Source organism: Streptomyces sp. W1SF4, assembly GCF_003950035.1.
Classification (GTDB): Bacteria; Actinomycetota; Actinomycetes; order Streptomycetales; family Streptomycetaceae; genus Streptomyces; species Streptomyces racemochromogenes.
In genome coordinates, this window is sequence record NZ_CP034350.1 from 4,996,251 (window position 1) to 5,108,933 (window position 112,683).

Genomic DNA, 112,683 nt, shown 5'->3' on the forward strand with positions numbered 1-112,683 from the left:
GGCGCGTCCGTCGCCAACCTCGACGACTTCCCCGAGCACTTCCCGCACGCCGACGGCCGCCCCGCGATCCGCCTCTCCCTCAGCGAGAACCGGCGCAGCGGGGGCCGCCTCCTCGACCTCGCCAACGGCCTCGCCGCCCCGCTGCGCGCCATGCACGAGGGCGTCGAGGCGCTGCGCCCCGCCCCGGGCGCCGAACGCGACGGCACGGTCCGCTGCGCCCTGCTGAACACCCACGCCGAGGAACTGGAGTGGCTCGGCGACTCCGTCGCCCACCTGGTGCGCACGGGCCGGGAGCCCGGCGAGATCGCGGTGCTGTGCCGCTCCGCCGCCGACTTCGCGCGGATCCAGGCGGTCCTGGTCGCCCGTGACGTCCCGGTCGAGGTCGTCGGCCTGTCCGGGCTGCTCCACCTCCCCGAGGTGGCCGACCTGGTCTCCGTCTGCGAGGTGCTCCAGGACCCCGGGGCCAACGCCGCCCTGGTACGCCTCCTCGTCGGCCCCCGCTGGCGGATCGGCGCCCGCGACCTGGCCCTCCTCGGGCGCCTCGCCCGGCAGCTCGTCACCCGCCCCGACGCCGCCGACGGCCCCGACGGCCGGCTCGCGGCGGCGGTCGAGGGCGTCGACCCCGCCGAGGTCGTCTCCCTGGCCGACGCGCTGGACACCTTCCTGGACGGCTCGGCCCCCGGGGACCTGCCCTTCTCGGCGGCAGCCCGGGTCCGCTTCGCGCACCTCGCCCAGGAGCTGCGCGACCTGCGCCGCTCGCTCTCCGACCCGCTGATGGACGTCCTGCACCGCGTCCTGGCCACGACGGGCCTGGACGTGGAGCTCTCCGCCTCCCCCCACGCCCTCGCGGCCCGCCGCCGCGAGACCCTCTCCAACTTCCTGGACGTCGCGGCCGGCTTCGCCGCCCTGGACGGCGAGGCCACCCTGCCGGCCTTCCTCGGCTTCCTGCGCACCGCCGCCCAGTACGAGAAGGGCCTCGACCACGCCCTGCCGGGCGGGGAGAACACGGTGAAGGTCCTCACGGCCCACAAGTCCAAGGGCCTGGAGTGGGACGTGGTGGTCGTCCCCGACCTGTGCGCGGGCTCCTTCCCGAAGGAGAAGGCCCCCGAGGCCTGGACCGCGCACCCGAAGGTCCTGCCGTACGCCCTGCGCGGCGACGCCGGCACCCTCCCGGCCGCCCCGGCGTGGACCTCGGCGGGCCTGAAGTCCTTCAAGGCCGCCCTCAAGTCCCACAAGGAGACGGAAGAGCTCCGCCTCGGCTACGTCACCTTCACCCGCCCCCGCTCCCTCCTCCTCGCCTCGGGCCACTGGTGGGGGCCGACCCAGAAGCGCCGCCGGGGCCCCTCGGCGTTCCTGCAGGCCCTGTACGCCCACTGCGAGGCCGGCTACGGCGAGATCGAGGCCTGGGCGGAGGAGCCTGCCCCGGACGCCGAGAACCCGGCCCTGGCCGGCGACGCCGCCCAGGACCACTCCTGGCCCCTGCCCCTGGACCCGGCCTCCCTGGCCCTCCGCCGCGAGGCGGCCGCCCTGGTCGAAGCCCACCTCACCCGGCCCCCGGCCGATGAGCCCCCCTACCTCTGGCCCCCCGACTGCGAGGACCCGTCGTACGAAGACGAACCGGTCCCCCCGGCGGACGACCTGTGGGCGGGGTCCACCGTGCCCGCGCTGTCCCCGGACGAGGACGACCTGTGGGCCGGCGAGGCCGTGGCCTCGGGACCCGGCCCGGCCCGCGGCGACGCCCCCGCCGACGACCCCTGGGCCGGCGAGGCCGCACCGCGGAGCGGCACCGGCGACCGGGACGAGGACCTCTGGGCCGGCGAGGCCGGGGGCCCGGCGCGGCCGTACCCGCACGCCACCGGGCCGCGACGCCCGCAGCGGCCCGGCGCCCCCCGCCCGCAGGGCCCGCCGCGGGGCGGTACGGGTGACCTCACCCCCGAGGAGGCCCGCGCGGTGGCCTCCTGGGACCGGGACCTCGACGCCCTCGAGGGCGAGCTCCGCCGTGCCCGCGCAGCCGTGCGGGACGTCGAGTTGCCCTCCGCCCTGTCCGCGAGCCAGCTCCTGCGACTGGCCGCCGACGAGCAGGCCTTCGTACGCGATCTCGCCCGCCCCATGCCCAAGCCCCCGCAGCCCGCGGCCCGCCAGGGCACCCGTTTCCACGCCTGGGTGGAGTCCCGCTTCGACGAGCTGCCCCTGCCGCTCCTGGACGACCTCCTCGATCCCGCCGCCGACCTCCCCGGCTCCGACCAGGAGGTCGCCGACGAGGCCGACCTCGCCGCCCTCAAGGCCGCCTTCGAGCGCAGCGAGTACGCCGAGCGCACCCCGTACCGGATGGAGGCCCCGGTCCAGCTGACCCTCGCCGGCCGGGTGATCCGCGGCCGGATCGACGCCGTGTACCGCGACGCGGACGGCTCGTACGAGGTGGTCGACTGGAAGACCGGCCGCACCACCCAGGCCGACCCCCTCCAGCTCGCCGTCTACCGCCTCGCCTGGGCGGAAGCCACCGGCACCCCCCTCGACCGGGTCTCGGCGGCCTTCCTGCACGTCCGCAGCGGCCGCGTGATCCGCCCCCGTGACCTGCCGGGACGCGAGCGTCTTGAGCGGATCCTCCAAGGCGAATCGGGCCCGGACGGCGCCCCCCGGGCGGACGGCTAGGCTCGTGGCCATGAGCGAAACCCCGGACAGCGTCGTCCGCACGTACATCGACACCCACCGCGCCGCCTTCCTCGACGACCTCGCCGAGTGGCTGCGCATCCCCTCCGTCTCGGCGCAGCCCGAGCACGCGGACGACGTACGCCGCAGCGCCGACTGGCTCGCCGCGAAGCTCAAGGAGACCGGCTTCCCGGTCACCGAGGTGTGGGACACCCCGGGCGCCCCCGCCGTGTTCGCGCACTGGCCGGCCGCCGACCCGGCCGCCCCCACCGTCCTCGTCTACGGGCACCACGACGTCCAGCCCGCCGCCCTCGCCGACGGCTGGCACACCGAGCCGTTCGAGCCGGTCGTCAAGGACGGCCGGATGTACGGGCGCGGCGCCGCCGACGACAAGGGCCAGGTCTTCTTCCACACCCTCGGCCTGCGCGCCCACCTCGCCGCGACCGGGGCCGAGGCCCCCGCCGTGCACCTCAAGCTCCTCATCGAGGGCGAGGAGGAGTCCGGCTCCCCGCACTTCCGCGACCTCGTCGAGGCCCGCGCCGCCGCACTCGCGGCCGACGTCGTGATCGTCTCCGACACCGGCATGTGGTCCGAGACCACCCCCACCGTCTGCACCGGCATGCGCGGCGTCGCCGACTGCGAGATCGACTTCCACGGCCCCGACCAGGACATCCACTCGGGCGCCTTCGGCGGTGCCGTGCCCAACCCGGCCACCGTCGCCGCCCGCGTCGTAGCGGCGCTGCACGACGAGGACGGCCGGGTCACGCTCCCCGGCTTCTACGACGGCATCGCCGAGCTCACCGACGCCGAGCGCCGGCTGATCTCCGAACTGCCCTTCGACGAGGCCGAGTGGCTGCGCACGGCCAAGTCGTACGCGGCCGCCGGCGAGGCCGGGTACTCCACCCTCGAGCGCGTCTGGGCCCGCCCGACCGCCGAGGTCAACGGCATCGGCGGCGGCTACCAGGGCCCCGGCGGCAAGACCATCGTGCCCGCCTCCGCCCACCTGAAGCTGTCGTTCCGCCTGGTCTCGGGGCAGGACCCGTACGAGGTCGAGGCGGCCTTCCGGGACTGGCTCGCGGCCCGCGTCCCCGCCGGGATCCGGTACTCCGTCACCTTCGGCGCGCCCACCCGCCCCTGCCTGACCCCGCTGGACCACCCGGCGCTGCGGTCCGTCGTCCGCGCCATGGGCCGCGCCTTCGGCCGGCAGGTCCGCTTCACCCGCGAGGGCGGCTCGGGCCCGGCGGCCGACCTCCAGGACGTGCTGGACGCGCCCGTCCTGTTCCTCGGGATCTCCGTCCCGTCCGACGGCTGGCACTCGCCGAACGAGAAGGTCGAGCTCGACCTGCTCCTCAAGGGCGTGGAGACCACCGCCTACCTGTGGGGCGACCTCGCCGCGAACTGGTCGCCGCCGCGGCCCGCGGCGGCCACCGCCGCCACGGCCTGAAGAGCCCGAAGCACGTCCCGTACGCCTGCCTTGTCCCACCACCGGGGGAGTTGGAAGTACCAGTGAGCACCCACACCGAGCGTCCTCTCTCGCTCACCGCGCCCAGCGGCATCGACCGCGCCGCGCACCACCGCCTCGACGAGGCGTGGCTCGCCGCCGCCTGGAGCCACCCGACGACCCGCGTCTTCGTCGTCTCCGGCGGCCAGGTGCTGATCGACGACACCCCCGACGGCGGCACGGGCATCGTGATGACCCCCGCCTTCGAGGCCCCGGTCACCGAGACGCACCGGTACTTCCTGGGCACGGACGAGGACGGCATACGGTACTTCGCGCTGCAGAAGGACTCCCTGCCGGGCCGCATGGACCAGTCGGCCCGCCCGGCCGGGCTCCGCGAGGCCGGGCTGCTGCTGAACCCGCGCGACGCGGGCCTGATGGTGCACGCGGTGGCGCTGGAGAACTGGCAGCGCATGCACCGCTTCTGCTCCCGCTGCGGCGAGCGCACCGTCGTGGCGGCGGCCGGCCACATCCGCCGCTGCCCGGGCTGCGGGGCCGAGCACTACCCGCGCACCGACCCGGCGGTGATCATGCTGGTCACCGACGAGCGGGACCGGGCGCTGCTGGGCCGCCAGGTGCACTGGCCGGAGGGCCGCTTCTCGACGCTGGCGGGCTTCGTGGAGCCGGGCGAGTCGATAGAGCAGTCCGTGGTCCGCGAGGTGTGGGAGGAGGCGGGGGTGCGCATCGGCGAGGTCGAGTACGTCGCCAGCCAGCCCTGGCCGTTCCCGTACAGCCTGATGCTGGGCTTCAACGCCCGCGCGGTCAGCTCGGAGATCACGGTCGACGGCGAGGAGATCCAGGAGGCCCGCTGGTTCTCCCGCGAGGACTACCGCGCGGCGATCGAGGCCGGCGAGGTGCTGCCCCCGTCGGGCATCTCCATCGCGGCCCGCCTGGTCGAGCTCTGGTACGGGCAGCCTCTGCCCAAGGGGCCCTCGGCGGTCTGAGCCGCCGGCGCCCGGCCGCGTCCACGGCGGGCACCGCCCCGGACGCGGAACGGCCCCCGCCGTGGCGGGGGCCGTTCCGGAAGCGCGCGTCGCGGACGGTCAGACGGCGAGGGCCTGCTTGACCTGGGCCAGGCTCGGGTTCGTCATCACGGACTCGCTGCCGGCGGCGGACTTCACGAGCACGGTGGGGACCGTCTGGTTGCCGTTGTTGGCCTTCTCCACGAACGCCGCGGACTCCGGGTCGAGCTCGATGTTGATCTCGTTGTACGCGATGCCTTCGCGGTCCAGCTGGGTCTTCAGCCGACGGCAGTAGCCGCACCAGGTGGTGCTGTACATCGTGACGGTGCCGGTGTCCTGCATGCTCGCTCCTCTGTGGGATGTCGGTGGATCGCGGGGCCGGTGGTGATCCGAGGAGTCGAACGTCCCGCCCCGCCGTGCCATTCCCGCCGCGCCGCCCGGTGTGACCGATCCGACTGCCGGCCGGCCCGTTCCCGGCCCGTTCCCGGCCCGGCCGCGGCCGGGCCTTGCGGCACCTGCTGATCCACCGGTCCGGCCGGTACGACGGATCCCGCGAGCCTGTGGACGGGTTTCCCGTCCGGCCCACCGGACCTGGCAGCATGGCGGGGTGACAGCAGCAACGCACTCCTCATCCGTACCGGCCGGCGGCGGCGCGCCCGACGTCGACGCCGACGCCGTGCTCCAGGGCCTGGACCCGGAGCAGCGCGAGGTCGCCACGACCCTGCGCGGCCCGGTGTGCGTGCTGGCGGGTGCCGGTACCGGCAAGACCCGCGCGATCACCCACCGCATCGCCTACGGCGTCCGCTCGGGCCAGCTGATGCCGGCCAGCGTGCTCGCCGTCACCTTCACCAACCGGGCCGCCGGTGAGATGCGCGGCCGGCTGCGCTCCCTCGGCGCGGGCGGTGTCCAGGCCCGCACCTTCCACTCCGCGGCCCTGCGCCAGCTCCAGTACTTCTGGCCCCGGGCGATCGGCGGGGAGGTGCCCCGGCTCCTGGAGCGCAAGATCCAGTTCGTGGCCGAGGCCGGCGCGCGCTGCCGCGTCCGCCTCGACCGCAACGAGCTGCGCGACGTCACCGGCGAGATCGAGTGGGCCAAGGTCACCCAGACCGTCCCCGCCGACTACCCGGCGGCCGCCCTCAAGGCCGGCCGCGAGGCCCCCCGCGACATGGCCGAGATCGCCCAGATCTACGGCACGTACGAGCAGCTCAAGCGCGACCGCGGCATGATCGACTTCGAGGACGTGCTGCTCCTGACCGTCGGCATCCTCCAGGACCGCCACGACATCGCCGAGCAGATCCGCACCCAGTACCAGCACTTCGTGGTGGACGAGTACCAGGACGTCAGCCCGCTCCAGCAGCGCCTGCTGGAGCTGTGGCTCGGCGACCGCGACAGCCTCTGCGTCGTCGGGGACGCCAGCCAGACGATCTACTCCTTCACCGGCGCCACCCCCGACCACCTGCTGAACTTCCGCACCCGCTACCCGCAGGCCACCGTGGTCAAGCTGGTCCGCGACTACCGCTCCACCCCCCAGGTGGTCCACCTCGCCAACGGCCTGCTGAACCAGGCCCGCGGCCGGGCCGCCGAACACCGGCTGGAGCTGGTCTCCCAGCGCGAGCCCGGCCCCGACCCGGTCTACGCCGAGTACCCCGACGAGCCCGCCGAGGCCGAGGGCGTGGCCCGCCGGGTCCGCGACCTGATCGCGGCCGGGGTCCCGGCCGGCGAGATCGCCGTGCTCTACCGCATCAACGCCCAGTCCGAGGTCTACGAGCAGGCCCTCGCCGACGCCGGCGTCCCGTACCAGCTGCGCGGCGCTGAGCGCTTCTTCGAGCGCGCCGAGGTGCAGAAGGCGGTCCTCGCGCTGCGCGGAGCCGCCCGCTCCGCCGGCAACGACCCGCTGCTCGACGACGTCGTCGAGCTCGGCGCCCAGGTCCGGGCCGTGCTCAGCTCCACCGGCTGGACCGCCGAGCCGCCGGCCGGCTCCGGCGCCGTGCGCGACCAGTGGGAATCGCTGGCCGCGCTGGTCCGCCTCGCCGAGGACTTCGCCCGCTCCCGCCCCGGCGCAGGGCTGGCCGAGCTCACCGTCGAACTGGACGAGCGCAGGGCCGCGCAGCACGCGCCGACCGTCCAGGGCGTCACCCTCGCCTCGCTGCACGCCGCGAAGGGCCTGGAGTGGGACGCCGTCTTCCTGGTCGGCCTCACCGACGGCATGGTGCCGATCACGTACGCCAAGACCGACGAGCAGGTCGAGGAGGAACGCCGGCTGCTCTACGTCGGCGTCACCCGGGCGCGGCTGCACCTGACCCTCTCCTGGGCGCTCTCCCGGGCCCCGGGCGGCCGGGCCTCCCGTCGCCCCAGCCGCTTCCTGAACGGGCTGCGGCCGGGCTCCGCGGCCCCCGCCGGCCGGGCGGGCGCCGCGGCCGAGGGCGCGCCGCGCAAGCGGGGCCGCCGCGGGCCGGTGCTGTGCCGGGTCTGCGGCCGGACCCTGACCGAGGCCGGGGACATCAAGCTGATGCGCTGCGGGGACTGCCCCTCGGACATGGACGAGGGGCTCTACGAGCGGCTGCGGGAGTGGCGGGCCACTCAGTCGAAGCTCCAGGGAATGCCCGCATATTGTGTGTTCACGGACAAAACCCTCATGGCCATCGCGGAGGCGGCGCCCTCCGAGCCTGGAGAGCTCGCGATGATCTCCGGCGTGGGGGGCCGCAAGCTCGACCGCTACGGGACCGACGTCCTGGCCATCTGTGCTGGTCAGGAGACTGACGGTGAGGATTCTGACGACGCGTAGAAACTCGTCGGAAAAATAGTTTGCACATGCCCGGCGAAGCCCCATAGGTTCTTAGCAACGGAAACGGTGGCTTCTCCGAAGCTCCGGATCCGTGCTGTACTTATCCGAATACATGGGACAGGCCCCCGGGCCGAGTCCCCGAGACGCCGAGAGGAGGCGAGACCAGTGACCAGCTTCATGACCTTCACCAAAATGACCGATCGCTCGGTCGCCGCTTCCTGCCTGCTCGGTTCCGTCTCCCTCCGGGGCACCGGTCTGTCCGCGATTGCCGCTGACGGCCCCGCCCTGCTGGCGACCCTTCCGGTCAGCGAGCGCAACGAGCGACCGACCCAGGCACTGGTGGCAGTAGCGGGAGCCCAGAAGGCGCATGGCGCCTATGGCTTCGCGGCCGCGGCCGGTGCCGGATCCAAGACGCAGCAGACGCAGAACAAGCAGCACCACCTGATGTGGGCCTTCCGCGGGCTCGAACCCTGGAGTGATCCAGCCTGATCGCATGATCAGGCCGGCGCCTTCAGGGCCGCGGAACCCCACCCGGGATCCGCGGCCCTTCTGTTTGTCCCCGAACGGGGACGACGGAGCGAAGGGGCCTCGGGACTGGCAAGGCCAGGTACCACAGCCGCCACCCGGCCGACCGGCCGGAACGACTAGCCGAACAAGACGAGGAAGAAAACACCGTGCAACTCGAAGCGCACGCCCCGTCCGTACCGCAGACCCAAACGATCTCCCCGCCCGCAGTCCCGGAGGACCACGCCTTGACCCCCCTCACCGCGCTCACCGCGCTCGACGACGCCATCGAGAACCTCGGCGTCCCCGTACCGTGCCGCACCTTCGACCCCGAGGTCTTCTTCGCCGAGTCCCCGGCGGACGTCGAGTACGCCAAGTCCCTCTGCGGCACCTGCCCGCTGGTCGAGGCCTGCCTCGCCGGCGCCAAGGAGCGCCGCGAGCCCTGGGGCGTCTGGGGCGGAGAGCTCTTCGTCCAGGGCGTGGTCGTGGCCCGCAAGCGGCCGCGTGGCCGCCCGCGCAAGAACCCGGTTGCAGCGGCATGACCGCCATCGGAACCATCGACCGCCCCCTCACGCACGACCCCTTGAAGCAGGCCCCCATGTCCCCCCACGCCACCACGAGCGAGCAGCCGCACGGCTCCGCCACCGCAGACTTCATCACCGCAGGCGCGACCACCTCGCGTCAGAACAGGACCCGCGAAATGCAACTCATCCCAGAAGCCCTGGCCCGTGCCCATATGGACGACCGCATGCGCGAGGCGGACGCCGAGCGTCACGCCCTGCGCCTGGTCGCCGCGCGGCGCATGCAGCGAAGGGCCGAGCGCGTCTCCATGCGCGCCCGGCGCGCGCTGGCCATGGCCGTCATGCACTGAGCGGCCGACCGGCCCGACCGGGCCGCAAGCCGCTCGAAAGCGACGTGAAAGCCACGTGAAAGGCGCCGGAGCCCGCTGAACACAGCGGGCGACGGCAGACCCCGGGGGGACCGGTCCGAACGGACCGGTCCCCCCGGTGCGTTGCGGGGCCCCGCGCGGGCCGACGGGGATATCGTCTGGTGGTGGACCAGCCGACCCCCCACCCCACCCCGCCGGGGCCCGAGGCCCCGACCGTCGTCTGCGCGCGCTGCGGAGCCCGTTCCCCGGAAGGCGGCCCGCCGCCCACCTGGACGTGCTCGGTGGAGAACGGGACCAGACAGTACTTCTGCGTCGACTGCGCGCGCGCCAACCTCCGGGCGATCGAGGGCAGGCTCGACTCCTCCTGGTGGTGACCCCCGCCCGGATCAGTCCTCGGGCAGGAACCCCGGCAGCCAGGACTCCAGTTCGTCCCGCAGCCGCACCGTCGCGCCCAGCTGGCACAGCACCCCGATGGTGCTCAGAGTCACCCGGTGGATCAGCAGGTAGGACGGCGGCAGGTTGATCTGCCGCCCCAACTGGTGGGCGGGCGAGCGGGGATCGGCGATCCGCGCCGCCTGCCCGCGCAGCCACGGCCGGGTGAAGGTGAACTCCTCGGCCTCGGCGGGCTCGATGATGGGCTTGAGGTAGTCCAGCACCGCGTCCGGGTCGAGCTCGATGCTCTTCCTGACGAACCCCTCGGCGCACAGGTGCCCGTAGACCCCCTCGGCGTCCCCCTCCAGGGTCATCCGCAGGGAGCGGCCGATGGGCTTGGGCCAGCCCCCCGGCAGCCGGTCCACCGTGCCGAAGTCCAGGACGCCCAGCCGCATCCGGCCGTCCGCCCCCGACACCAGCCGGAAGTTGCCCGGATGCGGATCGGCGTGCAGCAGCCCCGTGCGCGCGGGCCCCGAGAAGAGGAACCCGGCCAGCAGCTGCCCGGCACGGTCGCGCTCCTCCCGCGTCCCGTCGGCGATCACCTCGGAGAGCGGGGTGCCCTCCAGCCACTCCGTCACCAGCACCTGGTCACCCTGGTACACGACGTCCGGGACGACCACGTCCTCGTCGGCGGCGAATGCGTCGGCGTGGGTGCGCTGCGCCTCGGCCTCCAGCTCGTAGTCCAGCTCCTCCGCGACCCGGTCGCGCAGTTCGGTGATCAGCGGCTTGAGGTCCATGCCCGGGACCAGCGGCCCCAGCAGGCCCGCGAACCGGCCCAGCTGCTTGAGGTCGGACAGCAGCGCCTCCCCGGCCCCCGGGTACTGGACCTTGACCGCCACCTGCCGCCCGTCGTGCCACACCGCCCGGTGCACCTGCCCGATCGAGGCGGCCGCGGCCGGCTTGTCCTCGAACTCCTCGAACAGCTCCCGCCAGTCCTCGCCGAGCCGCTCCGCCAGCACCTCGTGCACCCGTGCCGCCGGCAGCGGCGGGGCCGCCTCCTGAAGCTTCGTCAGCGCCGCCCGGTAGGGCCCCGCGACCTCCTCGGGAAGCGCCGACTCGAACACCGAGAGGGCCTGCCCGAACTTCATCGCGCCGCCCTTCAGCTCCCCGAGCGTGCGGAACAGCTGCTCGGCGGTGCGCTGCTGGAGCTCGCGGGCCACGATCTCGGCCGACTTCCCGCCGATCCGCTTGCCCAGCCCCCAGGTGGCCCGGCCCGCGATGCCGAGCGGGAGCGCGGCCAGCTTGACGGTGCGCGTGACCGCCTTCCGGGGAAGATCGGACATGAGCCCCTCCAGTTTCCGGACTGCTGCGCCGCGAGCGGCGGTTCGGGGCGCGGCTCGGCCCCCGTCGCATCCTGCCATGGCCCCCCGGCCCCCCGGACCGGGGCACCCGCCCCGGCTCCGCCGGGAGTCCGGCGGCTCACGACCGCACCGCCGCGTCCGCCCCCGGTCCGGCCGCGGGTCCGGGCCCGGCCGCCGGTCCCGGGGCCGCGGCCGCGCAGGGGCAGTCCGGGTGCGGGCGCAGCGCGGTGCGCTGCCAGTGCAGCCCGGGCAGGGCGGCCTCCCACCGGGCGGCCGTCGAAGCGGGCAGCTGCCCGTCGAGGAAGGCCAGGGCGTGCGCCGCGGCCAGGCCGGCCACCGCCGTGGACAGCCCCAGGTCGCAGGCCCCCGCCCCGCGCCGGCGGTGCGCCGAGCGCCACTGGACCAGCATCCGGGGCCAGGCCGGGTCACCGTCGACGCGGTCGCGCTCCATGCACCCCGCGCAGGCCGTGGACCCGGGCAGCACCAGGGGCCCGACCAGCCCCGTCCCCTCCAGCACCCCCGCGTACAGGTGCGGGGTGCCCGTCGCCACCCAGTCCGCGGCCGTAGCCGGATCGGGTGCCCACGCCTGGAGGCCGTCCCTGGGCGCGAGGACCACCAGTGCCGGCTCCGGCCCCGGGCCCCCGGGATCGCCCGCACCCGGAGCCCGCCCCGGCGCCGCCGCCCGCACCAGTGTCGCCGCCGCCTCGGCCCGCGGCCGGCCCACGCTCCCCGGATCCAGCCCGCCCGGAGCCACGTCGGCGGCCTCCACCCGGCCCCCGTCGAGCACGTCGACCCGCCCCACCCCGGCCCCCGCCAGCACGGCGGCGATCACCGCCCCCACCCGGCCGCTCCCGCGCACCTGGACCCGTAACGCCCTGCGCGCCGCCACCCCCCGCAGGTCACCGCCCGGCTCCCGGTGCACCAGCGAGAGCGAGCCCAGATCGGGCCCCAGCCGCTCCAGCACCTCCGGCCTCCCGCGCACGGCCTGCGCCCGCGGCCCCCCTGCGGTGAGGTCGTCGAGCAGCCCGGCCCCTGCGAGGTGCCGGACCAGTCCGTCCACCTGCCCCTCGGGCAGCCCCATCCCGGCGCCCTCGGCCCGCAGCAGCTCCATGCCCCGCGTGCCGTCGATCCGGTCGATCAGCGACCCCGTCGCCGTGTCCAGCGGCCCGAGCACCACCGCGTGGGCGGGCGTCACCCCGAACTGGACCGTCTGCAGGTCCCGCCACGCCCGCGCCAGCGCGGGCTTCACCTTCGGATACATCACTGCCACCCCGTCCCGTTCCGTCCCGAGCCATCCCGACCCGTCCCGACGCATTCCCCGTCTCCGCCACCATGCCCGGCCGCCGGACCGGGCGCGGAGATTCGTCCACAGGCAAGGGGTATTGGTCATATCGGATGAGGAATGGCCGTGTTTGTGACCTTCCGGGGAACCGATCACGTTCCGAACCGCGGACGCGCGGGATTTCCCCCACGGCGACCGGGTACCGTCGAGGCGTGCCAGCCGCCGACCCGCCACAGCGCGCCGTCGAAGTACGCCGGAGCGCGCGCCGCCGCAGGACCGTGTCCGCCTACCGCGAGGGCGAGCGGACCGTCGTCCTGATCCCCGCCCGGATGTCCGAGGCCGAGGAGCGGCGCTGGGTGGGCGTCATGCTCGACAAGCTCGCCGCCCAGGAGGGCAAGCGCACCCTCGGCGACGCGGAACTGATCGCGCGCGCCGAGCGTCTGTCCGAGCAGTACTTCGGCGGCCGCGCGCGTCCGCTCTCGGTCCGCTGGGTCACCAACCAGAACACCCGGTGGGGCTCCTGCACCCCCGCGGAGGGCAGCATCCGGCTGTCCCACCGCATCCAGGGGATGCCGGAGTACGTCGTCGACTACGTGCTGCTCCACGAGCTGGCGCACCTCCTGGTGCCCGGCCACGGCCCCCGTTTCTGGGAGCTGCTGGAGGCCTACCCGAAGACCGAGCGGGCCCGCGGGTTCCTGGAGGGAGTGGCCGCGGCGGAGCGCATGCCCCGGGTCCCGGCCCCCCGCGGGGAGTGACCCCGCGTCACGCGAGGCGGACGCGCGCCGGGCCGCGGCCGGGCCGGAAACGGGTCGGAACCAGGTCGGCACCGGCTTGGCCGGATGTCGTCAGGAGCCGTTAGCCTGAGCGGCACACATCGAGCAGTCGAAGTCGGGATGGGGGACGGTCGGACAGATGGCCAGGGAATTCCAACGCGGCCACAAGGCCAGGATCAGTGACCTGACGGCGGGCACCGATCTGTACGTGGGCGTCCAGATCGCCGGGCCCGGGCTCACCTTCGACATCAGCTGCTTCGGCCTCGACGCCGACGAGCGCCTGTCGGACGACCGTTACTTCGTCTTCTACAACCAGCCGAAGTCGCCCGAGGAGTCCATCCAGCAGCTCGGCCCCCAGGCCGGGGACACCGAGTCCTTCCGGGTGACCCTCGACCACGTGCCCGCCTCCATCCACAAGCTGTCCTTCAGCGCCACCCTCGACGGCGCCGGCCAGATGTCGCAGATCGGCCCCGGCTACATCCGGATCGTGGCCGGCGGCGAGGAAGTCGTCCGGTACTCCTTCAACGGCTCCGAGTTCAGCACCGAACGCGCCCTGATGATCGGCGACTTCTACCGCAAGGACGTCTGGCGCTTCGCCGCCGTCGGCCAGGGCTTCGACGGCGGCCTCGCCGCGCTGCTGGAGCACTTCGGCGGAGAGGTCGCCGAGGACGAGCCGCAGCCCGAGCCCCAGGCCCCGGCCCACCCGCCGGCCCCGGCCCAGCCGCAGGCCGCCGCCCCCGCGTTCGCGCCGCCCCCGCAGGCCGCCGCCCCGGCCCCGTCCTTCGGCGCCCCGGTCCAGCAGCAGCAACCGCCCGCCTCCGCCCCGTACGCCCCGCCGCCGCAGCAGCCCCCGGCCCCGCAGCCCCCGGCGCCCGCCCCCGTGCACTCCGCGCCGACCATGGTCGGCCCGATCGGCACGCCCCCGGCCCCGTACGGCCAGCCGCCCCACCCGCCGCAGCAGCCCGGCCCGCCCTCGTACGGCCGGCAGCCCCAGCAGTCCTACGGCGCCCAGGTCCCGCCGCCGGCCCCCGCCCCCGCGCCCTACGGCCAGCAGCCGCAGCCCTCGTACGGCCAGGTCCCCGGCCAGCCGCCCGCCCCGCAGGCCCCCTACGGCCAGCAGCCCCCGTACGGCCAGCAGCCCCCGGCCCCCTACGGCCAGGCCCCGCAGGCCGCCGCGCCCGGCGCCGGCCTCGCCCTCGCCCTCCAGCCGTACAAGGAGGCCCCCACCGGCGCCCGCTGGACCCCGCAGAACCAGCAGCTCATGCGGGTCGACCTGTCGATGGGCGGCCAGGCCGTCCTCGCCCGCCAGGGCAGCATGGTCCTCTACCAGGGCAAGGTCGACTTCAGCTACAAGGGCGCGGGCTTCGCCGGCCGCATCGTCGGCAACGCCACCGGCCAGGAGATGCAGCTGATGCGCTGCACCGGCCGCGGGCAGGTCTTCCTCGCCGAGAACGGCGCCCACCTGCACGCCATCGAGCTCCAGGGCGACGGCATCTGCGTCTCCGCCGAGAGCGTCCTCGCCTTCGACGAGTCCCTCCAGCACGAGGTCCGCCGCATCGAAGGCCACGGCATCCCCGGCGGCGCCCTGTTCACCATGCTGTTCCAGGGCAGCGGCACGGTCATCGTCAAGACGCACGGCGTGCCCGTCGTCCTGCCGGTCACCCCCACGACCTTCGCCGACAGCAACGCCATCGTCGCCTGGTCCGCCGCCTCACAGGTGATCATTTCCAGCCAGGTCCGGCTGCGCCGCAACGCCTACCCGGGCCACAGCGGGGAGACCGTGAACCTCCAGTTCCGCGGCGCGCCCGGCAACTTCATCGTCGTCCAGCCGTACGAGGTCTGAGGGAGCCCCACATGAACGCCATGAACGCCATGAACCAGCAGCTCGCGGGCTACGCCCCGACCCCCGTCACGGCCCGCATGGAGAACCACGGCCGCGCCATGCTCAAGGTCGCCATGCAGAGCGGCCAGGACCTCTTCGCCCGCACCGGCTCGATGGTCGCCTACGAGGGCTTCGTCCAGTACGAGCCCAACCCGCCCGCCGTCCGCCAGATGGCCTCCCAGTGGCTGACCGGCGAGGGCGCGCCCCTGATGAAGTGCACCGGCGACGGCCTGCTCTACCTCGCCGACTACGGCGCCGACGTCGTCTGCATCAACCTCGCCAACGACGCCCTCTCCGTCAACGGCACCAACCTCCTCGCCTTCGACGCCCACCTCCAGTGGGGTGTCGAGCGGGTCAAGGGCATGGCGAAGTTCGCCGGCCAGGGCCTGTTCAACGTCCAGGTCGCCGGCACCGGCTGGGTCGCCATCACCTCGCGCGGCACCCCGATCGTGGTCGACTGCGGCCGCGGAGACGACGAGACGTACGTCGACCCGGACGCGCTCGTCGCCTGGTCCCCGAACCTCAAGGTCAAGGGGAAGCGCAGCTTCAAGGCCTCGTCGATGATCGGCCGGGGCAGCGGGGAGGCCTACCAGATGGCCTTCTCCGGCCAGGGCATCGTCGTCGTACAGCCCAGCGAGGACAGCACCGACCGGCTCCGGACCCGGGGCTGAGGGGGAGCGGACATCATGCAGAGCTCACTTTTCGGCCATGCCGAGCAGCAGTCCCAGGACCGCTACGCCATCCAGAACCCCCAGCTCCTGCGGGTCACCCTGAACGGCTCCGACGACGTCCTGGCCCGCAAGGGATCGATGGTCGCCTACCAGGGCATCGTCGACTTCGACGGCGAGTACCAGAGCAGCAACCAGCGGGGCGCCCGCCGCCGCACCGGCGAGGGCCTCGACCTGATGCGCTGCTCCGGCCAGGGCACCGTCTACTTCGCCAACCTCGCGCAGTACGTCCACGTCGTCGACGTGGACCACGACGGCCTCACCGTCGACAGCGGCTACGTCCTCGCCATGGACTCCACCCTGCACACCGAGGTCATCGCCGTCGACAGCCAGTACGGGATCTCCGGCTCCGGCAAGTACCAGCTCAACATCTCCGGCCGCGGCAAGGTCGCCCTCATGACCTCCGGCCAGCCGCTGATGATGCAGGTCACCCCCGACAAGTACGTCAACGCCGACGCCGACGCCATCGTCGCCTGGTCCACCTCGCTGCGCGTGCAGATGCAGGCCCAGACGCACTCCACCGGCGTGTGGCGGCGCCGCGGCAACACCGGCGAGGGGTGGGAGCTCAGCTTCCTCGGCACCGGCTTCGCCCTGGTGCAGCCCAGCGAGGTGCTGCCCCCGCAGAGCGCCCAGCTCGGCCAGGGCCTCGCCGCCCAGTACGGCATGGGCCAGCACGGCGCGCACGCCCAGAACCAGAACAACGCCTGGAACTGACCGGCGCACCGGGAAGGGGCGGACCCGCACGGGCCCGCCCCTTCCCCGTCACCTCACGCGCCCAGCCGCGCCCGGGTGGCCTCCAGCAGCCGCACCACCGAGGTGTCGGCGACCGCCGCCACCTCCGCGTACGGGAACCAGCGCAGGTCCAGCGACTCGTCGCTGATCTCCGCCTCCACACCGGCCGGGGCCAGCACCGCGTACTGCACGTCCAGGTGCCAGTTGCACGGCGCGGGGATCGGATGCCGGTCCAGGCGCACCGGCCCGCCCGCCACCAGCGTCAGACCCGAGCCGATGCCCGACTCCTCCACGGCCTCGCGCATCGCCGCCCCGGCGAGGGTGGCGTCACCGGGCTCGCAGTGCCCGCCCATCTGCAGCCACATGCCGAGCTTCTTGTGCAGGGTCAGCAGCACCCGGCCGCCGGCCGGGTCGATCACCAGCGCGCTGCCCGTGACGTGCCCGGCCGTGCACGGCTTGTACATCCCCTCCGGGTGGGCGGCCAGGTGGTCCAGGTAGACCCCGCGCAGCTCTTCCTGCTGGGCGTCCGGGCCCTCGTACTCCTTCAGGACCCGGACCGCGTCGTCGTACAGGTTCACTTCTTGTCGTCGCCCTCTTCGTCACGCCGCCGGGCGGCCTCGCCGAGCATCTTGTCGATCTCCGAGAAGTCCAGCTGCTCGCGGTGCACGAACCCGTCCGGGTCGTCCAGGTCGGAAGCCGTCGGCAGCATGTCCGGGTGCTCCCACAGCCCGTCGCGGCCGTCCACGCCGCGCGCGTCCGTGAGCGAGGCCCACAGCCGCGAGGCGTCCCGCAGCCGCCGCGGACGCAGCTCCAGCCCGATCAGCGTCGCGAAGGTCTGCTCCGCCGGACCGCCCGAGGCACGCCGCCGGCGCATGGTCTCGCGCATCGCGTCCGCCGAGGTCAGACGGGGCTTCGCCGCCTCGTGCACGACCGCGTCCACCCAGCCCTCGACCAGCGCGAGCGCCGTCTCCAGACGGGCCAGGGCGGCCTTCTGCTCCGGGGTGTCCTGCGGCTGGAACATACCGCCCTGGAGCGCCTCCTGGAGCTGCTCCGGGTTCGACGGGTCGAGCTGGCCGACCACGTCCTCCAGCTTCGACGTGTCCACCTTGATGCCCCGCGCGTAGCCCTCGACCGCGCCGAAAAGGTGCGAGCGCAGCCACGGCACGTGCGCGAAGAGGCGGGCGTGCGCCGCCTCGCGCAGCGCCAGGTACAGCCGCACCTCGTCCGAGGGGACGCTCAGGTCCTTGCCGAAGGCCTCGATGTTCAGCGGCAGCAGCGCCGCCCGCCCGGCCGGGCCCAGCGGCAGCCCGATGTCCGTCGAGCCGACGACCTCGCCCGCGAGCGTGCCCACCGCCTGCCCGATCTGCTGACCGAACATGGCCCCGCCCATGGAACGCATCATCCCGAGCAGCGGGCCCGCCATGGCCTGCATCTCCTCGGGCAGGACGCTGCCCATGGCCGCGCCGACGCGCTCGGCGACCGGGTCCACCAGCTCCTTCCACACCGGGAGGGTCGCCTCGACCCACTCGGCACGGCTCCACGCGACGGCCGCGTTGGCACCCGACGGCAGGGAGGTCACGCCGTCGAGCCACAGGTCGGCCAGGCGCACGGCCTCCTCGACCGCGGACTTCTCCGCGACGCCGACGCTCGCGTCCTTGACCCCGTCCGCGGTGCCCTGCGCGACGGTCTGGCGGGCGATGTCCTTGGCCATGTCCCAGTTCACGGGACCGCCCTCGTAGCTCAGCATCTGCCCGAGCTGCTGGAAGGCGGCACCGAGGTCGTTCGGGTTCATCGAGCCGAACATCGCGGCGAACGGATTCTCCGCACCGCCGGGGAAGCCGCCGGGAAGGCCGCCCGGGCCGAACCCGAAGGGATTGGCGGGACCTCCCTGGCCGCCCTTCTTGCCATTGTCGCCGTCCTCCGGCTCCTCCGGCGGAAGGCCGAATCCGAATGGGGTGTCGCTCACGGGTTTCCTCGGCTCGTAGGGCCGCCGGCGGGTGCCGACGGGCGATGGTCCGACAACACCACCCAGCCTAGACACCACTCCCGCTTCCGGGCTCGGTGCTCCGCCGGGTCCTGGGCTGCGGCAGGATGGACATCACCTGGTGGGTACGCGTCACAGCTCGTCCCCACTGAAGACAACCGCTGGAGACGCCCGGTGAGTTCCCCAGATCCGCAGGCTCGCGCGCCGCACGACGCCGAAAACCGCCCTGAGCACGACGACCGCGCCCCCGGCGTTCGCCAGCCGCGAAACCCGGCCGGCCCGCGCCGGCCGAGCCCCGTGATCGCGGTGACCGGCGCCGCGTCGGGGGTCGGCGCCGCCCTGGTGAGCCGCCTCGTCGAATCCGACGAGGTCAAGCAGGTCGTGGCCATCGACGAGCGGCGCGGGGACTGCGCCGCCGCCCAGTGGCACGTCCTGGACGTCCGGGACCCCGCCATCGCCGAGAAGCTGCGCGGCGCGGACGTCGTCGTCCACCTCGCGCTCGACCTCGACCTGGAGACGGACCCGGCCGCCCGCACCGCCTACAACGTGCGCGGCACCCAGACCGTGCTCACCGCCGCCGCCGCGGCCGGCGTGCACCGGGTCGTGCTGTGCACCTCGGCGATGGTCTACGGGGCCCTGCCGGACAACGACATCCCGCTCTCGGAGGACTCCGAGCTGCGCGCCACCGCCGAGGCCACCGGCGTCGGCGACCTGCTGGAGATCGAGCGCCTGGGCCGCCGCGCCCCCCGTGCCCACCCCGGCCTGAACGTGACCGTCGTCCGCCCCGCCATCCTGGTCGGCGGCACGGACACCGCCCTCACCCGGTACTTCGAGTCCCCGCGCCTGCTCGTCGTCGCCGGATCCCGGCCCACCTGGCAGTTCTGCCACGTCGAGGACCTGGTCAGCGCCCTGGAGTACGCCGCCCTGGAGAAGGCCGAGGGCGAGCTCGCCGTCGGCTGCGAGGGCTGGCTGGAGCAGGAGGAGGTCGAGGAGCTCAGCGGCATCCGCCGCATGGAGCTGCCCTCCGCCGTCGCGCTCGGCGCCGCGGCCCGGCTCCACCGGATCGGCCTGACCCCGTCCCCGGCCGGGGACCTCGCGTACACCATGCACCCGTGGGTGGTCAGCGTCAGCGGGCTGCACGCGGCCGGCTGGCGGCCCCGCTGGACCAACGAGGAGGTGCTGGCCGAGCTGCTCCAGGAGGTCGCGGGCCGGCACACCGTCGCCGGGCGCCGCCTCGGCCGCAAGGACGCCGCCACGGCCGCCGGCGCCGCCGGCGCCACGGTCGCCCTGCTCGGCGCGGCCGCCGCCGTACGCCGCGCCCGCCGCCGCCGCGGGCTCTGACCTGCGGGACACGGCCCCGGACCGGCCCGGTCCGGGGCGGCGCCGGTCTCCTGTAGGAGGATCCCAACCGACGCGCCGCGCCCCGGGCGAAACGGCTATTCCACCGGGTCGGCGGCTAGGGCACGATGGGGAACATGGCACCGCACTTCGACCACCCCGGCGAGCAGGCCGCCCAGGACCCCATCCGGCTGCTCGAGATCCGTGAGACCCCGCTCTCCATCGACGAGGTCTTCAAGGCCGTCGGCGACGACGCCACCGGAGGCACCACCCTCTTCGTCGGGACGGTGCGCAACCACGACGGCGGAGCGGACGTCGACTCGCTCGGCTACTCCTGCCACCCGACGGCGGAGGCCGAGATGCGCCGCGTCGCGGACCGCGTCGTGGCGAAGTACCCGGTCCGCGCGCTGGCCGCCGTACACCGCGTCGGCGACCTCGCCGTGGGCGACCTGGCCGTGATCGTCGCCGTCTCCTGCCCGCACCGCGGCGAGGCCTTCGAGGCCTGCCGGATGCTGATCGACGACCTCAAGCACGAGGTCCCGATCTGGAAGCACCAGACCTTCTCCGACGGCACCGAGGAGTGGGTCGGCGCCTGCTGAGGCCGGTGGGCGGGGGCCGGGCGCGGGGTCCTCACGGGCGGGCGGTAGCCTCACCCCCGTTCGGCCGCGCAACACGCCCTCGATTTGCGTAACCCCCCTCCGGGCACGAGCGTTGAAGCCACCAACGACACGCACTTTCGGGGCAGGGAGGCACGTTCATGGCATCACTGGTGTGGCTGCTGATTCCGCTGTTCGCCGCGATCGGAGCGGCGATATGGGGCAGCTGGGCGGCCCGCGACCGCACCCAGGGCGACATATCCGAACTGGCCGGCTACGCCAGGTTCCGCGAGGCCATGGACCGGGCCGACCGGGCGAGGACGAACGAAAAGGCGCACTCCGGTTCCGACGCCGTCTGACGCGTCCCGGACCCCGCCCTCCCCGTCCCCCCGCGGGCCCCCTCGGGACCGTGCCCGACCGGCTCCGACCGGGCTCCGACCAGGCCCCGGCTGAGAATCCGCTGAGAGTTCCGCCCGCGGGCCCCGTACGGACCGGCCCCACGGGCCGCCCGGCCGGGCCGTCCCGTACTGTCGATCCATGCCACGCCGCACCGCGACGATGCTCGCTTCCTTCCTCGTGCTGTTCGCGCTGCTCTGCGCGGGCGTCTTCATCAAGGTCCCGTACTCCGAGATGAGCCCGGGCCCGACCGTGAACACGCTGGGCGACTCGCGCGGCGAGCCGGTGCTGAGCATCTCGGGGCACCAGACGTACCCCACCAGCGGCCACCTCAACATGACCACCGTCCGCGTCACCGGCGCCGACTACGACATGAACCTGCTGGAAGCGGTCTACGGCTGGGTGGCCGGCGACAACATCGTCGTCCCGCACGAGAACCTCTACCCGAACGGCAAGACGGACAAGGAATCGACCCAGGAGAACGCCGAGGAGTTCAGCCAGTCGCAGGAGAGCGCCAAGGTGGCCGCCCTCAAGCAGCTCGGCATCCCGGTCACCGCCCGCGTCGTCGTCTCCACCGTCGTCAAGGGCAGCCCCTCCGAGGGCCGGCTGCACGCCGGGGACGTGGTCAAGGCGGTGGACGGCACCCCCGTCACCGTGCCCGGGGACGTCGCCAAGCTCGTGACCAAGCACAAGCCCGGCGAGCCCGTCGAGTTCACCATCGTGCCCGCCGCCGAGGCGGCCGAGGCCGAGAAGGCGAACCGCGAGCCCACCGGCAGCGCGAAGGTCACCGTCACCGCGGGCAAGGCGGAGGGCGACGGCCACGCCATCGTCGGCATCCGGGCCGGGACCGACCACACCTTCCCGTTCCCGATCGACATCAAGCTCGCCGACGTCGGCGGCCCGAGCGCCGGCCTGATGTTCGCCCTCGGCATCGTCGACAAGCTCACCCCCGAGAACCTCACGGGCGGCAAGTTCATCGCGGGCACCGGCACCATCGACGACGAGGGCAAGGTCGGCCCCATCGGCGGCATCCAGATGAAGACCATCGGCGCCCGCAACGCCGGGGCCGAGTACTTCCTGACCCCGGCCGAGAACTGCGCCTCGGCGGCCCGGCACACCCCCGAGGGCCTGACCCTCGTGAAGGTCTCCACCATCGGGGACGCCACCAAGGCCCTGGAGAAGATCGGCAAGGGGGACACGGCCGGACTGCCGAAGTGCACCGCGTCCTGACCGCGCCCCACCCGCGGCGGAACTAGGCCAGGGTCGCCGCCAGCGCGTCGGCCAGGCCCGGCACCAGGCCCGCGCCGGTCAGCACCTCGGTGGAGGAGTCCTTGTCCCGCAGCCGCACGGCCGACTCGCGCGAGCCGTCGCGCAGGACGCCCACCGTGAGGCGCACCTCCTGCCGCTCGGGGTGGGCGGCGACCCACTTGGTCAGCTGCTTGTCGTTCAGCCCGACCGGCACGGAGGCCTCCGCGGACGGCGGCAGCATCAGCCGCTCCACCGTCAGGGCGCAGCCGACGACCGCGTCGGGCCAGGCGATGGTGCCCAGGAACTTGTCCAGCGGGGTCCCGGCCGGCACCTCGTCCTGCTCGATCGGGGTGAGCTGGCTCTTGCCGGCGTCGTCCTGGTCCAGGCCGAGCTGCCCGGCGAGCCGGGGCTCCTGCCGGCGCAGGCGGGCCGTGTCGACCAGGGCGAAGAGGCGGGCCGGCTTGTCCCAGCCGAGGGTGGAGGCGTACTCGTCGATCTCGAGGACGGCGCGGGTCAGCGGACTGGCCGCCATGGGGGTGCCGGGGGAGGGCGAAAGGTTGGACATGGACAACATCCTGCCTCCTTTCCCCCCGATACCGGGAACTGACTAAAGCCTCAGTAAGTTGCATGAGTGGGCCCTACGATCGTGGGCCCAGGACCAGACACAGCGACTTTCGAGGTGCGCACCTTGGCTTTCCAGATGCCGGACCGCGGCGGAGGCCCCTCCGGGCCACGGATGAGAGTCGGCCGCCCCTCCCGGCGCGCCCGGACTCTTCTGACGACACTGGGCGTCCTTGCCGTCCTGGCCATGGCGTTCATCATGTTCGCCGGGTTCTGGACGGACTGGCTCTGGTTCCGCTCCGTCAAGTACTCCTCCGTCTTCACCACCACCCTGTGGACCAAGATCGGCCTCTTCGCCGTCTTCGGCCTGCTGATGGCCGGTGCGGTCGGGCTGAACATCTGGCTGGCGTACCGGCTGCGGCCGCCGCTCAGCGCGATGTCGATGGAGCAGCAGAGCCTCGACCGCTACCGGATGAGCGTCGCCCCGTACAAGAAGTGGCTGCTCCTGGCCATCGCGGCGATCGTCGGTCTGATCGCGGGCGCCTCGGCGGCCGGCCAGTGGAAGACCTGGCTGATGTACGTGAACGGGGTGCCCTTCGGCACGAAGGACCCCCAGTTCCACCTGGACGTGTCGTTCTACACCTTCGACCTGCCCTGGTACCGCTTCCTCCTCGGCTTCGGCTTCGCGGCCGTCGTGCTCTCCGTGATCGCCGCCGTCGTCGTGCACTACCTGTACGGCGGCCTGCGCGTGACCAGCCCGGGTGCCCGGGCCACCGCCGCGGCGACCGGCCACCTGTCGGTGCTGCTCGGCCTGTTCGTCACCCTGAAGGCCGTCGCGTACTGGCTGGACCGCTACGGCCTCGCCGTGAAGTCCAGCGACTTCAAGGCCGCCGACAACTGGACCGGCCTGCGCTACGTCGACGCCAACGCCTACCTGCCGGCGAAGACGATCCTCGTCGCCATCGCGGCGATCTGCGCGGTGCTGTTCTTCGCCACCCTGTGGCGGCGCACCTGGCAGCTGCCGGTCATCGGCTTCGGCCTGATGGTCCTCTCGGCGATCCTGATCGGCGGGCTGTACCCGGCGATCGTCCAGAAGTTCCAGGTCCAGCCGAACGAGCAGGCCAAGGAATCGCCGTACGTCGAGAAGAACATCAAGGCCACGCGCGACGCCTACGGCATCGACGGGGCCGACGTGAAGGACTACCCGGGCGTCCCGCAGACCGATGACCGCACCAAGCTGCGGTCGGTGGCCGACACCACGGCCAGCCTGCGCCTGCTCGACCCGAACATCGTCTCGCCCGCCTTCCAGCAGCTCCAGCAGGTCAAGGGCTACTACGGCTTCCCGTCCACGCTGGCGGTCGACCGGTACGCCGGCCAGGACACGGTCATCGGGCTGCGCGAGCTGAACATCGGCGGCATCCCGAAGAACAACTGGATCAACGACCACTTCAAGTACACCCACGGCTACGGGGTGGTCGCGGCCAAGGGCACCACCGTCAAGGACGGCGCCCCGGACTTCACGCAGTCGGACCTGCCCTCCAAGGGCATGTTCGGCACGGACTTCGAGCAGCGCGTCTACTACGGCGAGCAGACGAAGCAGTACTCGATCGTCGGCGGTCCGCAGAAGGAGCTCGACTACTCGGACGACAAGGGCGAGAAGGAGACCAGCTACAAGGGCAACTCCGGGGTCAACCTGGACAACCCGGTCAACCGCGCCGCGTACGCGCTCGCCTTCAGCGAGCCGCAGATCCTCTACTCCGGCGCCATCGGCGACGGCTCGCGGATCCTGTACAACCGCACCCCCAAGGACCGCGTCGAGGCCGTCGCGCCCTGGCTGACCATCGACGGGGCCCCGTACCCGGCCGTCGTCGACGGCCGGATCAAGTGGATCGTCGACGCCTACACGACGACCAACGGCTACCCGTACGCCTCCCGCACCACGCTGGGACAGAGCACCGCGGACTCGCTGACCAACAGCCAGCGCGCGGTGGTCGCCCAGGAGAACCAGGTCAACTACATCCGCAACTCGGTGAAGGCCACCGTCGACGCGTACGACGGCACGGTCGACCTGTACCAGTGGGACACCAAGGACCCGGTCCTGAAGACCTGGATGAAGGCGTTCCCGGGCACGGTGAAGCCCAAGAGCGAGATCTCCAAGCCGCTCATGGACCACATGCGCTACCCGCAGGACCTCTTCAAGGTCCAGCGCGAGCTGCTGACCCGGTACCACGTCACGGACCCGCAGACCTTCCTCAGCGGCAGTGAGGCCTGGGCCGTCCCGGACGACCCGACGACCAAGGCCGGCACGGCGGTCCCGCCGTACTACCTGTCGATGAAGATGCCGGGCCAGACGGAGAAGGACCAGGTCTTCTCGCTCACGACGACCTTCACGCCGAACGAGCGGCCCAACCTGAGCGCCTTCATGGCGGTGAACGCCGACCCCGGGACCCCGGACTACGGCAAGATCCGCATCCTGAAGATGCCGACGAGCAAGCCGCCGGACGGCCCCGGCCAGGTCCAGAGCAAGTTCCAGTCGGAGCCGAAGATCGCCGAGTCGATCCGGCTGCTGCGCGGCGGCGACTCGGAGATCGAGTACGGCAACCTGCTCGCGGTCCCGATGGACGGCGGAATGCTCTACGTGGAGCCGGTGTACGTGCGCAGCTCCGGGCTGAAGTACCCGCTGCTGCGCAAGGTGCTGGTGACCTACGGGGGCCAGACGGCCTTCGAGGACACCCTGGAGAAGGCGCTGAACGTGGTCTTCGGAGCCGAGGCCCCGACCACGCCGGTGCCGCCGACCACGCCGACGAACCCGACCACGCCGACGAACCCGAACACCCCGCCGACCGCGCAGGACCCGACGGTCAAGGCGGCCCTCGCCGACGCCCAGAAGGCGGTCGAGGAGGCCGACAAGGCGATGAAGGCGGGCGACTGGGCCGCGTACGGCAAGGCGCAGAACGACCTCCAGGCGGCGCTGAAGCGGGCGATCGACGCGGAGGCGAAGCTGACGGCGCCCAAGCCGGGCGGCTAGGCGGCGCGGAAACCGCGTAATGGTTCCGTCCCGCGTCGTGATACTGTGGTTTCACCGACGCGGGGTGGAGCAGCTCGGTAGCTCGCTGGGCTCATAACCCAGAGGTCGCAGGTTCAAATCCTGTCCCCGCTACTGAAGACGAAGGCCCGGATCCAATGGGATCCGGGCCTTCGTCATGTCCGGAGCACCGAAAAGGTGCTGGGGGGAGACACGGGGTCACTGGGGCGGGTGAGTTGGGGGGCGAGCGTGTTTGACTTGTCTCTCTGTGGGCATGTCGACAAAACGCTGTAGTGACCTCACTGGCTGCGACATACCAGGTGTACGCGGGTAGCAGGTGATGCGACGATGGGATTTATGGGGGACAGGTCAACTCTGCTGGAGACAGGGCGGTTTGTGAGGGCGGAGGCCGAGTCGGGCGCGGGAACGGGCGAGGCCGCTCCGACTGTTAACGCGCAGACCGCACTGACCGATGCGGATTTCTTGGACAAGCACAGCGCGGCAGAAGCCTTCGGGGACGCCGAGGGCGCCACCGACGCCGAGCTGGAGGCCCGCCACCGCGTGGCCGCCGACAAGGGCGACCCCGGCGCCATGAGCGTGCTCGGCGCGCTGCTGCTGCGCCGTGGCGACCTGGCGGGGGCCGAGCCCTACCTCCGCGGCGCCACCGGCGCCGGCGACCGTGCCGCCGCCAACAACCTCGGGGTCCTGCTCCTCCAGCGCGGCTACCCCGACGAGGCCGCCGGCTGGTGGCGGGTCGCCGCCGTCGCCGGATCCGCCCCCGCAGCGCACGCCCTGGGCCGCCACTACCGCGAGCGCGGGGACGAGCCCGCCGCCGAGTACTGGCTGCGCCAGGCGGCCGAGTCCGGGCACGCCCTGGGCGCGTACGGGCTGGCCGACCTGCTGGAACACCGCGGGGACAAGGGCGTCGAGCGCTGGTTCCGGGCCGCAGCCGAGCAGGGGCACCGCGAGGCCGCGTACCGGCTCGCCCGCCACCTGCGCAAGGGCGACCCCGCCGAGGCCGAGCAGTGGTACCGCCAGGCCGCCGCGCGCGGACACCGCCGCGCCGGCCTGCACCTGGGCGCCCTGCTGGAGGCGCGCGGCGAGCTGAAGGAGGCCGGCCGCTGGTACCTGAGCTCCGCCAAGCAGGGGGAGGCCCGGGCCGCCTGCGCCCTCGGCTTCCTGCTGCGCGACGCCGGTGACGAGGACAGCGCGGCCGCCTGGTGGCACCGCGCGGCCCAGGACGGCGACGGCAACGCGGCCAACGCCCTCGGCGCGCTGCACGCCGCCCGTGGCGAGACCCAGACGGCCGAGAAGTGGTACCGGGTCGCCATGGACGCCGGCGACCACAACGGCGCCTACAACCTCGCCCTGCTCTGCGCCGCCCAGGAGCGGACCGCGCAGGCCGAGCAGTGGTACCGCCGCGCCGCGTACGCCGGCCACCGCGAGGCCGCCAACGCGCTGGCGATCATGCTGCTCCAGGCCGGGGACGCGGCCGGCGCCGAGCCCTGGTTCTCCAAGGCGGCGGAGGCCGGCAGCGTCGACGCCGCCTTCAACCTCGGGATCCTCTTCGCCAGCCGGGACGAGGACCGCTCCGCCCTGAAGTGGTACGAGCGGGCCGCCGCCGCCGGCCACACCGACGCGGCGCTCCAGGTCGGGATCGCCCTCGTGCGCGACGGCGAGGAGCGCGCCGCCGAGCGGCACCTGCGCTGCGCGGCGGGCGGCGGCAGCGCGGAGGCGGCCTTCCGGCTGGCCGCCCTGCTGGAGTCGCTGGCCCCTCCGCCGGAGCCGGTGGCCCTGGGCGAGCCCGTCGGCGGGGCCGCCCGCAGCGAGAGCGAGGAGTGGTACGCCCGCGCCGCCGAGCAGGGCCACCGCCGGGCCCAGGTGCGGGTCGGGATGCTCGCCGCCGCCCGGGGCGACCTCGCGGTGGCCGCCCGGTGGTACCGGGAGGCGGCCGAGGCCGGCTCGCGCAACGGCGCCTTCAACCTCGGGCTGCTGCTGGCCCGCGAGGGCAACGAACCCGAGGCGGCCCTGTGGTGGACCCGCGCGGCGGTGGCCGGGCACGGCAGGGCCGCGCTCCGGCTCGGGCTGCTCGCCGCCCGGCACGGGGATCTCGCCGAGGGGCAGAAGTGGTGCGTCCGGGCCATGGAGCTGGGCCCGGCCGAGGTGGCCGAGCGCGCCGCCCGGCTGCGCGACGCCCTGGCGGAGGAACTGTCGGCGTAGGACGGCCGCCCGCCGGGGCGCCCGACAACTGATTTGCATCTGCCGGGTGTGCTCCCGTAGAGTCGTGTTCACCGACGCGGGGTGGAGCAGCTCGGTAGCTCGCTGGGCTCATAACCCAGAGGTCGCAGGTTCAAATCCTGTCCCCGCTACTGAAGGCCCGAGGCCCGGATCCCATGGATCCGGGCCTCGAGTCGTTTTCCGGGTCGTTCATGAACGCGAAGGGCGGGAACGAAGTACGGGAACGACGCGCGGGAACGCGCAGAAGGCCGGGAGCCCGGGGCTCCCGGCCTTCTTCCGTGAAGTGTCAGGCGCCCGCGCAGGTCGGGCACACCCCGCGGTACGTCACCTCGACCGCCGAGACCACGAAGCCGAAGCGCTCGCCGTCGGGCAGGTCGGCCAGCGGGTCGCCCGCCGGGTGGACGTCCCGGATGGCGCCGCACTGGGCGCAGACCAGGTGGTGGTGGGGGCGGTGGGCGTTCGGGTCGTACCGCTTGGCCCGCCGGTCCGTCGAGACCTCGAGGACCTCGCCGATCGACACGAGCTCGCCCAGGGTGTTGTAGACCGTCGCGCGCGAGATCTCGGGCAGTTTGGTCACAGCGCGTGCGTGCACCTCGTCTGCCGTCAGGTGAACGTGGTCACCGTCGAGCACCTCGGCCACGACGCGGCGCTGGGCGGTCATGCGCCAGCCGCGTCCGCGGAGTCGTTCCAGCAGGTCACTCATACAGGCCAGCCTAACAGTGGGGAATCAGTTCAGATCCCGAACTCGTGTGGACTTGGACATCAGCTTGACTTAGACAAAGTCCATCGTAGGATCGAGTACGACAAACGCCGAGGACAGGACAGGCGCGAATGACGCAGGAGGCGCACGTGACGCAGGGACCGCTCACCACGGAGGCCGGGGCTCCGGTCGCCGACAACCAGAACAGCGAGACGGCCGGTGTCGGCGGTCCGGTCCTGGTCCAGGACCAGCTCCTGCTGGAGAAGCTCGCCCACTTCAACCGCGAGCGCATCCCGGAGCGCGTGGTGCACGCCCGCGGCGCCGGCGCCTACGGCACCTTCACCGTGACGGCGGACGTCACGCGCTACACGCGTGCGAAGTTCCTCTCCGAGGTCGGCAAGCAGACCGAAACGTTCCTGCGCTTCTCCACCGTCGCGGACAGCCTCGGCGGCGCCGACGCGCGCCGTGACCCGCGCGGCTGGGCGCTGAAGTTCTACACCGAAGAGGGCAACTACGACCTCGTCGGCAACAACACCCCGGTCTTCTTCATCCGGGACGCCATCAAGTTCCCCGACTTCATCCACACCCAGAAGCGCGACCCGTACACGGGCTCCCAGGAGGCGGACAACGTCTGGGACTTCTGGGGCCTGTCGCCCGAGTCCACCCACCAGGTGACCTGGCTGTTCGGCGACCGCGGCATACCGGCGTCCTACCGCCACATGAACGGCTACGGCTCGCACACGTTCCAGTGGAACAACGAGGCCGGCGAGGTCTTCTGGGTCAAGTACCACTTCAAGACCGACCAGGGCATCAAGAACCTCACCCAGGCCGAGGCCAACCGGCTGGCCGGCGAGGACCCGGACTCCCACCAGCGCGACCTGCGCGAGTCCATCGAGCGCGGCGACTTCCCGACCTGGACCGTGCAGGTCCAGATCATGCCCGCGGCCGAGGCGGCGCACTACCGCTTCAACCCGTTCGACCTCACCAAGGTGTGGCCGCACGAGGACTACCCGCCGATCGAGATCGGCAAGCTGGAGCTCAACCGCAACCCGGAGAACGTCTTCGCCGAGGTCGAGCAGTCCATCTTCTCCCCGGCGCACTTCGTCCCCGGCATCGGTCCGTCCCCGGACAAGATGCTCCAGGGCCGCCTCTTCGCGTACGGCGACGCCCACCGCTACCGCGTCGGCATCAACGCCGACCACCTCCCGGTGAACCGCCCGCACGCCACCGAGGCGCGCACCAACTCCCGTGACGGCTCCCTGTACGACGGCCGCCACAAGGGCTCCAAGAACTACGAGCCCAACAGCTTCGGCGGCCCCGCCCAGACCGGCCGCCCGCTGTGGGAGCCCACCCCCGTCACCGGCGGCACCGGCAACCACGCCACCCCCTCGCACTCCGAGGACGACGACTTCGTCCAGGCGGGCGACCTCTACCGGCTCTTCTCGGAGGACGAGAAGTCCCGTCTGATCGAGAACCTGTCGGGCTTCATCGCCAAGGTCTCCCGCGACGAGATCGTCGAGCGCGCCGTCGACAACTTCCGCCGCGCGGACGCCGACTTCGGCAAGCGGCTCGAAGCCGCGGTCCAGGCCCTCCGCGGCTGACGCGGGCCGCCCGCCGTGGCGGGACAGCGGGCCGGAAACCCCTCGTGGGGTTCCGGCCCGCTGCCGTTCCCGTACCGGGGCCGGCTACGCGGGCACGGCCCGGCGGGCCGGTACCCAGCAGCGGATGACGTCGCGGACGGAGACGATGCCGACCGGGCCGCCCTCCTCCAGCACGATCAGGTGCCGGAAACCGCCGTGGACCATGGCCTCCGCGGCCTCCTGCACGGTCGCGTCGGGGGTGCAGAAGACGACGTTGTTCGTGGTGTGGGCGCCCACGGACTCCCGGTCGGGGTCGTGGCCGGCGCCGATCGAGTTCAGGATGTCGCGCTCGGTCAGGATGCCGATGCCGCTGTGGTCGGGGTCGAGGACGACGGCCGCGCCGACGCGCCGGCCGGACATCAGGCAGGCCGCCTGACGGAGGGAGTGCGCGGGTCCGAGGGTGAGGATCACGGTGCTCATGGCGTCGCGGACGAGCATGGGGAGAGCCACCTCCTGGGGTGAGCCCCCGCCTGGGTGGGGTGCGGCGCGCGAAGGTCCTCCACTTAGAGAAGACGTTCACAAGCGCACAAGCGGGGGGATGCTCAGATTCCCACGGACACGGAAAGTCATCAAGAGGGCACGCTCGGCGCGCGAGGGCGCCGGGCGTGCCCCCGGTCTGCGGCCTCGGTCCCGCGGTGGCGTCAGGCCCCGCGGTTCAGGTACCCGAGCATCTCGTCGTGCAGCAGGCCGTTCGAGGCCACCGCGTTGCCGCCGTCCACCCCGTCCACCCCGTCCAGGCTGGTGAACCGGCCGCCCGCCTCCTGGACCACGACCGCGACGGCGGCCATGTCCCACAGGTTCAGCTCCGGCTCGGCGCACAGGTCGAGCGAGCCCTCCGCGACCATCATGTACGGCCAGAAATCGCCGTACGCCCGCGTACGCCAGCACGCGCGCGTCAGGTCCAGGAAGCCCGCGAGCCGGCCCTGCTCCTCCCAGCCGCCCAGCGAGGAGTACGCGAACGAGGCGTCGCCCAGGGAGGCCACCTTCGACACCGACACCGGCCCGGCCGGCTCACCCAGCGCGCCGCCCGCGAAGGCGCCGCCGCCCTCCGAGGCCCACCAGCGGCGGCCCAGCGCCGGGGCCGACACCACGCCGACGACCGGGCGGAACACCCCGTCCGCGCCCTCCTCCATCAGGGAGATCAGCGTCGCCCAGACCGGGACCCCGCGCACGTAGTTCTTCGTGCCGTCGATCGGGTCCACGACCCACCGGCGCGGCCCGCCGCCCTTCAGCCCGTACTCCTCGCCGAGGATCGCGTCGTCGGGGCGCGCGGCCTCGATCCCGGCCCGGACGACCTCCTCGGCGGCCCGGTCGGCCTCGGTCACCGGCGTCATGTCCGGCTTCGTCTCGACCTGGAGGTCGAGGGCGCGGAAGCGCTGCATCGTGGTGGCGTCCGCCGCGTCGGCGAGTTCGAGGGCGAGGCGCAGGTCATCGGCATATGTGGACATGACCGAACAGTACCGAGAGTCGCCGGGCCCGGTGGGCGCAGTCCACAGTGCGGCCGGGATGCGCCCTTGACGGGATCTGGCGGTCCGTCAACCCTGGTGGGGATGCGCGGCGGGCGAACCCAGCGGGGAGGTGGCGATGCCGACGGCCCGTGAGTCCCTGCTGCAGGCGGCCGAGGCCGCACTGGCCGCACGGCCCTGGCCGGCCGTGCGGATGGTCGAGGTCGCGGCCGCCGCCGGGGTGTCGCGACAGACCCTCTACAACGAGTTCGGCGGCAAGGCGGGCCTGGGCCGGGCCCTGGTACGCCGCGCCGCCGAGTGGTACCTCGACGGGGTGGAGCGGGCGCTGGCCGCTCCCGCCGCGCGCGGTTCCGCCGAGCGGCTCGCCGCCGTCGCCGAGTGGACCGTACGGGCGGCCCGCGCCCGGGTCCTCGTACGGGCCCTGCTGACGGGCTCCTGGGGGCCGGGCCTGCCCTCGCCGCCCCCGGCCGGGGGACGGCAGGCGCTCGGGCCGGGGGAGCTGACCCGTGCGGCCCGCGACCGGGCCGCCGCCGCGCTGCCGCAGGAGCCGGCCCGCCGCTGCGAGCTCGCGGTACGGCTCGCGCTGTCCTACGTGGTCGCGCCGGGGGAGCCGGGCCAGGAGCCGGCGGCGGTGGAACTGCTGCGGCTGCTCAGTGTGCCGAACCGGAGAGCTGGAGGCCGATGACCCCGAGGATCACCAGGGTGATCGAGACGAGTTTGAGGGTGGAGACCAGGTCGCCCAGGAAGACCATGCCGTAGATCGCCGTCCCGGCCGCCCCGATGCCCGTCCACACCGCGTACGCCGGACCCACGTCCAGCTTCTTCAGCGCCAGGGTCAGCAGCCCGAAGCTGCCGAGGGCGAAGCACGCGAAGGCGATCGTCGGCCACAGCCGGGTGAACCCGTGGGAGAGCTTGAGGCAGACCGCGAAGCCCGTCTCCAGGATCCCGGCGACCACGACCAGCAGCCACGCCATGGCGTACGCCTCCCCGCGTCAGGTGACTCGGCGCCACTTGGTGCGATTATGCATTTACCAGACGCGGCCGGCGGCAAACCCCGCCGGACGGTCAGCCCGGCGCCGGACGGCACGGCGCCGGACCGCGGTCAGTCGCCCTCGCGGCGCTCGCGGGTCCGCAGCAGCCGCCGCAGCGAGTACAGCCGCGCGGGGTCCGCGTGGCCCTCCTCCACCCACCGGTCCAGCGCGCAGTCCTGCTCGTCGTGGCTGCACGCGCGCGGGCACTCCTCCGTGCCCGGCACCAGATCCGGGAAGGCCAGGACCACCCGGGACGGGTCCACGTGGTGCAGCCCGAAGGAGCGCACGCCCGGGGTGTCGATGACCCAGCCGTCCCCGGAGGGCAGCGGCAGCGCGAGCGCCGAGGTGGTGGTGTGCCGGCCGCGGCCGGTCACGGCGTTGACGTGGCCGGTGGCCCGCTGGCGGCCCTCGGCGACGAGCGAGTTCACCAGGGTCGTCTTGCCGACCCCGGAGTGGCCGACGAACGCGGTGATCCGGCCCTCCAGGCGCTCGCGCACCCGCTCGGCCGCGTCGCCCGTCTCCAGCTCCTCGCGGTTGGTGACCACGTAGTCCAGGCCGAAGGTCGAGTACACCTCCAGGATCTTGTCCGCGGAGGTCAGGTCGGACTTGGTCAGGACCAGCAGGGGCTCCAGCCCCGCGTCGTACGCCGCCACCAGACAGCGGTCGATCATCCGGGGCCGCGGCTCCGGGTCGGCCAGCGCCGTGACGATGGCCAGCTGGTCGGCGTTGGCGACGACCACCCGCTCGTACGGGTCGTCGTCGTCCGCGGTGCGCCGCAGCACGGACTTGCGCTCCTGGATCCGCACGATCCGCGCCAGGGTGTCCTTCTTGCCGGACAGGTCGCCGACGAGCGACACGTGGTCGCCGACCACCGCCGCCTTGCGGCCCAGCTCGCGCGCCTTCATGGCGGTGATCTTGCGGTCCTCGACCAGGCAGGTCAGCCTGCCGCGGTCCACGGTGAGGACGAAGCCGTCCGCGGCGTCCTCGTGCTTGGGCCGGATGTTCGTCCGCGCCCGGTTGCCCTTGGGGTTCGGGCGCTGGCGGATGTCGTCCTCGTCGGTGTGCTTGCCGTACCTGCGCATGACCGGGCCCCTACGCTCCCGCTCCCGTCGTGCCTCGCGGAGCTCGACCGAGCATGCCGGCCCACATCCCGGGGAAGTCCGGCAGGGTCTTCGCGGTCGTCGCCACGTTCTCGATCTCCACACCCGGCACCGCCAGGCCGATCACCGCGCCGGCCGTGGCCATGCGGTGGTCGTCGTAGGTGTGGAACACGCCGCCGTGCAGCTTGCGCGGGCGGATGCGCAGGCCGTCCTCGGTCTCGGTGACGTCACCGCCGAGACCGTTGATCTCCGCGGTCAGCGCCGCCAGCCGGTCCGTCTCGTGCAGCCGCAGGTGCGCGACGCCCCGCAGGACCGACTCCGAGTCCGCGAGCGCGGCGACGGCCGCGATGCCCGGGGTCAGCTCGCCGACCTCGCCCAGGTCCACGTCGATGCCGTGGATCTTGCCGGTGCCGGTGAACACCAGGCCCGCCTCGGTCAGCTCGCAGGAGCCGCCCATCGCGGTGAAGATCTCGCGCAGCGCGTCACCGGGCTGCGTGGTGCGCAGCGGCCAGTCCGGGATGGTGACCGTGCCGCCGGTGATCAGCGCCGCGGCCATGAAGGGCTGGGCGTTGGACAGGTCCGGTTCGACGACCAGGTCCCGGCCGAGGAGCGCGCCCGGCGTCACCCGCCACACGTCCTTCTCGCCGCCGGCCTCGGGGGTGTCGACCTGGGCGCCCGCCGCGCGCAGCATGTCCACGGTCATCCGGATGTGCGGCATCGACGGCAGCCTGCCGCCCACGTGCCGGACCTCGACGCCCTGGTTGAAGCGCGGCGCGGACAGCAGCAGCGCCGAGACGAACTGGGAGGAGTTGGAGGCGTCGATCTCGACCGTTCCGCCCTCCAGGGCCCCGCCGCCCTGGACGGTCATGGGCAGCGCGCCCCGGCCGTCGTCGTCGATCCGGGCACCGAGCGCGCGCAGCGCGGTGATGACCTGGCCGAGGGGGCGCTCGTAGGAGCGCGGGTCGCCGTCGAAGCGGATGTCGCCGTCGGCCAGGGTGGCCACGGGCGGCAGGAAGCGCATGACCGTGCCCGCGTTGCCGACGTCGACGGTGGCGGGGCCGTGCAGGGCCGCCGGGATGATCCGCCAGGCCTCGCCGCTGTCGCCGTCGGCGGAGCTGGAGGAGACGGTCTCCTCGATGCCGACGCCGAGCGCCCGCAGGGCGTCCGACATCAGCTGGGAGTCGCGCGAGCGCAGCGGGCGGCGCACCCAGCCCGGCTCGGCGGCGAGGGCGGCGAGCACGAGGGCGCGGTTGGTGACCGATTTGGACCCCGGCACGGTGACGGTGGCGTGGACGGCCGCCTCCGCGAACGGAGCGGGCCAGAGGTCGTGGAGCGCGGGGGTCTCGGTCATGGCCCTTACTTTAGTGGCTTCCCACGGCCCCGGATCTGGACGGCGGCCCCGTCTCAGAGGGCGAGCAGCCAGCGTCCTCCGCCGATGAGGCAGCACAGGGTGACCGTGTGGAACAGGAGCAGCCAGGCGATGGGATGCACGTGCGTGAGCCGGCCCAGCTGGTCCGCGTCGGACTCCGGCGCCGCCCCGCCGCGGCGCTGCGCCTGGAGCTCGAACACCGGCCGCACCGAGCCCAGCAGCAGGAACCACACCACCGCGTACGCGAAGGCCGCCTGCACCGCCTCCGGCGCCTTCCAGGACACCAGCAGGAAGGTCCCGCCGGTGAGCACCACCGTCAGCAGCCCGTACGCGTTCCGGACCATCACCAGCATCACCAGCAGCAGGGCGGTCGCCGCCCACAGCAGCAGGGTGATCCGGTGCGCCGCCAGCAGGGCCGCCCCGCCCAGGCCCAGCAGCGCGGGCGCCGTGTAGCCGGCGGCGAGCATCAGGACCATGCCGATCCCGGTCGGCTTGCCCCAGCTGAGGGTGACCCCGCTGGTGTCGGAGTGCAGCCGGATCCCGGTGAGCCGGCGCCCGGTCAGCAGGGCGAGCAGCCCGTGGCCGCCCTCGTGCGCGATGGTGATCGCGTTGCGGGCCACCAGCCACACCGGGCGGGGCGCCACGACCGCGAGCGCGGCCAGTCCCGTCGCCACCACCAGCCAGAAGGCGGGCTCGGCCTGTATTCCGGTGAGCCGGTCCCAGAGGCCGGCCGTCGTGCTGCTGTCCATGGAGTGGCGGACTCCTTGCGGTCGGGTGTCGGGTCCATGGCAGTGTGTCAGCCATGTGCGGAAGGTTTGCGGCGAGTCGGACGCCCCAGGAGCTGGCGGGGATATTCGGGATCGAGAGGTGGGAGCCGGGCGAGACCCTGGCCCCCGACTGGAACGTGGCGCCGACCAAGGAGGTCCACGTCGTCCTCGACCGCCCCCTGAAAGACGCGCGGGACCCCCGTCCGGTTCGCCAGCTGCGGGTCCTGAAGTGGGGCCTGGTCCCCTCCTGGGCGCAGAACCCCGAGGGCGCGGCCCGGATGATCAACGCCCGGTCGGAGACCCTGCACGAGAAGCCGTCCTTCCGCCGCCCCTTCGCACAGCGGCGCTGCATCGTCCCCGCCGACGGGTACTACGAATGGGTCACCGCGCACGAGGAGCGGGAGCTGGAGGTCGAGGGGAAGCGCAAGCGGGCCCGCAAGCAGCCCTACTTCGTGCTCCCCGCCGACGGCTCCGTCTTCGCGATGGCCGGGATCTACGAGTTCTGGCGCGACGGGACCCTGCCCGCCGACCACCCCCGCGCCTGGTGGGCCACCTGCTCGGTGATCACCGCCGAGGCGGAGACCACCCCGCTCGGGGTGGCGCCCGCCGAGGGGCCGCGCTCGCTCTCCGAGATCCACCCCCGGATGCCGCTGATGCTGACCCCGGACCGCTGGGACGCCTGGCTGGACCCCGCCCGGACCGACGAGGACGGGCTGCGGGACCTGCTGGCGCCCCCGCCGGGCGGGCTGATGCGGGCCTACCCGGTCGCCACGGCCGTGAGCAGCGTCCGCAACAACGGCCCGGAGCTGCTCAGGGAGCTGGAGGGCCCCGAGGAGGCGACCCTCTTCTAGGCCGTGTCTTTCGGATCAGGCCGGGCCGGCGGCGCCTGGCACCGCGCCTCGCCGCGTTCTCGTCGGTCGACGACGCTCCGCGTCGCCTCCCTCCTCGGCCTTGCGATGCACGGCACCAGCCGCCGCCGGCTGATCCGGCCTGATCCGAAAGACACGGCCTAGCCCCCCCCGGGGGTGCCCTTGCCGGACTCGGGCGGGGCGGCCCGGCAGGATGGGCCCATGAGCACCCGTACCGAGAGCGTGGACGCCCCCGTCGGCGAGGCCCGGATCACCTGGCACACCGCCCGCGCCGCGAAGCTGGTGCTGGCGCTGGGCCACGGCGCCGGCGGCGGCATCGAGGCCCGCGACCTCCAGGCGCTGGCCGCGGCACTGCCCGCCCGGGGCGTCACCGTCGCCCTGGTCGAGCAGCCCTGGCGGGTCGCCGGGAAGAAGGTCGCCGCCGCGCCCAAGGTGCTGGACGAGGGCTGGCGGGCCGTGTGGCCCGCGCTGGAGCGGCCCGGCCTGCCCGTGGTGGCCGGCGGGCGCAGCGCCGGGGCCCGGGTGGCCTGCCGGACCGCGGCCGAGCTGGGCGCGGCCGGGGTGCTCGCGCTGTCGTTCCCGCTGCACCCGCCGGGCAGGCCGGAGAAGTCCCGCGCCGAGGAGCTGCTGGGCGCGGGGCGGCCCGCCCTGGTGGTGCAGGGCGGCCGGGACCCGTTCGGGCGGCCGGAGGAGTTCCCGGCGGGGGAGTACGAGCTGGTGGAGGTCCCCTCCGGGGACCACGGCTTCGCCGTGCCGAAGAAGGCGGCCCTGACGCAGGAAGAGGCCCTGGCGGTCATCACGGACGCCGCGGCCCCCTGGCTCGCCCGCCTCACGGGCTGACCGGCACCCCGGCCGGACCCGCGACGGGCGCCCGGGCAGAGCAGCCCCGGACGGGGCCGGGGGCCGGACCTGACAGATTCCGGCGTGACCCCGCTCACCCGGTCCCGCCCGGCCGCGGAATCCGGCGAAAACCCTTGGCGCGCCGGGGAATGCGCTGCCCCGGCCGCCTGTTGTGGGGAATGTCGGAACGCAGGGGAAAGACGTCGGAGGAGAGGGAGCGCATGACCCAGGTCATCAGCCAGAACCGCCCGCAGGCCGCTGACCTGGAATGGACGGTGCTGCCCGCCCCCAAGCGCGAGTCGCTTCGGGCGGCGGAGGGCCGGGAAGGTCGACTATTCTCCGATTCGAGCGGATCCGCTTTCGGAGCCGCCACGCTGTCGGAGGAGGTGGGTCCTGTCGCTGGGACCGACGAAGGCCAGGCACAGGAGACGACCGCGGAGCGCAACGCGCGTTTCGAGCGGGACGCCCTCGGCTACCTCGACCAGATGTACTCCGCCGCGCTGCGCATGACGCGTAACCCGGCCGATGCCGAGGACCTGGTCCAGGAGACCTACGCGAAGGCGTACGCGTCCTTCCACCAGTTCCGCGAGGGCACCAACCTCAAGGCGTGGCTCTACCGCATTCTGACCAACACGTTCATCAACTCCTACCGCAAGAAGCAGCGCGAGCCGCAGCGCAGCGCGGCCGAGGAGATCGAGGACTGGCAGCTGGCGCGCGCCGAGTCGCACATGTCGACCGGTCTGCGTTCCGCCGAATCGCAGGCGCTCGACCACCTGCCCGATTCGGACGTGAAGGAAGCGCTCCAGGCCATTCCGGAGGAGTTCCGCATCGCGGTCTATCTTGCCGACGTAGAGGGCTTTGCGTACAAGGAGATCGCGGACATCATGGGTACACCCATCGGTACGGTCATGTCGCGGCTGCACCGTGGGCGCCGTCAACTCCGCGGAATGCTGGAGGACTATGCCCGCGAGCGCGGGCTGGTCCCCGCCGGCGCGGGAGAGTCGAACGACCTGAAAGGCTCGGGCTCATGAGCTGCGGAGAGCCGCACGAGACGGAGTGCGCCGAGGTCCTGGATCATCTGTACGAGTTCCTGGACCACGAGATGCCCGACAGTGACTGCACGAAGTTCGAGACGCACTTCGGCGAATGCAATCCCTGTCTGGAGAAGTACGGCCTGGAACAGGCCGTGAAGAAGCTGGTCAAGCGCTGCTGCGGATCGGACGACGTACCGAGCGATCTCCGCTCGAAGGTCATGGGACGGATCGAACTCATCCGTTCGGGCCAGGCCGTGCCCGAAGGTGACATCACCGCCGGGCCCGCGACCGGCTGAACCACCGCCCCCGGAAAGCCACTTCGTTCACTCGAAGGTGCTAATCCGGGGGCGCCCGTACGGCGCAATGCGAAAATGTGCCCCGCTCCGTTCGGGGGCCGACCTATTCTCCCCTCGCGGTACCGCTCACTTCCGGTACCCGGTTTTCCCGGCCCCTGGGGGAGGAGAGCGCCATGCGGGTACTTCCGCCGATGGCGCGCGCCTGCGTCCTCGCCGCCGTCCTCGCGGCCGCGGCCTGCGCGGCCCCGGCCCTCCTCGCGGGCTCCGCGACGCCCTGGCCCGCCGTCACCCTGCTGGCCCTCCTCTACCTGGGCTGCGAGTCGGCACGGAACCTCCCCGTCCTGGGCCGTCGGGTCCCCGAGGGCATCGGCTCCTTCTTCCCGGTGGTGATGGCCGCCGTCTTCCTGCTGCCGCCGTCGGCCGCCGCGCTCGTGGCCGTGCCGGGCGGACTCGCGCAGCGCGTCGTGCGGCGGCCCGCCGGGGTCCGCCGGATCTGGCACGCCGCCCAGCAGGCGACCGCCGCGTGGGCGGCCGGGCGGGCCTACGGACTCCTCGGCGGCCGCGAGGCCCTCACCGGCCGGGGCGGCGCCCCCGCGGCACCGCCCGGCGCCGGCCCCGTCGACTGGGTGGCCGACTTCCCGTACGTGATGCTCCCCGCCGCCGTCGCGGCCGGCGTCTTCTGCCTGGTGCTCACCGCCCTCGACGGTGCCGTCCTCGCCGCCGCCGAGGGCCGGCCCGCCGCCACCGCCTGGCGCGGACTCGCCACCGGTTCCCTCGCCCCGCACTGCGTGCACGGGCTCGCCGGCCTGATGATGGCCGTCATGTGGCGCAGCCCCTACGGGGTCCCGGCCGCGCTGCTCGTCCTGCTGCCGGTGTACATCTCCTGCTGGGTCTTCGCCCAGTACCACCGCGAGCGCGCCGCGCACCGGGCCACGATCCGCGCCCTCGTCCAGGCCGTCGACATCAAGGACCGCTACACGCGCGGACACAGCGAACGGGTGGGCCAGGCCTCCGCCATGATCGCCCGCGAGCTGGGCATGCGCGACGACCGCCTCGAAGTGGTCCGGATCGCCGGGATCCTGCACGACGTCGGCAAGCTCGGCGTGCCGACCCGGCTGCTGCGCAAGGACGGCCCGCTCACCCCGGAGGAGCGCCGGACCATCGAACTGCACCCCGAGTACGGGCACGAGATGGTGCGCGGCATCGGCTTCCTCGGGGAGGCCCGGTCCGCGATCCTGCACCATCACGAGCGGGTCGACGGCTCCGGCTACCCGTACGGGCTCAGCGGCGAGCAGATCCCGGTCCTGGCCCGGGTGGTGGCGGTGGCCGACTCCTTCGACGCCATGACCTCCACGCGCTCCTACAGCCGGGCCCGGCCGGTGGCCACCGCCCTCGCGGAGCTGGAGCGCTGCGCGGGGGCGCAGTTCGACCCGGCGATGGTGCGGGCCCTGGTCGCCGCCATCGGCCGGCACGGCTGGCACCCCGTGGTCACCTCGGACGAGGACCTCCAGGTCATCCCGGCCACCCCGGCCGCGCCGGCTGCCCCGGCTGCCCCGGCGGCCCCGGCTGCCCCGGCCGCCCCGGGCCCGCCGCGGCAGGAGGCCGCGGCGGGCCCCGAGGACGCGGTCGGGGACGGCGCCGGCACCGGCCCCGGGGACGGAGCCGCCGGGGCGCGGGCCGCCCGTCCCGCCGGGCGTGATCCGGCCGGGCGGGCCGGCGGTGGCCGGTGAGGGCCCTCGCCGGCTGGGCCGTCCGCGCCGCCGCGGGGGTGCTCACCGCCGCCGCGCTGGGCCACACCCTGTGGACCGGCGTCGTCGAGCCCGGCACCGCCCTCGCCTTCGGCACCCTGGTCGCCCTCGGCGAACTCGCCCGCCGCGACCACCGCCCGGCCCGCGCCGGCGGGGGCGCCGGGGCCGCCGGGTACGGCCGGCCCGCACCGCTCGGCTCCGCCGGGGCCCTCGCGTACGCCCTGCTCGGCCACAACGCCGGGCACCCCACCCACCACGGGGTGCTCCAGACCGTCGCCGTCGTCGTCGCGGCCGCGCTCGCCGGCACCGTCCCGCACATCGCCCGCGGCCACGGCCCGGCCCTGGACCACGTGGCCCGCCGGGTCCTCACGGTGGCCTTCGCCGCCGCCTGCTTCCAGCCCCTGTACAACTCCGGGCGGCTCGGCGAACGGCTCGGGCAGGGCCCGTACCTCGTCCTGTTCCTGCTGCTCCTGCTCGGCCTCACCGCCCTGTGCGACGCCGCCCTCGCCGCCGCCACCGCCGTGGCCCGCACGGGCTGGCCGTACGCGCCCCTGCTCCGCGACGAGCTGCGCGCCCTGCCCGGCGCCGGCTCGGCGATCTGCGCCACCGGCGTCGTGATGGCCCTCGGGGTGGCGGTGGCCGGCCTGTGGGCCCTTCCGGTGTTCTGCGTGCCGCTGCTGCTGACCCAGATGTCCTTCCACCGGATCACCGCCGTCCGCACCACCTACCGCCAGACCATCACCTCCCTCGCCCGGGCCACCGAGATCGCCGGGTACACCGCCCCCGGGCACGCCCGCCGGGTCGCCGCCCTCAGCTGCGCCGTCGGCCGCGAGCTGGGCCTGTCGGAGCGGGAGCTCACGGTCCTGGAGTACGCCGCGCTGATGCACGACATCGGCCAGCTCTCGCTCGTCGACCCCGTCCCCGCCGGGGCCACCGCCGGGCTGCCCGCCGCCGAGGCCCGCCGGATCGCGGAGCTGGGCGGCGAGGTGGCCCGCCAGACCGGGGTGCCGGCGGAGGTCGCGGTGATCGTGGAACGCCAGGCGGACCCGTACCGCGAGCAGCCCGTCGCCGCCCGGATCGTGCGCGCGGCCAACGCGTACGACGACCTGGCGGGCGGCGGCCGTCACCCGGGCGGCTCACTGGCCGCCCTCGAACAGCTGCGCCTGGGTACCGGGCGCGACTACCAGCCGGAGGTCGTGGAGTCCCTGGCGAGGGTTCTGGCCAGGGGCGGACGCGGCAGAGTCGTACCCGTTCCGCCGGGGTAACCCATGGGTAATGAGCGGCCGTCCGAGCGGGCATGGTTGGATGCAGTAGGAGTGTCCGTGAGGGTGTGCGCAGAGCTGCACCCGGCCCCCAGCCACCGCTGGGGGTGCCCCCAACCAGGCGGGAATCGTGAGGATCTTCGGGAAGGTACGGCATCGGCCCTCCGCCTCGTGGCGGCAGGCCACCGACCGCGCGTTCACCCTGATCGGCGACGGCCGGTACGAGGACGCCGGCGCGCTGCTGACCAGGGCTGCCGACCTGGAGCCCTGGCTGTCCGAGTCCTGGTTCAACCTGGCACTCCTGCACAAGTTCCGGCACGACTGGGAGCAGGCCAGGGCCGCCGGACTGCGCGCCGTGGCCCTGCTCGACCGGGAGACCGGCGCCCCGGACTGGTGGAACGTGGGCATCGCCGCGACCGCGCTGCAGGACTGGCCGCTGGCCCGCCGGGCCTGGCAGGCGTACGGGCTGAAGGTGCCCGGCGACCCGCACAGCACGGCCGGCACGGGCGAGCCGGTGGGCATGGAACTGGGCAGCGCGGCCGTACGGCTGTCGCCCGAGGGCGAGGCCGAGGTCGTGTGGGGCCGCAGGCTCGATCCGGCCCGGATGGAGGTCCTGTCCATCCCGCTGCCCTCCTCGGGACGGCGCTGGGGCGAGGTCGTCCTGCACGACGGGGTGCCGCACGGCGAGCGGATCACCGCGGCCGGCCCCTCGTACCCGGTCTTCGACGAGATCGAGCTGTGGGCGCCCTCGCCGGTGCCGACCTGGGTGGTGCTGCTGGAGGCGGCCACCGAGGCCGACCGCGACGCCCTGGAGCAGCTGGCCTCGGACGCCGGCTTCGCCGCCGAGGACTGGTCGTCCTCGGTGCGGCTGCTGTGCCGGACCTGTTCGGAGAGCGCGATGCCCAGCGGCGAGGACAACGGCGACCACCTGGACCCGCACGACCACAGCGAACCGGGCCACCCCGGCCCGCTGGGCCACCGCACGGCCGGATCCGGCTCCCTGTGGGTGCCCGAACGCGAGTGCGGCATCGCGGCCCCGGCCGGCCTGGTGCGCGGACTGCTGGACAGCTGGGTCGCCGACGGCCCCGACAGCCGCGAGTGGCGGGATCTGGAGGAAGTCTGCTGACCCCGGGCCGTAGGCTGTACGGGCACACCACGGACTTGAGGGAAGGCGTACGGCGGACATGGCGCAGCAGGAGAACCAGGTGACCCCGATCGACGACGAGGGCTACGTCGTGGACACCGAGGACTGTGAGGCGCGCGAGCTGGCCTACCGCGAGCGCGGCACCTCCCGCCCGATCACGGTGGTCGGCAACCCGGTGCTGCACCGCGAGTGCAAGGACGTCACCGAGTTCGGCGACGAGCTGGCCCGGCTGATCGACGACATGTTCGCCAGCCAGAAGACCGCCGAGGGCGTGGGCCTGGCCGCCAACCAGATCGGCGTGGACGCCAAGGTCTTCGTCTACGACTGCCCGGACGACGACGGCGTGCGCCACACCGGCGTCGTGGTCAACCCCAGGCTCGTGGAGCTGCCCGCCGCGAACCGCGTGCTGGACGACTCGAACGAGGGCTGCCTGTCGGTCCCGACCGCGTACGCCTCGCTGGCCCGCCCGGACTACGCCGAGGTCACCGGCCAGGACGCCCAGGGCAACCCGATCAAGGTCCGCGGCACCGGCTACTTCGCCCGCTGCCTCCAGCACGAGACGGACCACCTGTACGGCTACCTGTACATCGACCGCCTTTCGAAGCGCGACCGCAAGGACGCGCTGCGCCAGATGGCGGAGAACACCCCGCGCTACGAGGTCGTCCCGAACGACTGATCCCGGCCGCGCGCCGCACGCGTACGAAGGCCCCGCTCCGGTTCCGGAGCGGGGCCTTCGTCTGTGGGGGGAGCGGCCGGCGCGCGAGGTGCGGGGCGCGGTCGGGCGCACCCGGATGACATCACCGTCGCCGGGGCCCGGCCAGACCCGCCCGCCCCGAATGTCAAGTCACGGTCGATTACCGGCCGTTGGGTCGGGGCGGGCCACCCTGCCGGGTCTAGAAGTCCTCGTCCAGGTCGACCGTGCCCTCCACGGCGACCTGGTAGGCCGACGGGCGGCGCTCGAAGAAGTTCGTCAGCTCCTGGACGCCCTGCAGCTCCATGAAGGAGAACGGGTTCTGCGAGCCGTACACCGGCGGGAAGCCGAGGCGCACCAGGCGCTGGTCGGCGACGCACTCCAGGTACTCGCGCATCGAGTCGGTGTTCATGCCCGGCAGGCCGTCACCGCACAGGTCGCGGCCGAACTGGAGCTCCGCCTCGACGGCCTCCTTCAGCATGTCGGTGACCTGCTGCTGGAGCGCGTCGTCGAAGAGCTCCGGCTCCTCCTTGCGGACCGTGTCGATGACCTCGAAGGCGAAGCTCATGTGGGCGCTTTCGTCCCGGAACACCCAGTTGGTGCCGGTCGCCAGGCCGTGCAGCAGGCCGCGCGAGCGGAACCAGTACACGTACGCGAAGGCGCCGTAGAAGAACAGGCCCTCGATGCACGCGGCGAAGCAGATCAGGTTCAGCAGGAAGCGGCGCCGGTCGGAGGCCGTCTCCAGCTGGTCGATCTTCTCGACCGAGTCCATCCACTTGAAGCAGAACTGCGCCTTCTCGCGGATCGACGGGATGTTCTCGACCGCGTCGAAGGCCGCCGCGCGGTCGTCCGGGTCGGGCAGGTAGGTGTCCAGCAGCGTCAGGTAGAACTGGACGTGCACGGCCTCCTCGAACAGCTGGCGCGACAGGTACAGGCGCGCCTCCGGGGAGTTGATGTGCTTGTACAGCGTCAGGACCAGGTTGTTCGCCACGATCGAGTCGCCCGTCGCGAAGAACGCGACCAGGCGGCCGATCATGTGCTGCTCGGCCGGCGTCAGCTTCGCCAGGTCGGCGACGTCGGAGTGGAGGTCGACCTCCTCCACCGTCCAGGTGTTCTTGATCGCGTCCCGGTAGCGCTCGTAGAAGTCCGGGTAGCGCATCGGGCGGAGCGTGAGCTCGAAGCCCGGGTCGAGGAGGTTCTTCTTGTCGGTGGAGCTCATTACTGGCAGGCCTCGCAGGACTCGGGGTTCTCAAGGGAGCAGGCCAGCGCCTCGGCGTCGAGGGCCTGGGGCAGCTGGGTGGGGGTGGCGGCGGCCGGGACGGCGGCGGCGCCGGAGGCCGCGCGGGCGATCTTCGTCGCCGGGCGCGAGCGCAGGTAGTAGGTGGTCTTCAGGCCCTGCTTCCAGGCGTACGCGTACATCGAGCTGAGCTTGCCGATGGTGGGCGTCTCCAGGAACAGGTTCAGCGACTGGCTCTGGTCCAGGTACGGCGTACGGGCCGCCGCCATGTCGATCAGGCCGCGCTGCGGGATCTCCCACGCCGTGCGGTACAGCTCGCGGATCTCGGCCGGGATCCAGCCGAGGCCCTGGACGGAGCCCGAGGAGTCGCGCAGCGCCTCGCGGGTCTGCGCGTCCCACACGCCGAGCTTCTTGAGGTCCTCCACCAGGTAGCCGTTGACCTGGAGGAACTCGCCGCTGAGGGTCTCACGCTTGAAGAGGTTGGAGACCTGCGGCTCGATGCACTCGTACACGCCCGCGATCGAGGCGATCGTCGCCGTCGGGGCGATGGCCAGCAGCAGGGAGTTGCGCATGCCGGTCTTCGCGACGCGGGCGCGCAGGGCCTCCCAGCGCTCGGGCCAGTGGCGCTCGGTCTCGTAGTGGTCCGGGTGCAGGACGCCCTGGGCGGTGCGGGTCTCGGCCCAGGCCGGGAGCGGGCCGGAGCGCTCGGCGAGGTCGCAGGAGGCCTCGTACGCGGCCAGCATGATCCGCTCGGCGATCTTCGTGGACAGGGCCTTCGCCGCGGCCGAGTCGAAGGGCAGGCGCAGCTTGAAGAAGACGTCCTGGAGACCCATCGCGCCCAGGCCCACCGGACGCCACTTGGCGTTGGAACGGCCGGCCTGCTCGGTCGGGTAGAAGTTGATGTCCACCACGCGGTCGAGGAAGGTCACGGCGGTGCGGACGGTCTCGTCCAGGCGCGCCCAGTCCATCTCGCCGTCGGCGACGAACGCGCCGAGGTTGACCGATCCGAGGTTGCAGACGGCGGTCTCGCCGTCGTTGGTGACCTCGATGATCTCGGTGCAGAGGTTGGAGGAGTGGACGACGGTGCCGGGCAGCGCGGTCTGGTTCGCGGTCCGGTTGGAGGCGTCCTTGAAGGTCATCCAGCCCTGGCCGGTCTGCGCGAGGGTGCGCATCATGCGGCCGTACAGGTCGCGGGCCGGCATGGTCTTCTTGGCGAGGCCGGCCGCCTCCGCCTTGACGTAGGCGGCGTCGAACTCGTCGCCGTACAGGTCCACCAGCTCGGGGACGTCGGCCGGGGAGAACAGCGACCAGTCGGCGTCGGCGTTCACGCGGCGCATGAACTCGTCCGGGATCCAGTGGGCGAGGTTGAGGTTGTGCGTACGGCGCTGGTCCTCGCCGGTGTTGTCGCGGAGCTCCAGGAACTCCTCGATGTCCGCGTGCCAGGTCTCCAGGTAGACGGCGGCGGCGCCCTTGCGGCGGCCGCCCTGGTTCACGGCGGCGACGGAGGCGTCGAGGGTCTTCAGGAACGGCACGATGCCGTTGGAGTGGCCGTTGGTGCCGCGGATCAGCGAACCGCGGGCGCGGATGCGGGAGTACGAGAGGCCGATGCCGCCGGCGTGCTTGGACAGGCGCGCCACCTGGTGGTAGCGGTCGTAGATCGAGTCCAGCTCGTCCAGCGGGGAGTCCAGCAGGTAGCAGGAGGACATCTGCGGGTGGCGGGTGCCGGAGTTGAAGAGCGTGGGGGAGGACGGCAGGTAGTCGAGCCGGCTCATCAGGGTGTAGAGCGAGGCGACTTCCTCGACGGCCTGGACCGACTCGTCCTCGGCGAGGCCGCAGGCCACGCGCAGCATGAAGTACTGCGGGGTCTCGATCACCTGGCGGGTGATCGGGTGGCGCAGCAGGTAGCGGCTGTGCAGGGTGCGCAGGCCGAAGAAGCCGAAGCGGTCGTCCGCGCCCTCGGCGAGCGCGTGCTCGACCAGCGCGTCCAGGCGGGCGGCGTGGGCGGCGACGAACTCGGCGGTGCGGTCGGCGATCAGGCCCTCGCGGTGGCCGACGGCGACGGACTCGGCGAAGGAGGTCGCGCCCTGGCCGGCGGCCTCGTCGGCCACGGCCAGCGTCAGCAGGCGGGCGGCGAGCCGGGAGTAGGCGGGGTCCTCGGAGATCAGGCCCGCAGCGGCCTCGGTGGCCAGTCCGCGCAGCTCGGCCTCGTCGGCGGAGGCGCTGCGGCCGCGCAGGGCGGCGGCGGCGACCCGGCCGGGGTCGGTGTCGGGGAGGTCGGCGGTCAGCTCGGTGAGAGTACGCAGCAGCGCGGCCCCCGGGCCTTCGGTGGTGTCGCCAGAAACGGACTCGGCGCGCGGTGCGGAAGGCGCGATGGTCACGGCGGGAGCTCTCCCTCGCTCGGCCCGGCCGTCGGCGGAGCGGGGCGCGGAGGCGCATGCGGGCGCGACGGGATCGCGTACTCACCACATGGCGTCCACCGGCCCAACCGCGAGGCCCGGACGTGTCGGCACCCGGTTCGGTCGACCCGGGCGCACTGTCGGCAGGTCCTCGGACTTTTCATACCGTTGCGGGACAGTTCCGGATTCGCACCGGATTCCCCTGCGGCGACAGCGAGGATGAGCATACATGTGGGGGGCCGCCCGTGCGCGACCCACCACATGTTGTGTCGGCGCGGCTACAGCTCCAGACGGTAGGTCAGCAGTTTCAGGGCCGGGAGGGGCGACCAGTCGAGTTCCGGAGTGCGGACGAAGCCCAGCCGCTCGTAGATCCGCTGGGCGCCCAGCATGGCGGGCTGGGTGGACAGCAGCAGGGCCGCCACCCCCAGGGCGCGGGCCCGTTCGGCACAGGCCCGCACGAGGGCCTCCCCGACGCCCTTGCCGCGCGCCTCGGGGGCCACCGCCAGCATCCGGAATTCCGCCTCGGCCGGTCCGGCCACGTCGGCGAGCCGGCTGCCGGGTGCGGCGAACGTCACTCCGCCGAGCACCCGGCCGTCCTCCACGGCGACGAGCACCTCCCCGTCCCCGGCCCGCCCGGCGACGTCGCGCAGGACGTTCAGGTAGGTGTCGTCGTCGTTCAGGTCCAGCAGCCCGTCCCCGCTGTAGGCGGCTCCGGTGATCTCCCCGAGCCGCCCGTACTCGTCGGCCCGCGCCGTTCTGATCTCGAAGTCCATGCCGCCGAGTGTGCCGGACGGGTGTCGGTGGTCGGCGCTATCGTCGGAGACAGCACCGTCCTTGGAAGGCGAGCGAGGCATGACCGTGATGACCGACCACCGTCCCCACATGCTGACCGAGAACTTCGAGGAGATCGCCCGCATAGGCGCCAGAGTGGAGGAAGGGCTGCGGCTGGAATTCATCGACGGGACGCTGAGGAGTAGGGCCGTGCCGGACAGTGACCACGCGCTCATCATTGAGTGGCTGACGCGGGTCTGTATGCAGCACCGGCCCGAACTTTGGCTCTACGGTGAGCTGGGGCTGAAAGTCCAGCAATATCGCCAAGGCCGCGCGAGGCCGGACGGCGTCCTGGCGCCCAGCGGCTCCATCGGCGGGCAGGGCGACTGGGTCGAGCCGGAGCCTGTGCTCATGGCCGTGGAAGTGACCTCGTACGACTCGGACACCGACCGTCGGGACCGCCACGAGAAGCCTCGCGCCTACGCGCAAACGGGGATCCCCGTTTATCTGCTGATCGACCGCGACAAGTGCCTGGTGAGCGTCCACAGTGAGCCTGACGGGCAGCGGTACGAGCGCGTGCTGACCGTCCCCTTCGGCAAGGAGATCGAGCTCCCCGACCCCGTCGGCATCGCTCTCCCGACTGAGCCCCTCAAGGACTGGGTGCGCTGACCCCGGCCAAGCCGAAGGGCCCCGCCGTCTCGATGTGAGGTGGCGGGGCCCTTCGTACGCGAAGGACGGCCTCAGCAGCAGCGGAAGCCCTCGCGGGGGTCCGCCTCGCGGGCGTCGGTGCGGGCCCGTTCGAAGGCGCGCCGGGTCAGGACCTCGGCGTCCGGGTCGTGGGAGCGGGCGTGCGCCACGTAGCGGTCGTACGCGGCCTCACCGGAGAACTCCCGTACGTAGAACCGGGCCTTCGCCAGCGCCCCCCGCACCCCGCTCACGCGACGGGCTCCTTGGCCGCCTTGCCCCCGCTCCCGTCGAGGCCGGCGGCCGCGAGCTCGGCCTTCTCCTCGGCGGTGGCGATGAGCCCGGCCGGGGCGATGATCCTCGACTCGGTCCACGGCACCTCGGAGAGGCGGACCGACTCCGGGTTCCGGGCGGCCTTGAGGCAGACCCGGGCCGCGTCCACCAGCACGACGACGATCAGGAGCGCGAACAGCGCCGACAGGACCCCGTCGACCGTGGCGTTGGTGACCACGGTGTGCATGTCGTCCATGTTCTTGGCGGGCGGCAGCACCTTCCCGGCGTCGATGCCGGTCTGGTACTTGTCGCGCTGCGCGAAGAAGCCGACCTTCACGTCGTCGGAGAAGACCTTCTGGTAGCTCGCGGTGAGGGTGACGGCCACGTCCCAGGCCAGCGGAACGCCGGTGACCCAGGCCCACTTGAGCCGCCCGGACTTCACCAGCAGGGTGGTGCAGACGGCCAGGGCGACCGCCGCGAGCAGCTGGTTCGCGATGCCGAACAGCGGGAAGAGCTGGTTGATGCCGCCCAGCGGGTCCTTGACGCCGACCCACAGGAAGTAGCCCCAGCCGCCGACGACGACGGCGCTGGCGAGCCAGACGCCCGGCTTCCAGCTGACGTCCTTGAAGGACTTGTGCACGTTGCCGAGGGTGTCCTGGAGCATGAACCGGCCGACGCGGGTGCCGGCGTCGACGGTGGTCAGGATGAACAGGGCCTCGAACATGATGGCGAAGTGGTACCAGAAGGCCTTCATCCCGGCGCCGCCGATGACCGACGAGAAGATCTCCGACATCCCGAGTGCGAAGGTCGGCGCGCCGCCCGTACGGGACAGCAGGCTGGCCTCCTCGACGTCCTTCGCGGCCTGCGCGAGGGCCTCCGGGGTGATGGCGAAGCCGAAGTCGGTGACGGCCTTCGAGGCGGTCTGGACGGTGGCGCCGATGACGCCGCCGGGGGAGTTCACCGCGAAGAAGAGGCCGGGCTCGATGATGCTCGCCGCGATCACCGCCATGACGGCGACGAACGACTCGGTGAGCATGGCGCCGTAGCCGATGACCCGGACCTGGGTCTCCTTCTGGATCATCTTCGGGGTGGTGCCCGAGGCGACGAGCGAGTGGAAGCCGGACAGGGCGCCGCAGGCGATGGTGATGAAGACGAAGGGGAACATCGAGCCGGCGAAGACCGGACCGTCGCCGCGCGTGGCGAAGTCGGTGACCGCGGGCATCTTCAGCGTCGGCATCGCGATCACGACACCGACCGCCATCAGGGCGATCGTGCCGACCTTCATGAAGGTGGACAGGTAGTCGCGGGGCGCGAGCAGCAGCCACACCGGCAGCACCGAGGCGACGAAGCCGTACACGACCATCCAGATGACCAGCGTCTCCTTCTCCAGGGTGAAGGTGCCCGCCCAGGAGGAGTCGGCGACCCAGCCGCCGGCGACGATGGCGAGGAGCAGCAGCGCGACGCCTATGACGGAGACCTCGGTGACCCGGCCCGGCCGCAGGACGCGCAGGTAGACGCCCATGAACAGGGCGATCGGGATGGTCATGCCGATGGAGAAGACGCCCCAGGGGGAGTGCGCCAGGGCGTTGACGATGACCAGTGCGAGGACCGCCAGCAGGATGACCATGATGACGAACACGGCGACGAGGGCGGCGGCGCCGCCGACGGGGCCGATCTCGTCGCGGGCCATCTGGCCGAGGGAGCGGCCGTCGCGCCGGGTGGAGAAGAACAGGGTCACCATGTCCTGGACGGCGCCGGCGAAGATGACGCCGGCGACGATCCAGATGGTGCCCGGCAGGTAGCCCATCTGCGCGGCCAGCACCGGGCCGACCAGGGGGCCGGCGCCGGCGACGGCGGCGAAGTGGTGGCCGAAGAGCACGCGCCGGTCGGTGGGATGGAAGTCGACACCGTTGTCGAGGCGTTCGGCGGGGGTGGCCCGCGTCTTGTCGAGCCGCAGGACGCGGGTGGCGATGAAGCGGGAGTAGAAGCGGTAGCCGATGGCGTACGAGCCCAGCGCGGCGGCGAGCAGCCAGGCGGCCGAGATCTCCTCACCGCGGGACAGTGCGAGCACGCCCCAGCCGAGGGCCCCGACGAGGGCCACGCCCACCCAGACGGCGATCGACTGCGGGGAGGCCTTCCCCGAAGAGGAGGGCGAGCCCGGCCCGCCGCCTTGACCCGCCGCTTCTGTCCCTGTTGCTCCCGGTTCCGGCATGATCCTCGTCCCCTCGTTGATCATTTGCGTAAACGCACGGAATCTACGGGGGCTTGACCGGTGGAAGTAAGCCCCCGTCCGCATAGCGGTACGAGCGTCTACCGAGGGCCGTGGGCAGTCAACAGCTGATCACGTAGCGGGTCGCTGGAGGCGGGCCACGAATTTGTAACGGTCGCCGCGATATACCGATCGCACCCATTCGACCGGTTCTCCGTCGGCGTCCAGGGAGTGCCGGGAGAGCATCAGCATCGGCAGGCCCACGTCGGTCCCGAGCAGTCCGGCCTCGCGCGGGGTGGCCAGGGAGGTCTCGATGGTCTCCTCGGCCTCGGCCAGCCGGACGTCGTACACCTCGGCGAGGGCGGTGTAGAGCGAGGTGTACTTGACGAGGGAGCGGCGCAGCGCCGGGAAGCGCTTGGCCGAGAGGTGGGTGGTCTCGATGGCCATCGGTTCGCCGCTGGCCAGGCGCAGCCGCTCGATGCGCAGGACCCGTCCGCCCGTGGCGATCTTCAGCAGGCCCGCGAGGGTGTCGTCGGCGGTGACGTACCCGATGTCCAGGAGCTGGGACGTGGGCTCCAGGCCCTGGGCGCGCATGTCCTCGGTGTAGGAGGAGAGTTGCAGCGGCTGGGAGACCTTGGGCTTGGCGACGAAGGTGCCCTTGCCCTGGATGCGCTCCAGCCGGCCCTCGACGACGAGTTCCTGCAGGGCCTGCCGGACGGTGGTCCGGGAGGTGTCGAACTCGGCCGCGAGAGTACGCTCGGGCGGCACGGGCGTGCCGGGGGGGAGTGTTTCGGTCATGTCGAGCAAGTGGCGCTTGAGTCGGTAGTACTTGGGCACGCGCGCCGTGCGAGTGGCCGGCCCGCCTTCCGGCTCCGTGGTCGCCCCTTCGGTGGCCATCGCCGCCCGCCTTCCCGACTCCAGTTTCGCTGCCGTCACCGGCTCCTCCGATATGTGCGGTCACATGGTGACACGGGCGGGAGGGCAGGCCTCCTCCCCTCCCCCAGGTGTCGGTCCGATAACGGACCGAGCACCCGCTCATTAGACCCTTGACACCCCTAAAGGTCTAGGCCAAGCTCCCGGTACTGGTCTAAACCAATGTGGATCAGATCCCGGCCCCACGGCAGTACTTGGTACGTACGTCACCGCGGCGGGCGAGGGAAGGTGCAAAGCAGCAGCATCCCTGAGGAGGGTGGCGTGAAGCGCAAGCTCATTGCGGCGGTCGGTGTCGTGGGCATGATGGTCGGTGTCGCGGCGTGCGGCAACGGCGGCGACGACAAGCCGGAGTCCGACGCGTCGGGTGGCGCCAAGGAGATCACCGTCTGGGTCATGGACGGTTCCGCTCCCAAGGCCTGGATCGAGCAGGTCAACAAGGAGTTCTCGGCCAAGCACCCCGGTGTCACGGTCAAGGTCGAGGAGCAGAAGTGGACGGGCATCCAGGAGAAGATCACCACCGCCCTCTCCGAGAACACCCCGCCGGACGTCCTTGAGCTCGGCAACACGCAGACCGCCGGCTACGCGGTCACCGGCGGCCTCGCCGACCTGACCAAGGACAAGGCCAAGCTCGGTGCCGACGCCTGGCAGAAGAGCATGCTCGCCTCCGCCGAGGTCGAGGGCAAGCTCTACTCCGCCCCCTGGTACGCCGCCAACCGCGTCGTCGTCTACGACAAGAAGGCCTACGAGAAGGCCGGCGTCACCCCGCCGAAGACCCGCGACGAGTGGATCGCGGGCCTGGAGAAGCTGAAGGCGTCCGACCCGTCCGCCCAGCCGATCTACCTGCCCGGCCAGAGCTGGTACATCCTCGCCGGCTTCGTCTGGGACGAGGGCGGCGACCTCGCGGTCAAGGACGGCGGCAAGTGGAAGGGCCAGCTGGCCACCCCGCAGGCAGCCTCCGCCATGGACTTCTACAAGAAGCTCCAGTCCTTCTCCACCGCTCCCAAGGACAAGGACGAGGCCACCCCGCAGCAGTCCACCGACATCGTCCCCAAGGGCGGCGTCTCCTCCTGGATCGGTCTCGGCTGGGAGGCCGGCGGTGCCGAGAAGGCCCTGAAGGACGCGGGCAAGGAGGCCGACTTCGGCTACTTCCCGATCCCGGGCAAGACGGCCGACAAGTCCGGCACCGTCTTCCTCGGCGGCTCCAACCTCGCCGTGGCCGAGCGCTCCAAGAACAAGGAGCTCGCCAAGGAGTGGCTGGCCCTCGCCACCGGCAAGGACCAGATGACCAAGTACGCCGCCGAGGTCAAGGGCGCGCTGCTGCCGAACCAGACCGCCGCGAACTTCGCCCCGGCCGCCGGCTCCTTCGCCGAGGCCATGGCCAAGGCCGGCGCCAACGGCAAGATCACCCCGGTGACCGCCGGCTGGGCGAACGTCGAGACCGAGCCGAACCCGATCAAGGAGTTCATGACCAAGGTCCTGAAGGGTGAGGACGCCGCCAAGGCGGGCGCGGAAGCGGACAAGGAAATCGCGAACCGCATCAACAAGTAACGGCCCCACCCGGCAGTACCCGCACAGCCCAGCTGTGTGAACGCACCGGGGAGTGCGGCGGGCGGCCAGCCGCCCGCCGCGCCCCCGGTCGCGCATTTGACTCCACAGTCAACCGCGAGGAAGCCAAGCCATGACCGTGCACTCCCAGGGAGCGACGACCAGCGCTCCACAGGACGCACCACGCAAGTCCGCCGGACGGCCGCCGCAGGCACCCACCGCCGAGGCCGGCCCCAGTGATACGTCTCCTCGCGGGGGCAGAAGGCCGCTCCCCACCGGGTGGCTGCCCTACCTGCTGGTCCTGCCCGCCGTGGCCAGCCTCGCGCTCCTGCTGCTGTACCCGCTGATCAAGAACGTGATCCTGTCCTTCCAGGACATCAACAAGATCGAGTTCATCCAGCGGAAGTACCCCTTCGCGGGGTTCGACAACTACACCCAGCTGCTCGGCGACTCGAACTTCTGGACCGTCGTCGTCCGCAGCTTCGCCTTCACCTTCGCCAACGTCGTGCTGATCATGGTGATCGGCAGCCTCATCGGCATCCTGCTCAACCGCCTCGGCAAGTGGATGCGCCTGGTCCTGTCCATGGCCCTGGTGATGGCCTGGGCCATGCCGATCGTCGCCTCCGTCCAGGTCTTCTACTGGCTGTTCGACGAGCAGTTCGGCGTCATGAACTGGGTGATGCGCACCCTCGGCTTCTCCGGCTACGAGCAGCACAACTGGTTCGAGACCGGCTTCTCCACCCTCACCATCGTCACGATCCTGGTCGTCTGGGGCTCCATCCCCTTCGTCGCCCTCAACATGTACGCCGGCCTCACCACGGTCGGCGCCGAGCTGTACGAGGCCGCCCGCATGGACGGCGCCAACGGCTGGCAGACCTTCTGGAAGGTCGTCTTCCCCAACCTGAAGCCCTTCTTCCTGGTCACCACGTTCCTCGAGGTGATCTGGGTCTTCAAGGCCTTCACCCAGGTCTACGCGATGAACAAGGGCGGCCCGGACCGCGCCTCCGAGATCCTCCCGGTCTTCGCCTACGTCGAGGGCCAGAGCCAGGCCCACTACGGCCTCGCCGCCGCGATCTCCGTCCTGACGATCGTGATCCTGCTGGTCGTCATGTCCTTCTACTTCCGCCTGATCCTGAAGCAGGAGGAGGAGCAGTGAGCACCACCACCGCCCCGGACAAGCCCGCACAGCAGCTGCGCACCCGCAAGCCGCTGCGCCCCGCCACCGTCGCCAAGAACGCCGGCGCGGTGCTCCTGGCCCTGGTCTTCGTCTTCCCCGTCTACTGGATGTTCTCCTCGGCCCTCAAGCCGAACAGCGAGATCCTCACCAAGGACCCGGTCTTCGTCTTCACCCCGACCCTGGACAACTTCTCCAAGGCCACCGGTGTCACGAACTTCTGGACGTACGTCACCAACAGCCTCGTCGTCACCGTGGGCGCCGTCCTGCTGGCCCTGCTGGTCGCCCTCGCCGCGAGCTTCGCGATCGCCCGCATGAAGTTCAAGGGCCGCAAGGGCCTCGTCCTCGGCGTGATGATGGCGCAGATGGCCCCCTGGGAGGTCATGGTCATCGCGATGTACATGATCGCCCGCGACGCCGAGATGCTGAACAGCATCGGCCTGCTCACCGCGATCTACTTCGTGATGGTCCTCCCCTTCACCATCTGGACCCTGCGCGGCTTCATCGCCGCCGTCCCGGTGACCCTGGAGGAGGCCGCCCAGATCGACGGCTGCACCCGCGGCCAGGCCTTCCGCAAGGTGATCTTCCCGCTGCTGGCCCCCGGCCTGATGTCCACCTCGCTCTTCGGCTTCATCACCGCCTGGAACGAGTTCGCGATGGTCCTGATCCTCAACAAGGACAAGACCGCCCAGACCCTGCCCCTGTGGCTGACCCAGTTCAAGACCGCCTTCGGCAACGACTGGGGCGCCACCATGGCCGCGTCCTCGATCTTCGCGATCCCCGTCCTGGTGATCTTCATCTTCCTCCAGCGCAAGGCCGTCGGCGGCATGACCTCCGGCGCCGTGAAGGGATAACGGACCATGACGATCCTTGCGCACCGCGTCGACAGCCTCACCCGCGACGCCCTCGCGGTCCTCCAGCCCGGCTTCGAGGGCACCACCGCCCCCGCCTGGCTGCTGCGCCAGGTCGCCGAAGGCCTCACCGCCGTCGGCCTGTTCGGCCGCAACATCGCCTCGCCCGAGCAGCTCGCCGCGCTCACCGCCCAGCTGCGGGAGGTCCGCCAGGACGTGCTCGTCGCCATCGACGAGGAGGGCGGCGACGTCACCCGCCTGGAGGTCCGCGGCGGCTCGTCCTTCCCCGGCAACCTCGCCCTCGGCGCCGTCGACGACACCGCCCTGACCCGCGGGGTCGCCCGCGAGCTGGGCCGCCGCCTCGCCGAGTGCGGGGTCAACCTCAACTGGGCGCCGTCCGCGGACGTCAACTCCAACCCCGACAACCCGGTCATCGGCGTCCGCTCCTTCGGCGCCGACACCGCGCTCGCCGCCCGGCACACCGCCGCCTACGTCGAGGGCCTCCAGGCCGCCGGCGTCGCGGCCTGCACCAAGCACTTCCCGGGCCACGGCGACACCAACGTCGACTCGCACCACGCCCTGCCCCGCATCGACGTCGGCCTGGAGACCCTCCAGGCCCGCGAGCTGGTCCCGTTCAAGGCGGCCATCGAGGCCGGCACCAAGGCCGTGATGAGCGCCCACATCCTGGTGCCCGCACTCGACCCGACCCGGCCCGCCACCCTCAGCCCGCAGATCCTCACCGGCCTGCTGCGCAAGGAACTGCGCTACGAGGGCCTCATCGTCACCGACGGCATGGAGATGAACGCCATCGCCGGGACGTACGGCATCGAACGCGGCTCGGTGCTCGCCATCGCGGCCGGCGCCGACGCCATCTGCGTCGGCGGGGGCCTCGCCGACGAGGCGACCGTGCTGCGCCTGCGCGACGCGCTGGTCGCCGCCGTACGCGAGGGCGTCCTCCCGGAGGAGCGGCTCGCCGACGCCGCCGCCCGGGTCCGCGCCCTCGCCGACTGGACCCTCCGGTCCCGCCCGGACGCGCCGCGGGAGGGGAGCGGCGCGTCCGGCATCGGCCTGACGGCGGCCCGCCGCGCGGTGGCCGTCTCGGGGAAGGCCGCCCCGGTCACCGCCCCGTACGTCGCCACCCTCGCGCCCGTCGCGAACATCGCGGTCGGCGACGAGACCCCGTGGGGGGTGGCCGCGGAGCTGGCCGAGCTGCTCCCGGGGACCGGCTCGGGGGTCTACCCCGAGGGCTGTGCCGCCGCCGACGTGCTGGCGGACGCGGGGGAGCGCACCGTCGTGGCGGTGGTCCGCGACGCGCACCGCCACCCGTGGATGACCGCGATCCTGGACGCGCTGGTCGCGGCCAGGCCGGACACCGTGGTCGTGGAGATGGGACTGCCGCGCGCCGAGCCGCGCGGGGCGCTGTACGTCGCCACGCACGGCGCCTCCCGCGTCTGCGGGCGGGCCGCGGCCGAGGTCATCGCCGGCCGCGCCTGAGACCGCGCGCGGGACCGGCCGCGCCCGGGACACGAGAAGGCCGGGCCCCCGTGGAGGGGGGCCCGGCCTTCTCGTTCGCCCGGTGTCCGGGGTTACAGACCCTGCCAGGACGGCTTGGCGGCGTAGGTCTGGCGGAAGTAGTCGGCCAGCTTCAGCTTGGAGGCGGCCGCCTCGTCCACGACGACGGTCGCGTGCCGGTGCAGCTGCAGCGCAGAGGCCGGCACCAGCGCGGACAGCGGGCCCTCGACGGTCTGCGCGACGGCCTCGGCCTTGCCCTCGCCGGTGGCCAGCAGGACCAGGTGGCGGGCGTCGAGGATGGTGCCTATGCCCTGGGTGATGACGTGGTGCGGCACCTGGTCGATGTCGTCGTCGAAGAAGCGCGCGTTGTCCACGCGGGTCTGCTCCGTCAGCGTCTTGATGCGGGTGCGGGAGGCCAGCGAGGAGCAGGGCTCGTTGAAGCCGATGTGCCCGTCGGTGCCGATGCCCAGCAGCTGGAGGTCCACCCCGCCGGCGGCGGCGAGGGCCGCGTCGTACGCCTCGCAGGCGGCCTGGACGTCCTCGGCGGAGCCGTCGGGGCCCATGAAGGAGGCCTCGGTCAGGCCGAGGGGCTCGACGACCTCGCGGAGCACCACGGCGCGGTAGGACTCCGGGTGCCCGGCCGGCAGGCCGACGTACTCGTCGAGCTGGCAGATCCGGGCCGCGGAGGCGTCGGCCTCGCCGGCCCGGACCTTCGCCGCGAGGGCTTCGTAGATGGGCAGCGGGGTAGAGCCGGTCGCCACGCCGAGCAGGGCGTCGGGCTTGCGGCGGAGCAGGGCGGCCATGGCCTCCGCGATGAGCTCGCCGCCTGCCGTGGCGTCCGGGACGATGACAACTTCCACGCTGGGCCTGCCGATCTGAGTGGTGTGCGGGGTTGTGGTATAGACCAATCTAGCAGAGCGGGCCCGCCCGCGGCGGACCTCCGGCACATCCATCGTCCCGCCATCCCCGGCCTTCCGCCCGGCCTGCGGAGCCGCTGCGCGGGGCTGGTCCCCTACCCGCCCTTCGCCCGTTCCCCGGGCTCCGCCCGGACCCGCGCCTCGAACTCCCCCAGCTACCGCTGGGAGGTGCCCCCAGGCGGGGCTGAAGAACCGGGGCTCCGCCCGGACCCGCGGCTCGAACTCCCCCAGCTACCGCTGGGAGGTGCCCCCAGGCGGGGCTGCATACAGCCCCGCCGGTGGGAACGGGCGAAGGGTGGGGCGGGGAGTGGCGCCGCAGGCACCCCCGCCCCGCCCCCGGGGGCTACAGCAGGGCCAGTTGCAGGCCGCCCGTGGCGGAGAGGTGCTGGCCGGTGACCCAGCGGGAGTCCGGGGAGGCCAGGAAGGCCACCACGTCCGCGACCTCCTCCGGCGTGCCCACCCGGTTGAAGACCGACCGGGACGCGGCGTGCGCCCGGGCCGCCGGATCGGCCAGCCAGGCCGCGTTGAGGTCGGTCTCCGTGATGCCGGGGCCCACCGAGTTCACCGTGATACCGCGCGGCGCGAGCGCGGCGGCCAGGGACACCGTCAGCGCGTTCACCGCGCCCTTGGCCATGACCGTGGCCAGGATCGCCGGCAGGGCGATGTCCGGGGTGCCGGTCACGTTCACGATCCGGCCCCCGTCCGCCAGCCGCTCCAGCCCGTGCTTGATCACGAAGAACGGGGCCCGTGCGTTGAGGGCCTGCACCCGCTCGTAGGTCTCCTCGTCCGTGTCCCCGATGCCCGCGAAGGCCGCCGCCCCGGCGTTGTTCACCAGGACGTCCACCCGCGCGGTGTGCGCGGGGTGGGCCTCGTACGCGGCCCACAGCGCCTGCGCGTCGCCCGGCACCCCCAGCTCCGCCCCGAGGGCGAAGGCGCGGCCCCCGGCCGCCTCGATCGCCGCGACGGTCTCCTTCGCGGCCGCCTCGTTGTGCCCGTAGTGCACCGCGACCAGCGCCCCGTCCCGCGCCAGCCGTTCGGCGACGGCCCTGCCGATGCCCCGGCCGCCGCCCGTGACCAGTGCCGTCTTCCCCTTGAGCACGCCCATGACGCGCCCCCTCCCTGATTCGCTAACGGTCGCTACAGAAAGGGACCGTACCAGATTCCATAGCGGCCGCTATAGAATGACGCCCATGGTGACAGGACAGCGCGGCAGGCCCCGCTCCTTCGACCGGGCCGCCGCCCTCGACAAGGCGATGCTCACCTTCTGGGAGCAGGGCTACGAGACCACGTCCATCGCGGACCTGACCCGCAACCTGGGCATCGGCGCGCCCAGCCTCTACGCCGCCTTCGGCGACAAGCGCAAGCTCTTCGACGAGGTCGTGGTGGTCTACGGCAGCCGGTACGGGGACTTCGCGAGCGTGGCGCTCGCCGAGGAGCCCACCGCCGCCGCGGCCATCGGCCGCATCCTGCGCGAGGCCGCCGAGATCTACACCGACCCCGCCCACCCGCCGGGCTGCATGGTGATCAGCGCGGCCGCCAACACCACCTCGGAGGAGGTGGCCGAGGCCCTGCGCGAGCGCCGCAACGCCAACCTGGACCTGTTCGAGAGCCGCATCAGGGCCGACATCGCGAGCGGCGAGCTGCCGCCCGGTACGGACGCGCGGGCGCTGGCCCGCTTCGCCGGGGCGGTGCTCCAGGGGATGTCGCAGCAGTCGCGCGACGGGGCGAGCCGGGAGGAGCTGGAGGCCGTCGCGGAGCGGGCGCTGCTGGCCTGGCCGCGCCAGGCGACGGGCGAGGAGCCGGGTGGCGGGTAACGGGTAATGGGCGTCCGGTAACCGGAAACCGGAATCCGCGCGGGGAATTCCGCCGGGGGAAATCCGCACGAGAGGCGATTTCCTCTGGGCCACGGTGCAGGGCGGGACCCTCAACCCACCCGGCACCGTAGCCCGGAGTACTCACGGCCGTAGGGTGTGCGGTGCCCGGCGGCCGTTGGGGAGGTGAACCCGCGCGGTCAGGGCAGAACGCGCGGCCACCTCGATCCGTCCTCCTGTGCGGGGAGGGCGGAAGCGTGAAACCCAATTGTGGACTAGACCAATCTGTCCTGTCCATCCAAGTGCGGGGACTACTGACCCGTCACTTCCTCCAACAGTACGCGGAGTCTGCCCCTCCTGGATACTCCTGAGTATTCGTGGTGGGGAAAGTCATCCTCGTACCCGGGGTACGCTCGCAAGGTGCCCTCCATGAACGACCTCGTACGCCAGCACACCGCTCTCAGTGAAACCGAGCTGGAGTGGCTGCACCTGCTGGTCTCGGAGTGGCAGCTGCTCTCCGACCTCTCCTTCGCCGACCTCGTGCTCTGGGTCCCCACCCTCGACGGCACCCGCTACGTCTCCGTGGCGCAGATGCGGCCCAACACCGGCCCCACCTCCTACCAGGACGACATGGTCGGCCACCTGGTCCCGCGCGGCCGCCGCCCGCTGCTCGACGCCGCCCTCGACGAGGGCCGCATCGTGCGCGAGGGCGACCCGGAGTGGCGCGAGGAGGTGCCGGTCCGCGTCGAGTCGATCCCCGTCCGCCGAGAGGGGCGCGTCCTCGGCGTGATCGCGCGCAACACCAACCTGCTCACTGTGCGTACACCGAGCCGGCTGGAGCTGACCTACCTCCAGTCCGCCTCCGACCTCGCCCAGATGATCGCCGCGGGCGCCTTCCCCTTTCCGGGGCAGCAGGTCGACATGGACGCCTCCCCGCGCGTCGGCGACGGTCTGATCCGCCTCGACGCCGACGGCGTGGTGACGTACGCGTCCCCGAACGCGCTCTCCGCCTACCACCGCCTCGGCCTCGCCGCCGACCTCGTCGGCCAGCACCTGGGCACCACCACCGCCGAACTCGCCCCCTCCCGGGGCCCGGTGGACGAGGCCCTCGTCAAGCTCGCCAGCGGCTGGGCGCCGCGCGAGACCGAGGTCGAGGGCAACGGCGGCGTCATCCAGCTGCGCGCCATCCCGCTCAAGCCCAAGGGGACCCGCATCGGCTCCCTCGTCCTGTGCCGCGACGTCACCGAACTGCGCCGTCGCGAACGTGAACTGATCACCAAGGACGCCACCATCCGGGAGATCCACCACCGGGTGAAGAACAACCTCCAGACCGTGGCCGCCCTCTTGCGGCTCCAGGGCCGGCGCATGGATTCGCCCCAGGCGCGCGAGGCGCTCAACGAGGCGGTGCGCCGCGTCGGTTCGATCGCGATCGTGCACGAGACCCTTTCCCAGAACCTCGACGAGCGGGTCGAGTTCGACGAGATCGCCGACCGGGTGATCGCGATGGTCGCCGAGATCTCGCCCGGCCGGGTGGAGTGCCGGCGCCTCGGCCGGTTCGGGATCCTGGACGCCGAGGTCGCCACTCCGCTGTCGATGGTGCTGACCGAGATCCTCCAGAACGCCCTGGAACACGCCTTCACGCACGGGGAGGGCGGCACCGTGGAGGTGTCGGCCAGTCGCTCCGGCAGCGGCCGCACCGACTCCCGGCTGCTGATCACCGTCGTCGACGACGGCTGCGGCCTGCCCGAGGGCTTCGACCCCCAGCGGGCCGGCAACCTCGGGCTGCAGATCGTCCGGACCCTCGTGGAGGGCGAACTCGGCGGCACCTTCGACATGGTCCGGGCCGAGCCGCGCGGCACCCGGGTCGTCCTCGACGTACCCGCCAGCCCGCAGAAGTAGGACGGACGGCCGGACGGCCCGTCACCGAGAGTGACGGGCCGTCCGGCCGTACCGTGCCCGCACAGCACTGAGCCCCGGACCGGTGGTTCCCGGTCCGGGGCTCAAGAGCACGTTGCTGAGCGCTTTGTGAGGTACTACGCGCTGCGGCTCGAGGCTCGAAAGTCGATGTCAGGCGGTGGCGTTACGCGCCCGATTGCGAGCGGCGCGGCGCTTCATGGCGCGGCGCTCGTCCTCGCTGAGACCGCCCCAGACGCCGGAGTCCTGGCCGGACTCGAGCGCCCACTGCAGGCACTGCTCCATCACGGGGCAGCGGCGGCAGACGGCCTTGGCTTCCTCGATCTGCAGCAGCGCAGGACCGGTGTTGCCGATGGGGAAGAAGAGTTCCGGGTCTTCCTCGCGGCAAACGGCGTTGTGACGCCAGTCCATGGCTGCTCCATCTCCTTGTATTGCGGGCAGGTTGCTTGTGAATGTGAACGCTTTCACGAATCCCCCCGTGAGGGAAGGGCCGACGCCCAGTTGCCTGGTGCGGTCCGAAGATTCGTGGTGGGGTTCTGGCGCTCTGTGTGGGTGCCGGGTTCTGCGGGCTGTCCCGATCGCCATGTAGAGATTCGCAAACCTCGGACGGGGATACAACCCCTTCCGGAAAGTTTTTTTGGATTCGTCGGTGTCTACTAGGTCACAGCCCTAGTTCCTGGGGGTGGACTGGCGTGTAAACGTTCGACTGAAAGGACTTTGGGCCCTTCCACTCACACAATCACACGCAGTGCACGGCGTACGCCTGTGAACCGAACGCTGGTGCGCAGTCCGAGGTGATCTCCGTCCATCTGGAATGGGAGCGGAACCTTCGAATGCAAGGTGAAGTCCGTCAGATCGTGCAGAGACACCGCGTGCTTGCCGTGCGGGCCCCGCTCAGGAGTCGAGGTCAGGAGCTGTGTCGCGTACCGGGCCACGGCCGGAGTTGACAAACGGTCGAGCGCCAGTACGTCAAGTGCGGTATCGAAGGACGCCTCCGGAGAGGCGTAAAGGGGCTTGTTCCCCAGATACGTCCAGGGCGAGGTGTTGCAGACTATCGACAGCACCAGGTCCGTCACCGGATCCGCGCCGGGCTGCTCCAGCGTGATCGTGCCGTGCCGCCGGTTGGGCTCCTCCCAGAACTGGCGCATCAGCTGCCGCACGTACAGCGCGTGGGTGGACCGCTTGCCGCGCTCGCGCTGCTGCTCGACCCGTCCCACCACACCCGCGTCGAATCCGAAGCCGGCGCAGAACGTGAACCAGCGCTCCGGCACCGACTCGTCCTCGGTCCCCGGGACGCCGGACGCCAGTCCCAGCCCGACCGTCCGCCGGCGTTTCTCCCGCAGCGCGTCCAGCAGGGCGCCCGTGGCCTCGACCGAGTCGTTCGGCAGCCCGAGCGCGCGGGCGAACACGTTCGTGGAACCGCCCGGGACCACGGCCAGGCCCGGCAGCCCCTCCGGGTCGGGCCCCTCGTGCAGCAGTCCGTTGACCACCTCGTTGACGGTGCCGTCGCCGCCGAGCGCCACCACCAGGTCGACACCCTCCCGCGCGGCCCTGCGCCCCAGGTCGCGGGCGTGCCCCCGGTACTCGGTGGTCACCGCCTCCAGCTTCATCTCGCTGGCCAGGGCGTGGGTCAGGACGTCGCGCGTGCGCGCACTGGTGGTCGTCGCTGCAGGGTTGGCCACGAGAAGAGCACGCATGGTCGCCAGAGTACCCACCCCTCCATATGCGGCCCATACCGGCCGTACCGTCCGGGTGCCCAGGCGCGCGGCTACCCTGCTGGGGTGAGCAAGAAGCCGACCCCCCAAGCCCCCGCCGCCCCCGAGCCCGCAGCGCTGCCGGGCCGGCTGACCGCCGCCGCCGCGCTGACCGCGCTGGAGGGCCTGGCCCTGGCCGGGCTCGGCGTCTACATGCTGTTCGTCGGCATCGCCGGGGACCCCGACTCCCCGCAGCAGGCCGAGACCGGCGGAATCACCCTGCTCGCCCTCGCCGCGCTCCCGCTGGTCGCGGCGCGCGGGCTGCGCCTGGGCCGCCGCTGGAGCCGCGGGCCCGCGCTGATCACCCAGCTGATGGCACTGCCGGTGGCCTGGACCCTGTGGACCACCGGCGGGGCGATGACCGCGGCCGCCGTGGCCCTGGCCCTGGCCGCGGTGGCCGTCGCCGCGCTGCTGGTGAACCCGACGGCGACCGAGGCCCTGGGCATCGGCCCGGGCGGCCGGGCCCGCTAGCGGGCCCGGCGGCCGCCGGGCCCTCTTCCGTCTGCGCCTACTCCTCGACCAGGAGCTTCTCCCGGAGCTGGGCCAGGGTGCGGGCCAGCAGCCGGGACACGTGCATCTGCGAGATGCCGACCTCCTGCGCGATCTGCGACTGGGTCATGTTGCCGAAGAAGCGCAGCAGCAGGATCCGCTTCTCCCGCGGCGGCAGTCCCTCCAGCAGTGGTTTGAGGGACTCCCGGTACTCGACGCCCTCCAGCGCCTCGTCCTCAGAGCCGAGGGTGTCCGCGACCGCCGGCGACTCGTCGTCGGTGTCCGGCACGTCCAGGGAGAGCGTGCTGTAGGCATTGGCCGACTCCAGCCCCTCCAGCACCTCCTCCTCGGAGATCCCCAGCCGCTCGGCCAGCTCGTGCACCGTCGGGGACCGGCCGTGCTGCTGGGACAGCTCCGCCGTGGCCGTGGTCAGCGAGAGCCGCAGCTCCTGCAGCCGCCGGGGCACGCGTACCGCCCAGCCCTTGTCGCGGAAGTGCCGCTTGATCTCGCCCACCACGGTGGGGGTGGCGTACGTGGAGAACTCGACCCCGCGGTCGGGGTCGAACCGGTCCACCGACTTGATCAGGCCGATGGTGGCGACCTGGGTCAGGTCGTCCAGCGGCTCGCCGCGGTTGCGGAACCGCCGCGCCAGGTGCTCGACCAGCGGCAGGTGCATCCGCACCAGCCGGTTGCGCAGCTCCGCCCGCTCGGGTGATCCCTCGGGCAGCCGGCGCAGCTCGAAGAACAGGGCCCGCGCGCCGCTGCGGTCCCGCGGATCCGGCAGCGCCACAGGCGCCTCCGGTACCTCCGGGGCCGCTGCCTCCGGGGGCTGTGGTTGGTCGTGCTGGTTCTCGCTCATAGGGCCCGCCCGTCGCTCCGCCGAGTCCAAAAAGCCGTCTTCCGCATCCGCGTCAGCCGGGTGCGGCCGGGCGTGCTGCTGCTCCGGGATGCCGCCGTCGACCTCGTGCCTCACCCGGGGCCGATCCCCGCCCCGCACCGGGATCTCCCCGCCGCTCACGCCGGGCCTGGCCCCGCGCCGCGCTGTTTGTAGAGGCTGATGCTCACTGTCTTGTTGTCCTCGACCGTCGCCTCGACCTTGCCGGCCAGGGCCGACAGGACCGTCCACGCGAACGTGTCGCGCTCCGGCGCCCGCCCGTCCGTGGTCGGGGCGGAGACGGTCACTTCCAGCGAATCGTCGATCAGCCGGAAGACGCAGCTGAGGACGGAGCCCGGCACGGCCTGCTGGAGCAGGATCGCGCAGGCCTCGTCCACCGCGATGCGGAGGTCCTCGATCTCGTCGAGGGTGAAGTCCAAACGTGCCGCGAGACCGGCCGTGGCCGTGCGCAGCACCGACAGGTAGGCACCCGCAGCCGGCAGCCGGACTTCCACGAAGTCCTGGGTCCCGGGTTCGCCTGCGATCTGGGACACCCTCACCTCCAAGGTGGTACGAGCTCTGTTCGCCGGTGACGCTATCGCGATCCGGGCGATCGTGTCGCGGCACCCCTCATGGCGCCCGCTGGGAGCGACCGGGCCGACCCCGCCATGTGCGGTGACTGATGGTAAATCCACGAGTACGCACAGTGGCTAGGGGTCTGCGGGCCCAATTCGGGGGAACCGGCGGAGGTTTGACCTACCCCGCTGCCGCGGATCGAACCTTCGGCCTTTCCCGGTCGAAGACCAGTCCTCAGACGATGGAACCGTCGACGAAACACCAGCGCCAGGTTTCGCCCGGTTCGAAGCTCCGCATCACCGGGTGGCCGCTCTCCCGGTGGTGCGCGGTGGCGTGCCGGTGCGGGGAGGAGTCGCAGCACCCCACGAACCCGCAGCCGAGGCACATGCGCAGCTGTACCGGATGGCTGCCGAGGACTTCACATTCGGGGCAGGTCAACGCATGCGGGACCGGCTCGGGGCGCGGCAGTTCGGCAACGTGGGTGCACTCGCTCATGATGGCCAGGTTACGGCCGGGGTGCGGGCGCGACGACGGTGACGACGGATGGGGATGGATCTTCGATGGAGGTATTGCCGCTGGTGGCGCTGATCGCCGGGAGCGCCGCCGTGGCGGGTGTCGCCCGGCGCACGCCCGTACCGGCCCCGCTGCTGCTGGTCGCCGCGGGTCTGATCGCAGCCTACGTGCCGGGGGTGCCCTCGTACGCCCTCGACCCGCACATCGTGCTGCCGCTGCTGCTCCCGCCGCTGCTGCACACGGCGGCGGTGGACAGCTCGTACCTGGACCTGCGGGCCAACGTACGGCCGATCGCGCTGCTGTCGGTGGGCTACGTGCTCTTCGCCACGCTCGCCGTCGGCTACGTGGCCTACCTGCTGGTGCCGGGCCTGTCGCTGCCCGTGGCACTGGTGCTGGGCGCGGTCGTCGCGCCGCCGGACGCGGTGGCGGCGACGGCCATCGCGCGGCGGCTGGGGCTGCCGAACCGGATCACGACGATCCTGCAGGGCGAGTCCCTGGTGAACGACGCCACCGCCATCACCGCCTACAACGTGGCGCTGGCCGCGGCGATCGGCGTCAGCGCCGGCTGGGCGGGCGGGGTCGCGGAGTTCCTGCTGGCGTCGGTCGGCGGGGTCGGGGTGGGCCTGCTGCTGATGGTCCCCATCCACTGGCTGCGCAAGCGGCTGCGGGAGCCGCTGCTGCAGAACACCCTGTCGCTGCTGATCCCGTTCGTGGCGTACGCGGCGGCGGAGCGGGTGCACGCGTCGGGGGTGCTGGCCGTGGTGGTCGTCGGGCTGTACCTGGGCCACCGCAACTGGCAGGTCGACTTCGCGACGCGGCTCCAGGAGGAGGCCGTGTGGAAGGTGGTCGCCTTCGTGCTGGAGTCGGTGGTCTTCGCGCTGATCGGGCTCCAGCTGCCGGTGGTCCTCAAGGGGCTGGGGGAGTACGAGGGGGTGGTCGCGGCCTGGTACGCCGTCGCGGTGTTCCTCGCGGTGGTGGCGGCGCGCTTCGTGTGGGTGTTCCCGGCGACCTTCGTGCCGAGGTGGGTGTCGGAGCGGATCCGGCACCGGGAGCCGGAGACGGACTGGAAGTCCCCGACGGTCGTCGGATGGGCCGGGATGCGCGGTGTCGTCTCGCTGGCCATCGCGTTCTCCGTGCCGATGGAGGTGCCGCACCGCAACCTGATCCTGTTCCTCACCTTCACGACCGTCATCGGCACCCTGGTCGTCCAGGGCCTGACCCTGCCGCCCCTGATCAGGGTGCTGAAGCTGCCGCCGCGGGACGTGCAGGCGGAGACCCTCGCGGAGGCGCAGGCGCAGAGCGAGGCCTCGCGGGCGGCGGAGGAGCGGCTGACGGAGCTGCTGGAGCGGCCGGAGAACGACACCCTGCCGCCGCCGCTGGCGGACCGGCTGCGGACGGTCCTGGAGCGGCGCCGCAACGCGGTCTGGGAGCGGCTGGGCGAGGTCAACCCGGTGACGGGGGAGTCGGCGGACGACGTGTACCGGCGGCTGGCCCGGGAGATGATCGCGGCCGAGCGGGAGGTCTTCGTCTCCCTGCGCGACCGCCGCCGCATCGACGACGAGATGCTCCGCGCGCTGCTGCGCCGCCTGGACCTGGAGGAGGCCGCGGCCTACCGGGAGGAGTCGGGCTGATTCCCGCCCCGGCGGGGGCTACGGGTGGCCCGTGATGACGGCGGTCAGGGTCGTGCCCCGGGGGAAGGAGCCGGCGGCGGTGAGGGCGTGCAGGGCCCAGAGGAGCTTCGCGACGTAGATCCGCTCCACCGGGAGCCCGTGCCGGGCCCCGAAGTCGGCCGCGAACGCGTCGAGGGCGGCCGGGACGCGGGCGTAGCCCCCGTGGTCGAAGCCCTCCGCCAGGGTCCAGTCGCCGGCCGGGCCGCCGAAGGCGGCCGCCTGGAGGGAACGTATCTCCGCGCCGAGGAAGCCCCCGGCCAGGACCGGTACGCCCAGGGCCCGCTGGCCGGGGGCGAGTCCGGCCGCGAGTCCGGCCAGGGTGCCGCCCGTACCGCAGGCCACCGCCACCACGTCGGACGCCCCGCGCAGCTCGCGGCCCAGTTCCGCGCAGCCCAGGAGGGCGAGGGCGTTGCTGCCGCCCTCGGGGACCACGTACGCCCCCGCGGCCCCGGCGGCGGCCAGCAGGCGGTCCCGGGTGTCCGGGTCGGCCTTGCGGCGGTACTCGGAGCGGGTGGCGAAGTGCAGCCGCATGCCGTCGGCGGCGCAGCGGGCCAGGGAGTCGTTGAGGGGGCGCCCGGCCAGCTCGTCGCCCCGGACGATGCCGACCGTCTCCAGGCCGAGCAGCCGGCCGGCGGCCGCGGTGGCCCGGAGGTGGTTGGAGTAGGCGCCGCCGAAGGTGGCGAGCCGGTCGTGGCCCGTTTCCAGCGCTGCCCGGAGGTTCGGCGCGAGCTTGCGCCATTTGTTGCCGGGCAGCTCCGGGTGGACCAGGTCGTCCCGCTTGAGCAGGAGCCGTACCCCGTACGCGGCGAAGCGTTCGTCGGCCGCCTCGACGAGGGGGGACGGCGGGCGGGGGCGCAGTTCGGGGTGGGTCACCCGTCCATTGTCGGGCCGGGTGCGGGGCGGGGCAGGGGTGGTGGGGCCGCGGTCACTTGAGGCGGTCGGCGACGCGGTCGCGCAGCCAGTCCATGGTGAAGCCCCTGGGGTCGACCTTGCCGGGCTGCCATTCGCGGTGGCCGATGACCGAGCGGGCGCCCCAGCCGTGGACCCGGCAGACGGCGGCGGCCGCGCGGGCGATGGCGTCGAGCTGGGCGGGCGGCCAGGGGTCCTCGCCGTCGCCGAGGTTCTCGCACTCGAAGCCGTAGAAGTACCGGTTTCCGTCGGTGTCGGCGTGGTGGTCGGGCGGCAGCCGCTTCTCGGCGATCACGGCCGCCAGGACGTCGGAGTCGCCCGCGCCGGCGTGGTTGGTGCGGCCGTAGCCGACGAGGTGGACCCGGCCGTCCTTGGCGATGACGCCGTGGCAGAGGGGGCCGGGCAGGGCGGAGTCGCCGTCGCGGCAGAGCTGGACGGTGTACGCGGTGCCGTGCGTGACGGTGTGGTGGATCATCACCCCGTGTACCGGCCCCCAGGGGCCCTTGTGGTTGCGGTTGCGGGTGCGCCAGGCGCCTACCTCCACGACGGTCAGGCCTTCGGCGCGCAGCGCCTGGATGAACCGGTCAGCGGACATGGGTGCGGACATGGCCGCCTCCTTTCACCGTATGTGTTCGTCCGGTTACTTAACGGTGTAGTGGAGGCGGGCCTTCCGGGGATAGGGCGTATTTCGGCCAGTCGTCGCGCGGGACCGCGTGCCACGCCGGTGCGGGCCGGCCGTCAGGCCTGGGCCAGCCACAGGTCCGGTCCGAACACCTCGTAGTGGACGTCGCGGGCCCGGACGCCCTTGGCGATCAGTTGGGCGCGCACCGACCGCATGAAGGGGAGCGGCCCGCACAGATACGCCCTGGTGCCGGGGGTGACCGGGATGGCGGCGAGGTCGACGAGGCCGGTGGAGTCGCCCGCCTCGGCGCCGGATTCGTACCAGAAGCGGGCCGTGGCGTCGGTGAGCTTGTGGGTCAGGGCGCGGTGGTCCGAGCGCAGGGCGTGGTCGGCGGGGCTGCGGTCGGCGTGCACCACGGTGACCCGGCCGGTGTGCCCGGTTTCGGCCAGGTGTTCCAGCATCGACAGCATGGGCGTGCAGCCGATGCCCGCCGAGGCGAGCAGGACCGGCGCGTCCGTGTCCTGGAGCACCAGGTCCCCGTACGGGGCGGAGACGCGCAGGGTGTCGCCGGGGCGGACCCGGGCGTGGAGGTGGTGGGAGACCTCGCCGTCGGGGCCGCCGCCGGCGGCCGGGCCGTGGACCCGCTTGACGGTGATCGCGCGGACCGGGGAGCCGGGGGAGCTGGAGAGGCTGTACTGGCGTATCTGGCGGGCGCCGTCGGGGAGGCCGACCTGGACGGAGACGTACTGTCCGGGCTTGAAGCCGGGGGCCGGGGCACCGTCGGCGGGGACCAGGTGGAAGGTGGTGCAGTCCGCCGTCTCCTCGACCCGCGCGGCCACCGTCCACTGCCGCCAGACGTCCCCGGCGAGCACCTGCCGTTCGGCGTAGAGCCGCTCCTCGGCGGCGATCAGGGCGTTCGCCATCAGCCAGTACACCTCGTCCCAGGCCTCGGCGACCTCGGGGGTGAGGGCCTCGCCGAGGACCTCGGCGATGGCCTCGAACAGGTGCCGGTGGACCACCGGGTACTGCTCGCGGGTGACGCCGAGCGAGGCGTGCTTGTGGGCGATGCGGTTCAGCATCACGTCGGGGCGGGTGTCCGGGTGGTCCACGAGGTGGGTGGCGAAGGCGGCGATGGAGCCGGCGAGGGCCTGCTTCTGGAGCCCGGCGTTCTGGTTGCCCCGGTTGAACAGGTCCCGGAGCAGGGCCGGGTGTGCCGCGAAGAGCTTCGCGTAGAACAGCTCCGTGATGTCCGTGATGGCGGCCCCGACGGCGGGCAGGGTGGCGCGTACGGTCGCGGTCGACTTCTCCGACAGCATGGCGGCTCCTCGCTTAATTGGTATCGCAGATTCGTATTAAAGGGCTCGGGGGCGGCCCGTCGCCATCCGGAGATCCGTTCGAAGGCGGGCCGGCGGGCGTGGTCAATCGGCCACTCGGCCGCCACCGCTCGAAATGCCCAGCAGCAGGGGCCCCGTGGGGGCCGCCACCAGCTCGTCCACCGTGAGCGGGTCCAGCGCGGCGAAGAACGCCTCCTGGGCCCGGCGCAGCGCCCCGCGCAGGACGCAGGCCCCGCGCAGCGGGCACGGGGTGGCCCCGTCGCAGTCCACGACGTCGCCGGCGCCCTCCAGCTCCCGCACCACCCCGCCCACCGACGCGGTGCGCCCGGCGGCGGTGAGCGCGAGCCCGCCGCCGCGGCCGCGCCGGGCCTCGACCAGTCCGAGATGCTGCAGCCTGGCGACCACCTTGGCGGTGTGGGTGTACGGGACCTCCATGGTCGCCGCCACCTCGCGGGTGGTGGGGAGGTCCGTGTCCTCGACGGCCAGGCGCATGAGCACGCGCAGCGCCAGGTCCGTGAATCGCGTCAGCCGCATGGGCCCAGCGTAGAAAACTGGCATCGCAGATACAAATTAAGAACGGGCGGCGTGCGCCGCGGAGCGGCCGGGCGCGCGGGATGGCCGGAACGGGTCGGGTCCCGAGGAGGAAACGTGAAGCAGTTGAACCTTTGAGCATGCCCCGGTCCGTCGGCGCCAGTCCCACCCGTTTGTGTAGTGGCCCGGCCACACAGCGCACTGGAAGGCTTCCGTCCCGCACATCATGGAGTGATCGGAAGGAAATACATGTCGGTCCAGGCAGGTTCCGAAGCCGAATCCCGGACGCCGCAGAGCAGTCTGGGGACCGCGGCCGCGCGGAACTTGGCAACCACGACCAAGTCCGCGCCGCAGATGCAGGAGATCACCTCCCGCTGGCTGCTGAAGACCCTCCCGTGGGTCCCGGTGCAGGGCGGCACCTACCGGGTCAACCGCCGCCTCAGCCACACCGTCGGCAACGGCGTCGTCGAGTTCGTCAAGACCGGCTCCCGCGTGCAGGTCATCCCGGCCGAACTCGGCGAGCTGCCGCTGCTGCGCGACTACGACGACGCGGAGGTCCTCACCGAACTCGCAGCCCGCTGCCGGCAGGTCGACTTCGAGGCCGGACAGGAGCTCACCTCCTTCGGCAGCCCCTCCGACCAGGTCTTCCTGCTCGCCCACGGCCGCGTCGAACAGATCGGCCCCGGCCCCTACGGCGAGGACGCCGTCCTGCGGACCGTCGCCGACGGCGCCTACTTCGGCGAGGCCTCCCTCACCGACGGGGCGGCCATCTGGGAGTACACCGCCCGCGCGGCCACCCCCGGTACGGCCCTCGTGCTGGCCCGCGAGGACTTCCAGCTCCTCGCCGACCGCGCCGACTCGCTGCGGGCACACGTGGACCGCGTACGCACCCGGCCGGCCCGGCCCACCAACCCGTACGGCGAGGCCGCGATCGAGCTCTCCGCCGGCCACGTCGGCGAGGCCGTCCTCCCCCGCGCCTTCGCCGACTACGAACCCCGTCCGCGCGAGTACGAACTCTCCATTGCACAAACGGTCCTGCGCGTCCACACCCGCGTCGCCGACCTCTACAACCACCCGATGAACCAGACCGAGCAGCAGCTGCGGCTCACGGTCGAGGCGCTGCGCGAGCGCCAGGAGCACGAGATGCTCAACAACCCGGAGTTCGGCCTGCTCCACAACGCCGACTACGACCAGCGCATCCAGCCCCACGACGGCGCGCCCACTCCGGACGACTTCGACGCCCTGCTCGGCATGCGGCGCGACTCCAAGCTGTTCCTCGCGCACCCCGAGGCCATCGCCGCCTTCGGCCGCGAGTGCAACAAGCGCGGGCTCTACCCCGAGACGGTCGACGTCGCCGGCACCCGGGTGACGGCCTGGCGGGGCGTGCCGATCTTCCCCTCCACCAAGATCCCGGTCACCGCGGCCCGTACGACCTCCATCCTGTGCATGCGCACCGGCGAGGAGGAGCAGGGCGTCATCGGCCTCCACCAGCCGGGCCTGCCCGACGAGATCGAGCCGAGCATGTCCGTGCGCTTCATGGGGATCAACGACCAGGCGATCATCTCCTACCTGGTCACCGCCTACTTCTCCGCCGCCGTCCTGGTGCCGGACGCGCTCGGCGTCCTGGAGAACGTCGAGATCGGCCGCTGGGACCGGTGACCGCGGACACCGCCGGCACCGCCGGCACCGTCGTCGCGGGCGAGGGGCAGGAAGCGGCGGCCCTGCTGGAAGCGGCGAGGGAGACGGTCGACCCGGAACTCCGGCGGGCCGTCGAGGGCCTGCCCGCGGCCATGCGCCGGGTGGCGATGTACCACTTCGGCTGGGAAGGCGAGGACGGCGGCCCCGGCGCCGGCGGCGCGGGCAAGGCCATCCGGCCCGCGCTCGTGCTCGCCTCGGCACAGGCCCTGGGCGCGCCCGCGCAGGCCGTCCGGGGCGCCGTACGGGCCGCGGCGGCCGTGGAACTCGCGCACAACTTCACGCTGCTGCACGACGACATCATCGACCGGGACCTCCGCCGCCGCGGGCGGCCGACCGCCTGGACCGTCTTCGGCACCCCGCCCGCGATCCTCGCGGGCGACGCCATGATGGCGCTCGCGCTGCGGCTGCTCGCCGAGGACCCGCACCCGGCCTCGGCGCGGGCCTCGGCCCGGCTCGCGGGCTGCGTGGTCGAGCTGTGCGAGGGGCAGCAGGCGGACTGCGCCTTCGAGGAGCGCGCGCACGTCTCGCTCGACGAGTGCCTGACCATGGCGACGGCCAAGACCGGGGCCCTCCTGGGCTGCGCGTGCGCGATGGGCGCCCTGTACGCGGGGGCCGGGCCGGAGGAGGTCGAGGCCATGGACGCCTTCGGGCGGGAGGCGGGGCTGGCCTTCCAGCTGATCGACGACCTGATCGGCATCTGGGGCGACCCCGGGCACACCGGCAAGCCCGCCGGGGCCGATCTCCTCGCCCGCAAGAAGTCCCTCCCGGTCGTGGCCGCCCTCACCTCGGGCACGGAGGCCGGGGAGGAGCTGGCGCTCCTGTACGCGGGCCCGCTGGAGGAGGGCGACGTCTCCCGCGCGGCCCGGGCGGTGGAGCGGGCCGGCGGCCGCGACTGGGCGCAGGCCCATGCCGCCGACCGGATGGGCCGGGCGGTGCGGGAGCTGTCCCGGGCGGTGCCCGACCTCGCGGCGGCGGGCGGGCTGCTGGCGCTCGCGGAGTTCGTGACGCGGCGCACCAAGTAGCGGCCCGCCGGCCCGGTCCGGTGCCGCGGAGCGGTCTGTTCCGGCGCTGCGGGGCGCCGGAACAGGCCTTTTCCCGGGTGGGAGGCGGCAGGCGGGCGCGGCAACTCTAGGATCACTCGCGGCAGTTGACCTGTGAGTGAAGGGTGTCACCCGTGGTGCTGGAGATACGTCAGGCGGACCGGTCGGACCGGGACGCGGTCGCGCGCCTGCTGGACGAGGCCTTCCGCGACGACCCGGTGAGCAGCTGGGTCTTCCCGGATCCCGAGCACCGGGCCGCCGTGCACGGCAGGTTCCTCGGGGTCTTCGTGGACGTCGCGCTGGCCGAGGGCCGCGTCGACTACGCGGCGGACGGCTCGGCGGCGGCGCTGTGGCTGCGGATCCCGGCGGGCGAGCCGGAGGGCGAGGACGAGGTGCCGGCGAAGATGCGGGCCGTCGCCGACCCGGACAACGAGCGGTGCGAGCTGGTCGGCCGGCTCACGGGGGAGGTGCACCCCACCTCCGAGGAGCACGAGTACCTGCTGATGATCGCGGTCGCGCCCGGCCGGCAGGGCGAGGGGCTGGGCACCGAGCTGATGCGGCCGGTACTGGAGCGCTGCGACCGGGAGGGGATACCGGCCTACCTGGAGGCGAGCAGCGAGCGCAGCAAGGGGTTGTACGAGCGGCTCGGGTGGGAGTTCACCGGTCAGGCCGTGCGGCTGCCCCAGGGGCCGCTGATGTGGCCGATGTGGCGCAAGCCGCGGGGATAGCGGGCGGGCGACGGGGCGTCCCCGGAAAAGGTCTTGGCAAAGTACTTCAAGTGAAGTACTTTCGTTGGCGTGCCCCGGAGCGGCGGCATCCCCTGACGGAAGAGAATCGCTTGCGCAAGCTGACGTACTTCATCGCCACCACCGTCGACGGCTTCATCGGAGCCCCGGACGGCGATGCCGATTTCATCTACCGCTACGTGGACCCGGAGTTCATCGGCCTCCTGACGGCCGAGTACCCGGAGACGATCTCCAGCGCCGGACGCGAGCAGCTCGGCATCAAGGACGCCGCGCCCAAGCGCTTCGACACGGTGATCATGGGCCGCAACACCTACGAGACCGGCCTCAAGGCGGGCGTCTCCAGCCCCTACGACCACATGCGCGAGCAGTACGTCGTCTCCCGCGGCCTCACCACCCCGCCGGACCCCGCCGTCCGGCTCATCAGCGGCGACCTCGTCGCCCGGGTGCGGGAGATGAAGGCGCGGGACGGGCTCGGCATCTGGCTGTGCGGCGGAGCCGACCTCGCGGCCCAGCTGATGGACGAGATCGACGAGTACATCGTCAAGACCTACCCCGTCGTCGTCGGGACCGGCATGCCGATGTCCCGTGCCGGGTTCGGCGTGCGCCCCCTGGAGCTCACCGGGTGCACCGCCCTCGGCGGCGGCCAGGTCGTCACCTCGTACGACGTCAAGCGCTGACGGCCGCGCACGCCACGAAGCGCGAAACCGGCCTACCGTGGAGGTATGGCCGGTGAACAGCAGCAGCACGAGCGCGGGACGGTCGCCCCGCGGGCCGGACACGAGCAGCGGTCGTGTCCGGCCTGCGGGCGTGCCGTGGAGACGGTGCTCCGACGGCGCAAGTCCCTGGGGATCTTCGTTCCCGAGTGGAGTCCGGGTCCCTGCCGGAACCCGGACTGCGCCCTCTACGTCCCCGTGGGGGCGGTCCCCTAGCCCTTGGCGTCCAGGCCCGAGGCGACCAGGCCGTTGGCCCACAGCTGGTTGACGCGCGAGCGCTCCGCGCTGTTCGGGGTGGCGTTCGTGCACGAGGTGCCCGGGCCGCCACCCGACATCAGCTCGCTGCACGGACCCGAGTAGTGGTCCGGCAGGCCCAGCACGTGACCGGTCTCGTGCGCCGTCACGCGGGTCGAGTTGTACTGCTGGTTCTGCCGGTAGTCCAGGAAGATGTAGCCCCGGCCGTGACCGTCCGTGCTCGCGTACGAGCCGCGGGAGTCGTTGCCCTCGTAGTAGGAGAAGTTCCCGCCCGAGGACACCTCCTGGAGCTTCACGTTGGCGACCGAGCCGTTCCAGATGCGGGTGGAGTTGGCTATCTGGGTACGGAAGCTCGGCGCGTTGCGGGTGTTGTAGGTGACGGTGACGGCCAGCGCGCCCGGGTTCGCGGCCCGCTGCTCGGCGACCGAACGCTTCACGGCCTCGAAGAAGGCCCGGTTGGCGGCCTCGTTCTCCGCCGAACGCTCGTACGCGGCGTAGCTCGCCGGGCTGCCGGCGGGGGCGGCGGTCGCGGCCCCGGCCGTGGGGACGACACCGCCGATGGCGGCGGCGACACCGAGGCCGACGGCGGCGGCGGACAGCATGTTCCTGCGGGAGTGGCGCATGTGGGGGGCTCCTACTCAGCCGGTGCGGTGGGGGGTGGATGGGTCATCCGGTACCGGAGTCTGCGGGAGCCGATGGGGCCTGGGGATGATGTCAGAGCCCGATAGCGCGGAACTATCGGCCGGGTTTCGGCAAGATGCACCGTGGTCAACTGGCGTGAGAATGGCGGGATTCGGGGGGCTATCGGCGGCTGGTGCGGCACGCGGGGCCCGCCTACCCTCGGGTCATGGAGCTCGAGGTGAGGCACCTGCGCGCACTGTGCGCCATCGAGGACGCCGGCAGTCTGCACAAGGCCGCCCGGCAACTCGGCGTGAGCCAGCCCTCCCTGACGACGCAATTGCGCCGGATCGAACGCGCCCTGGACGGCGAGCTGTTCCTGCGCGAGCGGACCGGCTGCCGGCCCACGCCCTTCGGACGCACCGTCCTGGGGCGGGCGCGCCCGCTGCTCGCGGACATGGCCGCCCTGGTCGCCGAGGCCCGGGCGGCGGCGAGCGGACCCCGGCTGCGCATCGGTTCGACCGCGAGCCGGGCCCTGCCGGGCTGGCTGCGGCGGCTGCACCGGCGCGCACCGGAGACGGAGACGTCGCTGGTGGTGGACGTCTCGGCGAACGCGCTGCTGCGGATGACGGCGGGCGGCCAGCTGGACGTGGCCTTCGTGCACGAGGTCGAGGGCAGCCCGCTGCGGGTGCCGGACGGGCTGGAACTGCGGGTGCTGATGGAACGGGAGCCGCAGTTCGTGTCCATGAGCCGGGACCATCCCGCCGCGCGGTCGCCGGTGGTGGCGTTAGAGGACCTGGCCGGGGACCGCTGGACGGTGGACCCCTCGGTCGACGGCGAGTGGGACGGCCTGCGGCGGGTGTTCGCGGGGGCCGGGGTCGACCCGCCCGTGCTGCACGCCGACTACCACACGGCGACCTCCCTGATCGTCTCCGGCGAGGCGGTGGCGCCGTGCCAGCCGACGTCCGGACCGCGGGACGACATGGCCATCCGGCCGCTGTCGGGGGACCCGCTGGCGGTGCGGCTGCTCCTCGCGACGCGGCCGGGGGAGCACGCGGAGGTCTTCGAGGACCTCCGCGCCGCCTACCGCGAAGCCGCCCTCCGCACCCCGCCGTACCGGGCCTGGCTCCGCCGCAGCGGAAGCCCGCTGCTGGCGGCCTAGGGTCTGTACCCCGAACGCCGGCGGGGCTGGAGAGATCCAGCCCCGCCGGCGTTCGGCGTTCTCGGCCCCTCCGGCGCGTCAGGAAGGGGGTGCTTGACTTCGGGATGCCGCGATATATCGTGTCTACAGAAGACGCGATATGTTGCGTGCGTCAGCCTGAGGAGGAGCAGCACATGACAGAGCAGATGACGTGGTCCGTCGCCGCACCGCAGAAGCTCACCTTCGAGCAGCCGGTCCACGACCTCCGCGTACGCGTCGTCGGCGGCACCGTCAACGTGGTCGCCGCCGAGGAGGGACCGGCCCGGCTGGAGGTCGCCGCCGTCGACGGGCCGCCGCTGCACGTCGTCCAGGACGGCGGCACCCTCACGCTGTCCTACGAGGACCTCCCCTGGAACGGCACCCAGGGATTCCGGAAGTGGATCGAGGGCAAGCCCTGGAAGGCCTGGACCGGCTCCTCCCCGGACGGCCGCAAGGCCTGGGAGCGCAGCGTCACCGTGACGCTGACCGTCCCCGCCGGCACCCGCGTCCAGCTGGCCACCGTCAGCGCCGCCGCCTTCGTGTCCGGCATCTCCGGCGGCACCGAGGTCAACGGGGTCTCGGGCGACGCGACACTGGTCGGGCTCTCCGGGAGGGTGGAGGCGCGGACGGTGTCCGGCGGTGTCGAGGCGCAGTCCGTCGCCGGTGAGTTCGCCTTCCACTCCGTCTCCGGCGGCCTGACGGTGGTCGACGGCGCGGCCGGCAGCGTACGGGCCGACTCGGTCAGCGGCGACATGCTCATCGACCTCGTCCCCGACCCGGACGCCGCCGATCCGGTGGACGTCTTCCTGAACTCCGTGTCCGGCCAGGTGGCCATCCGCCTCCCGCACCCCGCCGACGCCAAGGTCGAGGCCAACACCGCCACCGGCAGCGTCTCCAACGGCTTCGCGGACCTCCGCGTCACCGGCCAGTTCGGCGCCAAGCGGATCACCGGCACCCTCGGCGCCGGCAGCGGCACCCTGCGCGCCACCACCGTCTCCGGGGCGATCGCCCTGCTGAGCCGCCCGCAGGAGGCCCCCGCCGCTCCCCTCCAGCTCGACAAGAAGGTGCTCTGACATGCCGCCCGTCTTCGCCCACGGCCGTCTCCGCCTCTACCTCCTCAAACTGCTGGACGAGGCGCCCCGCCACGGGTACGAGGTGATCCGGCTGCTGGAGGAGCGCTTCCAGGGGCTGTACGCGCCCTCCGCGGGCACCGTGTACCCGCGGCTGGCCAAGCTGGAGGCCGAGGGGCTGGTCACGCACGCCACCGAGGGCGGGCGCAAGGTGTACTCCATCACCGAGGCGGGCCGCGCCGAGCTGGCGGACCGGGTCGGGGAGCTGGCGGACCTGGAGGTGGAGATCCGGGACTCCGTCTCCGAACTGGCTGCGGAGATCCGGGACGACGTGCGCGGCGCCGCCGGCGACCTGCGCCGCGAGATGCGGGCCGCGGCCTCCGCGACGGCGACGCACTTCGAGGACGAGTCCTGGAAGGCGGCCAAGGAGGAGTTCCGCAAGGCGAAGCAGGAGTGGAAGGAGCAGGCCCGCCGGGCCAAGGACGAGAGCCGCCGGGCCCGCGAGGAGGCCCAGCAGGCCCGCCGCCAGGCCAAGGAGGCCCAGGAGCGGGCCCGCGAGGAGGTACAGCGGATCGCCGCGCAGCTCCAGGAGCAGTTCGCCAAGTCCGGCGGCGTCCTGGGCAGCCTGGCCGGCGCCTGGCTAGGGAACGGCCACCCCGCCCCCGCCCCCGAGTGGGCGGCCGCCCCCGGGCCCGCGGGCTCGGGCTGGGCCGAGGACCTGACGCCCACCGCGGAACCGGCCCGGGACCTGGACCGGCTGCTGGACCGCTTCCGCGACGACGTCCGCGACGCGGCCCGCGACCACGGCGTGACCCCGGCCCAGCTCGCCGAGGCCCGCGCCCACCTGGCGGCCGCCGCCGCCCGCATCGCAACGGGCCTCAAGAGCTGACCGGGCCCAGGCCGTGTCTTCCGGATCTGGCTCCCCCAGCTACCGCTGGGAGGTACCCCCAGACCCGCGCCGCCCGGCACCGCACCTCGCCGCGTTGGCGGAGCACCCGAGTACGTCCAGTACAAGGGCGCCCCGCCAACGCGCCGATGCACGGCACCGGACAACGCGGGCGGAACCGGCAAGATCCGAAAGGCACGGCCTAGGCCGCGAGACCCGTCTCCGCCGTGGTGTAGGTGACCCCGTGGTCCGCGAGGACCTCGGAGACCGGGCCGGGGCGGGAGATCAGGGCCAGGAGCAGGTGGAGGGTGCCGATGTGGCGGTCCTTGCGGCCCAGGGCGACGCGCAGGGACTGCTCGAGGGCCTTCTTCGCGCCCTGGGTGAAGCGGATGTGCCGGTTCTCGGGTTCGGGGCGGCCCAGGGCCTCCCGGAGTGAGGCCGCCACGCCCCGCCTGCGGGGGGCCGGGGCCGCGAGGGCGCCCTCGCCGTGGGTCTCCTCGATCCGGGAGACGATCTCCGAGAGGTCGATGCCGAGGCCCGCGAGGGCCTCCTCGTCCGCCTTGGACATCCCGCCCCGGCGGCGGGCCGCTTCCAGGCCGGCGGCCACGGCCGTGCGGTCCAGGCCCAGCGGGGCCATCGCCCCGCCCTCCAGCAGGGAGAGGAGCAGGTGCTCCTCAGTGACCGCCCCGGCTCCCGCCGCGCGGGCCTGGGCCACCGCGCCCGTCACCGCGTCCCGCGCCTCCCGGGTGAAGCGTTCGAACATCACAGCCTCCCGTGCTTCTTGTGGACGGCCTGCCGGCTGACGCCCAGTTCGGACGCGATCTCCTGCCAGGACCAGCCCTGCGCGCGGGCGCTGCGCACCTGTACGGCCTCCAGCTGCTCCAGCAGCCTGCGGAGGGCGGCCACGGCGCGCAGGCCCACGCGCGGATCCTGGTCGCCGGCGCGTGCGGCGAGGTCGGTCGCTTCGCTCATGCCGTCAAGGTAGGTTGACGCGGGAGGGGTGTCAACCCCGGTTGACGGAGGGGAAGGGGGGGATCAGACGGTGAGGACGATCTTTCCGAAGAGGTCTCCCGCTTCGAGCTTCTCGAAGCCCTCGCGGGCCCGGTCCAGCGGGAGGACCTGGTCGATGACGGGCCGGATGCCGGTGGCCGCGCAGAAGGACAGCAGGTCCTCCAGCTCGTCCTTGGTCCCCATGGTCGAGCCGACCACCTTCAGCTCCAGGAAGAAGATCCGGTGCAGCTCGCCCGCCGGCGGGGTGCCGCCGCTGGTCGCGCCCGAGATCACCAGGGTGCCGCCGGGGCGCAGGCTCTTGACCGAGTGCGACCAGGTGGCGGCGCCCACCGTCTCGATGACCGCGTCCACCCGGTGCGGGAGCCGCGCGCCCGGCTCGTACGCCTCCACCGCGCCCAGCTCCACGGCCCGCTTGCGCTTGGCCCCGTCACGGCTGGTGGCGAAGACGCGCAGGCCGGCGGCCTTGCCCAGGACGATCGCGGCGGTCGCGACGCCGCCGCCCGCGCCCTGGACGAGCACGGAGTCCCCGGGGCGGACCCCGGCGTTGGTGAAGAGCATCCGGTACGCCGTCAGCCAGGCCGTCGGGAGGCAGGCGGCCTCCTCGAAGGACAGCTCGGCGGGCTTGCGCAGCACGTTCCAGGCGGGGACGGTCACCTGCTCGGCGAAGGTGCCCTGGTAGCGCTCGGTGAGGATCGAGCGGGGCTCGTCGGGGCCGACCCCGTGGCCGCTCTGGCCGATCACGGAGTGCAGGACGACCTCGTTGCCGTCCTGGTCGGTCCCGGCGGCGTCACAGCCGAGGATCATGGGCAGTTTGTCCTCGCCGAGGCCGACCCCGCGCAGCGACCACAGGTCGTGGTGGTTGAGGGAGGCGGCCTTGACGTTGACGGTCACCCAGCCGGGGCGGGCCCCCGGAGCCGGGCGCTCGCCCAGCTCAAGGCCGTTCAGCGGCTGGTCTCGGTCGATTCGGGCGGCATAGGCAGCGAACATGGCGCCAGACGCTACCGGTCGGTAGGCCGTTCTGACCAGGGGCGGGTGGGTGTGGGCCGGCTGGAGTGGAAGTACTGGTTCGGCGCTCAACTACCAGGCGTACCAGGCGGTTTGTGCCGTGCATAGGACTAACCGGAACGTCAAGAAGGCGCCTGGAGAGGGGTAGGATTCAAGCCATGCGGCGCGCTCGACATGAGCCTGTCATTCCCGTCGCGTTCTCGCTTTGCGTTCCCGCGTTCTTCCGCGCGCCCGGCAAGGAGGGCGGAACGACCCCTCCCGGTTCGGGGGCGGGGAGGGTGCGTTCCTGCGGGGGAACGACGCGCACGCGAAGGGGCCCGGCCGGATCGATCCGGCCGGGCCCCACCCGTCGCACTGTGACTCGGCGTGGCGCTCAGGCCAGGCGGGCCACCCCGTCGGCCTTCGCCGCGGCGGCGACCGCGGCCGTGACGGCCTCGGCGACGCGCTCGTCGAACGGCGAGGGGATCACGTAGTCGGCGGCGAGCTCGTCACCCACGACGCCGGCGATGGCGTCGGCGGCGGCGATCTTCATGCCCTCGGTGATCCGGGTCGCGCGGACCTTCAGGGCACCCGCGAAGATGCCCGGGAACGCCAGCACGTTGTTGATCTGGTTCGGGAAGTCCGAACGGCCGGTCGCCACGACGGCCGCGTACTTGTGCGCGACGTCGGGGTGGACCTCCGGGTTCGGGTTGGCCATGGCGAAGACGAAGGAGTTCCGCGCCATCGTGGCCACGGCCTCCTCGCCGACCGTGCCGCCGGAGACGCCGATGAAGACGTCCGCGCCCGCGAGGGCCTCCTCCAGCGTGCCGTTCAGACCGGTCTTGTTGGTCAGGCCCGCGATCTCCGCCTTGACGTCCGTCAGGTCGGAGCGCTCCGAGGAGACCACGCCCTTGCGGTCGGTGACGCAGACGTCGCCGATGCCCGCGTCGACCAGGATCTTGGCGATGGCGATGCCCGCCGCGCCGGCGCCCGCGATCACGGCGCGCAGGTCGCCGAGGGTGCGGCCGGTGAGCTTGGCCGCGTTGCGCAGGGCGGCCAGCGTCACGATGGCCGTGCCGTGCTGGTCGTCGTGGAAGATCGGGATGTCCAGCGCCTCCTGGAGGCGGCGCTCGATCTCGAAGCAGCGGGGGGCGGAGATGTCCTCCAGGTTGACCCCGCCGAAGGACGGCGCCAGACGGATGACCGTCTCGACGATCTCGTCCGTGTCCTTGGTCGCGAGCGCGATCGGAACCGCGTCCACGCCGCCGAACTGCTTGAAGAGAATGGCCTTGCCCTCCATCACGGGGAGGGAGGCCTCGGGGCCGATGTCACCGAGTCCGAGCACGGCCGTACCGTCGGTGACGACGGCGACCACGTTCGACTTCCAGGTGTACTCGTTCACCAGCTCCGGCTGCTCGGCGATGGCGGTGCACACTTTCGCCACGCCGGGGGTGTACGCCAGGGACAGGTCGTCCTTGTCGTTCACCGGCACCGTGGCCTGGATGGCCATCTTGCCGCCCCGGTGCAGCGCGAACACCGCATCGGGGTTGTTGTCCGTCGCACTGTCGCTGCGAGGGTTGACGATCTCCGCTGCCACTTCGTGTGACCCCTTAAGTCCTTTGAATCGTTGAGGGTGGCCACTCCTGGTTAAGGGGTGGGCGGGCACCGCGTTCGTACTCCGCATCGACGGTTGGACCGCCTCCGCGGAGGGGAGGTTCGTACGCGCGGGCGCGCCGCACGCGCGCCCTGAGCCCCGGATGAGGGGTGTAAGGATCTGTTCTACCCGAAGAACACTCGCCCAGACGAGTCGATTCCGGACTGATCGTAGGGTCCTTGCCCCGGTTTTGGCTAAAAGTCCAAATCTCTCTGTCCAGCAGGCGAGACGCACCGTAAATAGTGAGGTGAAAACGCCAGGTCACGGGGGTTTGTGCGGCTCCGATGGGCCTTGCCCGCAGTCCTGTTGGGTAGTCGGGGGCGCCCGTTATCTGATTTTGACCTCACGGGCACCCTGAATGCGTCAGTCCGAATGGCAAGATGCCGTAATCACACAAGGTCGCGGCACTCGATGGTGCGTGCCCGCCCTCTCTCGGATGCTTTTCCACCCCTGTCGGAGGAACCGCTCATGACCGCAAGCACCACCCGTCGTACGACCGCCGCCCGGTCCCGGATCGCCGCGGTCGGCGCGATCGCGGTCGCCGGCGCCCTGATCCTCACGGGATGTGGCGACCAGACCGAGGGCAACGGCTCCTCGGACTCGGGCAAGACCGACAACAGCGCCCCGCTGTTCTCGAAGCTCCCGAAGAAGATCCAGGACGCGGGTGTCGTCAAGGTCGGCTCCGACACGGCCTACGCGCCGATGGAGTTCGTCGACGGCGGCAAGATCGTCGGTGTGGACCCCGACATCGCCGAGGCCCTCGGCAAGCAGCTCGGCGTGAAGTTCCAGTTCACCTCCGGCACCTTCGACGGCCTGATCACCTCCCTGGAGACCGGGCGCCAGGACATCGCGATGTCCTCCATCACGGACAACAAGAAGCGCCAGGAAGGCCTCGACGACAAGGGCCAGAAGATCGGCAAGGGCGTCGACTTCGTCGACTACTTCTCCTCCGGCGTCTCGCTTTTGGTCAAGAAGGGCAACCCGCAGGGCATCAAGTCCCTCGACGACCTCTGCGGCAAGACCGTCGCCGTCCAGCGCGGCACCACGTACGAGGACACCTTCAAGGCCCAGGCCGAGAAGTGCGGCGACAAGAAGCTCACCATCGAGGCGTTCGACACCGACGCCGAGGCCCAGACCCGCGTCAAGGCCGGCGGCGCCGTCGCCGACCTGAACGACTTCCCGGTCACCGCCTACACGGCGAAGACCTCCGGCGGCGGCAACGACTTCGAGGTCGGCGGCGCGCAGGCCGACGTCGGCCTCTTCGGCATCGCGGTCTCCAAGGAGAACACCCAGCTGCGCGACGCGCTCAAGGAAGCCCTCGACGCCATCATCAAGGACGGCTCCTACGCCAAGGTCCTGGAGAAGTGGAACGTGAAGGACAGCGCCGTGCAGTCCGCCACGATCAACGCCGGCAAGTGATCCGAGAGCTCCACTGAAGGGCAGTCATTGTGACTGACAAGATCGACAAGGGTCCGGCCGCCACTCCGGCCGGACCCGGCGCCTCGGGCAACCCCTACGAGGCGATCAAGGCCATCCCCGTACGGCACTACGGCCGCTGGATCAGCGCCGTCGTGGTCGCCGTCATCCTGGCGTGGCTCGTCTACGCCTTCTCCCAGGGCAAGATCATCTGGGGCACGGTCGGCGACAAGCTGTTCGACCCCGCGGTCCTCAGCGGCCTCGGCAACACCATCATCATCAGCATCTCGGCCATGGCGCTCGGCCTGGCGCTCGGCATCCTCTTCGCCGTGATGCGGCTGTCGAAGAACCCGGTCACGAGCTTCGTCTCCTGGCTCTACATCTGGTTCTTCCGCGGCACCCCGGTCTACGTGCAGCTGCTGGTCTGGTTCAGCCTCCCGCTGATCTTCCAGTACATCAACCTGGGCCCGATCTACAAGAACGAGACCGTCGACGTCATGACGCCGTTCATGGTCGCCCTCCTGGGCCTCGGCCTGAACGAGGGCGCCTACATGGCGGAGATCGTCCGTGCGGGCATCCAGTCCGTCGACGAGGGCCAGACCGAGGCCTCGCACGCGCTCGGCATGACCCAGACGCAGACCATGCGCCGCGTCGTGCTGCCGCAGGCGATGCGCGTGATCATCCCGCCGACCGGCAACGAGTTCATCAACATGCTGAAGACCTCCTCCCTGGTCTCGGCGGTGCAGTACACCGAACTCCTGCGCGCCAGCTCCAACATCGGCAGCACCGCCGGCGCCGTCATCGAGATGTACTTCGTGGCCTCCATCTGGTACCTCGCGCTGACCAGCGTCTTCAGCGTCGGCCAGTACTACCTGGAGCGCCGCTACGCCCGCGGCTCGCTGCGCAGCCTCCCGCCCACCCCGTTCGAGCGGCTCAAGGCCAACCTGAACATGTTCCGCCGTACGGAGGTGGCGAAGTGACCGCCCAGCCGATGGTCAAGGCCGAAGGGGTTCACAAGTCCTACGGCGCCGCCCACATCCTGCGCGGCATCGACCTCGAGGTCGCCCCCCGCGAGGTCTTCTGCCTGGTCGGCCCGTCCGGCTCCGGCAAGTCCACCTTCCTGCGCTGCATCAACCACCTGGAGCGCATCAACGCCGGCCGGCTCTCGGTCGACGGCCAGCTGGTGGGCTACAAGCAGAAGGGCGACAAGCTCTACGAGCTGAAGGACAGCGAGGTCGCGGCCCAGCGCCGGGACATCGGCATGGTCTTCCAGCGCTTCAACCTCTTCCCGCACATGACGGCCATGGAGAACGTCATGGAAGCCCCGGTCATGGTCAAGGGCGAGAGCAGGGCCGTGGCGCGCGAGCGCGCCGCCAAGCTCCTGGACCGCGTCGGCCTCGGCACCAAGGGCGGGAACTACCCGTCCCAGCTCTCCGGCGGCCAGCAGCAGCGCGTGGCGATCGCCCGCGCGCTGGCCATGGAGCCGAAGCTGATGCTCTTCGACGAGCCCACCTCGGCCCTGGACCCGGAGCTCGTCGGCGACGTCCTCGACGTCATGCGGGACCTGGCCGAGTCGGGCATGACCATGATCGTGGTGACCCACGAGATGGGCTTCGCCCGCGAGGTCGGCGACAACCTCGTCTTCATGGACGGCGGCGTCGTGGTCGAGTCCGGCAACCCGCGCGACGTGCTGGGCAACCCGCAGCACGAGCGGACGAAGGCGTTCCTCTCCAAGGTGCTGTAGCGCTCCGCGGGAACGCGTGCGCGGTTCCCCGCCCCCCGGCGGGGTGCGGAAGGGGCGGTACGGACATCCGTACCGCCCCTTCGGGCTGCCGCCCGGAATTCCTACTTGAGACCTAGGACCAGCGCGTCCGAGGGGGAGCGCCAGACCGATCGGGCCTCGGCGAAGCCCGCCTCCCGCAGGGTGCGGGCGTGCCAGGCCTCGTCGGGGGTGTCGCCGTCGGCGTGCTCCCCGTAGATCTCGAACCTGGCCTTCACCGCCTCGGCCAGCACCGGGTCGGAGCCGGCCAGGGCCCACCACTCCCGCCAGTCCAGGACCCCCGCCGCCCGGGCCCGGTCCATCCCGGCGTGCCGGTGGGCGTGCTCGGCGGCGCCGATCCGCGGGGTGGCGGGGTCGGGCATGTGGTCGGCGTTCATGAAGACCCCGCCGGGGCGCACCAGCGGCGCGATCCGCCCGTACAGGACCGCCAGCTCCGCGCTGGGCAGCCAGTGCAGGGCGGTCGCCGTCAGCACGGCGTCGTACGACTCGTACGGGAGGGCCGCGCGCCAGTCGGGGTCCTTGAGGTCGGCGGTCACGAAGGTGACTCGGTCGTCGCCGGCGAAGTGGCCCCGGGCGATCGTCAGCAGCGCGGGGTCGAGATCCAGCCCGGTGCTCGTCGCCCCCGGGAACCGCCGCAGCAGCCGGTCCGTGATACTTCCCGTACCGCACGCGAGGTCCAGCACCCGGGGGGAGGGGCCGACGAAGGCCTCGACCATGTCGAGCATCACCCGGAACCGTTCCTCGCGGTCGGGCATGTACCACTCCTGCTGGCGGTCCCAGCTCTCCTGCCAGGCCCGCCAGTCCGTACCGAACGAGCCAGTCACAGCGTCCGCCATCCCGAACCCCTCCACACGTAATACCCTCGAAGCCTAAGCAGCCGTTACTCGGCTGATGCCGACACTAACCCGCAGCCGTAAGGACTACAAGTGGAACTGGCCCATTACTCGGACTTCGCCGTGCGCCTGGTCAACACCGAGGAGCCGGCCCGCGGCAAGGACGCCCTCACCTCCGTCGACGACGTCCGCGCCCTCTTCGGCGCCAGCGTCCAGATGGCCCGCCGGGTCACCGACACCGACGTCACCCGCTTCCGCAACGTCCGCGGCCGGCTCCGCGCCGTCTTCGAGGCCGCCGACGGCGGCGACCACGCCCTCGCCGTCGACCTCCTCAACTCCCTCCTCATGGAGTTCCCCGTCAGCCCCCAGGTCACCGGCCACGACACCCCCCGCGACGACGGCAGCCCCGACTGGCACCTCCACCTCGCCGAACACCCCTCCAACGCCTCCGCCGGCTACGCCGCCATGGCCGCCATGGGACTCGCCTTCGCCGTCACCGAACACGGCCCCGACCGGCTCGGCCTCTGCCAGGCGCCGCCCTGCCGCAACGCCTACCTCGACACCTCCACCAACCGCTCCCGCCGCTACTGCTCCGACCGCTGCGCCACCCGCGCCAACGTCGCGGCCTACCGCGCCCGCAAGCGGCTGGAGGCCGAGGCGTCCGCCCGCAGCGGCCGTACCGCCGACCACGCCCAGGACAGCCGCGCCCTCAGCGAACGCTGACCCGCCGGACGCGGCCGCAGCCGCAGGAACGCCACCGCCAGCACCAGTTCCTCGGGGACCGCGCCGTAGTCGGTGCTGTCCCCGGTCTCGTTGAACGGGTTGTCCCCGAGCATCCACCAGCCGCCCGGCCGGCGCTCCGCCGCCCGCTTCACCACCAGCAGGTCCTGCTGCAGCGGGTGCCGGAACACCACCACGTCACCCGGCCGGACCAACGCCCCGTACCGGACCGCCAGCCGGTCCCCGTGCACCAGCGTCGGCACCATCGACGGCCCCGTCACCTCCGTGATCCCCACGCGCGTCCGCGCCTGCCCGCTCCGCACCATCTCCGGCCTCCTCATCGCTCCCCGCATGCTGCCGCACGGCCCCGTACGTTCGCTCACCCCCGCTCGGCCGGGGCTGGACTTTTGTCCTAAGCCCATGGGGGCGCCCGCGATTTCCGGATTCTCAGCGAGTAATCTCCACCCTTGAGAAGACGATCACGAGGAGGACCCACTCCAATGCTTTCCCGCTTCTTCGCCCCCAAGGTGAAGGTCTCCGCCCACTGCGACCTGCCCTGCGGCGTGTACGACCCGGCCCAGGCCCGCATCGAGGCCGAGTCCGTCAAGGCCGTCCAGGAGAAGTACCAGGCCAACGAGGACGCGGACTTCCGCGCGCGCGCCATCACCATCAAGGAGCAGCGCGCCGAGCTCGCGAAGCACCACGTCTCGGTGCTGTGGAGCGACTACTTCAAGCCCCCGCACTTCGAGAAGTACCCCCAGCTCCACACCCTGGTCAACGACACCCTGAAGGCCCTCTCGGCCGCCAAGGCGTCGAACGACCCGGCGACCGGTGCCAAGGCCCTGGAGCTCATCGCCGAAATCGACCGCATCTTCTGGGAGACGAAGGCCGCCTGATCCGGCCCCGCCCCCGCGGCACACGACCGAGGGGCCCGACCGCACGCGGTCGGGCCCCTCAGTCGTGCGTACGGGCTGCTCGGACTACTCGTCGTCCTCGTCCTCGTCGTCCAGCCGGGCCAGCCAGGTCGCCAGGCGTTCCACCGGGACCTCGAAGTCCGGGTTGAGGTCGACGAACGTGCGGAGCTGCTCGGCGAGCCACTCGAAGGTGACCTCCTCCTCGCCGCGCCGCTTCTCCAGCTCCTCGATGCCGCGATCGGTGAAGTACAAGTCGGGCTCCGTGCCGTGTGGTGGTGATGGGGGCGTTTCCCGCCAGGATAATCCGCTTACCCCCGAGACCCTCCCGCCCGTCCGTCACCCGGCGCTACCTTGGACGCCCTTCACGGGGCGAGCGGGGAACGGGGGACCGGAGATGCCGGACGGGCGCACGGCAGGATCCGCGCGCGCCTTCGAGCTCCTCGAACCCCTCGTCCGGGCCGCCACCGTACGCGTCCACGCGCCCCCGGACGGGTATGAGACCCCCGGGACCGGGCCGACGTGGGGGAGCGGGTTCTTCATCGCCCCGGGCTGGGTCCTGACGTGCGCGCACGTGGTCGGCGAAGGGGGTGCTGCCGTGCGGCTGGCCGGGCGTGAGGTCGGCATCACCTTCTTCTCCGGCGGCACCGGCGGCACCGGCGGCACCGGAGGTTCCGCGGGCTTCGCCGGCTTCGGCGGCGACGGCGCCACCGGCACGGTCACGGGCCGGGTGGAATGCGTCCTGCCCGAACGGCTCGACGAGCGGCGGCCCGGCCGCCGCGCCCTGTGGGACCTGCCCGACCTGGCACTCGTCCGCGTCCTCGCCCCCGTCACCCACGCCTGCGTCTGGCTCACCGACCGGGCCAGACCCCGCCTCGACGACGCCGCCTACTTCGGCTGCACCGAGGAACTCGGCTTCCGCGAGATCACCGGCCGCACCACCCGGCTGCGCGGCATCGCCGCCGGCGGCGCCGCGATCCGCCTGGGCGACGACGACGAGATCGAAGCTGGCATGTCCGGCGGACCCGTCGTCGACCTCGCACGCGGAGAGGTCGTCGGCGTCGTCAAGGCCCGCCGCAGCGGCGCCGGCGGCGGCCTCGCCGTGTCCGTCGCCCAGCTGCGCACCCTGCCCATGGCCCCCACCGGCCAGACCGGCCTCTACCGCAGGGTCATGCAGGCCCACGACCTGTACCACTACGACCGGCACCTGAGCGACCTCGACAGCCGCAGGACCTGGACCGACGTCCACGACGAACTCCCCGACGGCGACGGCGGCCCCTACGGCGGCCGCGGCCGCCTCACCCCCGGCGAGCGCACCACCCTGTGCGGACTCCTCGCGGAACTGCCGCCACCCGGCTCGTCCGAGGCCGTACGGGAGCTCGCCGAGCAGGCCCGCGGCGAGGAGCCCGACACCACCCTGCCCGCCCCGCTCAGCTGGCGCGACGGCCTCGGCCTGCTCCACGACCCGCCCGGCGCCGGCGGCGAGGCCGCCGCCATGCTCCGCTACGCCACCGCCGTGAGCGTCGCCGACCACCGCGAGCCGCCCGCCCCCGGCGCCGACGAGGAACTGTGGGACTGGGTACGCGCCACCGCCGAGCGGCTGTGGCGCCCCCTGCGCCGGGAACTGGGCGAACGGCACGAACGCGGCCTCGCCGAGCGGGAACGCCGCCGCCGCGCCGCCGCCGGCCGGGAGGCGTACGGCCCCGCCCGGCACCGCGCCGGGCTGCCGCCGGGCCCCTCCGTGCTGCTGGAGGCCTGGGCGCACGGCTGGGAGGACGTCTACGACTGGCGGGTGTCCGTCCTGGCCGGCCCGGCCCGCCCCGACCGGGTCACCCCCGTCGCCGCCGGCGTACGCGCCACCCTGGCCGCCCTGCCCGACGCACTGCGCGCCCCGCTCGCCGAGGGGTTCCGCCGGTGCGACACCCACGAGGCGGCCGCGCTCCTCGAAGTCGCCGTCGCCCCCGAACTGTTCGGCCTCCGCGTCGACGAGTGGACCGTCTCGGGCGGGACGCCGGTCGGCGTGCAGCGGCCGGTGGTGTTCCGCTCCGGCGGCGGGGCCGTCCCCTCCGGCCGGTGGGCACGGGTACAGGCCGGCCCGCTCCTGGGCCAGCGGGCCGACTGCCTGCGCGGGCGGCCCCGCAGCCCCTCCCCGGGCTGGCTCGCCGGGCTGCTCGACAACACCGTCCCGGTGCTCTGCCGGGCGCCGGACACCGAACCGACCCTGGGCGCGCTGCACTCCGTACGCGAGGCCGGCTACGGGGTGGTGGTCTGCCGCAGGCCCCCCGCCGACCCGGGGGCCTCCTGCGCCCCCTTCCACCGGGGGCTGCGGGAGGAACTGGCCGAGGCGGGCCGGGGCGCGGTACTGCCGCAGCGCCTCCAGGCCCTGCGGCAACGGGCGTACGGGGCGGACCCCGACGCCTACTGGGCGGCCGGGCTGGCCCTCGTCTGGGACGACCCGGCCCGCGCGCTGCCCGAGGAAGAGCCGCTGCGGGGCGACCTGTGACGGCCCCCGCGCGGGCCGGCGGAGCGGCACGGGGAGGCAGAGCCGGCCCGGGGGACGGAGCGGCGTACGGGTGGTGCGGGACGTGTGGGAGGGAGCGGGCGTGAACGAGGAATGGCTCATCTACCGGGGCGTGGGCGAACCCCACGACGGGATCGAGGCCCTGCCCGAACCGCCGCCCTGGCGGGACTTCGACGGCGGACCCGCCGTCGAACCGGGCGGCCCCGCCGCCGCCCCCGACGGGAACGTCGCCCGCCGCCTCGGCGCCCACCGGCAGGCCGCCGAACTGCACCGGCCCGAACCGGAGGAACTGGAGGCCGTCAACGCCGCCCTCTACCTGCGCCGGCCCCTCCTCGTCACCGGCCACCCCGGCACCGGCAAGTCCACCCTCGCCCACGCCGTCGCCCACGAGCTGAAACTCGGCCGCGTGCTGCGCTGGCCCGTCGTGTCCCGCACCGTCCTCCAGGAGGGCCTCTACCGCTACGACGCCCTCGCCCGCCTCCAGGACGTCCAGATCGCCGCCGGAACCCGTTCCCCCGGCACCCCGCCCGGCATCGGCAGGTACATCCGGCTCGGCCCCCTCGGCACCGCCCTGCTGCCCACCGACCGCCCCCGCGTCCTGCTCGTCGACGAACTCGACAAGAGCGACATCGACCTGCCCAACGACCTGCTGAACGTCCTGGAGGAAGGCGAGTTCACCCTCCCCGAACTCGAACGCGTCGCCGACTCCGAACCCGAGGTGCAGGTCCTCACCGACGACGGCGCCAAGGTCACCGTCCGCGACGGCCGCGTCCGCTGCCGCGCCTTCCCCTTCATCATCCTCACCAGCAACGGCGAACGGGACTTCCCCGCCGCCCTGCTGCGCCGCTGCATCCAGCTCAAGCTCGGCCAGCCCGGCGAGAAACGCCTCGCCACCATGGTCCGCGCCCACCTCGGCGAGGAGGCCGCCCAGCTCGGCGCCGACCTGATCCGGGAGTTCCTCACCCGCTCCCGCACCGAACTCGTCGCCGCCGACCAGCTGCTCAACGCCATCTACCTCACCCACTACGCCGCCCCGCCCAGCCGGGACGACCTCGCCGACCTGCTCATCCAGCGCCTCGACCGCCCGAGGTGAGCCGCGGTGCCCCAGGAACCCGCCCGCCCCGACGGGGCCGCGGCCGCGGACATCCGCACCCTCGCCGCCCTGCTGCGCGCCGCCGGCCTCGACCCGTCCGCCGAGGAACTCGCCGACGCGCTCTGGCTCGCCGCCCGGGCCGGCAGCGCGGCCGCCCGGCCCGCCGGCACCGCCCCCGAACCCGGCTCCGCCCACCCCGGGGAACCGGCCCGCCCGCCCGGACCCGCCGACACCGCCGGACCCCCCGAGCCGCCACCGGAGGAACCGGAGCCCGAGGACCCGGTCAGCCTCTACCCCGCCGGGAACCCCCCCGCCCCCGACACCGGCGCCGCCGCCGAGATCCCCGTCGCCGCAGGGGTCCCCGTACGCGTGCCCGGGGCGGCCGCACTGCCCCGGATCCTGGAGATCCAGCGGGCCCTGCGCGCCCTCCAGCGGCACCGGCCCCCCGGCCGCCCCACCCGCACCGTCCTCGACGAAGCCGGCACCGCCGAGGCCAGCGCCCGCGCCCTCGGCCTGGTCATCCCCGTCTTCCGGCCGGAGACCCGCCGCGAGGCGACCGTACGGCTCGTCATGGACGCCTCGCCCTCCATGGCCGTCTGGCGGGAGATGTTCGAGGAACTCCGCTCCGTGTGCGAGCGCCTCGGCGCCTTCCGCGACGTCCAGGCCCACCACCTCCACCGGCTCCCCGACGGAACCGCCGCCGTCGGCCGCGGCCCCGCACCCGGCCCCGGCCTCCGCTCCGGCGACCAGCTCCGCGACCCCACCGGCCGGGCCCTGACCATCGTCGTCTCCGACTGCGCCGGCCCGCTGTGGCGCGAGGGCCGGGCGCAGCGGCTGCTGCACCGCTGGGCCGAATGCGCGCCCTGCGCCGTCGTGCAGCCCCTCCCGCAACGGCTGTGGGCCCGCAGCTGGCTGCCCACCGAGCGCGGACTGCTGGAACGGGCCGGCGGGAGCGGGGGCGCGGGCGGCGGACCCGCGCTGCGGTTCCGGCCCGACCGGCCGCCCCGGCCCGGCCGCCCCACCGGCGGCCTCACCGTGCCCGTGCTGCCGCCCAACGCCGGCGCCCTCGGCGCGTGGGCCCGGCTCGTCGCCGGACTCGGCACCGGCCCCGTCCCCGCCGAGGTCGGCCGCGTCCTCGCCCACCACCCCGCCGCCCCCGTGCCGCCGCCCCCCACCGCCCGGCCGCCCCGCGAACTCGTCCGCCGGTTCCGTTCCTCCGCCGCGCCCGGCGCCGTCCAGCTCGCCGTGTACCTCGCGGCGGCGCCGCTGACCCTGCCCGTCATGCGGCTCGTCCAGCGCACCATGCTGCCCGACTCGGAGCCCTCCGACCTGGCGGAGGTCCTGCTCGGCGGCCTGCTGCGGCGCAGCGGCGAACCGGCCGGGCAGTGGTACGAGTTCGTACCCGGCGTCCAGGAGGTGCTGCTCGGGCCGCTGGGCCGGGACGAGGCCGCACTGGTGCTCAAGCACTGCTCCGAGTACGTCCTCGCCCACTTCGGGCGCGGCGTGCGCAACTTCCCCGCGCTGGCCGTCGCCCAGCTCACCGGAGAGCCCGCGGCCGAACCGGACACCACGCCCGCCCCCGGACCGGACGCCGGGTGGGACGGCGGCCGGGTGCCGCCCGGGCAGCTCCCGCAGGCCTTCGCGCAGGTCTCCGCCAAGGTCGTACGCCGCTACCTGCCGGGCCCGCCCGAAGAGGCCCCGGAATCCCCCGCACCGCCCGCCCCGCCCCCCGTCGCCGACCCGCCGACGCCCGGCCGCGCCCGGGCCGTCCGCGCCGCCCGCGACCGCCTCGCGGCGGGCCCGCCCGACGCCGACGCGCGGCCCCTGTACGAGTCCGCCGCCCTGCTGCGCCGGGCCGTGGCCGTCCCGCCCGGCCCGGACGACCCCCCGGAGGAGGCCGAGACCGAACTCGCCGGGGTACTGCTGCGCCTGTGGGCCGTCCAGCACGACCCCGAGCACCTCGACGAGGCCGAACGGGCCGCCACGGGCCTGCGCACCCCCGCCGGCCGGGCGGCGCTGGGCCGGGTGCTGTACGAGCGGGCCGTCGCGGCGGGCGCGGCCCCCGACCTGCTGACCGCCGCCGACCGGGAGTTCGCCGCCGCCGCCGCCGACCCCGCCCTGCACCGGGACTGCGCCGTCCTGCGGGCCCGCACCCTGCTCCGGCTGGCCGCGCTGCGCGACGACGCCGGGCCGCTGCACGAGGCACGGGCCACCCTGGAGCCGGTCGCCGCCGCGGAGGGGCCCCCGGACCCCGAACTCCTCCTGACCCTGGGCCGCGTCCTGGTCGCCCTCCTCCCGCGCACCCCGGACCCGGCGCAGCGCACCGCCCTGGCCGAGCGGGCCGCCGACACCCTGACCACCGCCCTGACGACCCTCCTCACCCCCGCCCCCGCCCCGGCCCCCGGCCCGGGCCCCGCTCCGGCCCCCGCCGACGCCCCCGGGCTCGCCGCGCGGGTGCGCGTCGAGCTGGGCGCGGCCCTGCGGTACCTGCCCGCCCGGCTGGAGGAGGCCGCCGCCCGGCTGGCACCCGCCCTGGAGGACCCGGCCGCGGACTCCGCGCTGCGGCTCGCCGCCCTGCTGGGCCTGGCCCGCGTGCACCGGGCCCGGTACCGGCGCGACGCCGACCCGACGGCGCTGGAGGACGCCGCCGAGGCGTACGGCCGGGCCCGGCGGCTGATCCCCCGGGACGGCGAGGCCTTCGGGGAGCTGCTGCCCGAGTGGGGCGACGCACTCCTGGACCGGGCCCGCGCCGCCGACGGACGGCGCTTCGCCTCCACCGCCGTCCGCGTGCTGCGCGAGAGCCGCGCCGCCGTGCCCCAGTCCGACCCCGGGGCGGCGTACCGGCTGCGGCGGCTGGCCGCCGGGCTGAGGCTGAGGCACGCCTACGAAGGGGACCTGGTCGACCTGCGGGAGGCCGAGTACCTGCTGGAGCTGGCCGTCCGGCAGGGCCAAGGCCCCCTGGACCGGGCCCGCGCCTGGCGGGAACACGGCGACGTCCAGCAGGAGATCCACGCCCACACCCGCACCGCCGACCGCCTCGACCGCGCGGCCGACTCCTACCGGCGGGCCTGGCGCGCCGCGCTGGAAGCCGACCGCGACGGCGACGCCGCAGCGGCACTGCCGCTCGCCGCCCGGGTCCAGGAACTGCGCGGCGAGGTCCTGGAACGCCTCGCCCGCCCCCGCGCCGCCCTGGACGCCTACCGGGCCGCCCTGGACCTCCTCCAGCGCCTGGGCGAGGGAGACGGCGTCCCGGCCCGGGCCGTCCGGGCCCGCGTACGGGCCCTGGAGGCGGGCCCCTGAACCGTTTCCCCGCGCCGGGCGCAGGGAAAGGGCAGTGGACCACACACGACAAGGGGACGGGCAGCCCATGGGGACCGGACGTCAGGAAGCGGCAGCACCATCACCGGCCCGTCCGTGTCCCGGGCCGCGGCCCGGGCTCCCGGACCTCACCGGCATCGACCTGGCCGCACTGCGCGGGATCGACCACCCCGTGCTCGCCGAGATCATCGACGGCCTCGTCGACCGGGTCACGCACCCGGCCGAGATCCTCAACGCGTTCGACTCCGGCGTCGCCTGACGTCCCCCGACCCGCGCCGGAGTTGACCACTTTCCGCCGTTAGCCGGGCCCCCGCGGAGGGCAGGGATGGACCGTCCGCAGGGGAGAGGTACAGGCGATGAGCCAAGCGATCACGAGCGGTCCCGTGCCGCCCGTGCACCGGACCCTCGCAGGTCACGCCCGCCACGCCCGCTGGCCCTACGCCCGGCTCGACGTCCCGGGCCTGCGCGCCGCCGGCCACCGCCCGTACCCCGTCCGGCAGTTCGTCCTCAAGACCCACAGCCGCTGCAACCTCGCCTGCACCTACTGCTACGTCTACGAGATGGCCGACCACAGCTGGCGCACCCGACCCGCCACCATGGCCCCCGCCACCGCCCGGCGCGCCGCCGAACGGATCGCCGAGCACGCCGCCGCCCACCGACTGCCCCGCGTGGACCTCGTCCTGCACGGCGGCGAACCCCTCCTCGCCCCGCCCGCCGACCTCGCCGCCCCCGTGGAGGCCGTCCGCGCCGCCGTCGCCCGGCACGCGCCCCGCACCCGCGTCACCGCCGCCGTCCAGACCAACGGCACCCTGCTCACCGCCGGCCGGATCGCCGCCCTCGCCGCCGCCGGGATCCGGGTCGGCGTCAGCCTCGACGGCGGCCTGCCCGCCCACAACCGGCGCCGCCTCGACCACACCGGCCGGCCCGGCTTCCACGCCGCCGCGCGCGGCCTGCGCCTCCTCGCCCGCCACCCCGACAGCTACGCCGGGGTGCTCTGCGTGGTCGACATCGCCCAGGACCCGGTGGAGACGTACGAGTCCCTGCTCGCCTTCGCCCCGCCCAGCATCGGCCTGCTGCTGCCCCTGGCCAACTGGAGCACCCCGCCGCCCGGCCGGACCGGGCACGGGACCCCGTACGGCGACTGGCTCCTCGCCGTCTTCGAACGCTGGTGGCACGACGGGGCCCGGCGCACCAGGATCCGGATCTTCGAGGAGGTCATCGCCCTGCTCCTCGGCCTGCCCGCCGCCACCGAGACCCTGGGCCTGGCACCCGTCACCACCGCCGTCGTCGAGACCGACGGCAGCATCGAACAGGCCGATTCGCTGAAGTCCGCCTACGAAGGGGCCGCCGCGACCGGCATGACCCTGGACCACCACAGCTTCGACGACCTCCTCGACCACCCCGGCTTCGCCGCCCGCCAGCTCGGCCGGGACGCCCTCGCCGCCGGCTGCCGCGCCTGCGAACTCGTCGAAGTGTGCGGCGGCGGACACTACCCGCACCGCTACCGCGCCGGCGACGGCTTCCGCCAGCCGTCCGTGTACTGCGCCGACCTCCAGGCCGTCATCCGGCACGTCGCCCACGCCCTGCACCGGGCCGCCACCACCACCGGGCGGGCCGTCTCATGACCCACGGCACCGACACCGACGCCGGCACCGGCCTCCCCGGCCAGCGGACCGCCGCCGCACCCCCCGGAACGCCCCGGCCCGACCTCGCCCGGTTCGCCGTCAGCTCCCACACCCTGCGCGCCCTCGCCTCCACCGAACCCTCCGAAGAGGGCACCCGCCTCGTCCAGGACGTGCGCCGCTCCAAGCGGCTGCTCCTGCTGCGCGCCGTACTCGACGCCGCCCCCGGCCCGGAGACCGCCGAGCACTGGGCCCTGCTGGAGGAGGCCGAACGCCAGGACCCCGCGGCCGTGCACGACGTCCTGCACTACCCGGCCACCGGCGTCTGGGCCGAGGAGACCCTGCGCCGCCTGCACGCCCCCCAGGGACCCCCGCCCGACCTCGGCCACCTCGGGGCACTCGCCGCCGCCGCCGCGCTCCGCGCCGGAATCGGCTTCAAGACCACCCTGCGCCCCGTCAACGGCCGCCTCGTCCTGCCCACCCTCGGCCTGCTCCGCCCCCACGGCCCCGGCCGCCTCGCCCTCACCGAACGCTCCTGGGACACCGCCGACGCCCTCCCCCTGCACACCCTGCCCGGCGCTGCCACGACCTCCCTCGACGACCTCGACCCCTACCGGGTCCCGCCCTCCGGCACCGCCACCGGCCCGGCCGCCGTCCGCCCGGCCCGCCGGCTCACCCCCAAGGGCCACAAGCGCTGGGACATCCAGTGGTCCGGCGCGCACACCCTGCTGGGCCGCTACGACTGCGCCCGCGCCGAGGAGATCGGCCTGCTGCTGCGCTCCGTCGTCCCCCTCGCCGGCGGCTCCCGCTCCAGCGGCGCCACCCTCCCCGCCGCCGCCGGCTCCGTCCTGGCCCGCGCCCAGGCCCCGCCCGCCCTCGCCGCGACCCTGGTCCACGAGGTGCAGCACGGCAAACTCGCCGCCCTCGCCGACGTCCTCACCCTGCACACCGCCGACCGCACCCCCCGCCACTGGGCCCCCTGGCGCGCCGACCCGCGCCCCCTGGAAGGCCTCCTGCACGGCACGTACGCCCACCTCGCCCTCGCCGGGTACTGGCAGCACGCCGCCCTCTACGGAGCCCGCGGCGCCTGGGCCCAGCACGCCCGCATCCGCGCCCAGGTCGCCGCCGTCCTGCCCGCCCTGCGCGCCCACCCCGCGCTGACCGTCACCGGACGGGAGTTCGTCGACGGCATGGCCGCCGCCGAACGCGCCATGGACGCCACCCCGCCGCCCGGCGACCAGCACGCCGCGGCCCGCCGCACCCTGGAACGCGAACGCCGCGCCTGGTGCGCGGCACACCCCGAACTCGCCCCGTTCGTACGGGTATGACGCCCCGTCCCCTGCGGTACCTTTCAAGCCGCACCGCCCCGCACCCCGTCCAACGAACGGACCCCAGGGAGACGGCCGCATGACCGGTACCGCCATGCGTCAGGACCGCGACGGAGCCGCCCCCGCGCAGCGCTTCGTCATCAGCTTCGCGGGCTTCAACCGCCCCTGGGCGGTGTGGATCGCCCACCGTCTGGAGGAACACGGCCACCGCGTCGTCCTCCAGCGCTGGGACCCGCAGAGCAGTCCCGGCGGACTCACCGAGGCCCTCGACGACCTGGCCCGCGCCGGCGGCCGGATCCTCGTCGTCCTCAGCGAGCGCTACTTCTCCGCCGGCACCCACACCGACGAGGAGTGGAACACCGCCCTGCGCACCGTCACCGCCTCCCACCCCGACCGGTTCGCCGCCGTCTGCCTCACCGACGCCCCGCTGCCCAGCGCCGTCGCCGCCCTGGAGAAGACCGACCTGTGGGGCCTGGACGCCTACGAGGCCGAATACCGCGTACTGCGCCGCCTGGACCTCCCGACCGACCGCATCGGCACCGAGAGCGGCCGCCGCGGCCCCCGCTTCCCCAACGACCCGCCCGAGATCTGGGGCCGCGTCCCGCGCCGCAACCCCCGCTTCACCGGCCGCAACGACGTCATCGGCCGCCTGCGCGACGCCCTCACCGAGGCCCCGCCCGGCGCCTCCACCGTCACCCTGCTCGGCCTCTCCGGCGTCGGCAAGACCCAGGTCGCCACCGAGTACGCCTACCGCTTCGCCTCCGAGTACGACGTCGTCTGGTGGGTCCCCGCCGAGGACCGGCCCACCCTGCGCGAACGCCTCGCCGACCTCGCCCCCGCGCTCGGCCTGCCCCGCGGCGCCGGCAGCTACGGCGAGCAGATCCGGGCCGTACTGGAGGCCCTGCGGCGCGGAACCCCCTACCACCGCTGGCTCATGGTCTTCGACGGCTGCGACAACCCCGACGACCTCACCGACCTCCTGCCCTCCGGCGCCGGCGACGTCATCATCACCTCCCGCAACCGCGAATGGGCCGCCCGGCACACCAGCCTCGTCGAAGTCCCCCTCTACGCCCGCCCCGAGTCCGTCACCTTCATCCGCCGCCGCGCCCGCCGCCTCACCGGCGAGGAGGCCGACCAGCTCGCCGAAGCCCTGGAGGACTACCCCCTCGCCCTCGACCAGACCGCCGGCTGGCTCGCCGACTCCCCGCTCGGCGTCGGCGAGTACCTCACCCTCCTCCAGCACCGCCTCGACTCCCACGAGGCCGTCACCCTCTCCGACGACTACCCGCTGCCCTTCCCGACCGCCCTGGCCATACTCCTCAACAACGTCCGCGAGAACTTCCCCGACGCCCTCGCCCTGCTGCGGCTCTTCGTCTTCTTCGCCCCCGGCCGCGTCCCGCTGCGCCTGCTGCGCGAGTTCCCCGCCGACGGCGTCCCCGAACACCTCGCCGGCATCCTCAACGACCAGATCCGCTGGAACGCCGCCCTCAACAAACTCGTCCAGTTCTCCGTCGTCCGCCTGGAGTACTCCGACCTCTCCGTCGAGGAGGGCGGCGGTCTGGAAACCGTCCAGCTCCACCGCATGGTCCACAACATCGTCCGCGAGAACCTCGCCGAGGACGAGTCCGACCAGCTCTCCCGCGCCGTCCGCCAGGTCCTCGCCGCCGCCGACCCCGGCCGCCCCACCGACTCCCGGCTCTGGCCCCGCTACGCCGAACTCATCCCCCACCTCGACCACGCCGGCGTCCTCACCAGCAGCAACCCCCGCATCCAGAACTTCCTGCTGCACTGCCTGCGCTACCTGATGCTCGCCGGCGAGTACCGCACCTGCCTGCGCCTGTCCGAACAGACCGACGCCGTCTGGCGCGCCATGCTCGGCGACGACCACGACCAGGTCCGCGAGCTCAGCTACCACTACGGCGGCGCCCTGCGCATGCTCGGCCGCTTCCGGCAGGCCGAGACCCTCGCCCGCTCCGTCGCCGACCGGCTCCTCGCCGAACGCGGCGACCGCGACCTGGAAACCCTCCGCGCCACCAGCACCTACGCCGGAGTCCTCCTCAGCACCGCCAAGTTCGACGAAGCCCGCGAACTCCTGGAACACGCCTTCGCCACCTACCGCGAACTTCTCGGCGAGGACGACGCCACCACCCTGAACGCCCAGAACAACGTCGCCGTCGCCCTGCGCCTCCTCGGCCGCTACCAGGAGGCCTACGACACCGACCTCGACACCCTGCGCCGCCGCGAACGCGTCCTGCGCGTCCGGCACATCGCCACCCTCTCCTCCGGCATCGGCTGCGCCATGGGCCTGCGCCTCATGGGCCGCTACCGCGAAGCCCTCGCCCGCCAGGAACAGGGCCTCAAACTCCACGTCCAGGTCCTCGGCGCCAACCACCCCCAGACCCTGCGCGCCGAACACAACCTCGGCCAGTGCCTGCGCCGCACCGGCGACATCCCCGGCGCCGGCTCCCGGCTGCGCAGCGTCCTGGAACGCTCCACCCGGGTCTTCGGCGCCGAGTTCCCCTGGACCCTGATGGTCGCCTCCGACTACGCCACCTACCTGCGCGAGTACGGGGACATCGAGGAAGCCCGCCGGATCTCCGAGGAAGTCGTGCGCGGCTACCAGTCACAGCTCGGCCTCGCCCACCCCTACAGCATCGGCACCGTCGGCAACCTCGCCCTCGTGCTGCGCGCCCAGGGCGAGCGCAGCGCGGCCCTGAACCTCGCGGAACAGGCCCTGGTCGGCATGCGCGGCGCCCTCGGCGACCACCACCCCTGGACCCTGGGCTGCGCCCTCAACGCCACCGGCCACCGCAACATCACCGGCCGCCTGGACGCCGCCCTGGAACTCAGCCGGGAGACCCTGCGCGGAGCCGAACGGGTCCTGGGCCCCGACCATCCGATGGCCCTCAGCGCGCAGATCGCCCTCGCGGCGGACCTCCGCGCGGTCCGCGAGGACGCGGAGGCCTCGAAACACGAGGAAGCCGGCCTCAAGGCGCTCACCCGCACCCTGGGCCCCCAACACGTCCACACGGTCTCGGCCCGCCAGCAGACCCGCCCCTACTGGGACTTCGAGCCCCAGCCGTAGCCCCGGCCGGGTGGTTCAGCCCCGCGACGTTCCAGCCTCGCCGGCGTTTGAGGCGCGGGGTCAGGGGCGGAGCCCCGGCAGTGGCGGCAGAGCCGGAAGGCCCGGCCCCCAGGTGGGGGGCCGGGCCTTCCGTCATGTGCAGGTCGCGTCAGCGACTAGGCCTCGAAGACCTCGTTGATCAGCAGCTGCTGCTCCGCCTGGTGGCGCTTGGCGGAACCCACCGCCGGCGACGAGCCGTGCGGACGCGAGACGCGCCGCAGGCGCTCGCCCGCCGGGATGTCCGCGCCGACCGCCAGGTCGAGGTGGTCGATCAGGTTCAGCGCGATGAACGGCCACGCACCCTGGTTCGCCGGCTCCTCCTGCGCCCAGATGTACTTCGCCGCGTTCGGGAACTTGGCGATCTCCGCCTGGAGCTCCGCACCCGGCAGCGGGTACAGGCGCTCGATGCGGATGATCGCGGTGTCCGTGATGCCGCGCTTCTCCCGCTCGGCCTCCAGGTCGTAGTAGACCTTGCCCGCGCAGAAGACGACCTTGCGGACCGCGTTCGGGTCCACCGTCGAGTCGCCGATGACCGGACGGAAGGAACCGCTCGTGAACTCCTCCGCCTTCGACGCCGCCGCCTTCAGACGCAGCATCGACTTCGGGGTGAAGACGATCAGCGGCTTGTGGTGCGGGTTGTGGACCTGCCAGCGCAGCAGGTGGAAGTAGTTCGACGGCAGGGTCGGCATCGCGACCGTCATGTTGTCCTGCGCGCACATCTGGAGGAAGCGCTCCGGGCGGGCGGACGAGTGGTCCGGGCCCTGGCCCTCGTAGCCGTGCGGCAGCAGCAGCGTGACGCCGGAGGTCTGGCCCCACTTCTGCTCGGCCGAGGAGATGAACTCGTCGACGATGGTCTGCGCACCGTTGACGAAGTCACCGAACTGGGCCTCCCACAGGACCAGCGCGTCCGGACGGGCCAGCGAGTAGCCGTACTCGAAGCCCATGGCCGCGTACTCGGAGAGCAGCGAGTCGTAGACGTTGTAGCGGGCCTGGTCGTCCGACAGGTACAGCAGCGGCGTGTAGTCCTCGCCGGTCTCCCGGTCGATGAGGACCGCGTGGCGCTGGCCGAACGTGCCGCGGCGGGAGTCCTGGCCGGACAGCCGGACCGGGGTGCCCTCCATCAGCAGCGAACCGAAGGCCAGGGTCTCGCCCATGCCCCAGTCGATGGTGCCGTCGTCGATCATCGCCGCGCGGCGCTGCAGCTGCGGCAGCAGACGCGGGTGGACCGTGACGCCGTCGGGGATGTTGACCTGGGCCTCGGCGATCCGCTTGACGACGTCCTGCGAGATCGCCGTGTTCACGGCGACCGGGAAGTCGGGCTGCGGGGCCGGGACCGGAGCGGCGACCGCGGGCTGCGTGGCGGCCTCGCGGACCTCCGCGAAGACCTTCTCCAGCTGGCCCTGGAAGTCCTGGAGCGCCTGCTCGGCCTCTTCCAGCGTGATGTCGCCGCGACCGATGAGGGACTCGGTGTACAGCTTGCGCACCGAGCGCTTCTTGTCGATCAGGTCGTACATCAGCGGCTGCGTGAACGCCGGGTTGTCGGACTCGTTGTGGCCGCGGCGGCGGTAGCAGATGAGGTCGATGACCACGTCCTTGTTGAACGCCTGGCGGAACTCGAAGGCCAGACGGGCAACGCGCACGACCGCTTCCGGGTCGTCGCCGTTCACGTGGAAGATCGGCGCCTCGATCATGCGGGCCACGTCGGTCGCGTACATCGAGGAACGCGAGGACTCCGGGGCGGCGGTGAAGCCGACCTGGTTGTTGATCACGACGTGAACGGTGCCGCCGGTGCGGTAGCCGCGCAGCTGCGACATGTTCAGCGTCTCGGCGACCACGCCCTGGCCGGCGAACGCGGCGTCGCCGTGCAGCGCCAGCGGCAGGACGGTGAAGTCCGTGCCGCCCTTGTTGATGACGTCCTGCTTGGCGCGGGCGACACCCTCCAGGACCGGGTCCACCGCCTCCAGGTGGGAGGGGTTGGCGACGAGCGAGACCTTGATCTGCTCGCCGTCCAGGCCGGTGAAGGTGCCCTCGGCGCCCAGGTGGTACTTGACGTCGCCGGAGCCGTGCATGGACTTCGGGTCGAGGTTGCCCTCGAACTCGCGGAAGATCTGCGCGTACGACTTGCCGACGATGTTCGCCAGGACGTTCAGGCGGCCGCGGTGGGCCATGCCGATGACGACCTCTTCGAGGCGGGCCTCGGCGGCCGAGTCGATGACGGCGTCGAGCAGCGGGATGACGGACTCGCCGCCCTCCAGGGAGAAGCGCTTCTGGCCGACGTACTTCGTCTGCAGGAAGGTCTCGAAGGCCTCGGCCGCGTTCAGGCGGCGCAGGATGCGCAGCTGCTCCTCGCGCTCCGGCTTGGTGTGCGGGCGCTCGATGCGGTCCTGGATCCAGCGGCGCTGCTTCGGGTCCTGGATGTGCATGAACTCGACGCCGGTGGTGCGGCAGTACGAGTCGCGCAGCACGCCGAGGATGTCGCGGAGCTTCATCATCGACTTGCCGGAGAAGCCGCCGACCGCGAACTCGCGCTCCAGGTCCCACAGGGTGAGGCCGTGCTCGGTGATGTCCAGGTCGGGGTGCTTGCGCTGCTTGTACTCCAGCGGGTCGGTGTCGGCCATGACGTGGCCGCGGACCCGGTAGGAGTGGATCAGCTCGAAGACGCGGGCGGCCTTCGTGACGTCGTCGTCGTGCGAGGCGTCGATGTCGCGGTTCCAGCGGACCGGCTCGTACGGGATCCGCAGGGACTCGAAGACCTGGTCGTAGAAGCCGTCCTCGCCGAGGAGCAGGTTCGCGACGATGCGCAGGAACTCGCCGGAGGCCGCGCCCTGGATGACCCGGTGGTCGTAGGTCGAGGTCAGGGTCATGACCTTGGAGATGCCCAGCTTGTTCAGGGTGTCCTGCGAGGTGCCCTGGAACTCGGCGGGGTAGTCCATGGAGCCGACGCCCATGATGACCGACTGTCCGGGCATCAGGCGGGGCACCGAGTGGACGGTGCCCAGGCCGCCGGGGTTGGTCAGCGAGACGGTGACGCCGGTGAAGTCGTCCATCGTCAGCTTGCCGACGCGGGCGCGGCGCACGATGTCCTCGTAGGCCTGCCAGAACTCGAAGAAGTTGAGGGTCTCGGCCTTCTTGATGCCGGCGACGACGAGCTGACGGTCGCCGTTCGGCTTCACGAGGTCGATCGCGAGGCCGAAGTTCACGTGCTCCGGCTTGACCAGGGTCGGCTTGCCGTCCTTCTCCGCGAAGGAGTGGTTCATCGACGGCATGGCCTTGATGGCCTGCACCATCGCGTAGCCGATGAGGTGGGTGAAGGAGATCTTCCCACCGCGGGCGCGCTTGAGGTGGTTGTTGATGACGATGCGGTTGTCGAACAGCAGCTTCACCGGGACGGCGCGGACGGACGTGGCCGTCGGGACGTCGAGGGAGGCGTTCATGTTCTTGGCCACGGCGGCGGCCGGGCCGCGGAGCGTCACCAGTTCGGGGCCGGCGGGGGCCTCGGTGGCGGGCGCGGCCTTCTGAGCCGGAGTGGTGGCGGCGGCCGGAGCCTGGGCCTGAGGGGCGGGCGCGGCCGGTGCGGCGGCCGGGGCCTGGGAGGTGACAGTCACAGCAGGGGCACCAGAGGGGGTGGCAGGAGCAGGGGCAGGAGCTGACACAGGTGTGGGCGCGGCTGCGGGCGCGGCCGGCGCCGCCCCCGTGGCGGCGTCGACGGCCTGGGGAACCCCGGCGGTGGCGGTGGCGGCCTGTGCGGAGGCGCCGTCCGTCGTCGGGGTCTTGGTGGGTTCGGCCGCCTTCACCGGGGCGGCAGCGCCCCCCGGCTTGTAGTCGGCGAAGAAGTCCCACCAGGCCCGGTCGACCGAACTCGGGTCCTGGAGGTACTGCTGATAGATCTCGTCGACGAGCCACTCATTCGCGCCGAAGCCTGAGGCGGGGTTCTTCCCGCCCTCTGCTGCTTCGGTCGTGGTGCTCGGGTTACTGGGGGACTGTGGCGACACGGCGGCAACCGCCCTCTTCCGCTTCACAAGGTATGGACAGCGGGGATAAAGGCTACGCCTCCCAGGGCGTGTGATGCAGGCCGGGCGGGACTTCCGTCGTGCAGGTCACACCGAACGGCGGGTTTCACCCATCGGAATGGCGGGAAACAAGCGTGGTTCGGGTAGGGGACAGCCAGGTTGCGACCCCCTAGGCCTCGCACCCCTGACGACCCCGGGCACGTGTGGCCGAGATCATGTCCTTCCCACTCGAACCCTACGTCAAGAAGGGACCTGTGAGCTGCCCGGAAGGGTGACAAGGATCCGGCAACCCCGTGACGATTCGGCCACGCCGATGTGCCCGCCGTGCAGGCCCACCGCCCAGCGCGCGATGGCCAGCCCCAGACCGGTGCCCCCGTCGCCGCCCGCGTCCCCGCCCCCGCCGGAACCCCGGTTGAAGCGCTCGAAGACCCGGTGCCGTTCCGCCTCCGGAATCCCGGGACCCTCGTCCACGACCTCCAGCGCCAGGCTCCCCGGGGCCGCCCCGGCCCGCGCCCGGACCGTGACCCGGCCGTGCGCCGGACTGTGCTTCACCGCGTTGTCGATCAGGTTCGCCACCACCTGGTGCAGCCGTTCCGCGTCCGCGTACGCGGTCAGCTCCGGAGGGTGCACATCCAGATGAAGATGCACGTCATTACGGGTATGCCCACCCGAACCGGACGACAGCCCCGGCCGCCCCGCGGCCGCCAGCCCCGACTCCTTCAGCACCCCCGACAGGTACGGCCACACCTCGAACCGGCGCGCCTTCAACGGCACCACACCGTTGTCCACCCGCGACAGGTCCAGCAGCGTGTCCACCAGCCGGCCCAGCCGCTCCGCCTGCTTCAGCATCGTCCGCATGGTCTCCGGATCGGCCTCCGAGACCCCGTCCACCACGTTCTCCAGCACCGCCCGCAACGCGGCGATCGGAGTCCGCAGCTCGTGCGAGACGTTCGCCACCAGCTCTCGACGGTGCCTGTCCTCGGCCTCCAGGTCATCGGCCATCCGGTTGATCGTCGACGCCAGGTCACCCAGCTCGTCACGGCGCCCGGCACCCCGCACCCGGCGCGTGTAGTCCCCGTGCGAGATCGCCCGGGCCACCGTCGTCATCTCGTCCAGCGGCGCCGTCAGACCGTGCGCCACGAACTGGGTGATCAGCATCGACGCGATCACCGAGAAGACCGTGATGAACCGCAGCTCCGTGGCCGTGCGCAGGGCCACCATCAGCAGCCCCGTCGTGATGAACACCGACACCACGACGAGCACGCCCAGCTTCGTCTTGATCGAGAACGGCGAGTAGGGCCGCAGACCCGGCCCCCGCGGCGGGCCGCTCACGACTGCGCCGGGGTCTCCAGGGCGTACCCGACGCCGTGGACCGTACGGATCCGGTCCGCACCGATCTTCCGCCGCAGCGCCTTGATGTGGCTGTCGACCGTACGGGTCCCCGACGCGTCCGCCCAGTCCCACACCTCCGCCAGCAGCTGCTCCCGCGAGAGCACCGCACGCGGCGTCCCCGCCAGGCACACCAGCAGGTCGAACTCCGTCGGCGTCAGGTGCACGTCCTCCGCCTGCACCCGCACCCTGCGCTGCGCGTGGTCGATCTCCAGGTCGCCCAGCCGCAGCGTCGCCCCGCGCGGAGCCGTCGCGGCCAGCGTGGCCCGCTCCACCCGGCGCAGCAGCACGTGGACCCGCGCGGCCAGCTCGCGCATCGAGAACGGCTTCGTCATGTAGTCGTCCGCTCCGACCCCGAGCCCGACCAGCATGTCGGTCTCGTCGTCCCGGGCCGTGAGCATCAGCACCGGGACCGGCCGCTGCGCCTGGACCCGGCGGCAGACCTCCAGCCCGTCGAAGCCGGGCAGCATGACGTCCAGCACCAGCAGCTCGGGCTGCCAGCTCTCCGCGGCCGCGACGGCGGCCGGGCCGTCGTAGGCCGTCTGCACCTGGAAGCCCTCGGCCCGCAGCCGCGCCGCGATGGCGTCGGCGATGGTGCGGTCGTCCTCGACCACGAGCACGCGCCGCTGGGCACCTGGAGTGGCCGCGGCGACGCTGTGGGTGGTGTGTGTCTGTTCCATGTCCCGCCCCTGAAGATCCCGCGTGATGGGGTGCAGCGTAGAGGAGGCACCGGCCTGCGGCCATGCGGGGTTCGGACAGGAGCCGGGGTCATCCGGAATCAGAGATTCATCCCGTCGGGTCGAATCCGGGCAGCGCGTCCAGCACCTTCCGGAGGCCCGGAGCCAGCTCCGTCTGGTCCGCCGTGACCTCGGAACCGCCGTGCACGAAGGCGTACGTGAACCCGTCGTAGACCGGCGGATCGGCCGTCGCCACCCGGGGCAGGTGCGCGAGGTCCGCCTCCCGCAGCGCGGTGCGCAGCGCCTCCAGCCGGGCCGGCTCCAGCTTCCCGGAGCGCAGGTCACGGGCCTTGCCGTCGAGGAGGGTCCAGGAGCCGTCGCCCTTGACCAGGACGGTCCGCGTCTGGCCCGCGAAACCGCCGCTGCGGGTCACGCGCACGAGGGTCCCGGCGGTCGTCCCGGTCGCCGCGGGGGACGTGGGGGCGGGCGAGGGTGTCGCGGGCGCAGGCGTCGCGGGCGGTGACGTCGTGGGCGGGGGCGTCGCCGGCCCCGTCGCCGTCGGGGCCGCCGTCGCGTCCGGAGGCCCCCCGGACCCGCCGCCGCAGCCCGCCAGCACCAGCACCGCGCCCAGCAGCACCACCGTCGCGGCCCAGGCCGCCCGGATCGCTCGCACACCCACCTCCGCAGGTACTCCGACCGAACACCGAGTATGGAGCCCCCGCCCCCCGACCGAAAGCACCCGGAGGCCGCCATCCGCCGCATCACCCCCTGGCGCGCGCTGCCCCCGCTGACCGCCGTGCTCCTCGGGCTGTGGGGCCTGCCGCGCGGCCCCGGCGGCGGGAGCATGTGGCGCGACGAGTCCACCACCTGGCAGGTCGCCCACCGCCCCCTGCGCGGACTGTGGGAACTGCTCGGGCAGGTCGACGCGGTGCACGGCCTCTACTACCTGCTGATGCACGGAGTCTTCGCCCTCTGGGACGGCGGCCCCTGGGCCCTGCGGCTGCCGTCCGTGGCCGGCACGGCCCTCGCCGCCGCCGGAGTGGCCGCCGTGGCCCACCGGCTGGCGGGCGAGCGGGCCGCACTGCTCGCCGGCACCGCGTACGCCGTGCTGCCGCCGGTGCAGGCGTACGCGCAGGAGGGGCGCTCGTACGCCCTGGTCGCGGCGGCCGTGGCCTGGGCGACGTACCTGATGCTGCGCGAGCGGTGGGCGGCCTACGCGGTGGTGCTCCTGCTGGGCTGCTGGCTGCACGAGTTCGCCGTACTGGCCCTGCCGGCGCACGCCTTCGCCGCCGGGCGGGCGCCGGGCTGGCGCCGGGCGGCGGGGGCCGTCCTCGCCGGGCTGCTCCCGCTGGCCCTGGTGAGCGCGCGGCAGGCGCCGGCGCAGCTGGGCTGGCTGGGGCGGCCGTCGTGGCAGGACTGGACGGCGTACGCGGTCCTGGTGGCGGCTGTGGCCCTGCTGGCGCGGGGGGCCGGGGACCGGGACCTCGTACGGGTGGCCGTGCCGCTGGCGCTGCTGCCCCCCGGGCTGCTGATGGCGGTCTCGCTCGCGCACCCCTGGTACGTCGACCGGTACGTCCTGTACGCGCTGGCCGGCCTCGCCGTGCTGGCCGGGGCGCGGGGGAGCGGGACGCGGACGCGGTGGGTGCCGTGGCTGCTGGCCGGGGTGCTGCTGGTGCCCCTCGCGGGGTGGTCGGTGTGGCTGCGCACCCCCCAGGCGCGCAAGGACGACGCCCTCGCCGTCGCGGCGGCGGTGCGGGAGCGGGCCCGGCCGGGGGACGCGGTGCTGTTCATGCCGTCCCGGCGGCGGGAGTGGCTGCTGTCGTCACCCGGGGCGTACGGCTCCCTGCGGGACGTCGCCCTGTCCCGCACCCCGGCGCAGTCCCGCACCCTGCACGGCACGGAACTCCCGGCGGACGCCGTCCGGGCGGCGGTCCTGGCCTCCCCGAGGGTGATAGCCCTGCTGGACCCGCCGGACCAGCCGCTGGACCACGACCCCGCGGAGGCGGCGAAGCGCGAGGCCCTGGCGCGGTCGTTCGACCGCTGCTCGGTGACCCCGGTCCGCGGGGCCAGGGTGGCGGTGTACGCCTGGCGGGGGACGTGCGGGTGAGGGGGCGCGGCGCGGGGGCGCGGGGGCGCGGGGGCCGGCGTCTGAAGCCGGCCGGGGGGACACCGCCTTCCGCGGCCCCGGCCCCAACGCCGCCTCCCCGGGCCGGGGATGGCCCAGGATGGGTGCGGACCGTGTTCGACGCCGCGCCCGGAGGTTTCCGCATGCCCGTACCCGAGATGCCCGTACCCGAGATGCCCGTACCCGAGATGCCCGCACCCGGGTTGCCCGGCCCCCTCGTCGGCAGCGGCTGGCTCGCGGAGCGGCTCGGCCGGGTCGTGGTGTTCGACGCCTCCGTCGGGGCGCACCGGGGGGCTCCCGTGCGGATTCCCGGAGCGCGGCCCTTCGACCTCGACGGCGCCCTCAGCGACCACGCGGCCGCGGTCCCGCACACCATGCCCTCCCCGGCGGACTTCGCCGAGGCCCTCTGCGGGCTCGGGGTGCACGACACCGACACCGTGGTCGTGTACGACGGTGCCGGGATCTACTCCAGCGCCCGCGCCTGGTGGATGCTGCGCGCCATGGGCTTCGACCGGGTGGCCGTGCTGGACGGGGGCCTGCCCGCGTGGGTGGCCGCCGGGCTGGACGTCGAGGCCGGGGCGGCGGCGTACGAGGGGCCGCGCGGCTCCTTCACCGCCCGGCCCAGGTCCGGGCTGCTGGTGGACGCCGGCACCGTCGCCGACGCGCTCAGCGACCCCGCCGCAGCCGTGTTCGACGCCCGGAGCCGGGAGCGGTTCGCCGGGACCGCCCCCGAGCCGCGGCCGGGGTTGCGGGGCGGGCACATGCCGGGCGCGGTGAACCTGCCGTTCGGCGAACTCCAGGGGCCGGACGGCCTGATGCGGCCCGCCGGGGAACTGCGCGCGGCGTTCGGGGCGTTGGCCGGGGACAGGGAGCGGCTCCTCTTCAGCTGCGGTTCCGGCGTCACGGCCTGCGTGCTCGCGCTGGGGGCGACCCTGGCGGGGTACGGGCGGACCGCGGTGTACGACGGGTCGTGGAGCGAGTGGGGCCTGCCCTCGCAGCGGCGGCCGGTGGTGACGGGGCCCTGAGGGTGGGGCCAGCACCACCCCGGTCCGGGATGCCCGCACCAGCGCGGTTCCGCGTGCCGTTGGACAGACTCGCCCCATGGCACCTCACACCACCTCGCTCCGCCTCGCCGCCACCGCCGCCGGGGCCGCCCTCCTCCTCGGCGGCTGCGCGCTGACGGGCGCCGGCCCGGCCAGGACCCTCGATGCCGACGCCACCGTCCCCGAGGCGGTCACGGCGGTGGAGCTGACCGGCGTCCGCAGCGGCGACGTCGAGGTGGCCCCCGGCTCCGGCCCCGGGGTCACCGTCCGCCGGGTGGTCCACTACCGGGGGAGCGCGGAGCCCCGGCCCGGACAGCGGGTGTCGGGCGGGGTGCTGACCTTCAGCGACGGCTGCGGGGACGACTGCTGGATCGACTACCGCCTGGAGGTCCCGGCCGCGGTCCGGGTGAAGGTCGAGAGCAGCAGCGGGGACATCACGGTGCGGGGCGTCGCCCGGGCCGAGCTGACCGCGGCGTCCGGCGACGTCCGGGCCGAGGGGATCACCGGCCCGCTGAAGGTGCGTACCGCTTCGGGGCGGATCACGGCCACCGGTCTGGAGGGGGCCGACGCCGAGTTCCGGGCCGCCTCCGGGGACGTGGACGCCGGCTTCGCGAAGGCACCGGCCTCGGTCTCCGTCACCAGCAGCTCGGGCGACGTGACCCTGCGGGCGCCGCGGGCCCCGTACCGGGTGTCCGTGGACACCGCCTCGGGCGACCGGGAGAACGCCCTCGGCGACACCCCGGCAGCCCCGTCCCGGATCGCGGTGCGCACCACCTCGGGCGACGTCCGCCTCCGCGCCCTCTAGGCGACCACCACCGCGTCGACCTCCACCTCGACCAGCCAGGCCGGGTCGATGAAGCGGGCCACCTCGACGAACGTCGTCGCCGGGCGGACCGCGGCGAAGCGCTCGCCGTGGGCCCGCGCGGCCGCCTCCCAGGCGGTGATGTCGGTGAGCATGATCCGGGTCCGCACGACGTCGGCGAGCGAGGCGCCGGCCTCCTCCAGGGCGCGCTGCGCGATGTCGAGGCAGCGGACCGTCTGGGCGTGGACGTCGCCCGGGCCGACCGTGGAGCCGTCGTCCCCGATCGGGGCCGTGCCGGCGACGGCCACGTACGGCCCCGTGCGCACCGCGCGCGAGAAGCCGATCCGGGGTTCCAGCGGGGAGCCGGAGCTGACGGTCCGTCGTGTGTCTGCCATGCCGTCATGGTGCTACGACGGGCCCGCCGAATGTGTTCGCCCCGGGCGAACGGGTGTTGGGGAACATTGCCCGGCGCAGAAGCATTGAGTCGGCATAGCTCAACTTCACTGCCGGAGGGAAGATCATGGCTTCGACGTCCGTAACGCTCACCCTGCCCGTACTGCCGCTCGACGACGAGGTCGTGCTGCCCGGGATGGTCGTTCCCCTGGACCTGTCCGACGCCGAGGTGCGCGCAGCCGTGGAGGCCGCGCAGGCGGCGGCGGGCAGCGGGAAGCCCCGGGTGCTGCTCGTGCCGCGGGTCGACGGGAAGTACGCCGGCATCGGTGTGCTGGGGACCGTCGAACAGGTCGGCCGGCTCTCCGACGGGGATCCCGGGGCGCTGATCCGCGGGCGCGGCCGCGTCCGGATCGGCGCCGGGACCACCGGGCCCGGGGCGGCGCTCTGGGTCGAGGGGGAGACCG

At 73.0% G+C, this 112,683-nt stretch carries 104 protein-coding genes, 2 tRNA genes and 1 riboswitch (2 of these 107 running past the window's edge); of the genes, 63 read left to right on the forward strand and 43 right to left on the reverse strand.

Annotated elements, in window-relative coordinates; translation table 11 throughout:
- The 3 genes in view from D1J60_RS23470 to nudC are tightly spaced (at most 50 nt apart) and all read left to right on the forward strand, a layout consistent with a single transcriptional unit that may run on beyond the window.
- On the forward strand, window positions 1-2,652 hold the 3' portion of the coding sequence (locus tag D1J60_RS23470) for a UvrD-helicase domain-containing protein (protein WP_241253379.1). The gene continues 963 nt to the left of window position 1, outside the view; 2,652 of the gene's 3,615 nt are visible here — the last part of the coding sequence; its start codon lies beyond the left edge, outside the window; it ends in the stop codon at window positions 2,650-2,652.
- A gap of 10 nt (window positions 2,653-2,662) precedes the next feature.
- Complete coding sequence (locus tag D1J60_RS23475; RefSeq protein WP_125822436.1) at window positions 2,663-4,093, forward strand: dipeptidase; 1,431 nt, start codon at window positions 2,663-2,665, stop codon at window positions 4,091-4,093.
- A gap of 50 nt (window positions 4,094-4,143) precedes the next feature.
- Window positions 4,144-5,091 (forward strand): NAD(+) diphosphatase, encoded by a 948-nt coding sequence (gene nudC, locus D1J60_RS23480; RefSeq protein WP_125603612.1) that lies wholly within the window; start codon window positions 4,144-4,146, stop codon window positions 5,089-5,091.
- Window positions 5,092-5,190: 99 nt separating this feature from the next.
- Here the strand turns inward: nudC and D1J60_RS23485 are convergent, their stop codons facing one another.
- Complete coding sequence (locus D1J60_RS23485) at window positions 5,191-5,451, reverse strand: mycoredoxin (protein WP_007266404.1); 261 nt, start codon at window positions 5,449-5,451, stop codon at window positions 5,191-5,193.
- A gap of 265 nt (window positions 5,452-5,716) precedes the next feature.
- On the opposite strand from D1J60_RS23485, the gene D1J60_RS23490 reads away from it, so the two are divergent.
- The 5 genes from D1J60_RS23490 (at window position 5,717) to D1J60_RS23510 (ending at window position 9,661) form a co-directional block, all read left to right on the forward strand.
- Window positions 5,717-7,894, forward strand: a complete 2,178-nt coding sequence (locus tag D1J60_RS23490) for an ATP-dependent DNA helicase UvrD2 (protein ID WP_241253380.1) — start codon at window positions 5,717-5,719, stop codon at window positions 7,892-7,894.
- Between the two features lie 177 nt (window positions 7,895-8,071).
- Window positions 8,072-8,383: a hypothetical protein gene (locus D1J60_RS23495; RefSeq protein WP_125603615.1), complete on the forward strand. Its 312-nt coding sequence runs from the start codon at window positions 8,072-8,074 to the stop codon at window positions 8,381-8,383.
- Window positions 8,384-8,568: 185 nt separating this feature from the next.
- Window positions 8,569-8,940, forward strand: coding sequence for a WhiB family transcriptional regulator (locus D1J60_RS23500; protein WP_007266407.1), 372 nt, complete (start codon window positions 8,569-8,571; stop codon window positions 8,938-8,940).
- Window positions 8,937-9,269 (forward strand): hypothetical protein, encoded by a 333-nt coding sequence (locus D1J60_RS23505; RefSeq protein ID WP_125822437.1) that lies wholly within the window; start codon window positions 8,937-8,939, stop codon window positions 9,267-9,269. The genes D1J60_RS23500 and D1J60_RS23505 overlap by 4 nt, the downstream gene beginning before the upstream one ends.
- Window positions 9,270-9,451: 182 nt before the next feature.
- Window positions 9,452-9,661, forward strand: coding sequence for a hypothetical protein (locus D1J60_RS23510; RefSeq protein WP_125822438.1), 210 nt, complete (start codon window positions 9,452-9,454; stop codon window positions 9,659-9,661).
- Window positions 9,662-9,673: 12 nt separating this feature from the next.
- Here the strand turns inward: D1J60_RS23510 and D1J60_RS23515 are convergent, their stop codons facing one another.
- Together D1J60_RS23515 and D1J60_RS23520 are read right to left on the reverse strand one after the other, a co-directional pair.
- Window positions 9,674-11,002, reverse strand: coding sequence for an AarF/ABC1/UbiB kinase family protein (locus D1J60_RS23515; RefSeq protein ID WP_125822439.1), 1,329 nt, complete (start codon window positions 11,000-11,002; stop codon window positions 9,674-9,676).
- Between the two features lie 136 nt (window positions 11,003-11,138).
- The gene (locus D1J60_RS23520; protein ID WP_125822440.1) at window positions 11,139-12,281 is read right to left on the reverse strand and encodes a ThiF family adenylyltransferase; all 1,143 of its coding nucleotides are present in this window, start codon (window positions 12,279-12,281) and stop codon (window positions 11,139-11,141) included.
- Window positions 12,282-12,514: 233 nt separating this feature from the next.
- Here D1J60_RS23520 and D1J60_RS23525 point away from each other — a divergent pair, with 233 nt between their 5' ends.
- From D1J60_RS23525 to D1J60_RS23540, 4 genes are all read left to right on the forward strand, one after another.
- The gene (locus D1J60_RS23525) at window positions 12,515-13,057 is read left to right on the forward strand and encodes a M48 family metallopeptidase (RefSeq protein ID WP_125605686.1); all 543 of its coding nucleotides are present in this window, start codon (window positions 12,515-12,517) and stop codon (window positions 13,055-13,057) included.
- A 157-nt stretch (window positions 13,058-13,214) separates the two neighbouring features.
- Window positions 13,215-14,918, forward strand: a complete 1,704-nt coding sequence (locus D1J60_RS23530) for a TerD family protein (protein WP_125822441.1) — start codon at window positions 13,215-13,217, stop codon at window positions 14,916-14,918.
- A gap of 29 nt (window positions 14,919-14,947) precedes the next feature.
- Window positions 14,948-15,628 carry an AIM24 family protein gene (locus D1J60_RS23535; protein WP_125824162.1) on the forward strand — a complete coding sequence of 227 codons (681 nt, stop codon included), beginning with the start codon at window positions 14,948-14,950 and terminating at the stop codon, window positions 15,626-15,628.
- A 15-nt stretch (window positions 15,629-15,643) separates the two neighbouring features.
- Window positions 15,644-16,399, forward strand: a complete 756-nt coding sequence (locus D1J60_RS23540; protein WP_125594305.1) for an AIM24 family protein — start codon at window positions 15,644-15,646, stop codon at window positions 16,397-16,399.
- Window positions 16,400-16,452: 53 nt separating this feature from the next.
- Here the strand turns inward: D1J60_RS23540 and D1J60_RS23545 are convergent, their stop codons facing one another.
- Window positions 16,453-16,995, reverse strand: a complete 543-nt coding sequence (locus tag D1J60_RS23545) for an NUDIX hydrolase (protein WP_125822442.1) — start codon at window positions 16,993-16,995, stop codon at window positions 16,453-16,455.
- Complete coding sequence (locus tag D1J60_RS23550; protein WP_125822443.1) at window positions 16,992-18,383, reverse strand: zinc-dependent metalloprotease; 1,392 nt, start codon at window positions 18,381-18,383, stop codon at window positions 16,992-16,994. The genes D1J60_RS23545 and D1J60_RS23550 overlap by 4 nt, the downstream gene beginning before the upstream one ends.
- A gap of 192 nt (window positions 18,384-18,575) precedes the next feature.
- On the opposite strand from D1J60_RS23550, the gene D1J60_RS23555 reads away from it, so the two are divergent.
- From D1J60_RS23555 to D1J60_RS23570, 4 genes are all read left to right on the forward strand, one after another.
- A complete protein-coding gene (locus tag D1J60_RS23555; RefSeq protein ID WP_125594302.1) occupies window positions 18,576-19,742 on the forward strand; it encodes an SDR family oxidoreductase in 1,167 nt (388 codons plus the stop codon).
- Between the two features lie 134 nt (window positions 19,743-19,876).
- On the forward strand, window positions 19,877-20,338 hold the full coding sequence (locus tag D1J60_RS23560) for a molybdenum cofactor biosynthesis protein MoaE (protein WP_125594301.1): 462 nt from the start codon (window positions 19,877-19,879) through the stop codon (window positions 20,336-20,338).
- 158 nt (window positions 20,339-20,496) lie between these two features.
- Window positions 20,497-20,694, forward strand: coding sequence for a hypothetical protein (locus tag D1J60_RS23565; RefSeq protein WP_125818082.1), 198 nt, complete (start codon window positions 20,497-20,499; stop codon window positions 20,692-20,694).
- Window positions 20,695-20,872: 178 nt separating this feature from the next.
- A complete protein-coding gene (locus D1J60_RS23570) occupies window positions 20,873-21,961 on the forward strand; it encodes a PDZ domain-containing protein (protein ID WP_125822444.1) in 1,089 nt (362 codons plus the stop codon).
- Window positions 21,962-21,983: 22 nt separating this feature from the next.
- Here D1J60_RS23570 and D1J60_RS23575 read toward each other — a convergent pair whose 3' ends face one another.
- A complete protein-coding gene (locus D1J60_RS23575) occupies window positions 21,984-22,553 on the reverse strand; it encodes a PPA1309 family protein (protein ID WP_125594298.1) in 570 nt (189 codons plus the stop codon).
- A 126-nt stretch (window positions 22,554-22,679) separates the two neighbouring features.
- Between D1J60_RS23575 and D1J60_RS23580 the strand changes: the two genes are divergently transcribed.
- The 4 genes from D1J60_RS23580 to D1J60_RS23595 all read left to right on the forward strand — a co-directional run bounded on the left by D1J60_RS23580 (window position 22,680) and on the right by D1J60_RS23595 (window position 27,934).
- On the forward strand, window positions 22,680-25,568 hold the full coding sequence (locus D1J60_RS23580) for a UPF0182 family protein (protein ID WP_241253596.1): 2,889 nt from the start codon (window positions 22,680-22,682) through the stop codon (window positions 25,566-25,568).
- A gap of 58 nt (window positions 25,569-25,626) precedes the next feature.
- Window positions 25,627-25,700: transfer RNA gene (locus D1J60_RS23585), tRNA-Met, on the forward strand.
- Between the two features lie 213 nt (window positions 25,701-25,913).
- Window positions 25,914-27,785, forward strand: a complete 1,872-nt coding sequence (locus D1J60_RS23590) for a tetratricopeptide repeat protein (protein WP_125594296.1) — start codon at window positions 25,914-25,916, stop codon at window positions 27,783-27,785.
- Between the two features lie 75 nt (window positions 27,786-27,860).
- Window positions 27,861-27,934: transfer RNA gene (locus D1J60_RS23595), tRNA-Met, on the forward strand.
- A gap of 155 nt (window positions 27,935-28,089) precedes the next feature.
- On the opposite strand, the gene D1J60_RS23600 is transcribed toward D1J60_RS23595, so the two are convergent.
- Complete coding sequence (locus tag D1J60_RS23600; RefSeq protein WP_125822446.1) at window positions 28,090-28,506, reverse strand: Fur family transcriptional regulator; 417 nt, start codon at window positions 28,504-28,506, stop codon at window positions 28,090-28,092.
- Window positions 28,507-28,634: 128 nt separating this feature from the next.
- On the opposite strand from D1J60_RS23600, the gene D1J60_RS23605 reads away from it, so the two are divergent.
- On the forward strand, window positions 28,635-30,104 hold the full coding sequence (locus D1J60_RS23605; protein ID WP_125822447.1) for a catalase: 1,470 nt from the start codon (window positions 28,635-28,637) through the stop codon (window positions 30,102-30,104).
- Window positions 30,105-30,188: 84 nt separating this feature from the next.
- Here the strand turns inward: D1J60_RS23605 and D1J60_RS23610 are convergent, their stop codons facing one another.
- Both D1J60_RS23610 and hisN read right to left on the reverse strand, forming a co-directional pair.
- The gene (locus D1J60_RS23610; protein ID WP_125594294.1) at window positions 30,189-30,581 is read right to left on the reverse strand and encodes a CBS domain-containing protein; all 393 of its coding nucleotides are present in this window, start codon (window positions 30,579-30,581) and stop codon (window positions 30,189-30,191) included.
- Window positions 30,582-30,784: 203 nt separating this feature from the next.
- Complete coding sequence (hisN, locus tag D1J60_RS23615) at window positions 30,785-31,591, reverse strand: histidinol-phosphatase (protein WP_125594293.1); 807 nt, start codon at window positions 31,589-31,591, stop codon at window positions 30,785-30,787.
- A gap of 136 nt (window positions 31,592-31,727) precedes the next feature.
- On the opposite strand from hisN, the gene D1J60_RS23620 reads away from it, so the two are divergent.
- On the forward strand, window positions 31,728-32,294 hold the full coding sequence (locus tag D1J60_RS23620) for a TetR/AcrR family transcriptional regulator (protein WP_125594292.1): 567 nt from the start codon (window positions 31,728-31,730) through the stop codon (window positions 32,292-32,294).
- Here the strand turns inward: D1J60_RS23620 and D1J60_RS23625 are convergent.
- The 4 genes from D1J60_RS23625 to D1J60_RS23640 all read right to left on the reverse strand — a co-directional run bounded on the left by D1J60_RS23625 (window position 32,260) and on the right by D1J60_RS23640 (window position 35,858).
- Entirely contained in the window at window positions 32,260-32,583 is a 324-nt protein-coding gene (locus D1J60_RS23625) for a multidrug efflux SMR transporter (protein ID WP_007266432.1), read from the reverse strand. The two genes, D1J60_RS23620 and D1J60_RS23625, sit on opposite strands and share 35 nt — an antisense overlap.
- A 128-nt stretch (window positions 32,584-32,711) precedes the next feature.
- Complete coding sequence (gene rsgA / locus D1J60_RS23630) at window positions 32,712-33,722, reverse strand: ribosome small subunit-dependent GTPase A (protein WP_125594291.1); 1,011 nt, start codon at window positions 33,720-33,722, stop codon at window positions 32,712-32,714.
- A 10-nt stretch (window positions 33,723-33,732) separates the two neighbouring features.
- Window positions 33,733-35,091, reverse strand: a complete 1,359-nt coding sequence (aroA, locus tag D1J60_RS23635; RefSeq protein ID WP_125594290.1) for a 3-phosphoshikimate 1-carboxyvinyltransferase — start codon at window positions 35,089-35,091, stop codon at window positions 33,733-33,735.
- Between the two features lie 53 nt (window positions 35,092-35,144).
- Entirely contained in the window at window positions 35,145-35,858 is a 714-nt protein-coding gene (locus tag D1J60_RS23640) for a M50 family metallopeptidase (RefSeq protein ID WP_125822448.1), read from the reverse strand.
- Between the two features lie 53 nt (window positions 35,859-35,911).
- On the opposite strand from D1J60_RS23640, the gene D1J60_RS23645 reads away from it, so the two are divergent.
- From D1J60_RS23645 to def, 8 genes are all read left to right on the forward strand, one after another.
- Entirely contained in the window at window positions 35,912-36,727 is an 816-nt protein-coding gene (locus D1J60_RS23645; protein ID WP_125822449.1) for an SOS response-associated peptidase, read from the forward strand.
- Window positions 36,728-36,946: 219 nt separating this feature from the next.
- A complete protein-coding gene (locus D1J60_RS23650) occupies window positions 36,947-37,585 on the forward strand; it encodes an alpha/beta family hydrolase (RefSeq protein WP_125822450.1) in 639 nt (212 codons plus the stop codon).
- A gap of 386 nt (window positions 37,586-37,971) precedes the next feature.
- Entirely contained in the window at window positions 37,972-38,616 is a 645-nt protein-coding gene (locus tag D1J60_RS23655; protein ID WP_007266438.1) for a sigma-70 family RNA polymerase sigma factor, read from the forward strand.
- Complete coding sequence (rsrA, locus tag D1J60_RS23660; RefSeq protein ID WP_007266439.1) at window positions 38,613-38,915, forward strand: mycothiol system anti-sigma-R factor; 303 nt, start codon at window positions 38,613-38,615, stop codon at window positions 38,913-38,915. The genes D1J60_RS23655 and rsrA overlap by 4 nt, the downstream gene beginning before the upstream one ends.
- A 173-nt stretch (window positions 38,916-39,088) precedes the next feature.
- Window positions 39,089-40,645 (forward strand): HD-GYP domain-containing protein, encoded by a 1,557-nt coding sequence (locus tag D1J60_RS23665; protein WP_164720955.1) that lies wholly within the window; start codon window positions 39,089-39,091, stop codon window positions 40,643-40,645.
- On the forward strand, window positions 40,642-41,928 hold the full coding sequence (locus D1J60_RS23670) for an HD domain-containing protein (RefSeq protein WP_125822451.1): 1,287 nt from the start codon (window positions 40,642-40,644) through the stop codon (window positions 41,926-41,928). Before D1J60_RS23665 ends, D1J60_RS23670 begins: the two co-directional genes overlap by 4 nt.
- A 127-nt stretch (window positions 41,929-42,055) precedes the next feature.
- Window positions 42,056-43,051 carry a hypothetical protein gene (locus tag D1J60_RS23675; RefSeq protein WP_125594283.1) on the forward strand — a complete coding sequence of 332 codons (996 nt, stop codon included), beginning with the start codon at window positions 42,056-42,058 and terminating at the stop codon, window positions 43,049-43,051.
- A gap of 58 nt (window positions 43,052-43,109) precedes the next feature.
- Window positions 43,110-43,745: a peptide deformylase gene (gene def / locus D1J60_RS23680; RefSeq protein WP_125822452.1), complete on the forward strand. Its 636-nt coding sequence runs from the start codon at window positions 43,110-43,112 to the stop codon at window positions 43,743-43,745.
- A 217-nt stretch (window positions 43,746-43,962) separates the two neighbouring features.
- Here def and D1J60_RS23685 read toward each other — a convergent pair whose 3' ends face one another.
- From D1J60_RS23685 to D1J60_RS23695, 3 genes are all read right to left on the reverse strand, one after another.
- Complete coding sequence (locus D1J60_RS23685) at window positions 43,963-44,979, reverse strand: ribonucleotide-diphosphate reductase subunit beta (RefSeq protein ID WP_125822453.1); 1,017 nt, start codon at window positions 44,977-44,979, stop codon at window positions 43,963-43,965.
- Entirely contained in the window at window positions 44,979-47,375 is a 2,397-nt protein-coding gene (locus D1J60_RS23690) for a ribonucleoside-diphosphate reductase subunit alpha (protein ID WP_125822454.1), read from the reverse strand. Before D1J60_RS23690 ends, D1J60_RS23685 begins: the two co-directional genes overlap by 1 nt.
- Window positions 47,376-47,539: 164 nt before the next feature.
- A riboswitch (cobalamin riboswitch) is annotated at window positions 47,540-47,595 on the reverse strand.
- Window positions 47,596-47,671: 76 nt separating this feature from the next.
- Window positions 47,672-48,166: a GNAT family N-acetyltransferase gene (locus D1J60_RS23695; protein WP_125822455.1), complete on the reverse strand. Its 495-nt coding sequence runs from the start codon at window positions 48,164-48,166 to the stop codon at window positions 47,672-47,674.
- A 79-nt stretch (window positions 48,167-48,245) separates the two neighbouring features.
- Between D1J60_RS23695 and D1J60_RS23700 the strand changes: the two genes are divergently transcribed.
- Entirely contained in the window at window positions 48,246-48,833 is a 588-nt protein-coding gene (locus D1J60_RS23700) for a Uma2 family endonuclease (protein WP_125822456.1), read from the forward strand.
- A 71-nt stretch (window positions 48,834-48,904) separates the two neighbouring features.
- Here the strand turns inward: D1J60_RS23700 and D1J60_RS23705 are convergent, their stop codons facing one another.
- The 3 genes from D1J60_RS23705 to D1J60_RS23715 form a co-directional block, all read right to left on the reverse strand.
- Window positions 48,905-49,102, reverse strand: a complete 198-nt coding sequence (locus D1J60_RS23705; RefSeq protein ID WP_007266448.1) for a YbdD/YjiX family protein — start codon at window positions 49,100-49,102, stop codon at window positions 48,905-48,907.
- A complete protein-coding gene (locus tag D1J60_RS23710; protein ID WP_241253381.1) occupies window positions 49,099-51,333 on the reverse strand; it encodes a carbon starvation CstA family protein in 2,235 nt (744 codons plus the stop codon). The genes D1J60_RS23705 and D1J60_RS23710 overlap by 4 nt, the downstream gene beginning before the upstream one ends.
- A 129-nt stretch (window positions 51,334-51,462) precedes the next feature.
- The gene (locus D1J60_RS23715; RefSeq protein WP_007266450.1) at window positions 51,463-52,227 is read right to left on the reverse strand and encodes a GntR family transcriptional regulator; all 765 of its coding nucleotides are present in this window, start codon (window positions 52,225-52,227) and stop codon (window positions 51,463-51,465) included.
- A 297-nt stretch (window positions 52,228-52,524) separates the two neighbouring features.
- Here D1J60_RS23715 and D1J60_RS23720 point away from each other — a divergent pair, with 297 nt between their 5' ends.
- The 4 genes from D1J60_RS23720 to D1J60_RS23735 all read left to right on the forward strand — a co-directional run bounded on the left by D1J60_RS23720 (window position 52,525) and on the right by D1J60_RS23735 (window position 57,327).
- Window positions 52,525-53,811, forward strand: coding sequence for an extracellular solute-binding protein (locus D1J60_RS23720; RefSeq protein WP_125822457.1), 1,287 nt, complete (start codon window positions 52,525-52,527; stop codon window positions 53,809-53,811).
- Between the two features lie 307 nt (window positions 53,812-54,118).
- The gene (locus D1J60_RS23725; RefSeq protein WP_347147194.1) at window positions 54,119-54,964 is read left to right on the forward strand and encodes a sugar ABC transporter permease; all 846 of its coding nucleotides are present in this window, start codon (window positions 54,119-54,121) and stop codon (window positions 54,962-54,964) included.
- Window positions 54,965-54,999: 35 nt separating this feature from the next.
- Window positions 55,000-55,836: a carbohydrate ABC transporter permease gene (locus D1J60_RS23730; RefSeq protein ID WP_125594306.1), complete on the forward strand. Its 837-nt coding sequence runs from the start codon at window positions 55,000-55,002 to the stop codon at window positions 55,834-55,836.
- Window positions 55,837-55,842: 6 nt separating this feature from the next.
- Window positions 55,843-57,327 carry a glycoside hydrolase family 3 protein gene (locus D1J60_RS23735; protein WP_125822458.1) on the forward strand — a complete coding sequence of 495 codons (1,485 nt, stop codon included), beginning with the start codon at window positions 55,843-55,845 and terminating at the stop codon, window positions 57,325-57,327.
- A 92-nt stretch (window positions 57,328-57,419) separates the two neighbouring features.
- Here the strand turns inward: D1J60_RS23735 and nagB are convergent, their stop codons facing one another.
- Both nagB and D1J60_RS23745 read right to left on the reverse strand, forming a co-directional pair.
- Window positions 57,420-58,205: a glucosamine-6-phosphate deaminase gene (gene nagB, locus D1J60_RS23740; RefSeq protein ID WP_125594275.1), complete on the reverse strand. Its 786-nt coding sequence runs from the start codon at window positions 58,203-58,205 to the stop codon at window positions 57,420-57,422.
- A gap of 400 nt (window positions 58,206-58,605) precedes the next feature.
- Window positions 58,606-59,367, reverse strand: a complete 762-nt coding sequence (locus D1J60_RS23745; RefSeq protein ID WP_125822459.1) for an SDR family oxidoreductase — start codon at window positions 59,365-59,367, stop codon at window positions 58,606-58,608.
- A gap of 85 nt (window positions 59,368-59,452) precedes the next feature.
- Between D1J60_RS23745 and D1J60_RS23750 the strand changes: the two genes are divergently transcribed.
- A complete protein-coding gene (locus tag D1J60_RS23750) occupies window positions 59,453-60,076 on the forward strand; it encodes a TetR/AcrR family transcriptional regulator (RefSeq protein WP_164720956.1) in 624 nt (207 codons plus the stop codon).
- 426 nt (window positions 60,077-60,502) lie between these two features.
- Window positions 60,503-61,972, forward strand: a complete 1,470-nt coding sequence (locus D1J60_RS23755; RefSeq protein WP_125594272.1) for a PAS domain-containing sensor histidine kinase — start codon at window positions 60,503-60,505, stop codon at window positions 61,970-61,972.
- Between the two features lie 168 nt (window positions 61,973-62,140).
- Here D1J60_RS23755 and D1J60_RS23760 read toward each other — a convergent pair whose 3' ends face one another.
- On the reverse strand, window positions 62,141-62,398 hold the full coding sequence (locus tag D1J60_RS23760) for a WhiB family transcriptional regulator (protein WP_004937597.1): 258 nt from the start codon (window positions 62,396-62,398) through the stop codon (window positions 62,141-62,143).
- A gap of 320 nt (window positions 62,399-62,718) precedes the next feature.
- The gene (locus D1J60_RS23765; RefSeq protein WP_125594271.1) at window positions 62,719-63,684 is read right to left on the reverse strand and encodes a diacylglycerol kinase family protein; all 966 of its coding nucleotides are present in this window, start codon (window positions 63,682-63,684) and stop codon (window positions 62,719-62,721) included.
- An 84-nt stretch (window positions 63,685-63,768) separates the two neighbouring features.
- On the opposite strand from D1J60_RS23765, the gene D1J60_RS23770 reads away from it, so the two are divergent.
- Window positions 63,769-64,212: a hypothetical protein gene (locus D1J60_RS23770; RefSeq protein ID WP_125822461.1), complete on the forward strand. Its 444-nt coding sequence runs from the start codon at window positions 63,769-63,771 to the stop codon at window positions 64,210-64,212.
- 37 nt (window positions 64,213-64,249) lie between these two features.
- On the opposite strand, the gene D1J60_RS23775 is transcribed toward D1J60_RS23770, so the two are convergent.
- From D1J60_RS23775 to D1J60_RS23785, 3 genes are all read right to left on the reverse strand, one after another.
- A complete protein-coding gene (locus D1J60_RS23775; protein WP_125822462.1) occupies window positions 64,250-65,203 on the reverse strand; it encodes an RNA polymerase sigma factor SigF in 954 nt (317 codons plus the stop codon).
- A 41-nt stretch (window positions 65,204-65,244) separates the two neighbouring features.
- Window positions 65,245-65,658 carry an anti-sigma regulatory factor gene (locus D1J60_RS23780; protein WP_007266463.1) on the reverse strand — a complete coding sequence of 138 codons (414 nt, stop codon included), beginning with the start codon at window positions 65,656-65,658 and terminating at the stop codon, window positions 65,245-65,247.
- 256 nt (window positions 65,659-65,914) lie between these two features.
- Window positions 65,915-66,175, reverse strand: a complete 261-nt coding sequence (locus D1J60_RS23785) for a UBP-type zinc finger domain-containing protein (protein WP_125604345.1) — start codon at window positions 66,173-66,175, stop codon at window positions 65,915-65,917.
- A 65-nt stretch (window positions 66,176-66,240) separates the two neighbouring features.
- On the opposite strand from D1J60_RS23785, the gene D1J60_RS23790 reads away from it, so the two are divergent.
- Window positions 66,241-67,824 (forward strand): Na+/H+ antiporter, encoded by a 1,584-nt coding sequence (locus D1J60_RS23790; protein WP_125604347.1) that lies wholly within the window; start codon window positions 66,241-66,243, stop codon window positions 67,822-67,824.
- A gap of 18 nt (window positions 67,825-67,842) precedes the next feature.
- Here the strand turns inward: D1J60_RS23790 and D1J60_RS23795 are convergent, their stop codons facing one another.
- The 4 genes from D1J60_RS23795 to D1J60_RS23810 all read right to left on the reverse strand — a co-directional run bounded on the left by D1J60_RS23795 (window position 67,843) and on the right by D1J60_RS23810 (window position 71,262).
- Window positions 67,843-68,736 (reverse strand): pyridoxal-phosphate dependent enzyme, encoded by an 894-nt coding sequence (locus tag D1J60_RS23795; protein WP_125822463.1) that lies wholly within the window; start codon window positions 68,734-68,736, stop codon window positions 67,843-67,845.
- A 52-nt stretch (window positions 68,737-68,788) separates the two neighbouring features.
- Window positions 68,789-69,379 (reverse strand): N-acetylmuramoyl-L-alanine amidase, encoded by a 591-nt coding sequence (locus tag D1J60_RS23800; RefSeq protein ID WP_125602908.1) that lies wholly within the window; start codon window positions 69,377-69,379, stop codon window positions 68,789-68,791.
- Window positions 69,380-69,510: 131 nt separating this feature from the next.
- A complete protein-coding gene (locus D1J60_RS23805; RefSeq protein WP_125822464.1) occupies window positions 69,511-70,710 on the reverse strand; it encodes a globin domain-containing protein in 1,200 nt (399 codons plus the stop codon).
- 102 nt (window positions 70,711-70,812) lie between these two features.
- The gene (locus D1J60_RS23810) at window positions 70,813-71,262 is read right to left on the reverse strand and encodes an Rrf2 family transcriptional regulator (RefSeq protein ID WP_125602910.1); all 450 of its coding nucleotides are present in this window, start codon (window positions 71,260-71,262) and stop codon (window positions 70,813-70,815) included.
- A gap of 246 nt (window positions 71,263-71,508) precedes the next feature.
- On the opposite strand from D1J60_RS23810, the gene D1J60_RS23815 reads away from it, so the two are divergent.
- The 5 genes from D1J60_RS23815 to D1J60_RS23835 all read left to right on the forward strand — a co-directional run bounded on the left by D1J60_RS23815 (window position 71,509) and on the right by D1J60_RS23835 (window position 75,672).
- On the forward strand, window positions 71,509-72,918 hold the full coding sequence (locus D1J60_RS23815) for a family 2B encapsulin nanocompartment shell protein (RefSeq protein WP_125822465.1): 1,410 nt from the start codon (window positions 71,509-71,511) through the stop codon (window positions 72,916-72,918).
- A complete protein-coding gene (locus D1J60_RS23820) occupies window positions 72,915-73,979 on the forward strand; it encodes a family 2 encapsulin nanocompartment cargo protein polyprenyl transferase (protein ID WP_125822466.1) in 1,065 nt (354 codons plus the stop codon). The genes D1J60_RS23815 and D1J60_RS23820 overlap by 4 nt, the downstream gene beginning before the upstream one ends.
- 152 nt (window positions 73,980-74,131) lie before the next feature.
- Window positions 74,132-74,725 (forward strand): GNAT family N-acetyltransferase, encoded by a 594-nt coding sequence (locus D1J60_RS23825; RefSeq protein ID WP_125822467.1) that lies wholly within the window; start codon window positions 74,132-74,134, stop codon window positions 74,723-74,725.
- Window positions 74,726-74,835: 110 nt separating this feature from the next.
- On the forward strand, window positions 74,836-75,420 hold the full coding sequence (locus D1J60_RS23830) for a dihydrofolate reductase family protein (RefSeq protein ID WP_125822468.1): 585 nt from the start codon (window positions 74,836-74,838) through the stop codon (window positions 75,418-75,420).
- A 45-nt stretch (window positions 75,421-75,465) separates the two neighbouring features.
- Window positions 75,466-75,672, forward strand: coding sequence for a hypothetical protein (locus tag D1J60_RS23835; protein ID WP_125822469.1), 207 nt, complete (start codon window positions 75,466-75,468; stop codon window positions 75,670-75,672).
- Here D1J60_RS23835 and snpA read toward each other — a convergent pair.
- Entirely contained in the window at window positions 75,669-76,334 is a 666-nt protein-coding gene (gene snpA / locus D1J60_RS23840; RefSeq protein ID WP_206436561.1) for a snapalysin, read from the reverse strand. The genes D1J60_RS23835 and snpA overlap by 4 nt on opposite strands.
- 224 nt (window positions 76,335-76,558) lie before the next feature.
- On the opposite strand from snpA, the gene D1J60_RS23845 reads away from it, so the two are divergent.
- The 3 genes from D1J60_RS23845 (at window position 76,559) to D1J60_RS23855 (ending at window position 79,468) form a co-directional block, all read left to right on the forward strand.
- A complete protein-coding gene (locus tag D1J60_RS23845; protein WP_125602915.1) occupies window positions 76,559-77,491 on the forward strand; it encodes a LysR family transcriptional regulator in 933 nt (310 codons plus the stop codon).
- 173 nt (window positions 77,492-77,664) lie between these two features.
- Complete coding sequence (locus D1J60_RS23850; protein WP_125822470.1) at window positions 77,665-78,582, forward strand: DUF4097 family beta strand repeat-containing protein; 918 nt, start codon at window positions 77,665-77,667, stop codon at window positions 78,580-78,582.
- Between the two features lies 1 nt (window position 78,583).
- Window positions 78,584-79,468 (forward strand): PadR family transcriptional regulator, encoded by an 885-nt coding sequence (locus tag D1J60_RS23855; protein ID WP_125822471.1) that lies wholly within the window; start codon window positions 78,584-78,586, stop codon window positions 79,466-79,468.
- 199 nt (window positions 79,469-79,667) lie between these two features.
- Here D1J60_RS23855 and D1J60_RS23860 read toward each other — a convergent pair whose 3' ends face one another.
- The 4 genes from D1J60_RS23860 to D1J60_RS23875 form a co-directional block, all read right to left on the reverse strand.
- Window positions 79,668-80,228, reverse strand: coding sequence for a Clp protease N-terminal domain-containing protein (locus D1J60_RS23860; RefSeq protein WP_125822472.1), 561 nt, complete (start codon window positions 80,226-80,228; stop codon window positions 79,668-79,670).
- Window positions 80,228-80,437, reverse strand: coding sequence for a helix-turn-helix domain-containing protein (locus D1J60_RS23865; protein WP_125822473.1), 210 nt, complete (start codon window positions 80,435-80,437; stop codon window positions 80,228-80,230). Before D1J60_RS23865 ends, D1J60_RS23860 begins: the two co-directional genes overlap by 1 nt.
- 63 nt (window positions 80,438-80,500) lie before the next feature.
- Entirely contained in the window at window positions 80,501-81,463 is a 963-nt protein-coding gene (locus tag D1J60_RS23870) for a zinc-binding dehydrogenase (RefSeq protein WP_125822474.1), read from the reverse strand.
- A 391-nt stretch (window positions 81,464-81,854) separates the two neighbouring features.
- A complete protein-coding gene (locus D1J60_RS23875; RefSeq protein ID WP_277607524.1) occupies window positions 81,855-83,045 on the reverse strand; it encodes an NADP-dependent malic enzyme in 1,191 nt (396 codons plus the stop codon).
- Between the two features lie 537 nt (window positions 83,046-83,582).
- Here D1J60_RS23875 and D1J60_RS23880 point away from each other — a divergent pair.
- Genes D1J60_RS23880 through D1J60_RS23890 form a run of 3 tightly spaced genes read left to right on the forward strand, consistent with a single transcriptional unit; the run spans window position 83,583 to window position 86,274 of the window.
- A complete protein-coding gene (locus D1J60_RS23880) occupies window positions 83,583-84,533 on the forward strand; it encodes an ABC transporter substrate-binding protein (RefSeq protein ID WP_125822476.1) in 951 nt (316 codons plus the stop codon).
- A gap of 29 nt (window positions 84,534-84,562) precedes the next feature.
- The gene (locus tag D1J60_RS23885) at window positions 84,563-85,510 is read left to right on the forward strand and encodes an amino acid ABC transporter permease (protein WP_007266485.1); all 948 of its coding nucleotides are present in this window, start codon (window positions 84,563-84,565) and stop codon (window positions 85,508-85,510) included.
- An 11-nt stretch (window positions 85,511-85,521) separates the two neighbouring features.
- A complete protein-coding gene (locus D1J60_RS23890) occupies window positions 85,522-86,274 on the forward strand; it encodes an amino acid ABC transporter ATP-binding protein (RefSeq protein ID WP_185899622.1) in 753 nt (250 codons plus the stop codon).
- Window positions 86,275-86,375: 101 nt separating this feature from the next.
- Here D1J60_RS23890 and D1J60_RS23895 read toward each other — a convergent pair whose 3' ends face one another.
- On the reverse strand, window positions 86,376-87,146 hold the full coding sequence (locus D1J60_RS23895) for a class I SAM-dependent methyltransferase (RefSeq protein WP_125822477.1): 771 nt from the start codon (window positions 87,144-87,146) through the stop codon (window positions 86,376-86,378).
- 90 nt (window positions 87,147-87,236) lie between these two features.
- Here D1J60_RS23895 and D1J60_RS23900 point away from each other — a divergent pair, with 90 nt between their 5' ends.
- Window positions 87,237-87,866, forward strand: a complete 630-nt coding sequence (locus D1J60_RS23900) for a CGNR zinc finger domain-containing protein (protein ID WP_125602872.1) — start codon at window positions 87,237-87,239, stop codon at window positions 87,864-87,866.
- Here D1J60_RS23900 and sodX read toward each other — a convergent pair.
- Complete coding sequence (gene sodX / locus D1J60_RS23905; RefSeq protein WP_241253382.1) at window positions 87,770-88,189, reverse strand: nickel-type superoxide dismutase maturation protease; 420 nt, start codon at window positions 88,187-88,189, stop codon at window positions 87,770-87,772. The genes D1J60_RS23900 and sodX overlap by 97 nt on opposite strands.
- 174 nt (window positions 88,190-88,363) lie before the next feature.
- Between sodX and sodN the strand changes: the two genes are divergently transcribed.
- A complete protein-coding gene (gene sodN, locus D1J60_RS23910) occupies window positions 88,364-88,759 on the forward strand; it encodes a superoxide dismutase, Ni (RefSeq protein ID WP_007266490.1) in 396 nt (131 codons plus the stop codon).
- Between the two features lie 84 nt (window positions 88,760-88,843).
- Here the strand turns inward: sodN and D1J60_RS23915 are convergent, their stop codons facing one another.
- Window positions 88,844-89,029, reverse strand: coding sequence for a DUF6104 family protein (locus D1J60_RS23915; RefSeq protein ID WP_007266501.1), 186 nt, complete (start codon window positions 89,027-89,029; stop codon window positions 88,844-88,846).
- A gap of 142 nt (window positions 89,030-89,171) precedes the next feature.
- Between D1J60_RS23915 and D1J60_RS23920 the strand changes: the two genes are divergently transcribed.
- The 7 genes from D1J60_RS23920 (at window position 89,172) to fxsT (ending at window position 101,741) form a co-directional block, all read left to right on the forward strand.
- Window positions 89,172-91,277 carry a trypsin-like peptidase domain-containing protein gene (locus D1J60_RS23920; protein ID WP_164720957.1) on the forward strand — a complete coding sequence of 702 codons (2,106 nt, stop codon included), beginning with the start codon at window positions 89,172-89,174 and terminating at the stop codon, window positions 91,275-91,277.
- A 100-nt stretch (window positions 91,278-91,377) separates the two neighbouring features.
- Entirely contained in the window at window positions 91,378-92,388 is a 1,011-nt protein-coding gene (locus D1J60_RS23925) for a MoxR family ATPase (protein WP_125602875.1), read from the forward strand.
- A gap of 6 nt (window positions 92,389-92,394) precedes the next feature.
- On the forward strand, window positions 92,395-95,688 hold the full coding sequence (locus D1J60_RS23930) for an SAV_2336 N-terminal domain-related protein (protein WP_125822480.1): 3,294 nt from the start codon (window positions 92,395-92,397) through the stop codon (window positions 95,686-95,688).
- Window positions 95,689-95,755: 67 nt separating this feature from the next.
- Window positions 95,756-95,965, forward strand: a complete 210-nt coding sequence (fxsA, locus tag D1J60_RS23935) for an FxSxx-COOH cyclophane-containing RiPP peptide (RefSeq protein WP_125605580.1) — start codon at window positions 95,756-95,758, stop codon at window positions 95,963-95,965.
- A gap of 97 nt (window positions 95,966-96,062) precedes the next feature.
- Window positions 96,063-97,331, forward strand: a complete 1,269-nt coding sequence (locus D1J60_RS23940) for an FxsB family cyclophane-forming radical SAM/SPASM peptide maturase (protein WP_206436562.1) — start codon at window positions 96,063-96,065, stop codon at window positions 97,329-97,331.
- Window positions 97,328-98,656 (forward strand): HEXXH motif domain-containing protein, encoded by a 1,329-nt coding sequence (locus D1J60_RS23945; protein WP_125822481.1) that lies wholly within the window; start codon window positions 97,328-97,330, stop codon window positions 98,654-98,656. Before D1J60_RS23940 ends, D1J60_RS23945 begins: the two co-directional genes overlap by 4 nt.
- Window positions 98,657-98,735: 79 nt before the next feature.
- Window positions 98,736-101,741: an FxSxx-COOH system tetratricopeptide repeat protein gene (gene fxsT / locus D1J60_RS23950; RefSeq protein ID WP_125603047.1), complete on the forward strand. Its 3,006-nt coding sequence runs from the start codon at window positions 98,736-98,738 to the stop codon at window positions 101,739-101,741.
- Between the two features lie 155 nt (window positions 101,742-101,896).
- Here the strand turns inward: fxsT and D1J60_RS23955 are convergent, their stop codons facing one another.
- The 4 genes from D1J60_RS23955 to D1J60_RS37390 all read right to left on the reverse strand — a co-directional run bounded on the left by D1J60_RS23955 (window position 101,897) and on the right by D1J60_RS37390 (window position 108,529).
- On the reverse strand, window positions 101,897-105,772 hold the full coding sequence (locus D1J60_RS23955; protein ID WP_125603046.1) for a multifunctional oxoglutarate decarboxylase/oxoglutarate dehydrogenase thiamine pyrophosphate-binding subunit/dihydrolipoyllysine-residue succinyltransferase subunit: 3,876 nt from the start codon (window positions 105,770-105,772) through the stop codon (window positions 101,897-101,899).
- 258 nt (window positions 105,773-106,030) lie between these two features.
- Window positions 106,031-107,122, reverse strand: coding sequence for an ATP-binding protein (locus D1J60_RS23960; protein WP_125822482.1), 1,092 nt, complete (start codon window positions 107,120-107,122; stop codon window positions 106,031-106,033).
- Window positions 107,119-107,859, reverse strand: coding sequence for a response regulator transcription factor (locus D1J60_RS23965; protein ID WP_007266510.1), 741 nt, complete (start codon window positions 107,857-107,859; stop codon window positions 107,119-107,121). The genes D1J60_RS23960 and D1J60_RS23965 overlap by 4 nt, the downstream gene beginning before the upstream one ends.
- A 106-nt stretch (window positions 107,860-107,965) precedes the next feature.
- Entirely contained in the window at window positions 107,966-108,529 is a 564-nt protein-coding gene (locus D1J60_RS37390) for a hypothetical protein (protein ID WP_164720958.1), read from the reverse strand.
- 36 nt (window positions 108,530-108,565) lie between these two features.
- Between D1J60_RS37390 and D1J60_RS23980 the strand changes: the two genes are divergently transcribed.
- The 3 genes from D1J60_RS23980 (at window position 108,566) to D1J60_RS23990 (ending at window position 111,829) form a co-directional block, all read left to right on the forward strand.
- Window positions 108,566-109,963, forward strand: coding sequence for a glycosyltransferase family 39 protein (locus D1J60_RS23980; protein ID WP_125822484.1), 1,398 nt, complete (start codon window positions 108,566-108,568; stop codon window positions 109,961-109,963).
- Between the two features lie 191 nt (window positions 109,964-110,154).
- Window positions 110,155-111,006, forward strand: coding sequence for a sulfurtransferase (locus tag D1J60_RS23985; protein ID WP_125824167.1), 852 nt, complete (start codon window positions 110,155-110,157; stop codon window positions 111,004-111,006).
- 76 nt (window positions 111,007-111,082) lie between these two features.
- On the forward strand, window positions 111,083-111,829 hold the full coding sequence (locus D1J60_RS23990; protein WP_125822485.1) for a DUF4097 family beta strand repeat-containing protein: 747 nt from the start codon (window positions 111,083-111,085) through the stop codon (window positions 111,827-111,829).
- On the opposite strand, the gene D1J60_RS23995 is transcribed toward D1J60_RS23990, so the two are convergent.
- A complete protein-coding gene (locus D1J60_RS23995; RefSeq protein ID WP_125822486.1) occupies window positions 111,826-112,221 on the reverse strand; it encodes a RidA family protein in 396 nt (131 codons plus the stop codon). The two genes, D1J60_RS23990 and D1J60_RS23995, sit on opposite strands and share 4 nt — an antisense overlap.
- A gap of 125 nt (window positions 112,222-112,346) precedes the next feature.
- Here D1J60_RS23995 and lon point away from each other — a divergent pair, with 125 nt between their 5' ends.
- On the forward strand, window positions 112,347-112,683 hold the start of the coding sequence (lon, locus tag D1J60_RS24000; protein WP_125822487.1) for an endopeptidase La. It continues 2,060 nt past the right edge of the window; only the first 337 of its 2,397 coding nucleotides appear in the window; its start codon is at window positions 112,347-112,349; its stop codon lies off the right edge, out of view.

Bases quoted from the DNA above. Each gene is read 5' to 3' on its own strand.
- D1J60_RS23805 (WP_125822464.1), bottom strand. From the start codon at position 70,710: ATGCTGTCGGAGAAGTCGACCGCGACCGTACGCGCCACCCTGCCCGCC.
- D1J60_RS23765 (WP_125594271.1), bottom strand. From the start codon at position 63,684: ATGCGTGCTCTTCTCGTGGCCAACCCTGCAGCGACGACCACCAGTGCG.
- D1J60_RS23600 (WP_125822446.1), bottom strand. From the start codon at position 28,506: ATGAGTGACCTGCTGGAACGACTCCGCGGACGCGGCTGGCGCATGACC.
- D1J60_RS23835 (WP_125822469.1), top strand. From the start codon at position 75,466: ATGGCCGGTGAACAGCAGCAGCACGAGCGCGGGACGGTCGCCCCGCGG.
- D1J60_RS23855 (WP_125822471.1), top strand. From the start codon at position 78,584: ATGCCGCCCGTCTTCGCCCACGGCCGTCTCCGCCTCTACCTCCTCAAA.
- D1J60_RS23515 (WP_125822439.1), bottom strand. From the start codon at position 11,002: ATGTCCGATCTTCCCCGGAAGGCGGTCACGCGCACCGTCAAGCTGGCC.
- D1J60_RS23605 (WP_125822447.1), top strand. From the start codon at position 28,635: ATGACGCAGGAGGCGCACGTGACGCAGGGACCGCTCACCACGGAGGCC.
- D1J60_RS23700 (WP_125822456.1), top strand. From the start codon at position 48,246: ATGACCGTGATGACCGACCACCGTCCCCACATGCTGACCGAGAACTTC.
- D1J60_RS23940 (WP_206436562.1), top strand. From the start codon at position 96,063: ATGAGCCAAGCGATCACGAGCGGTCCCGTGCCGCCCGTGCACCGGACC.
- D1J60_RS23590 (WP_125594296.1), top strand. From the start codon at position 25,914: ATGGGATTTATGGGGGACAGGTCAACTCTGCTGGAGACAGGGCGGTTT.
- D1J60_RS23475 (WP_125822436.1), top strand. From the start codon at position 2,663: ATGAGCGAAACCCCGGACAGCGTCGTCCGCACGTACATCGACACCCAC.
- D1J60_RS23685 (WP_125822453.1), bottom strand. From the start codon at position 44,979: ATGAGCTCCACCGACAAGAAGAACCTCCTCGACCCGGGCTTCGAGCTC.
- D1J60_RS23745 (WP_125822459.1), bottom strand. From the start codon at position 59,367: ATGGGCGTGCTCAAGGGGAAGACGGCACTGGTCACGGGCGGCGGCCGG.
- D1J60_RS23530 (WP_125822441.1), top strand. From the start codon at position 13,215: ATGGCCAGGGAATTCCAACGCGGCCACAAGGCCAGGATCAGTGACCTG.
- D1J60_RS23565 (WP_125818082.1), top strand. From the start codon at position 20,497: ATGGCATCACTGGTGTGGCTGCTGATTCCGCTGTTCGCCGCGATCGGA.
- D1J60_RS23695 (WP_125822455.1), bottom strand. From the start codon at position 48,166: ATGGACTTCGAGATCAGAACGGCGCGGGCCGACGAGTACGGGCGGCTC.
- D1J60_RS23620 (WP_125594292.1), top strand. From the start codon at position 31,728: ATGCCGACGGCCCGTGAGTCCCTGCTGCAGGCGGCCGAGGCCGCACTG.
- D1J60_RS23890 (WP_185899622.1), top strand. From the start codon at position 85,522: ATGGTCAAGGCCGAAGGGGTTCACAAGTCCTACGGCGCCGCCCACATC.
- D1J60_RS23990 (WP_125822485.1), top strand. From the start codon at position 111,083: ATGGCACCTCACACCACCTCGCTCCGCCTCGCCGCCACCGCCGCCGGG.
- rsrA (WP_007266439.1), top strand. From the start codon at position 38,613: ATGAGCTGCGGAGAGCCGCACGAGACGGAGTGCGCCGAGGTCCTGGAT.
- fxsA (WP_125605580.1), top strand. From the start codon at position 95,756: ATGGGGACCGGACGTCAGGAAGCGGCAGCACCATCACCGGCCCGTCCG.
- D1J60_RS23945 (WP_125822481.1), top strand. From the start codon at position 97,328: ATGACCCACGGCACCGACACCGACGCCGGCACCGGCCTCCCCGGCCAG.
- snpA (WP_206436561.1), bottom strand. From the start codon at position 76,334: ATGCGCCACTCCCGCAGGAACATGCTGTCCGCCGCCGCCGTCGGCCTC.
- D1J60_RS23610 (WP_125594294.1), bottom strand. From the start codon at position 30,581: ATGCTCGTCCGCGACGCCATGAGCACCGTGATCCTCACCCTCGGACCC.
- D1J60_RS23570 (WP_125822444.1), top strand. From the start codon at position 20,873: ATGCCACGCCGCACCGCGACGATGCTCGCTTCCTTCCTCGTGCTGTTC.
- D1J60_RS23865 (WP_125822473.1), bottom strand. From the start codon at position 80,437: ATGAGCGAAGCGACCGACCTCGCCGCACGCGCCGGCGACCAGGATCCG.
- D1J60_RS23815 (WP_125822465.1), top strand. From the start codon at position 71,509: ATGTCGGTCCAGGCAGGTTCCGAAGCCGAATCCCGGACGCCGCAGAGC.
- D1J60_RS23895 (WP_125822477.1), bottom strand. From the start codon at position 87,146: ATGGCGGACGCTGTGACTGGCTCGTTCGGTACGGACTGGCGGGCCTGG.
- def (WP_125822452.1), top strand. From the start codon at position 43,110: ATGGCGCAGCAGGAGAACCAGGTGACCCCGATCGACGACGAGGGCTAC.
- D1J60_RS23810 (WP_125602910.1), bottom strand. From the start codon at position 71,262: ATGCGGCTGACGCGATTCACGGACCTGGCGCTGCGCGTGCTCATGCGC.
- D1J60_RS23715 (WP_007266450.1), bottom strand. From the start codon at position 52,227: ATGGCCACCGAAGGGGCGACCACGGAGCCGGAAGGCGGGCCGGCCACT.
- sodN (WP_007266490.1), top strand. From the start codon at position 88,364: ATGCTTTCCCGCTTCTTCGCCCCCAAGGTGAAGGTCTCCGCCCACTGC.
- D1J60_RS23640 (WP_125822448.1), bottom strand. From the start codon at position 35,858: ATGGACAGCAGCACGACGGCCGGCCTCTGGGACCGGCTCACCGGAATA.
- D1J60_RS23495 (WP_125603615.1), top strand. From the start codon at position 8,072: ATGACCTTCACCAAAATGACCGATCGCTCGGTCGCCGCTTCCTGCCTG.
- D1J60_RS23540 (WP_125594305.1), top strand. From the start codon at position 15,644: ATGCAGAGCTCACTTTTCGGCCATGCCGAGCAGCAGTCCCAGGACCGC.
- D1J60_RS23575 (WP_125594298.1), bottom strand. From the start codon at position 22,553: ATGTTGTCCATGTCCAACCTTTCGCCCTCCCCCGGCACCCCCATGGCG.
- D1J60_RS23645 (WP_125822449.1), top strand. From the start codon at position 35,912: ATGTGCGGAAGGTTTGCGGCGAGTCGGACGCCCCAGGAGCTGGCGGGG.
- D1J60_RS23760 (WP_004937597.1), bottom strand. From the start codon at position 62,398: ATGGACTGGCGTCACAACGCCGTTTGCCGCGAGGAAGACCCGGAACTC.
- D1J60_RS23870 (WP_125822474.1), bottom strand. From the start codon at position 81,463: ATGTTCGCTGCCTATGCCGCCCGAATCGACCGAGACCAGCCGCTGAAC.
- D1J60_RS23800 (WP_125602908.1), bottom strand. From the start codon at position 69,379: ATGTCCGCACCCATGTCCGCTGACCGGTTCATCCAGGCGCTGCGCGCC.
- hisN (WP_125594293.1), bottom strand. From the start codon at position 31,591: ATGTCCACATATGCCGATGACCTGCGCCTCGCCCTCGAACTCGCCGAC.
- D1J60_RS23995 (WP_125822486.1), bottom strand. From the start codon at position 112,221: ATGGCAGACACACGACGGACCGTCAGCTCCGGCTCCCCGCTGGAACCC.
- D1J60_RS23785 (WP_125604345.1), bottom strand. From the start codon at position 66,175: ATGAGCGAGTGCACCCACGTTGCCGAACTGCCGCGCCCCGAGCCGGTC.
- aroA (WP_125594290.1), bottom strand. From the start codon at position 35,091: ATGACCGAGACCCCCGCGCTCCACGACCTCTGGCCCGCTCCGTTCGCG.
- D1J60_RS23735 (WP_125822458.1), top strand. From the start codon at position 55,843: ATGACGATCCTTGCGCACCGCGTCGACAGCCTCACCCGCGACGCCCTC.
- D1J60_RS23790 (WP_125604347.1), top strand. From the start codon at position 66,241: ATGGAGGTATTGCCGCTGGTGGCGCTGATCGCCGGGAGCGCCGCCGTG.
- D1J60_RS23850 (WP_125822470.1), top strand. From the start codon at position 77,665: ATGACAGAGCAGATGACGTGGTCCGTCGCCGCACCGCAGAAGCTCACC.
- D1J60_RS23665 (WP_164720955.1), top strand. From the start codon at position 39,089: ATGCGGGTACTTCCGCCGATGGCGCGCGCCTGCGTCCTCGCCGCCGTC.
- D1J60_RS23755 (WP_125594272.1), top strand. From the start codon at position 60,503: ATGAACGACCTCGTACGCCAGCACACCGCTCTCAGTGAAACCGAGCTG.
- D1J60_RS23710 (WP_241253381.1), bottom strand. From the start codon at position 51,333: ATGCCGGAACCGGGAGCAACAGGGACAGAAGCGGCGGGTCAAGGCGGC.
- fxsT (WP_125603047.1), top strand. From the start codon at position 98,736: ATGACCGGTACCGCCATGCGTCAGGACCGCGACGGAGCCGCCCCCGCG.
- sodX (WP_241253382.1), bottom strand. From the start codon at position 88,189: ATGGTGCGGAGCGGGCAGGCGCGGACGCGCGTGGGGATCACGGAGGTG.
- D1J60_RS23860 (WP_125822472.1), bottom strand. From the start codon at position 80,228: ATGTTCGAACGCTTCACCCGGGAGGCGCGGGACGCGGTGACGGGCGCG.
- D1J60_RS23560 (WP_125594301.1), top strand. From the start codon at position 19,877: ATGGCACCGCACTTCGACCACCCCGGCGAGCAGGCCGCCCAGGACCCC.
- D1J60_RS23650 (WP_125822450.1), top strand. From the start codon at position 36,947: ATGAGCACCCGTACCGAGAGCGTGGACGCCCCCGTCGGCGAGGCCCGG.
- D1J60_RS23965 (WP_007266510.1), bottom strand. From the start codon at position 107,859: ATGGAACAGACACACACCACCCACAGCGTCGCCGCGGCCACTCCAGGT.
- rsgA (WP_125594291.1), bottom strand. From the start codon at position 33,722: ATGCGCAGGTACGGCAAGCACACCGACGAGGACGACATCCGCCAGCGC.
- D1J60_RS23980 (WP_125822484.1), top strand. From the start codon at position 108,566: ATGGAGCCCCCGCCCCCCGACCGAAAGCACCCGGAGGCCGCCATCCGC.
- D1J60_RS23580 (WP_241253596.1), top strand. From the start codon at position 22,680: ATGCCGGACCGCGGCGGAGGCCCCTCCGGGCCACGGATGAGAGTCGGC.
- D1J60_RS23845 (WP_125602915.1), top strand. From the start codon at position 76,559: ATGGAGCTCGAGGTGAGGCACCTGCGCGCACTGTGCGCCATCGAGGAC.
- D1J60_RS23750 (WP_164720956.1), top strand. From the start codon at position 59,453: ATGGTGACAGGACAGCGCGGCAGGCCCCGCTCCTTCGACCGGGCCGCC.
- D1J60_RS23625 (WP_007266432.1), bottom strand. From the start codon at position 32,583: ATGGCGTGGCTGCTGGTCGTGGTCGCCGGGATCCTGGAGACGGGCTTC.
- D1J60_RS23880 (WP_125822476.1), top strand. From the start codon at position 83,583: ATGACCGCAAGCACCACCCGTCGTACGACCGCCGCCCGGTCCCGGATC.
- D1J60_RS23985 (WP_125824167.1), top strand. From the start codon at position 110,155: ATGCCCGTACCCGAGATGCCCGCACCCGGGTTGCCCGGCCCCCTCGTC.
- D1J60_RS23485 (WP_007266404.1), bottom strand. From the start codon at position 5,451: ATGCAGGACACCGGCACCGTCACGATGTACAGCACCACCTGGTGCGGC.
- D1J60_RS23535 (WP_125824162.1), top strand. From the start codon at position 14,948: ATGAACCAGCAGCTCGCGGGCTACGCCCCGACCCCCGTCACGGCCCGC.
- D1J60_RS23520 (WP_125822440.1), bottom strand. From the start codon at position 12,281: ATGTATCCGAAGGTGAAGCCCGCGCTGGCGCGGGCGTGGCGGGACCTG.
- D1J60_RS23505 (WP_125822437.1), top strand. From the start codon at position 8,937: ATGACCGCCATCGGAACCATCGACCGCCCCCTCACGCACGACCCCTTG.
- D1J60_RS23920 (WP_164720957.1), top strand. From the start codon at position 89,172: ATGCCGGACGGGCGCACGGCAGGATCCGCGCGCGCCTTCGAGCTCCTC.